Here is a 115,343-nt window from a genome sequence, read left to right on the forward strand (position 1 = left end):
CAGAGGCTGAATTATATTTATTGGTTAAAAAATAATGCTGCCATGATGATTCAGCCTGCTTTAGAGTGTTTAAACGTTTGAAAGCAAAGCTGTGACAAATTGCATCACAATTAATAATCTCAAGGAATATATCGTCTTCATTTAGCGAATAGCGGTGCACATCAACATGGGCTGGGCAGTCAAATAAAAACCAGCTGTCATCGCTGTCATTAAGCTGCTGACAACTCTCTATAATACATGAAAAGTCTAACCCTAAGTTCGAACGGCTGCCATAGGGTAAAAACTTTACGCCATCGTTATCTTGGTGAAACTGCTCACATGCAGAGGCAAAGTTTGGGTAATCACTCCAGCCTAGCTGATGCTCCCACGCAAGACCAAGATGTAGGCCTAAGTCGCCTTTTGGATCTAAATCGATGGCATACACAGGCACATTTGATTTTCTCAAAGCACAAGCAAGGTTGGCCACAATAGATGTTGTACCAGTGCCACCTTTAATTCCTTTTATAAAAATTCGCTTCATTTATGATTCTTTATTGCGTTTTTGTTAACTTTTTTCGTGCTCTGTGTTTGTGTTGTTGCTAATGCGATATCGTTAAGCAAAGGGTACTTTTCAATCGTTTTGCGATTTTTTTCAACATCAACAATTTCAACATAATCCGTTTCCTTGCCGCCAAATTGTCGTAACAACTTTTCAATATCGTATTGAGTTAAGGTGTGTGAATTTTTTACTGCAAAGTCATTCATCTAAAAAACCGTTATGAGAAAAATTAGCTTAAAAATGTTCACGATCCATGGACATAATCTGCATTATATATAGAATAGCGTTTAAAACTAGTACTAAAGTATCTTTTTTAAGGGTTTGTTGGTGCCTCATTTAAATATTACAGGACTAAACGGAGCTTTCTCTGAGCTAAAGCGAGGCGCAAACTATGCTTTACTTGCCCCGCTAGATAATCAGCTATTAGAGTTAACAAGGCATCTTTTAACCAATCATAAAGACTCGGTTTTTTTGCTTTCTGAACAAGTCGAATTATTTTTCGAAGGAGAGGGAAGCGAGTTATTATTTACCCTGTTCGAACAAAAGGTGCTGCACCCATTCCATTTACATCATAATGAGAATGTATCAAAAAGTTTGCATTTTTCCCGTGGTGTTATTAACGAAATAAAACAGTATGAGCAACTGAAAAACAGTACGGTTATCGTGCATGTCGATTCAGAACATTTAGTCTCTTTGAACGAACAGCAGCTTGGTGAAAAACTCAAGCTCTATGTTGCTTTGTCACAATCAAAAAATGTCACTTTAGTGTTTTTAATGTCAGGTGCTTATGTCAGTGAATTGAGACGTCAGTTATTAGCCTTAAACCGTTTCTTTGATGGCCTTATTTATATAACTCAAGAGGCATCAATTCGCACTCTTGAGTATGATTATTGGTGTCATAAAGAAGGAGTTATCGCTGGGCGTTCGGTTAATTTACAGCTTCATGATGGTCAACTTGCATTAGTTGAGGTAGAGCAAGAGGCTGATGATAAGTCGCAAGCAACGGAGCAAGACTTTGATGAAGACGAGGTATGGCTAACTCGCAGTGCTGTACCTGAGGGTACAAAGCTACCCGTGTTTTATAAAATAATTGATGATAATGATGCTCTTTTTTCTAAAGGGCTTACCAAAAAATCAGCGACGTTAGTTTTTGCAGTTACCCGATACACTGATTTAAAAGCGTTAGCCAAAGATTGTTTCTCTCTTCGAAAGAAATGTGGTCGCCGACTGAAATTAGTTATTCAAAATGTTGATGGCATAATTCGTCATCAGGACGAGTGCTTATTTTTAACTTTAGGGGTTAACCTTATTTTATATAGTTATTCTGAGCCTTCGCGTTTGCTATCACAAATTCAGTCAATTCAAGGATTTCAATTTTCAAGACCACTCCCTAAATCAATTGATGATGTTCTGAAATACAGTGAAAATACCTTAGCAAAAGGCTATCTACCAATCACCAAGTTTGCACAGCAGGTTACCAAACATAGCGATTCTGCGGCAAATCTTGGTGTAAGTGGGGTGCTTGTTATGCTAGAGCTTTTACCTCGCATTGATGCTATACACCCATTGCATTTATTTCATGTGAAACGTGAAGGAGATATTTTTAGTTTTGCAGATGGCACGATTTATCTATATCTGCATGCTTGTCGAGAGCATGATGTAGAAAGTGCGATTAAGCATTTATTTAAATTACAGGTGAGTGACTTTTTTATGTCTAAAAATGTCATTGCCGATCATTTTTATATTCAGCAAGAATGTCGCCGTATACAACGTAATTTTGCAAATGTTGAAATAACTGATTTTACTCAACAATTACAAGAAAATGTGAGTTATATTTTTGATGCAAAAGGTTCAGATATAGCGACTTTAAATACAGAGACACCGGAATTCAAAAAAGTGATTCGACCAATATCCGAGCCAGTAAAAGTGACCTTAAAAGGTGATCTATCATGAGCTTAAATCAGTTTTTTATTACTTTTATCATCGCAATGCTAATCGGTATCTTGTTAAGTAATACTGGTAAGGTACTGTTAAATAAAGCCGTAGTGCTCTACCGAAAACTAACATTTAGGCATGTATTATTAACGCCTTATACGCCAAAACGACACAAGAAGGATAACAAGTGAGGCTTTCAGGATTAGGTATTTGGAATTTATACTTTTTAGTTAAGTTTGTTCTGTATAGCCGAGGTGATATTTCTTTTGATTTATTTGCAAACTTAGCATTTTTTGCTTTTCTAGCTATCTCTTTTCAACATGTTTGGTTGTATCGTATCAAACACGCTATGAGTGTGGTGGTAGGAGTGGCCTTGTTGTATCACGACTCGTGGTTGCCCCCGATTTCTAGGCTCACCAAGCAAGCCGGCAATGTACAAGACTTTAGCATCGGCTACTTTTTTGAGATCACAGCGCGCGTTGTTAGCCTCGATATGATTTTTGCGCTCTTTGCTTTAGTGGTTTTTTATTGGTTAACTGTAAAATGGTTGCGCTATACCAGTATATCAATCATCGGCTTTGTTTATGCGTTTTGGTTAGGTGGGGCTGTTACGAGTGATGAGGTTACAACTCAAGTTGCAAGCAATAACCAAACTACAAAAAAACAAGTACCCGTTTTAGTTTCTGATACAGCAAAACAAAAGACACCGGATCAACAGTTACAAGACTTTTACCAGCAACAGAACTTACTACAAAGCCAGTTTCCAGATGTATTTAATGGTCAACCATTTGATGTTGTTGTGCTTAATATATGCTCTTTAGCGACGGCCGATTTAAAAGCGATAGGTGTTGAGCCACGTAACTTATTTGCTGATTTTGATATCTTGTTTAGCCAATTTAATTCAGCAACTTCGTACAGTGGTCCTGCGGCAATTCGTTTGTTACGAGCAAGTTGTGGGCAAACAAGTCAAGAGCAACTATTTAAACCTGTTGACGAGCAATGTCAGTTATTCACTAATCTTGCAGAACTTGGTTATAAGACTAGCGTTGCTCTTAACCACGATGGTCACTTTGATGACTTTATTGGTTTGATCAGACAATACGGTGGTGTCTCTGTGCCGAAACTGGATTTTAGTCAATTTAGTGCTGCGCAATATGGGTTTGATGGCAAACCCATTTATTCTGATGCGGATATACTCACTAACTGGTTGAATAAACAAGGTACAAGTCAGCAGCCTAGGGCTCTTTATTACAACACCATTAGCTTACACGATGGTAATCAACTTGCTGGTCGTGAACGTATGAATAGCTTTGAAAGCTATCCGCTTAGACAACAGCGCTTATTTAATGACATCGATAAGTTTATAACTGAGTTAAAAGCGCAAGGTCGAAATGTAATGCTGGTGGTTGTGCCGGAACATGGGGCTGCCTTACAGGGTGATAAACTACAATTCTCTGGTTTGCGCGAAATTCCGAGCCCTTCAATAGTTTCAGTGCCAACTGCGGTTAAATTCATCGGTCCTGATATAAAGCATGATGGGCTGAATGTCGTTGATGAAACAATGAGTTATTTTTCACTGTCAGAGTTAATCAACAATACGATGAAGCTTGACTTGTTCACAGGTACGGTACCCATTAACCGAGTGCTTGATAATTTACCAACTTCAGCCAAGGTCGCCGAGAATGAAGATACGGTAATGATGTATATAAAAGGGCAGCCTTACATCCAATTAGATGGTGGAGAATGGACCAAGTACCCGACTAATTAAGTTATTTGTCCAAAATTGTTTACAATAGACTACCCAGTTGCAGGGAGTTAGCGTATCATTCTCATACTATAGGTTCCCGTTTTTTGAGGATGTAATGCGTTTAGATATCCACTGTGCTGACCGAATTGGTATCGCACAAGAGATTCTCAATATCTTGGTGAGTTACCAAGTTGATTTAAAAGGCATCGAAGTAGATTCGGTTAATTGTCGAATGTATGTCAGCTTTCCGCCTATTGAATTTGAACAATTCCAAAAAATTATGCCATCTATCCGCTTGATAGATGGTGTGAAAGACGTTCGTACGACTGCATTCTTACCTTCTGAGCGAGAGCATAATGAGTTAAATACATTACTGCGTGCATTACCTGATGGTGTTATATCTATTGATGCTAAAGGGTGGGTGCGTTTATGTAATGATGCTGCTTGTCGCGACTTACAATTATCTGAGAGCGAAGTGATTGGCGCTAATATAAATAACTTGCTTAAAGGCTTTAACTTTACTCGCTGGTTAGAAGGTAAAGAAGTACTTGGCCAAACAACGCGTGTCGAAGTAGCTGGCGAAGACTTTATTGCTGATATTCTGCCAATTTCAGTACCACAAGGTGCAGAAGGGGATGTGTTAGCCGGTGCAGTTATCAATATCAAATCACAAAGTAGACTAGGTCAGCAAGTAAGTGCGTTTCGCCGTTATGGCCAAGAAAGCTTTGCAACTATACATAATTTTAGTACTGCAATGCGTCGTGTTGTTCGTGAAGCACGCAAAATGGCACAGCTTGAAGCGCCGATCCTCATTACTGGTGAAACAGGCACAGGTAAAGAGTTACTCGCCCGTGCTTGCCACTACGCATCAAACCGTTCAGTAAAACCATTTATCGCTTTATCATGTGCTTCTTTGCCAGATGATGTCGCTGAGTCAGAATTATTTGGTTATGCAGGCTATGAAGAGAATGCAGCACCTAAACGTGGTGTGCTAGAGCAAGCTGATGGTGGTACAGTGTTTTTAGATGAAGTCGGTGAAATGTCGACTCAGCTGCAAACTAAGTTACTACGTTTTTTACAAGACGGTACCTTCCGTAAGGTCGGTGATGAAAACGAAGTTAAAGTTAATGTGAGGATTATTGCAGCAACACAAAAAGACTTACCTGCAATGGTCCAAGAAGGAACATTTCGAGAAGATCTTTACTATCGAATTAACGTGTTAACCCTTGAAATTGCGCCATTACGTGATAGAAAAGCAGATATTGGCCCTTTGGCTGAGCATTTTATTCAAAAGTATGCCCAGCAAAATGGTCATTCTGTGCCTGTAATGTCTGAAGATTGTTTACGTTTTTTACAAGATTACCCATGGCCAGGTAACGTGCGCCAATTAGAAAATGCGATTTATCGTGCTGTGTCGTTGTTAGATGATAACGAATTGCGTATTGAGCATCTGCAGTTACCAACGTTTACCCATGATTTAGGTTATCTTGAGTCTGACTTTGAAGGAACCTTAGACCAAGCGGTAAAACGTTTTGAGGCGACTTTACTTCGCAAGCTTTACCCTGCTTATCCAAGCTCTCGTCAGCTTGCAAAGCGGTTAGGTTTAAGTCATACAGCAGTAGCAAATAAGCTTCGAGATTATGGGATTAATCGTAAGACTGTAAAGGTTTAATGATACTAACTTAATTTATTAAATAAAAAAGGCTTGGGTGAAAACTCAAGCCTTTTTCTTTGTTGTTCAATATCATACCAATCCGCAATAATACTTAACCATTTTGAGGTATTATAGCTGTCGCTACCTGCGTTAAAAATTTCTGATTTAGAACTACTAAATAACAAATTTTTTTGAAATCAACGAGGTTTTATTGCCTAAAAATGACCAATTAATTAAGCGAATGGTATTACTGTTTGGTACCCATATCTTTGGTGACACCATCAATGGCGATATTCTTAATACCATCATTGTCGAATTTAATAACAATACTGATGTTATTGCGAGAAAAAAAGTAATCTCGGTTATCCAGGCTAATAACATAATCGCCTTTTACAGTATCGCTAAATTTGCGCTTTTCGAGTTTTAGGGTGTGATCGGCAATTTGCCAAGTGAATCCCTCAATAAAGCCATTATTAAACTCCTGCACCCATACTTGTTCCTCGTCTTTGCTAAGTGTAATTGTCACTGAATATGACTCTGGCAGAGACATGTCATAGCTTTTATCACCAATCGAGAATTTTTCAGCATCTTGTTGCCACGCAAAGCCAAAATTAAAGGCCTTTTCTACACCCGTTGGGTACTTTAAAGTACCTTCACCAGGAAAGTTAAAGTCAGCAAATGCTGAAGTGGTGAATAAACTCGCACTAAATAAAGTTACCAAACTAAAAAATTTCATTAGGTTATTCTTTTTTTATACTAATATATGCACAGATTAGAGCAGAATATTCGCCTTAGCAATATGCTGTGATACACTTTGTGCATCATCAACTGGTTAGACCTTTGCCGTGAACCTCTATTTTCGACTAATACTACTGTTTTTTAAAATTAAACGTAATCGTGATTATCAACAACTGTTAGACACAATTGATATTGAATTCAAAGCGTTACCAACGGATTGCGATATTAATTTCCATCTGACTAATTCTCGTTATTTAGCGATGATGGATCTTGCCCGTACCTGGATGACTGAGCGAGTAGGTTTATTAAAGCACATTATGAAACGCCGTTGGTTTCCAATCGTTAACGCAACTGCAATTACCTATATTCGCGATATTAAACCAATGCAAAGGTACACGGTTAGTACACGTTTGGTTGGCTGGGATCATAAATACTTTTATATTGAGCAAAAGTTTCACTCTGATCGTGGCCTGCACGCGATTGCTTATGTGCGCGGTGTTTTTAAACGCAAAAAAGGCGTTGTAAGTGTCGAAGAGATGCTTGAGGTTGCTGGTTTTAATGGTGTAGCACCTATTCTGCCTGCAGAAGTAATGCACTGGAAAGAAATGTTAGAACAAAAGAAACTCACAAATAAGTGATGCCAAAGGTCAGTAAAAAAATGCCAGCTAAGCTGGCATTTTATGGCTTTAAACACAGTTTACTCTGCTGCGCAAACTGCTTCACTAACAAACGTCAAGTCGTTTACGTGTGCTGGGCCATCCATTACGAATGTCGCTTCAGCGGTGTTTTGATCTAAGGTGTAGATTTTTGCATTTTCGCCGCTTTCTCTACCTGAGATATAAATTGTCCCGTTATCTGCAATTGCAAGGCCTGATGCCCAGTTTATACCGTGCTCACCGATTAGTGTTAACTCTAGGCTACCTTCATCTAGAGTATATAGCGCCTTTCCTGTTAACACGTAAAGTACGTTGTAGTCACTTGAGTATGCGATGTCGCCGTCTGCAAATGTGTCACCTTCATACGAAAGCTTACCTAATACTGTTTTCTCACCTGTAGTTAGATCAAAGTCATACAAATACGTTTTGCTTGTCGCACGTAAAAACAGGCCATCTGCAGTTACCGTTGAGCGGTAAATAGGGAATGATGTCGCATCTACAACTTCAGCTTGTGTGTTAGTGGCTAAATTTAGGCTATAGATTTTTGATGCTTTGCTATTCTTATCAAGTTGCTCCATGAAATACAGCATACCGTCTTTGTTGGCAATATTTGATGCTGTATTGTTAAGGCCTGCAACAACAGTTACAGCGCTTGATTCTGGGTTAAAGTGGTATACATAGCCTTCAGTCTCAGAGCCAAAGTTATTAATACCATATAAACCTGTTGCAACAGCACATGGTTCAGCAACTTCAGTGACTACTACGTTATCGATGAATGCACCTACTGAATCAGATGTACCAGTACCTGCAAAGCTTAATACCGAGCTTGTGCTATCAGCTTCAACGATGAAGCTATATTTTGTCCAGCCTTTACTTGAGCTATTAACAACAGCTAAAGAGCTACCATTCCAAAAAACTTCAGCTTTATTTGTTGTTTCATTACCTTCCTTACGGGAAGAATAGTAAAAGGTTAACTCGTACTGTTTGCCTGGTTGTGTAGTAATATTTTGAGAAATACTGTAATTGGCTGTTGAGTCAAGCTCTAGATATTGGTTACCTTCTTGTGCAGTCACGATCCCTAGTTTATTTGTTTGAATTTCGAATTTAGCATGAGTACTTCTTGTCCAGCCAGGAATCTCGTTAAATAACTGCCATTGACCATTGTGATCGGTCACTGTATCTGTGTTTTCGAATGATCCGTTTTCTACTAAATTTGTGCCAGCCATTGCAATACCCGATACAATAGTTAGAGGTAAAACAGCCAGTTTAGTAACAAAGTTTTTCATGAATTTCTCCATTATTTTTTAATATTAAAATTTTAATGTTATTAATTTAAATATCAAATATTTATATTTTATATTTTTTATTTTAATTGTTTTTTTGTGTTTAAGTGCTTGAATATTAATATTGTTTTTTAGGGTAGGAAATTTCTTATTTTACTTTTATGTTTTTTTATAATTTTTTGTCTGATATTTTTTTATTGCTTTAAGATTTTTTATTGATATTTTGTTTTTATTTTTTGAGAGCGTTAGGTGAGTGTTTCGTGTTGAAGTTTTTATAGTTATAAATGCCAGTATTTAACTGGCATTTATAATATTAAAAGTTTACTGTGTTGAGCAAGTTGACCCACTAATAAATGTTAGATCATTTAGATTAGCTGGACCTCGCATTATATATGTTGCTTCAGCAGTGTTTTGATCTAGCGTATAAAGCTTCGCGCTTTGACCACTCTTTCTTCCAGTAACATAGATCGTACCATCATCGGCAACTGCAAGGCCTGATGCCCAGTTAACTCCATGCTCACCTACTAATGTAAGTTCTAAAGTATCTTGATCAACTGTGTATAGTGCTTGTTCAGTTAATGCATAAAGTACGTTATTGTCACTTGAGTATGCAATATCACCACCTATGAACTCTTCACCTTCGTAGCTTAGTTTTCCTAGAACTGTCTTTTCACCAGTTTCAAGGTTGAAGTCATACATGTAGGTTTTGCTTGTTGCACGTAAGTTAAGACCATCAGGAGAAACTGTAGAACGAATAATAGTATAAGAGTTAGTATCTGCGACTTCGCTTTGCGTATTTGATGCTAAATCTAGACTGTAAATTTTTGAGTCTCTAGTCTCACTATCTAGCTTTTCCATAAAGTATAGCTTACCGTCCATACCTGCTATGTTTGCAGCTGTATTAGTAACACCAGCAACTTTTGTTACAGCTGATGTTTCAGGGTCTAAGTGGTAAATATAGCCTTCTGAATCAGAACCATATTTATTAATTGCATACAAACCCGCTTGGACTGAGCAGTATTCTGTAGCTTCACTTACAGAAACATTATCGATGAAGCCACCCACACTACTTCTGCTACCAACGCCATCTAATGTAATCTCTGAACTTGTGCCAGTTGCCTCTACAGTAAAGCTGTACTTAGTCCAACCTTTAAATTTAGCATTAACAACACCTAAGGATTCACCATTCCACAGCACTTCAACTGTACTCGCTGTATCATCACCAGACACACGTGCTGAGTAATAGAAGCTAATTTCATACATTTTACCAGCTGTTGTAGCTACGGCTTGAGACACGCTATATTGCTGCGTAGAGCCAAGTTCTAGATATTTTTGGCCTTCTTTCGCTTTGAGAATTCCTAGACTACTCGTTTGTATTTCAAAAGGTGCGTTTTCGCTGCGTGTCCAACCAGTGATTTCATTGAATAATTGCCATTGGCCATTATGATCAGTGACAACCTCGGTTTCGAATGATCCATTTTCAATCAAATTTGTGTTAGCCACGGCAAGTGCAGAGGTAATAGCAAGTGGTAATACAGCTAACTTATAAAATAAACTTTTCATATAACTATCCTTTGTATTAGATAAAATGTTTTATCAGTTATATTTTTATCTTTTATAAAGTTATTTTCAATTTAGGTACGATGTTTTATTTTGTTTTATTTTTAATTTGCACATAATATATTGATGAGGCTGGTTATTTTTGTTTGTAGGAAATTTCTTATTTTTATTTTTGTTTTATTTGTGTTTTATTTTTTGAATTTGTTTTTATTATTTTTCATTATTGTTTTTATTTTTATTGATAATAAAGTTCTCTTATTTTTTGTCGTAAAGTTTTCGTTTATTTGTGAACCAACCTGACTTTTGGTTACGGTTCATCTCGCTAAGTAATTTAATTGCTTTTTCTAATGTTATGCGCTGTTCTGCTATATCATTGTATATTTGAATAGCACGTTTTTTACGTTTTACAGCAGCACCTGCATCTAAAAATGATTCGATCACTTGGTTAAAGTAACGAGTAGGGCGAGATTGCGAATTTTCTTCGTCTACTTTTAAATACTCCTCATTAACTTTTTCTTGAAGAGTCGTTATTTCTGCTTGGCAGAACTCATTTTGAGCAAGCTGACTTTTCTTCAATATATCTAACTTTTGTTTTAAGTAGTCAGTTTCAAGTAAGTTAAATGACACTATCATATTTAAACTAGTTAATGCCGTTCTGAACTCTTTAGCTGTGCAGGGCTTACTCAGCATATTCGTAATAGTTTGTGATATTTTTTGCCATTGCTGCCAGGCATAAACGTAATTTAACCCTGCTCCTTTAATGTTTTGCATACCAACAACGACCTGATGAGTATTGGGCAAAGCTAAATCCGCAATCGAATTGGTTATTTCATCTGCAGATATATTGCTATCGTCAAGTAATGTGACTTTAGATTGGAGGATGGAAATCAAGCGTTCTTTTATTTCTTTACTATTCTTTGCGATATCACTTTTTAGGTAATCCAGGTGCATACGCTGATAATAAATACGCAGGGTATAGAGAATTATGGTTAGTTCTTGATCAGGGATCTCTCCTGTGATCTCTTTTATGTAAGATTTATTAACAACCCCCTCGCTAAGTGTAAGTAAATTCTCAGCTGCTACACTGCCATATGCAATTCTAAACCTTGCTCTAACTTCAGCTCTGGTGAGTAAATTAAATTGCTCTAGAAGCTTATCTAGGCTTTCGAGATCATTAATTTCAATTAACTTTTCTACTCTTTCTATAAATGCATCGAGAAAGTAACTGTAGAATCCCTCTACATTACTTCCTATTACCACAACACGGTCAAAACGTAGGTCATTACTGAGCATCGCAGCAAAAACTTTTGAGCGCGCGACACGGTCGTTACGATTATTTATAAGCGCGATTATCTGGTTTTTTGGGTCGTTATTTAATCTTTCAAGCTTAAGGCGCTGCCAGTTTTCTAATGTAGCTAAGCGTTCGTTTGCAGACATGCTATTGACGAACGATTGACTAATTTTACCGATAGGCGCTTCAGTAAAGTGCTTTAATACGCCAATATCAGGCACTATTCGTGCGGATGTTTCTTTGAATACATAATCTTTATTTAAGCCGATATGTTCCGCCATTTTGCACACGAGTGCTATATTGGATGGATGTTCCTGGTAGGGGTATAAAGAGCGAATGTCATCAGTTATTTGCAAACCATCGGCCCAGTGAACTTGAATTAAGTTAGCGTTTTTTTGTTTTGCATTTAATTCAAGAATTGGGTTCATATTTTGTTCGCTGGTGAACACTAAACTATTCTCACCGATAAAATGGCTTGTTTCATTTGCAACATCAATTCCTGTTGGACCTAATGTATCCTCATGGTCTGGGTAAGCATTGGTAATAGTTGAAAAGTTATCATCCATCCAATTTCTTAATATTTTTACATAGCGCGGGGTCAATCCCATACATTCCCAAAGAAATACATCGGCTTTTACTTTTGTTGCAAAATGCAAAACATCGCTTTGTTCCCAAATACTCGCTTTATCAAAAGGTCTGAATAATGGAATTTCGAATTGCTCTCCACTTGCTCTTGCATAAATAAGAGTTGCTTCACAACCTGTTGTTTTACTAATCACTTTAAGAGTTAAACTACTAAATAATGCTGCTTTTAATCGTTCAGTTCCTGACTTTCCTCGTGTTCCCCAACCCCCGATTGAAACGGGAATTTTGGCTCTATCTGACTTTATTTGCCTACTTATTTTTATGTGGCGAGCCCAAAAGTAGGCTGAGAAAGCCATAACGAAAAAGATCAGTTGACCAATACTATTTTGATAAAGCGAATAGGCATATTCTTTAAAGCTTGACCACATATTAAACAAGAAGGGCGTGAGGGATAGTTTTTGATATAAGTTGGCAATACTCGGCTCAACAGGGAATTCGGCATTAAGCACGGATCCATATTGTTGGAAATCAAGTGTGAAGCCTCTTGCTTTTATTAACTCTAGAAAGTCTTGTTGTTCGTGGTCAGAACCATTTCGTAAATCATCTAATTTTTCAAAGTTGAAAGAAATCCAGCTATACGCAAACATGCGTTGGAGTACGTTACAGGGAGGGGTGACGATTAAAATACCATCAGGAGTGAACGATTTAGCTGGCGTTTTCAGATTGTCTTGTGACAATGTACTCAGTAGAAAATCTAACATAGGTAAATGAGGTCGAGCACTAAACTGTTTAGCATCAAACCGGGGCTCTCCAGGTACCTCCGTTTGGCTAATCTCCGCGACGGTGCAGCTCGGCACATGCATAAATGCACTTGGTTTTCTGGCTTGTACATGATTAAAGCTTTGGCGTTTACCTGTACTTGGATTTTTAAATTCATGCCATAGCCGCCAAAAACGAAAGCCCCGCCTGTAACCTCGTTGTATTTGCCAGCCTTTATTTTTCATTGCTACATTAAAGGCTTCATTATTCTGCGCTTGCTTACTCAAAATTCGGCCTAATAAATCTTGCTCAACCCATTCAGAGTTTAAATTAATGGTAAAGTTTGAGTTTAAGTTAAACTCGAGCTCAGCGACTTGTTGCTGGTACACAAAGCTGACAAGCTGCTCTCTAACACGGCTAATAATTCGCTTTACGGCAGTATCTTTCTCATTTTCAAGCTGCGTATTTAAGACATTGATAAAAGACTTAAACAATATATCTGCTTGGCTTTGCTGATCATAATCAACTTGTAAGTTGAACATTATCCTTGGCGTTAACTCGAGTAATAAACGCTTCTGGGCAAAGCTTGGTGCAATTTTCAGTTGTTTTCGCCATATGTGAAAAACTTGCAACTCTTTGGTTAAACGAGGATCTGTTAATTGCTTAATGAGTGTTAGTCGTACCGCTTCATGGGTTTCTTTTTGGAGCCGAACTGTTAATAGTTTGAGAGCAAATGCCCTGGGTAATAATGCGCATTGTTCAATGACGCTTTGCCTTACTCGAGGGTAAGTATGCTTAGCAAGTAAAATGAGAAGCTTATAATTAGCTTCACTTAATTTAGGCTGTTTACATATAATTTTTGAAAATGACGCCAATAAAAACAGGTGCTGAGCTTCGATTTTTTCATTTGGTAAAACATCTAAATCAATTTGAGAGCGCATAAAATAGTGAGTAAAAGTGGGTCTTAAATTGATCAGAATTTCTAAAATATCTACTTTTGCAGCATGTGGGGTTGATTGTTTTTCAAGAGACAGTAATAACAGCTCAACAAGATCAGAATCGAATTGAGTTTCACTTACATATTCGCTAATTAAGTTTACCTGGTTGGCAAGGGCGCGAAAAATAGAGTTACGAATAGCTTCGTTCTCACTTTTTTCTAGTAGCCCCAAAAAGAAGCTTTCTAAATTGAGTGTTAACCATGATTTGGTTATTTCCCCCGAGTGGATCCGTAAATAGCGATTAGTTAAATCACCCAGTTTACCTATTAAAAACTTAAGAGATTGCTCAAGTTCAGAGAGTTTATCTTGGTATCTGTTGATGATAGCTCCCTCATCAAACCAGCGTTGAAAAGCATCTTGATCTTTTTTTAATTGTTCTCGGTTTGCACCTAAAGTATACGCGTAATCGAGAATATGAAACTCACGCTCAGCTTTTAATTCGGCATGATTTAAACGCTCGATAAAGCGCCTGTGATCGGCATCAATTTTGATTAATTGACTTTGTAGGGTATCAATTTTATGAGTTAAAAATGAAATAGTTTGCAGTAGTAACCAATCATCTTCCTCATAGTCATCAGGCTGATTTTTTATTAATTCCCATTCACTTAATTCATCAACTAGTTCGCGGTATTTTTGGCGATATAAGTCTAACCAAAAACTGGCAATGTCTGCGAAAAGCAAGTTTTCAAGGCGTTTTGTAAGTAAGTGGTTACTCATAGTCAGTGTGCTCTAGCAAATGATTTAATTGAAGTGCTGGGAAAATGATTTCATCATGGGCAAAAGGGGTAAATCCGGTATGTTGGTTGTTACCAGATGAAAACTCGATGCTAATATTGTGGTTGTCCCATACCCAATCCTGTTGTAGTCGCACCTTTAGCCAACCATGTGAAAAATCACCTAAACTAATTTGTGTTTGCCAAGCAAACTGTGTGATGTATTGCCACGTAGCTGTGGCACGGTTTTCATCTTTAAAGCGGTAATAGCTATCAATGCCAAGTTGGAAAATGTGATCTTGATAATATTGATTCCAACTGGTGTTGAAGTGCAGATAGTCTAAGCTCGTCCAATCATCGTTTGAGCTTGATGACACACCAAAATTTAAATAATTATCGACCCAAGGGTGATAACGATATTGATAAAACCCTTGCCATCCCGAGGCATGGTTTTCACGGTAAAAATTAAATACATTTGAATTAAGTAGGTCGTCACTGAGGTAATCATTTAAATCAGCACTACTGTAACGAATAAATGGAGTTAGCTGCCATTGGTGACGATGCGAAGAATCACGTTGCCATTTTTGTCCTACACTGAAACTACTATCAAGGGCATATTGAAGATCAAATCCATTATGACTTGGTTGCCAACGGCTTTGAATTTGCGCATCAACATACCAAGGAGTTGTATCATCTTGCCATGAATAGTAACCATTGAGTGCAATTAGATCCGTTTGTTCTTTACTAAATGAGTAGTAACCTTCTAATTGGTACCAATCATTGTCGTCGTTAATACGTAAACGAGCGCCAATATCAATGCTCTGTTGGGTTGGGATATTTTCAGCGGTTTGAAATATTTCTTGTTGGTCAAATTGTATAAAACCTTGCCAATTAAGATCATCACTTTGAAATGACTTTTGATCACTTACAATTGTTTGCTTTTCTGGTACTCGATAAGTTACTAAATCAGGCAAAGGAATTTGTGCTTGTGTAAATTCTGAAATCTTATTATTGAGATCACTAAGCTCCCAAGTATACAGGCGAACATGTTCAAGTTCCGATGATTTGACTTCAATTTTGCCTGCAGGATGGAAAAATTGGCGTTCACTTCGACTATAGCTATTTATCTTTTCTAACTTGATTAAACGATCTGCATTTAAAGTCGCAAGCAAAGGGGTAGTGGGAATAACAGAATAAAATAGTAGCGTTGTAGGTAATTCTATCTTTCTCCACCGACCCGCAATATATTGCTGTACTTCAACTTTTAGTTGTTGAGATAAATAGGGGTTAAGCCAGTGTAGGGCAATGACATTATTATCTAACTCCCGTTTATTAAATGTAAAGGGAATGCTTTGCTGCTCCGTAACAGACCATATTTTTAAACTGTTAGCCAGTTGTATGGATAAGTTTGCCACATTAGCTTGGGCAAGCTCTGCGGTAGAAAAATTAAATACAAAGCGAATTTGTTCTGCCTCTGTTTCGGCCAAATCTATATAAAGGGTATGAAATGGGCGAATCAATAAACCATCATTATTTTTTAGATGCGTCTTGAATTGGTTAAACCTATCAGCAAAGCTAGTTTGTGCTGCACTTTGAATATTAAAAAGACGCGTACCTGCATAATCGATTAGGCTATCTAAGGGTTGCCAGTGGCCAAAACTTTCTATTCTATTTTGTAAAAAGGTCGATGCGGCACTCGCAGGAATTGTAGCTATTCGCTGTAATAGTTGCGTATATTCATTATTGTTTAAACGCTTTTTAGATAATAGATATAAGCCATTAATTAAAAGGTCGTTTTGTGTGGCATCATAGGCGTAAACTAATGACATAATATCGTCTGTAGCAAGCTGGTTTGCAGCATCAGAGCGGTAATCAAAAGCTTCATATAATGCGTCAGGTATATTTTTAAACTCTATAAAGGCTTTCTGATCAGCTGATAGAGTGAGTGTCTCTCCTGCTTTCAGACTCACAATCATTGTTGATGCAACAGAAGCCGCTTTTTGGCTTTCAACAATGAGTGTTGTTGATGGAATATCGCTGTATATTGGCATTAATTTATGTTGGTATTGACTATCAGCCTTTAACCAAGCAGTTTGATACTCGCCGTTTTGTTTGGCTTCTGTGCGCGCTTTTATACTTAAATTAACCGCTTCTATCGCAGTGTACTTCCAGGGCATATGCTGTGAAAGCACAGTGTTTTGCAATTTTCCTTGAGAGTTTATTAATGTTTCTTGGGCTCCAGAAAGTAATTCATATTGCTTATCTTCAGCTTTTAATCCAGGACTTAAACTGTGGTAGTCAAGTGCCATATAAGCTTGCTTAATTGTGTGAGTTTCATCCTTTTTGTTTAAAAGCCATATTGCGAGTCTATTTTTCTGTTGTTTAGTTGCAAGCTTAGTGAGAATACTATTACATTCTTCCAATAAGCTTTGGTTTCCTGCGCACAGAGCAAACAACTTTATTTCTTGGTGCTCATCTTGGTAGGTTTTTAATAGAGACTTTAAAGCAAACTCCTGTAATTCCCTTTGTTGAGTACTCTTGTATAGTCCTTCTAAGTAACTTGTTGCAAGATGAAACTGTTGTTGTTCACGCAAAATATTTATTTTAATTTGCCATGCTTCAATAGCAACCTGTGGATTTGGGTTTTGAGTTAATGGTTTTAAAAAGGCAAGCGCATCTAAAGGTGCTGACTTAGCTAAGTCTTTAGCTGTTAGCAAAGATTGCTGCCAATTAACTAATTTAATTTTTCTTCTTGCTGGGGCATAAGGCTCAATTAGCGCTAAATAGTCACTATATAATTTCCTTAAGTGCTCAGTTATTAGCTCTGCTGTAATAGGGCTTTTTTCAGAAAGGGTTCCCGGTTGTAAATAAAGTACTTCATTACTTGGAAAATCTGTAAGTGTCCTGGCATAAACAGCAAAATCAATACCAGGCACATCATCAGTGGTTTTCTGAATTGTCATCGTTTTGCTGTTTAATGGCACTGAGACGTGAATTGTTTGGTATTCTTTTGTAGCTTTAACATTAACCAACCAGCTTTTATCACCAACATTAAGTTTAAATTGACTGTCTTTATTACTACGGGCAACGAAGGTAAGCCACGGCGTGACTCGTTTTTGGCTTAATAAGTCAAAATTCAAAGCCATCTGTGAAAGCGACGTAATATGTCTGACCTGTTTATTAATGCGTGGATAAAATTGATCATCAACTAATCTTTGCTCTTCAAGTTCAGTAATTAGCCGTTTTTTTGATTGGCTCGAAGCATGAACTACGCTGCTCCCTTCTAGTAAAGTTTGTGTGGACATTAAGCTAAGCAAATCATAGTAGCGCTTAACTGCGAGGGAGTTATTTTTTGTAAATACACTGTCACTAAAAACATTCAACGAATACTCATTGTAAACTGATTCCATTGCATCATTGGCAGTTTTTAACCAGTAGGGGAGTAGTAGTTTTTCTTCAACTTTTATGGCTGTCGAATCATCGTATATGGCTCTGTGGCTTTGCGATATTTTTACATACGAATCGGCATAGCTTTTAATGGTTAAATATTGGCCCGCATCAATAGCTAAATAGTCACTATTCACCAAGCCAACATTTTGGTTTTGGTATTCAAGGGCCGGGTTATTGATGATGTTAACTTTTGCAGTAAGAACTTCATCTGTGTAGGCATAGACAGCACCATGGCTATCTAAAGACTCCATATTCTTTCTGACCGAAAGCTTAATTTTTTTTGCATCAGGAAAATATAGAGTGACCTCATCACCTTTATCGAACTTATAAAACCGTTCGCTGCCTTTTCTTGAAGAAAGTAATACTGATGGCTTAGCAAGTTTTAGGGCTCGTTTAAAGCTATCAACAGTGGTTTGATAGTGACCGACTTGCGCAGAAAATTCAGCCCGCTCATTTTGGCGGTTTTGAATCGCTACAACACGGTTATGCCCAAGAGCAGGAAGTTGACACCGTTTTTCTAAACATAATAAGTCACGATCCATTTGAACTCGTTGCTGTATATATTGTGTGTTACCCACACTCATAATGAACTTGTCGAATAACTCAGGGTTGAACTCTAACCAGTGCCCTTCGGGTAGCCATAAATATTGATGCTCATACGAATCAAATTGCATCTCTTGTGTGGTTGCGAGCACGTCTAGCTTTGGAGAGGTTTTTAACCAGATAGGAGGCTGCAGAACAGCATGCTCTTGTTGTACGGCAAGAGCTGGTTTATAGGCTAGCAGCGTTAATGTTATAAAGGCTATTATGAAGTAAGGCATAGGCTAAACTGCTTTAAAAGTTGGTTGTTAATTATTAACTGCTCTCGCAGCTCGCGACTTAACTCGATATGGAAAAACTGACTATTAACAGGAGCCAGCGAATTAAGAACATTGTGTGTTCCACCCAACTCATGCACATCGCGCCCATAAACCAATGCATTAATACCTAGCTTATTAATGAGGCATTGAGCAATGTCTAAAGTTCGTTTAGAGGCGAATACATGGCCTTCGCTTAAAATAATATCTGCTTTTCGTCCTTGCTCTGTGGTTCGCTTTTCCTTTGCAAATCCATGGATTTGATAAATCGAAAATGATTTAACTGAACTGCTGTACGCAAGTATAAATGCGTTACTACTGCTATTTTTATATTTGCTAAAATCGATTATTTTGCCATCGGAATCACGGCTATTTCGGTGTTTCGTATTAGTCAATAACACTTGGCACTCACTAAATAAGGCTTTAGCAATTTGCAATGTGTGTTTATCAAAATATCTATGTGGAGCATAAGAAATACAGGTGTTCCCTTTTGCTTTAAAATGTATTTCACCACCCGAAAAAAGAGACTTATTGGCTACTAAAGCCCCATTCTTAATGGAAAAGTGCTCTGGTACACGTTGTTGGTTATTCAACCAAACTCGTAGGCTGGAAGTGAGTTTTTCTAGCTGAGCGGCCTCACAACATGCAGCGGTAAATAATATAAGAACAGTAACGATAATTTTATTGTTCATTATTCCACCACCTTACTTTTTGATCCTTTACAAGATACTCTTCAAGTATTGATAGCCAAATCGTTTCGGAAGAGGTTAAAGTTACGGACTGCAAAGAATCTATATCATTAGCGACTTTGAATGTAACGCTAGGATAGCTAGCTAATTGGCTCTTTTTAGGGTGAATTAAAAATGATTCTAATAGCTCAGAGTTATGTAGCTGATAACTTTGCTTTGCAATACTGTACTCACTAGTCAGGCCAAGTTTGTAATTAGCAGTATGTTCAAGACTCAATGTAATAGGTTTATTACTTTGAGTACGAAATGCTTTAAAGACAATGCTTATTGGGTGTTTGTTCTTCGAATAAAGCAGCTTAATTGGCTTATTTTTATCTAATTGGTAAAGGCGTTGTTTTACCCAAGGGCGATGACCGTACCAATTTTGATAAACAGTATTTGCTTCATCAATTAATTTCATTTTTTCTGACAAAGAGATATCAGCGGTTTTGACTTCATTAGCACTATTGTTATTTATTTTTAATATCAGCCGGTTATCGTTTTCGCCAGAAGAGGGGAAGTAGTGATTGTTATTATAGATCCCAAAATTAAATTCTTGTGATGGCTCTGGCTTTTCATAATATCGTTTTGGATTTAAACCAAGTGCCACATTTGATAATGGCAAAACATTAAATAATTCCTTAGATTGGTAGTATGTTGTTGTTTCCTCAATATCTCTAGGTGGAGTGAAAGTACGAATATTTACGAAATGTTCTCGCTGCGCCAAGTCGTAATGGTTACTTGCTTTTTGCTCATACCAGGCTGCAATATCATAAAAGCCATCTGTTGATTCAGTCGTAAGCGGTTGATGTGCAGTGCGGCGTTGATAATGAAAGTTAGCGAGTCTTGACTTTACACGCAGGTATACATCGTCGCTAGATTCAACTTTAATATAGCGTGCTTGTTGCGGTGTACGCAGGTAATACGATGTGAGCATGCCTACCGCTTGTCTCTGGGTATTGCTAGCAATTAACCGGTCAAATTTAGATGCTTCACCTTTTATAGTGACGGCATATCGTTCGATTTGTTTTTTATTATTGTCGTATAAAGTTACGTCTATTTGGCTGCTATTTAATGTTCTAAGTTCTAAATTTAGATGGCTTTCAGGGACGATATCAAATTCAACTGACACTTTTGGGTTTATCAAATAACTGCCAGCATAACTTGTTAAAATAACTGCCCCAGACTCTGTTCGCCATTGAGTTAACAATTCTTTTTCACTGCAGATTGTAATTAACCCCGCATTAAGTAATGGGGTTTTGTACGTGTTTACTTCATCAGTTTGAGTAAAGTTTATTTTTTTTGGCGCTTCAAACTGAAGTTTGTCATACCAGATCAATGAAGGGGGTTTTTGGTTATCACTGACAGTGAAAATTAAGCTATCACTTTCATCTAACTTGACACTGGCACACAAACTACCTCTAGTATAATAAGCTGCAAGGCTATACTGCTGCTGACTGAAGTCATAACTAATTACATTATACGGTAAGCTTTCGTATAGGATGTCTGACTTAAAGTCGATTTCAGGAATACCTTGTGGTGCAATTTTTTGCCACCAAAATGCCATTGCATTCGTTATTTCAGTATTTGTTAGAGTATTTTCACCCATGGTAAGGTAATCAGTTGCGCGCTTACGTCTATCTAGAGGCCGTTTTAACCAACTATTAAGTGGATCAACGTTTTGAACGGGAGTTTTCGCATGAACTCGAACTACCACGCCTTGAATTGATTTTTCTTCAGGGATAAGTAATAACGCTACGCTTTTTGCCGTAGGGTAATGAGCTATTGGCAGGTAAAATGATTGCCCAGACGCAACATTAAGCGATTGTTTATTCTCAATGATTTGTTTGATCTGTTGCTCTTCACTTTGGTTAACTAGCTTTGAAGCGTGGTGGTAAGTTTCATCTAAGATCACCTCTTTTTTATCATTATAAAGAGTATATTTGATGGCATAATTAACTGGTTTATCAAGAGTAACCGATTGATCAAATACAGCATTTGAAAGTATACGCAGTGAGTGAGTCCGCTGATTAGAAAATGTATAAGTCAGTGGCTTTTTAGTACTTAACCATTGAACTTTTGAGCGAGTCTCTTTACTGGTTTTTGGGTTTACCGGTTCTGCTGAATCCAGCCAAATCAAAAAGCTATTCCAAGTAAATAAGGCGATTAATAAAACAGTGATAATAGCTAAGATAGCTAGGAAGCGTTTAATTAGATACATTAAAGCCTCCAACCATCATGTTATTAAAAACATCTATATCAATCAGTTGATTGCTAGCTGGGTTATAGATGGCGATGAGGTTATTTTGCTTTTTGATCATCAGTACGAATTTATTCAACTGTTCTAATTTTATTGTCTGTAATACACACTCATTTAGTTCAGAACATATCGTCTTTAAGGCCGCAGTTTGTTTATCAGCAGTATATTTATTAATTTTTCGTTGGATTATTTGTTTATCATGGCTAGTGAGCGCTGCCCAGTTTGAAGGCGACAAAGTAGCTAGATTTATTGTGGTTACAGTCGGGTTATTCGAGATAGCGAGAAGGCGCATCAGAAGGCTGTTTTGATCAATTGAAAACTGTTCTTTAAAGTCAGATGCAATCCATAAGGTTGCCAGTTCACTGTTTGAATTAAACTGTTGATATCCATATTGTGGCGAACTACCAATTTCGAGGCCCCTAGTGGCTTTTTGACCTTCTACTACTTGATAGCTGACTCCTAGACTGCTTAAGTCTTTAGTGAGCTTTTCCATTAGAGGAGTTGCAATATCCCTTACTTGGGTATTTGAAAATGCAATTGCGTTAGGGCGGATCCATGATGGCGCACTGTGGCTACGGATCTGAATATTTAAGCTTGGTTGTTGTGCTTTAAAACGTGAATAGCTTTGATGAACAACATTGAATAATGAACCGACATTATTTGCTGCAAGAACATTTGCCTCAGGGTGAGCGTAGGGATGTGCACCTGCAATTAATAAGTTGGCAGCATTTGAATTAGTGAAAAGCTCACTTGCGAAACTTAACGTATTCCCTTCGAATATTGGCCTTGGGACACTTAAACTGATTGCTTCATGTTTACTCAGTGAAAATGCATATATACCTTGCCCAAGAGCCTGTGCATCATTACTTTGCAATGGGCTAAGCAGTATGTATCGCCCATTACTATTTTGTACAAGTTGTAGCTGGTAATTGAGTAATTCGGCTGTGCCATTAATCTGTTTTAAGTGATTTAATACATCTTCATTAAGTGATGAGTTGCCAATTTGCTCAATTAACTTATAAAGTGGTGTTAAGACTTCAAATTCCCAAAGGGCTACTTGGCTGTGAGTTAATGGCTGATAATTGAAACTGCCTTTACTGCTGATATAAGCGGAAAAGTCATCGACAATATGAGCCATATCTTCATTGATAATATTAAGTTTTAAATTACTATAGCGATAATTTTCACGGTAAATATACGCCAAAATATTGGTGTAATTATCTCCATCAAGAAAGACCTCAAGCATAGACCCGGTAAAGTCTGTTGCTGGTAAACTACTTTTGGCGGCTTTACCAAAATAAGTTGCTTCACTGCCTAAAAATTCATGGATCTCGCGCTGACTTATAGATTCTGGAAGTCGATTAAAGATCCAATATTGGCTTTTTACATCACTAGGAGTGCTTTTGAGTAAAGCTGCAGTATGACGGTTAGATTCGCGAACCTGTAACAGCTCATTAATTTCCAATGCATTAATGAAAGCTTGGTAAAATGGACTTTGTTGATTTTCTTTCGTCAACGTTACTTGAGGCGTCCTTGTGGCTCCAAAAACGAGTGCTTTGCTTTTTAAGTGTTGAAAGATAAGAGCTGCAGAGTCACTAGCAAGGCCCTCAGTTATAGGGTAGGGCACAGTGATTATTAAATTTGTCTGTGGTTTTTTATTAATTACAAATAAACCACGTTGTTGATTCTCAACAATATCTATTAGATATACATAATTATCATCACTCACAAGCTTAAAGCCGATAGAATTGAACATGGCACTGAGATGCCCCATTTTTTGCTTATTCTCGATGGCTTTGTTCAGTTGATAAATAGCATATTTGAAGTCAGATACAGCTTGACTTGCTTTATAGCTACTTACCGTTACTCTATTGGAGCGAGTGGTATATAAATAGCTTTTATACTGACTCACTTGCTGGTTAAGTGTTATGACTTGTAAGTTTTCTGCTTCAGGGCTAATACTTTGTTTTATTAGTAAAGAAGGCACAAGCATGACTAAAAAGCCAACAATAATGGCAAGGCTTCCACCTATTACAGAAGTTTGAAATGTAGCTCTAAGTACCAGACCCAGTGCATTTTTTTGATAAATCTTAAGGGCAAGTAAGGTAGCGAGCATATACCCAAATGCAAAGGTGTCGGTTACTTTAACCGTTGGAAAGAACCAAACGACGATATAGTTTAAAACAAGCTTAAAAATAAAGCCTATGGTAAAGAATAGCATCAGTAATCTGGCACCTTCAATATGTGCATGCCTTAGGCGAGTATAATGAATCAGAGAGCTTCCTACCGTTAATATAACGGCAGTTTCTATAAATGAGGTTAAAATTTTACTTGGTTGCGTTAGCTGTAAAGCTAATAACGCAGGTAGCATGATACCGTTAAATTCCCAGCCATACTTTAAATTTGCACGAGAGGCCAAAAAGGCTGTAATAACCAAAATAATATAGGCTTTAGGGGCAGCAATAATAGATGCGGCAACAGCTTCATACATTATACCTAAATTAGCGATGCTAAAATTGGTAAACGGCATGAGTACAAATCGCACCAATATATAAGTGATGAATAACTGAATAAAACTTACTTTCAGACCATACTTAAAACCGCCATTCCACATTACGTTAGCTGTTAATGCGATAATAATCAGACCTAAAGAATAAAGCTGAGATGCATAATCAAAAGTAATATCCCATAGGCTTAACTGGTCAGCTATGATTGGCCAAAATAGAGTATCCATACAAACACGGACTAAGATACTGATTAAGATGATGGCAAAAAAGCGGTCTCTGCCAAACATTTCACTGTAACCAAAGCGCTCCATCAAGTAACTTGCACTTATACGCATAAACCCATATACAACAATAGCTTCTATAATGATAACTGCTGCTGAGGTGGGGCTAATTATGAGTAATGGCACAAGGTAACCCGGAACTACAAGGCCTGTAAGTGGAAATCCAAAGCGCAAATTGAGTAGGCATACAACGGCAGTCCCAACCCAAACAGTTGTAATAACGGATTGACCCAGTCCACTACCTGCAGGAAAAAGCGCTAAAACGAAGTCCATTAAAGTCTAGCCTCCGGAATTACTTCAGGAGTGTCTTTAATAAATTCAAATAATATTCCAGACACTTGAAAAGGCGCACCGGATGCGGTTTGCGAGTTATCGGAATGAAGTGCTCTAATAATAAGCGTATAACTATGTTTATCTAGGTTAGCAGGTAGCTCAACAGTAGCTTTATTTAGAGTTATGTAGCGTAATTTCCCTTTTGCAGTTTCGATATCAAGTGCGCAACTTCGACAAAGTAAATCAAGGGCTGTCGTTTCAAAAATAGCAATTTGGTGCTGCTTAGCAAAGTGCTCTAAAGAAGCATTGGTTTGAATAATTTGACCGAACAAATTAAATAACACTGTAGCAGGACTGGTATGGTTAAATACCATTTCTAAGGTGGTTAGCTTTTGCTCCATTTCATTAAGTGAGCTTTTAACCTTCTGGCTAACCGATTCGTGAAGCTTAAATGTAAGTAGTCTATTAATTAGAGTTCGATTCTTAGCCTGTGTTGTTTTAAATATATGGTAATGGAATAGGAGCTCAGCAACTTGGGCAGCAAACTTATTAACGTTTTTTTCAAACGCTTGCTGATGAAAGCTTTGGTTAGGAACAATTGATAGAGCCCAAAAGCCACGTACATCACCAGCGTATACAAGTGGCGCAATGAATTCAATTTCACCTTTAATGACCTGTTTAAAAAAAGGACGGTTTATTTTCACAATGCCTAATGACTTTAACGCATTACTATAAGGTGTGCGTTGATAGTCTCTTCTCATTTCTTGGATATCATCGAGTTGGCAATTTATTGCGCGAATTTCAACTACTCGGTGGTCGTCTTCTTTACGGGCTAAAAAGATTGATTTCTCCAGATCTAATTGCTGACTTATTAATTGAATAATGGGATCCCATGGGGATGGGTGCTCAATAAAACTTTGAGGAATATAACGGCCCATCATCATCTGCTGAATGTTATTTACATCAGCTGTGAGCTCTTTGTCTTCAGAAATCTTTCGAGCAACTACAACCCAAATTAAAGTTGCAAAGGTCAGTGTGATGTATTGACCAATTGGAATGAAAAGTTTTGTAAAGTTCACTAAAAAGTAGCCGGCAGCACACCAAAATATAGTTATGCCGAAAGCGACTAGAAATGAATAACTTATAGATATTTTTTGATAGAAAAACAGCAAAGTAAACACAAAAACCTGTGCAAATACTACCGATATAGCAAAATTAAGCTCATTTATAGTGCTGTTTTTCTCAATACTATCAGCGATGTAAGCAAAAAGAAGTAAAGGATCATTTAGGCCTTCAAGTTTAGGAGCATGTATATTTACATTAAATTCAGCAGCTTGTTGACCAACAATGAGCACTTTATCTTCAAGTTGTTCACTCATAACGTCGAAGTTAAGTATTCGCTTAGCGGTAAATTTTGGAAGCGCAGATACGTCTAATCTGAAATTAATCAGTTTAGATTTGTCATGGTTATAATTAAAAACAGCTTGCCATACACTTTCACATTCAAGATTATCAGCAGCGGGGATACGCATTTGATAGGTTGCCCAAATTTCCACTTTTGGCATGCAATAATCACTACCAGCATAAGGATAGAAAACCCCTTCCTTGGTTGCAGGCTGCAATGGCTCATCAGCTAACATGATGATTGCTCTTGGCTGATACTCGGATAGCTGAGTGACTAAGTCTGAATGATTAGTGCTGAGACTTTCACTTGTGATGAGCACAACGTTTGTTTTCTGAGTGCTACTAAACGAACTTATTTTTTTATAGAAAAATGCATCACTCGCTTGAAATATGTTCAGCAGGTTACTAAAAAGCACAATCGCAAATAAGAAAACAGTGAACCAAAAGGCTCTTTGTTGCGTTAATCGCAACAACTGTTGTAATGCAGCCAAAATTCCTCCTTAATCAAGTACAGTGAATGTAAGCTTTAAACTTACCTCACCACTTGAATTGACTTTTAAAAAGTCGAAACCGTGCATTTTATCGGTCTTCCATTGTCCGTTTTTTAGGTTAATACTTTGCTGCCAGCTAATCATAGCGACATCATCTAGGCGAGTGATTGCTTCACCTGTATTCGGTGGATAGTGCCTAAACTGTAATTTTACGCCACGCGGGGGGAGCTCTTTAGGCCCAAGTGTCTTTTCATCTGAAGGTAAACTAAAATCATAGCTAAAAGCGTGCCATGGCTGATCGCCTCCTTCGCTGACTGGAACTAGGTTTTCTGCAAAGGTAAGGTCATCGATTTCAGTGGTATAGGTCAGTAATGCCTCGAACTGTCCACCATTTTCAGACTGTAAATAGGTTAGTAATGAAAAGTCTTTACTGAGATCAAGCTCGCCTGCTTCATCGGTTAACTCCATAACTCGCATTGTATGTCTAAATGGAATGATAGAAGGAGTATTATCAAATTTATCACGAGTTGAGCACAGTGCTTGCAAGCCATTAAATGGGTTATCAGTGCAAGGTAAAACGCTTTCACTACTGTGATCCCAGCGACTTACTTCAAACGCTTCGGTGTCATTGTCCCAATCTTCAAAATCACCAAACACCATAATATCACGGCCAAGTAAAAGGTTATCAAGCGCTTCATTGTTCACTTCAATAGATGAAACATAGGCTGCCGATGATGGCGAATACTGTCTTAAATCGATGATGTCTGTAGTCGCGTCAATATCAATGGTCACTTGCTGAGATTTTTTACTTGCTTGATTAGCTGTAAAGTATATCTCTGCGTAGTTTTCACGGGGGATAAGGGTAATATTATCATCAGAAAGCTCAGCGATTCTTCTCAATAAATAATGACTTAAAAAACCGTTTGTGAATCGAGGCTTATAGTCCTCTAAATATATTGGGTAGGCAAAGCCGCGATTAATAGTTTGGCTTTGGGTATCAAGATCAAGCATCACAGCAAGACCTAACAAAGTGTCAAGTCTAGGCTGGTCAAATACAAAATTACCTAAACCTAATATGGCCGGTATTTTATTATATACAGCAAACCCTTGAGCAATATGAGGATGATGGCCAATTAATAAATCGGTGTTCTGCGAAGAAAGAACCTTAAATCGGCTACCTATATAGGGTGAAGGCGTATATGAGTATTCATCGCCACCATGCATTTGTGCGATTACAAAATCATTAGGATCAAGTTGCTCAAGTACTGCTCTAACTTCTTCTGAGTTAGTCAAATCCGCAGCCCCACCTTTATTCGCATCAGCGACATACGTATATTGGTGCTCTTTTCCCGTAATTGTGGTTGCTGCAAAAAGTGTTAAGTTAACATCTTCAAGGTTATGTGAGACAGTTTTAAATGCTTCAGAGTCGTTAAGGCCTGCACCGCTATTAAGAAATCCTGCACTTGAGACTTCAAGCAAGGTATCTTCAAGGCCATTTTGCAAATAGTCATAGATGTGATTATTACCGAGGCCGACATAATCAATGCCAATTTCAGTTAGGCTTTGCAATGATTCTGGTAATGAAAAGAAACTGAACTCTTTGGTTGGGTGTACATTCGTTGGCATTGTCGTCACTGGCGACTCAAGATTGACTGATGAAAAGTCAGCAGCCCTAAACAGTGCTGCCACTTGGTTGGTAATCGCAATACTGTCTTCTCGCGCTGAGTCAGGTCTAATTAGCGCATTACTAACATCAGGTACTGATGTACCCATGGTGTCTAACTTGGGGTCTAGAAAACGTCGACCAAACATTGTATCACCTGCAAATAGCAAACTCTTTGAGTTAGCAGGCTTTGTTTCTAACTGAATATGGGAAGTGAAAAAGTTAGGCTGATTTACTAAAATGCTCGCTTTAGGGAAATAGCCTAGTTGTGTAATGAAAATTGCATGGTTACCAAATGAAAGGTTATTGATAGAGACTCGTCCATTTACATCAGAGAGATACTCTTGAGCTGCTACAGAAACAGTTACATTACTAAGAGGCGCTTGATTCTCATCTGTTATAGTAAATTCGACGTCAGTAGAACCAGCAATTAATGCTTCACGGTCACTAATTGAATCTTGCTTTTGTTGTTGTGGTTTATCTTCATTGGGGTCTTTTACTTTACATGATAATAAAGTTGCGCAAAGAATTAACACCAAGGAATTAATAACTATTCTCAATTAACACCTCAAGCTGACACCTAGTTTAGTTTAAATAGGTCAAAATTATTACGGTCATTTTATAATTGCGTAGGGGTGGGAACAACACGTCTAGGGCTCTGAAAATTCAGATATTGCAGTCAAAAACGGTAAAAATGAGAAGCGTTAACTAAATAAAAATTAAAAACTAATGATATAAAATGGTTTATTTTTGAGGTGCAACCTAAATTCATTAGTTGGTCAGAGAGGATACACTAAGCTAGTTTTTAATATGGAATTGGCTATGAGAATTAAATAAAAAAGGCCAATATATGGCCTTTTTGTGCGTATGGGCTTTCACAAAATGAAAGTTAGAATTTGTATTTAACACCGAACATAGCAACAACTGGGTCGATTTCTACAGTTGAAGTTAATGCTTTTGCGCCGTCAGCATAAACTGTAGCGTCTGTATCGATGTCGATTAGTGAAACCATGCCATGAAGGCCCCAGTTTTCACTCATCATGTAGTTAAAACCAGCTTGAGCTGCAAAGCCAAATGAATCATCTAGTTTAACTTCTACATCGTCAGTACCTAGTGTTGCTTTTAAAGCTGCTGAAGGTTTCTCATCAAAGAAAGTTGTATAGTTAAGACCAACACCCACAAATGGACGGAACTTATAAGTTGAGTCTAAGAAGTGGTATTGCGCTAAAAGTGTTGGTGGTAAATGTTTGATTGTCGCAATTTTGTTACCTGCTAAACCACCAGCACCTTGAACATCATGACTAAAAGGTGTTGCTGCTACTAATTCAATTACCCAATTGTCATCAAGCGCATAATCTACAGTAATACCTAATTGAGTATCATCATCTGCACGTAGACCTAATGTTGGTGCTTCATTGATTTTTGAACTGTCGTTATCAGGGTTTACATTAATTGCACCTACGTTCACGCTTAAGTTTGCGTTTGCAACAGGAGAGAGTGCTAATAGTGAAGTAAGTAATGCAATGCTTAATTTAGTTTTCATGTTGTTCTCCGCGAACTACTTGTCTTATTTGGTTGACGCTATTATTACCAAGTTGAAGCGGACAAAACCTGTTCTAGATCAAAGTTTCAAAAATGTTTGAACTAAGTGAAGGCATTTATTGATTTAGATTAAGTTTTTAAGCGGGTACAGCAAAAAAAAGATTGACTCTTATTGACTCTATATTCATTTACGGCTGGTAAACTAACGGTGTTATTTGCTTATTAGGTGTTTTTCATGGCTGATCCCCAGCATTTATTTCTTCATGGCTCGATTTCAAAAGCGCTACTTAAATTAGGTATCCCGATCATCTTAATCAATATTTTGCAGTCGGCTTATCAGCTGACCGATGCATTTTGGGTAGGACGTTTAGGGGCAGAGCAAGTAGCTGCTGTTTCTGTCAGTATGCCTGTTACTTTTTTAGTGATTGCTATTGGCTCTGGGTTGGCTATGGCGGGCGCTATTTTATCTGCTCAATATATGGGAGCTGGCCAGCAAGATAAGGTAAATCATGTTGCTGCGCAAACCATGTTAATGGTGACAATAACCGCAGCCTTACTTGGCTTAATTGGCTATGTGCTATCACCTTACTTTTTGACTTTATTAGGTGTTGAAGAGCAAGTGTTTGGTGATGCCCTAAAATTTATGCATGTATCATTTATTGGCGTTGTGTTTGTGTTTATTTATGCCATGTTTCAAGCTCTAATGCGTGGCATAGGGCAAACCAAGGTGCCGCTTTATATTGTAAGCGGTACTGTGTTACTCAATTTTGTGCTCGATCCCTTACTGATTTTTGGTTTTGGTGAGTTCTCTGGCTTTGGCGTAATGGGGGCTGCATTAGCTACACTTATCACGCAAAGCTTAGCGGCTGCAATCGGAGTATGGGTGTTTTTACGTGGCCGTCATGGTATTCAACTTAAACTCTCTAGTTTTAAACCAGACTGGCAATATATGAAGCAAGCCTTCTTTTTAGGGGCTCCTGGGTCGGTTGAACTATCAGCGAGAGCATTTGGTTTAATCATTATGTCGTTTTTGGTGGCTAGCTTTGGTACGCATACCATTGCCTCTTATGGTGTAGGATCTAATATTTTGCAAATGGTGATGATCCCAGCAATGGGTCTTTCAATGGCTGTTTCGACCTTGGTTGGTCAAAATATGGGGGCGAGAAACCCACAGCGTGCTGCACAAATAACACGTTTAGCCTCGCTTTGGGGGCTGCTAGGCCTGACATTAGTAGGCGTTATAGCTTATGTATTCGCTGAATACTTGGTGGCTTTTTTCATTCCCGATGATGAATCTGTGATTGCTGGTGGTGCAGAGTTTATCCGCGTTATGTGTTTAACTTGGGGCGGAATAGGCGTACAGCTTTGCGTGGTTGCTGCATTTAGAGCTTCAGGTAACATGCTTAATGCTATGGTTGTCTCACTGCTTTCACAGTGTGTTATCCAATTTCCAACAGCGTATATTTTGTCTAAACATACCTCACTTGGACCGCAGGGCATATGGTATTCCTTTGCAATCACCAATGTACTCGTGGCGCTAATTACTTATCTTTGGTTCGCAGCAGGTCGTTGGCAACGAACACAATTAACGAAAGAAGACAAAGAGATTGCTAAGGTGACCCAAGAAACACTCATCGAAGAAGGAAATCATTAATTTAACTTTCACACTGCGGTCATAATCTCTCGTTGTAATAACCCAAGCTTTCTAAATGACTAGGGTTATTATGAGTTTGGTATCAAATGTTGAATTAGTATCACACCCATCAGCACAGTTTGAGGTGGTAAAAGCATTACAAACCTTGATTCGATTTAAATCGGTAACACCTGCTCAAGCAGGCGCGATTGATTGGCTTGAGGACAAGTTAAGCCAATTGGGCTTTGAATGTGAGGTGTTTAGCTTTAATCACGTTACTAACTTAATCGCTAAAGTAACCTTTGGTGATGGGCCTGTTGTTGCTTTTTCGGGTCATATTGATGTGGTGCCTGCCGCTCAAGGTGATTGGCGAGTTGACCCTTTTAGCGGCGAAATAGTTGAAGGCAATATTTATGGCCGTGGCGCGGCAGATATGAAAGGTGGTGTTGCTGCAATGTTTTGCGCAACCAAACGCTTTTTAGCGCAAAATAGCAATAAACGCGGCACATTTTACTGGTTAATAACCTCAGATGAAGAGGGCGAGGCTGAATACGGCTCTTTATTGATTGCTGAGCGTCTAGCCAAACAAGGCGTCGTGCTTGATGGTTGCCTAGTTGGCGAGCCGACGAGTCACTTGCATGTTGGTGATACCATTAAAAATGGCAGACGTGGCGCATTGTCTGCTCGATTATCTATTCAAGGTAAAGCTGGACATGTTGCCTATCCAGAAAACACCATAAACGCAGCGCATTTAAGTGCAGAGGTTGTGAAGCGCTTAACGGCAATTTGCTGGCACAAAGATGAAGCTGGCTCGGCAACAACACTGCAAGTGACCGGAATTAATATTGCTAATGTGGTAGATAACCTTGTTCCTGCTCAATGTGAGCTCAGTTTTAACGTGCGTTATAGTCATGGCTATAAAAGTAAAGACGTTAAAGAAGAAATTCAGTTTGCATTGGCAGATTTAGCATCGCAGCTAACGCTTGTTTGGGAGCGCCCGTGCGAATCATTTTATACCATGCATCAAGCAAGCAATTGCTTATTGCAGCAGCTTGAACAAGCTGTGCATGAAGTAACTGGCAGCTTTCCTATGCTTAGTACCAGTGGTGGCACATCTGATGGCCGCTTTTTTGCTAATGAGCACACGCAAGTGATTGAATGTGGCGTGAGAAACCATACTATTCATCAAGTTAATGAACACGTTCCCATTGCAGATTTAAAAGCCATTGAGCAAATATATTTAGCTGCGCTTAGAAATATATTTAATTAAAAAAGAAAAAGTCGGCGCGCTTGCCGACTTTTTTTAGTTATTTTATAACGACTATTCGCGTATCTGTCCTAAGTAGCGTTTGGCTTTACTCGCTTTCACTTTATCTAAGTCGACAAGCACTAAACCATCAATGCAGTTATTAAACTCAGGGTCGATACTAAAACTTAAAAATTGTACGCCACCTGGCTCACAAAGTTCTGTATATTGTTTGAATAAGGTAGGGACTTGCGCGCCAATATTGGCGAGTACATGCTTAAGTTCAACAAAATCTTCTTTAATATCATCCCCAGCGAATAACTGAGCACATTGTTCTTTTTGTGATTCGGTATGACGATATTCATTGTTTGGAATTGCTAACACTTGTTTTGCACTATAATAATGCTGGTAATAATGAACGAGTAGCGATTTAGCTTGCTCGGGGAGTGCGTTAGATACACTGACTGCACCAAACAAGTAGCGGTATTGTGGGTAACGATTAACAAAGGCGCCGATGCCGAACCACAAATAGTCTAGGCTCTTTCTGCCCCAGTATTTGGGTTGCACAAAGCTGCGACCTAGCTCAATGCCTTTTTCAAAATACGGATCCATATCATCGCTGTAGCTAAATAGGCTATCAGTATATAAACCTTTGCGGCCATGTTTTTCTATAATATCTTGTGCGCAGGCAAGTCGGTATGCGCCGACTAGTTCAAGTTGCTTAGCATCCCACAGTACGAGGTGTTTATAATCCATGTCGTATTTATCTATATCTCGGCGTTTACCACTGCCTTCACCGACTGCACGAAACGCAATTTCACGAAGTCGTCCTAGCTCACGGAAAATTGGTGAGCTACCACAGTATTGATATAGGTAAATTTTCATACCATCAGAGGTTTCACCCAATAACTCACACTCTTCAATGGCTTTTTTTAGATCTTTTGTTGCTTCTGGACTTGCAATGGGGGTTTGCGTCTTTAACGGCAGAGGTTTTTTAGTGATAAGTCGATACAGTTGCTTTCTTATAAGCTGGGCTATTTCTTTATCTTTTAAATTCTCAATTAAATATGACTCAGGAGGGATGGATGCCCCAATTTCAAACTCTAGTGACTTCTGTCGCTGTTTAAACATTTCTTTGACTAATAATAAACTAGCTAATGGTTTATAAATCATTGAAGTGCCATAAAATAGTGGGCTGTTTTTCGCTTTGATATAAATTGGCAAAATAGGTGCGTTGGCTTTTTTTGCCATCCTTAAAAAGCCAGAGTTCCATTTACAGTCTTTTATTCCGGTTGGACTTAACCTTGAAACTTCACCGGCAGGGAAGATTAATAGCGCACCGTCTGATTTTAAATGCTGTTGGATATTAGCAAGCTCTTTCTTTTTACTTGTGCCAGAGAGGTTATCAACGGGAAGAAGTAACGAGTGCATAGGGGTAATAGACATCAGCATACGGTTTGCAACGACTTTTAAGTCAGGGCGCACACTTGATAATACTTTTATCAGCGCTAATGCATCGAGTGAACCAATAGGGTGGTTAGCCACAATGACGACATTACCCTCACTCGGAATATGTTCCATTTGCTTAGGCTTGTAGCGCGTGTCAAAGTCCAGCTCATCAAGTACTTGCTCTACAAACTCTAGTCCTTGTAAGTGTGGGTATGCATCACCAAAGGCAACAAACTCTTGCTCATGTAATAAATAACCCAGACCTTTCTTTACTAAGCCTTTTACTTTTGGTGAATTTTCTAACTGTGGTAAATTTGCTTCTATTACTTTATCAACACTGATCATACAAACCTCAAACATAAACGCATTCAGCGATGAGGTTAGGGTAAGAGTTCGCTGTGACAGTTAGGTTGCAGTTGTGTGACTTTTTAAAGAGCGCTTCGAGTACGAGGCAAAATGGAGAAGACAATGATTTTACTTGTAGCTGTAACTGGCCGAGATTGCAGCCAATTAATTGCCCGATTACAAGCGTTATTACCAGAGGTTGACGTGCAGCTTTGGTCTGAGTGTACTGACTACGAAGCAGTTGAATTTGTACTGGCTTGGAATGCCCCTGCTGATTTATGGCCTAAGCTGGTAAATTTAAAAGCGGTTTCTTCATTCGGTGCAGGCGTTGATAGCATCGACTTAACGAAGATAGCAGCGCATGTTCCCGTTGTTAGAATTGTTGATGATAACCTTGCAAATGACATGGCAGAGTATGTGTTGACTCATGTGTTAGCACACAAGCTTAGGCTTAAAGAATATTATTTAAAACAATCAGCCTGCACTTGGAAGCCAAAGCGAGCGTATTCACATCAACATGTGGGTATCTTGGGTTATGGCGAACTAGGTAAAGCCTGCGCTAAGCGTTTACTTCGCAACGGTTTTCAAGTAAGTGCTTGGTCTAATAGTGAAAAACATGATTCTGAGGTGAATACGTATTACACGCAGCAGGGTTTGTATGAAATGCTTGGTCAAATTGATTTTCTCGTTTGCTTACTTCCACTTAATCAACACACTCAGGGCATTATCAATAAATCACTTCTTAGTAAACTGCAAACCCATGCAGTGCTAATTAATGTTGCCAGAGGCAAACATGTGGTTGATGAAGATTTACTGAGGGCACTTGATAGTGAGCAATTACGAGGTGCAACGCTTGATGTATTTAGTGAAGAGCCATTACCTAAAACACATCCATTTTGGTCTCATGAAAAGATAACCTTAACGCCTCATTGCGCTGCATTATCAGATTTAGAGTCAGTCACTTTGCAAATTGCGGGTAATGTTAAAAGATTAATTGAGGGTAAAAATCTAATAAATCAGGTTGATAGAACAAAAGGTTATTGACGCATTACAAATTAGTTTAATAAACACCTTGTTAACATCTGTAACTTTGCTATTCTGTTGTTGCTCAATAAAAAAACAATAAAAAGAGGCGTTATGAAATCTAATCAAGGTGGGGCTAAATTTAGCCTAGTCGTAGTGTCAGTTATCGTTCTAGGTGTGTCAGCATGGTTTAATCAAGCTAATGCATCTGAGCAACCAGCTCAGGCCATTGATATTAGCCAATCATAACCACAAATCATTGTCAGCTAGTGCAGCATGTATAATACCAATCCGTAATAATACTTAATCTTTTTGAGGGATTAAACCTGTCGCTAACTAGGTTAAAATTTTTCATTTAGAACAACTAAATAACGAAATTTTTGCCTTGTTATCAACGAGGCTATGTTGCCTCAAAATAGACTACTAAATTAAGCGTATTGGTATAAATGCTGCACTTCAATCGCTTATTCAACTAACTTCTTTTTGAATGTATTTCTCTGTTCTCGTGTTTTTTCTCGTCTGACTTTTTAATCATTACATACGTTGCACCGCTACCACCATGATGTTTAAGAGCACTATGAAACGCTAAAACGGCTGGAATTTCTTGCAGCCACTTGTTGGTGTAACTCTTTAAAATACCCGGCTGTGATTTATTTTTAATGCCAATGCCATGGCGAATTAGTACAACCCGAATATTTCTTTTATGGCAGTCATCAATAAAGTTAAATAGTGTGCTGCGAGCTCGTTGCAAGGGCTGACCATGTAAATCAAGGGTAGCGTCAAGTTGATATTTTGCTAAGCGAAGATTTTTATATACTTGCCCTTGAACGCCATCTTTCTTAAATGCCAATATGCTATGCGGATCTAACAGCTCGACGTATTCACTACGTAAATAATTTTCATCAATTGCTAAATCACACTCTGCGGCTTTACGTTTTTCTTGTTGTGCTAACGAAGGACCTTGCTTTTTGGAATCAAATTGAACTGTGTCATGTTCAAGAGGTTTGACGTCTTCCATTGATGAGAGAAATAAGTCGAAGTCGTTTAATGACATAAGGTACCTCCAAATTATTTATATACGCCGTTTATGGTATCTCAGTTCAATTATTTTGTAAGTAAAAAAAAGCCCAAACAGAAGGCTGTTTGGGCATAAAAGATGATAGATGGGATAGCCTATTCTATCAATTTATCTTAGGAGAAGATTAACCTTGATTGATATTCAATTGGCCAAATGTGTAGACCTTGAATAAATAAAATGTGTTGATCAACACCAAGCTCATATTCGAGATAACGCTTGATGACATCAGATCTAAACTAAACGATAAAAATAATAAACTACACGCGCTAATTGCCGCAAAACGCAGTAATGTGAGCTGGTTAATAAAAAATGCACCTAGCCCTAGTGCAAGTAATGTAAAGTTTAAAAGCCAATCTAGCTCGTTTAGCATGGTCGTATCTGATCGTGTCTGTGTTGAAAAAGGAGCGCCATTATGGTGATCTTTTACACAGCTTTCAACCAAGTAATTTTTAATTTTCGGATTAGATTTTTTAATCTATTAATAGCTTTTTCATTGCTGCAATAAAACCGCTTTGTTCTGTTACACGATACTTCTGACAAGTATCTGGTTTATGCTTATCTTGGCATAAGTATATAGTGTTGCGGCTTAGGTCTGCGCGCGGGCTGAGGCTTGAATCAAATAAGTTTGCACCATAGCCAAAAACACCTGGCCAAAATACACTTTGTGAGACCATACCAAGCTTTTCATAAGTGATTAACATCGGTTTTGGTGTAATTAATAGAATTAATACAACAGCTGCGAGTGCGTACCAACGTGTTTTGCTTTTTTTAAGTTCTACTTCAGGGGCTGTTTGTTGCGCTACTTGTGCGCGAGCTTGTTGTTGATTTGACGGTCTTTGGCGCTTGGCTTGCGTTGGTTTTTTTCGTTCAGGTGTTTTACCAAGCAAAGATTGTTTTTTTATTTTATTAGACATAAAGCTTATCTGGCCTTTTAAATGTAGGTATCTATAATGAGATTATAACGAAGTTTTTGATATAATAGTCAAATTCAAATCACTTATAGGTTAAATGCGTTACACTCTTGAGTGCAATGAGTGTTTATCTTCATAGTTTAAGAGGAATAGTATGGATACGCAGCTTTCAATTCTTATTGTGGACGACGTAGGCACGGTTCGCAGTTTTTTAAATCAAACATTAATGCACCTAGGTATAGACAATGTGCGTGAGGCTTCTACGGCCGCGCAATGTTTAAGCGCATGCAAAGAAAAAGAATTCAATATTATCTTTTTAGATATTGAATTACCTGATGGTGACGGTAAAGAGATTATCTCACAAATCAATGAAATTTCGCCTGAAGCAAATGTGGTCATGGTTTCGGCCCATTCGACAGTAGAAAATGTTAAAGAGGCGATCGAAAAGGGGGCTAAAGGATTTGTTGTTAAACCTTTTACACCTAAGAAAATTGCAGCGATGCTGAAGAAGTTTTACCCTGAGCTGGAAATTGTCTAGCGAATTAATTTAATGAGGTAAATTGAGCGATTACTTTGTTAAATTCTAAATAAAAAAAAACCGGCATAAGCCGGTTTTTTATATATTCATCAAAAACAAATTATAGCGCTTTGATTTTAGCTGCTAAACGGCTCTTATGACGAGCTGCTTTGTTCTTGTGGATTAGACCTTTAGTTGCGTAACGGTCTAGGATAGGTGTTGCAACAGCGAATGCTGCTTGTGCAGCTTCTTTGTCGCCCGCTTCAATAGCAGTAACTACTTTTTTGAAGTAAGTACGCATCATTGAACGACGGCTTGCGTTATGTTGACGATTTTTTTCGCTCGTAATAGCGCGTTTTTTTGCAGACTTGATGTTAGCCAAGGTTTGCTCCTAACAATCTTAAAATAAGCTTAATTTAAAGGCCGTGGAATATGCCTGTTTTTATCATGAATGTCAACGAAATTTTGACATCTCAAGAAAAACTGCTCCTTATAACGAACATCAATTTGCCGCTTTAGCAGTTAATATCGCCATTGTAACAAAGGGTCGGGTTCGAGCCTAGTGCTTTAAAGATATTTTAGGCATAATCGCCCATCTTAGAGGTTTTTTGATAATAGGTTTAAGGTGGCAAAAGGATTATTTCGTTCTGGGATGATTGTCAGTGCAATGACAATGATTTCGCGTATTTTAGGATTAGTGCGAGATGCTGTTGTAGCGAACCTGCTTGGCGCCAGTGCCGCTGCAGATGTATTTTTGTTTGCCAATCGTATTCCTAACTTTTTAAGACGTTTGTTTGCCGAAGGTGCATTTGCACAAGCCTTTGTGCCGGTTTTATCTGAAATAAAAGAGCAACAAGGTGATGACAAAGTCAGGCTGTTTGTTGCTCAAGCTGCTGGCACTTTAGGAACTATTTTATTAATTGTTACCTTGTTTGGGGTCGTTGCTTCCCCTGTCATAGCAGCCCTATTTGGCACTGGCTGGTTTATCGATTGGTGGCAAGGAGGCGAAAATGCTGAAAAGTTCGTACTTGCCAGTGCGCTTTTAAAACTGACTTTCCCGTATTTATTTTTTGTAAGTTTAGTTGCCCTTAGTGGTGCGGTAATGAACGTATATAATCGTTTTGCTGTTGCGGCGTTTACTCCAGTGCTGTTGAATATATCGATCATTAGTTGCGCTATCTTACTTCATGATAAATTTTCGGTAGGGGCATATGCGCTTGCTATCGGCGTGTTTGTCGGTGGTTTAGTGCAGTTGCTATTTCAATTGCCATTTTTATACCGTGCACGCATGCTGAGCCGCCCAAAGTGGGGATGGCAAGATGAAAACGTTAAAAAAGTCCGAAAACTAATGCTTCCTGCGTTGTTTGGTGTTTCTATCAGTCAAATAAATTTGTTACTCGACACCATGATTGCCTCAATGTTGATGACAGGCTCTATCGCTTGGCTTTACTACTCAGACCGTTTAATTGAGTTTCCTCTTGGCTTATTTGGTATCGGTATCGCAACGGTAATTTTGCCGGCACTGTCAAAGTTGCATAGCACCAAAAGTACTAGAGATTTTCAGCTGACCTTAGACTGGGGAGTACGGTTTGTTATATTTTTAGGTTTGCCTGCCATGTTTGGTTTAATGGTGATAAGCCCGCTAATTATTACGGTTTTATTTGACCATGGCGCGTTTCAGGACGGTGAAATTGATCATGTGAAAGCGGTAAGTTACGGTGTGATGGCCTATTCTGTGGGATTGGTTAGTTTCATGTTGATCAAGGTGTTAGCCCCCGGCTTTTACTCTCGCCAAGATACTAAAACCCCCGTAAAAATAGGCATTAAAACACTCGTGTTGAATATGGTGTTTAATATTATGCTAGCACCATTTATCGGTTATTTGGGGTTAGCGTTGGCAACAGCGATGTCGGCCAGTTGTAATGCTTATTTGTTGTATCATCAACTGCGTAAAGAAGGGGTCTATCAGTTTTCAGTGATGAGTTTAGGTTTTACATTTAAGTGTTTGTTTTCAAGTATATTAATGGCTGCTTCGGTGTGGTTTGTTGGTCAGCAATTTGCGTGGAGAACATGGCACTTTACTGAGCAAGTGCTGCTGTTGAGCGGGTTATTAGTGTTGGCGGTTTTTGTGTACTTTGCGGCCTTATTCATTTTAGGTGTGCGACTAAATACGATAAAAAGTGTTGCAACTACTGAATCAAACTAAAAAAAAGATTATAATCGGCGTTTCAAGCTCGATATCAATGTTTTGGGCTCGCTTATAAAGGCAAAAAGGTGGCATGGAGTTAATTAGAGGTATTCACAATATTCGCGCGCAGCACTATGGCTGTGTGTTGACCATTGGTAATTTTGATGGCGTGCATTTAGGTCATGCTGAAGTGATTAAAGGCTTGCTTCAAGACGCACAAAAACATCAGTTGCCAAGTACCGTGATGTTATTTGAGCCTCAGCCACAAGAGTTTTTTGCCAAAGATAATGCACCAGCGCGTTTGACTCGACTTCGTGATAAGCTCAGCTTACTTGCTAAATTAGGAGTGGAGCGGGTGATTTGCATTAGTTTCAATCAGCAATTTGCCAATATGGAAGCCGAGCAGTTTGTTAGTCATGTACTGGTTGAAAAATTAGGTGTCAAAGCATTAACCGTGGGCGATGACTTTTGCTTTGGTAAACGTCGCCGTGGTGATTTTGCGCTACTGAAAACTATGGGCGCTGAGTTAAACATGGATGTGAAAAGTACTGCAAGTTTTCGCAGACTCAATGATAGGGTGAGCAGTACTCTTATTCGTCATGCGCTTGCTGCAGGGCAATTAGAAGATGCTAAGACCATGTTAGGTCATGGATACGCAATTTCTGGGCGCGTTATTCATGGTTGGGCAAAAGGCCGTGAATTAGGGTTCAGAACCGCCAATATTGCATTGAAACGCCAAGTATGCCCTGTGAATGGGGTGTTTGCGGTGCGAGCAAAAGTTGGTAATAAAGAATTATTTGGGGTTGCAAATATTGGCAACAAACCCACATTTAATGGGACACGTGCATTGTTAGAAGTTCATCTCTTCGACTTTGCGCAAGACATTTATGGACAATTCATGCACGTGGAGCTAATCAAGAAGCTTCGCGATGAGAAAAAATTCGAGACATTAACACAACTGACGGCGCAGATTGCAGATGATGTAACCGCCGCTAAGCAGTGTTTTGGTTTAAATTAGGTAGCCGATACGGAAAGTAGGATTAATGAGCGACTACAAACATACTTTGAATTTACCGGAAACAGCGTTTCCAATGCGCGGCAATTTGGCACAACGTGAACCAAAGATGCTTAAGACATGGTATGAAGACGATCTATATGGTCAAATTCGCAGCGCTAAAAAAGGTAAAAAAACCTTCATTTTGCATGACGGCCCTCCGTATGCAAACGGTGATATCCATTTAGGCCACTCGGTAAACAAAATCCTTAAAGATATTATTGTTAAGTCAAAAACCTTGTCTGACTTCGACGCACCTTATGTGCCGGGTTGGGACTGCCACGGTTTACCTATTGAATTAATGGTTGAAAAGAAAGTAGGCAAGCCTGGCGTGAAAGTGTCTGCCGCTGAGTTTCGTGAAAAATGTCGCGCATACGCCAAAAAACAAGTTGAAGGTCAAAAAACAGACTTTAAACGTCTTGGTGTATTTGGTGACTGGGACAAGCCTTACTTAACAATGAACTTTGACTTTGAAGCGAACGCAATTCGCGTACTTGGTCGCATCATTAAAAATGGTCACTTACATAAAGGTGCTAAGCCTGTTCACTGGTGTACAGATTGTGGTTCAGCACTCGCTGAAGCGGAAGTTGAATACCAAGATAAACAGTCACCAGCAATCGATGTTCGTTTTGAATTTGCTGATCAAGACGCTGTTATCGATGCGTTCGAACTAGCAGAGGGCCATCATGGCACTGGTGCTGTTAGTACCGCCATTTGGACGACAACACCTTGGACATTACCAGCTAACCGTGCAGTAGCAGTTCACGAAAAGCTTGAATATGCCCTAGTTCAAGTTGATGACGAAGGCGCACAGCAGCGTTTAATTTTAGGTTCAGAGCTAGTAAAAGATGCAATGGACCGTTATGGCTTTAAGCATTACCATGTACTAGGTTATGTAAAAGGTGCGGCACTTGAGAATTTACAGGTTGCTCACCCGTTCTATGACTTCACAGTGCCTGTAATTGTTGCTGATCACGTAACGACTGATTCTGGTACTGGTGTTGTTCATACTGCGCCTGGTCACGGTCAAGAGGATTTCGCGGCAGGTCTTGCTTATGGTTTAGAAGTTGCTAACCCTGTAGGTGCAAACGGTGTTTACTTACCTGACACACCTATGTTCGCAGGTCAGCACGTATTTAAAGCAAATGCGAGCGTAATTGACGTATTAACTGAAAACAATGCGTTATTACACCACCATGCGCTTACACATAGCTATCCACATTGCTGGCGTCATAAAACACCAATTATCTTCCGTGCTACGCCACAGTGGTTTGTAAGTATGGATCAAGCTAACCTTCGTCAAGATTCATTAAATGAAATCAAAAAGACTGAGTGGTTACCTGAGTGGGGCGAGAGCCGCATTGCAAACATGGTTGAAGGCCGTCCTGATTGGTGTATTTCACGTCAACGTACATGGGGTGTGCCAATTGCATTATTTGTTGATAAAGACACAGGTGCGCTTCACCCAAATACGCAAGAGCTAATCGAAGAAGCCGCAAAACTGGTTGAGAAATCAGGTATTCAAGCTTGGTATGACTTAGACCCTGCAACCTTGCTTGGCGATGACGCTGAGCAATACATGAAAGTACAAGATACTCTAGATGTATGGTTTGACTCAGGCGTGACTCACGCATGTGTGGTTGATGCTCGTGAAGATTTAACGAGTCCGGCAGATCTTTATTTAGAAGGTTCTGATCAACACCGTGGTTGGTTCATGTCGTCAATGATGACTTCGGTTGCTATCAATGGTCATGCGCCATATAAGCAAGTGTTAACACACGGTTTCACAGTTGATGAAAACGGTCGTAAGATGTCTAAATCATTAGGCAATGTAATTTCGCCACAAAACGTGATGAACAAACTAGGTGCTGACATCTTACGTTTATGGGTTGCATCAACTGACTTTACAGCCGAAATGACTGTATCTGATGAAATCTTTAAACGTTCAGCTGACCGTTACCGTCGTATCCGTAACACCAGCCGTTACTTACTTGCGAACCTTAATGGTTTTGATCCTAAAACGGATCAAGTTGCAATTGAAGACATGGTTGAGCTTGATCGTTGGATTGTGGGTCGTGCAGCTGAGCTGCAAGATGAAATCTTAGCGGCTTACGACAAATACCAAATGCTGCTTGTAACACAAAAGCTAATGAACTTCTGTACCGGTGAGCTTGGTTCGTTCTACCTAGACGTAATCAAAGATCGTCAATACACAGCTAAAAGCGACAGCCATGCACGTCGTTCATGTCAAACTGCGCTTTACCACATTGCTGAAGCAATGACGCGTTGGATGGCACCGATTTTAAGCTTCACTGCGCAAGAAATTTGGGAAGCATTACCAGGTGAGCGTGACAAGTTTGTATTCACTTCAGTGTGGTACGATGGCTTGCAAGCCTCTTCACAAGGTAAGTTCAGCAATGATGATTGGTTAACAATCCTTAATGTTCGTGATGAAGTAAACCGTGTGCTAGAAGCTGCTCGTAAAGAAGACGTTATTGGTGCAACACTACAAGCAAACGTAAGCATCTACGCTAGTGAAGAGCTAAGCTCGAAATTAGCTGCATTAGGTGATGAGCTGCGCTTTGTACTATTAACTTCAGGCGTGACAGTTGAAACAGTGACAGCGCAGCCTGAAGGTACTCAGGCGACTGAGATTGATGGTTTATTCATTAAAGTTGCCGCAACAACTGCTGAAAAATGTGAGCGTTGTTGGCATTACTGTGATGATGTAGGTGCTGATCCAGCACACCCTGAAATCTGTGGCCGTTGTGTAAGTAATGTTGACGGCGATGGTGAACAGCGTCAGTTCGCATAGGAGTTGTTAGTGAGCAAACTAGCCGGAAAAAGTGGCTTGGTTTGGTTATGGCTGAGTCTACTACTTTTAGTAGTAGACCATGCGACAAAAACACTTGTCGTTAATACCATGGCCTACAAAGAGTCGATAGATATTCTGCCGTTCTTTAATTTCACCTATGTACATAACTATGGTGCAGCATTTAGCTTTTTAAGTGATTCTGGTGGTTGGCAGCGCTGGTTTTTTAGTTTGATTGCTGTGTCGATCAGTGTGTTATTAGTGTGGTGGCTTAAACGCTTACCAGCGACGAACAAGGTCTTGTGTTCTGCTTATGCGTTAGTGTTAGCCGGCGCGATTGGCAATTTATACGACCGCATCGCTTATGGCTATGTTATTGACTTCTTACACGTATATTATGAAAATTGGCACTTTCCTGTTTTTAATATTGCCGATTGTGCAATTTGCATCGGTGCCGCATTACTTTTATTTGATGCCTTCACAGGCGAAAGTCCTAAGGAGCAACAAGCATGAGCCAAGCTGTAATTGGTGAAAACTCTGAAGTGATCTTTCATTTCTCAATTAAATTAGAGGATGGCTCAGCAGCCGATTCAACTAAGGTGCATAATAAACCTGCAAAATTGCGAATGGGTGATGGTAGCCTAACAGAAAACTTTGAAAAATGTTTACTAGGTTTAGCTGCTGGTGACAGTAAGTCATTTGCGTTGGAGCCAGAGGATGCATTTGGTCAGCCAAATCCAGATAACATTTATTATGTAGACCGCAGCAAGTTTGGTGCAGAGACCCCTGCTGAAGTAGGTAATATTATAGCTTTTACTCAGCCTGATGGTACTGAATTACCAGGACTTGTTCGTGAAGTGCAAGGTGACTCTGTCACGATTGACTTTAATCACCCACTTGCGGGACAACGCTTAACCTTTGAAGTCGATATTTTAGAGGTAACAGGTTAATGGATATTTTATTAGCAAATCCACGTGGTTTTTGTGCCGGTGTTGATCGTGCAATTAGTATTGTGGAACGTGCACTTGATATCTTTGAAAAACCTATCTATGTGCGCCATGAAGTGGTTCATAATCGATATGTTGTTGATGGACTTAAAAATCGTGGTGCAGTATTTGTTGAAGAGCTAGATCAGGTGCCTGACGACAGCATTGTCATTTTTAGCGCTCATGGTGTATCGCAAGCTGTTCGCAACGAAGCAAAACGTCGTGATCTCAAAGTGTTTGATGCAACTTGCCCACTAGTAACAAAAGTACATATGGAAGTAACACGTGCAAGCCGCAAAGGGACTGAGTGCGTGTTAATCGGTCACCATGGGCACCCTGAAGTCGAAGGTACAATGGGGCAGTATGACAACGAAAAGGGTGGTATTTATTTAGTAGAAACCCCTGAGGATGTTGCTAGCTTAACGGTTAAAAACCCTGAAAATCTGTTTTACTGTAGCCAAACAACCTTATCTGTTGATGATACGGCAGATGTGATTGATGCACTTCGTACTAAGTTTCCGGCGATTGATGGTCCGCGTAAAGATGACATTTGTTATGCTACGCAAAACCGTCAAGATGCCGTTCGTGACTTGGCAGATAAAGTAGATGTACTGCTTGTTGTGGGGGCTAAAAATAGCTCTAACTCAAATCGTTTACGTGAGCTTGCTGACAAAATGGGAACGACCGCTTATTTAATCGATGATGCGAGTAATGTTGAAGCTGATTGGTTTAACAATGTAAATGCTGTCGGTGTCACTGCAGGCGCATCTGCACCAGAAGTTTTAGTTCAGCAGGTAATTGCACGTCTAAAAGAATTAGGTGGTAATCAAGTTGTTGAAAATCCAGGTGAAGAAGAGAACATAGTATTTGCTGTTCCCGTTGAGCTACGCTAATCTAAACAGTTAGTAGACAACAATAAAAGAGGAGCCCATGAGCAAACAGCCAAATTCAAACGGCTTGCTGATTGCGGCTCTTTTTCAATCCCGTGGTGTCCTTGCCACACTGATCGTCAGCCAAGTCATTGCTATTTTACTCGCTTTCTCGCCAATGAGTTTAGGTGATGTGTGGTCACGTCTTGCAATATTTAGCTGCTTTTTACACCTTATCTTTCTTTCTAGTTTATCTTTACTTTATTTGAGTCGAGTTATACTCATAAAGCTATCACAGACGCATCAGCTGACCATTTTAATTTTATCCTTACTTGGATTAACTTACGTTTATAGCTGGCTGTTTTTGACTCTATTTTCAGATGTTTTTTCTATGGAGTCGAGAGCAAACTTTATTGGCAGTAACCTACTAATTGTGTTTTTAGTAGCGGCACTATTTGGTCAGTTTTTGCATATTCATAATCAAAAAGAGCTGCAAACTAAAGCGTTAGCTCAGGCTGAGCTAGATGCATTGCAAGCAAGAATTCGGCCCCATTTTTTGTTTAATAGTTTAAATACGGCCGCTGAGCTTACACATTATGATGCTGACGCCGCAGAGCAGGCAATTTTAGCACTGGCGGCGCTATCACAGGCAGCTATGCGAAGCGGTAAAGCGATTAAGCTTGTTGACGAAATCACCTTGTGCCAACAGTATGTAGCACTTGAACGTTGGCGCTACGGTGAACGGTTAGCTTTAAGTTGGAAATTACCTGAGGCGCTGCCAGATATTGATATTCCCTGTTTAACAATTCAACCAATTATTGAAAATGCCGTATTTTATGGTGTGGAGCCCGCTGAGCTGGGAAATATCTCGGTCGAAATGCATCAATCAGACAAAGCTTATACCTTCATTATAACTAACCCAGTCGCAGCACAAGTGAGCCATTCGCGAACAGGTAATGGTATGGCGCTTGATAATATTCGTCAGCGCTTGGCGCTGTTTTATAATCAAAGAGCGCAACTTACGACTACTATTCGTGATGGAATTTTTAGAGTGAAGCTAGTTATACCAAAGCAGAGGGGCGCATGATAAAAGTATTGATTGCTGATGATGAGCCTTTAGCAAGGGCACGTATCAAACGTTTATTATCTACTAATGAGGGTTATACTGTGGTTGGTGAAGCAAGTAATGGTGAACAAGCGATAGAGCTTTGTAAGTGCTTGCAACCTGATTTAGTCATGCTTGATATTAATATGCCTAAGCTGACTGGGTTAGAGGTAGCAGCAGAGCTAAAGCAGTTTTCTATCCCTCCTGCAGTTATGTTTTTAACAGCACATGCCGAGCATGCGTTAACTGCATTTGAGCTCGCTGTTGATGGTTATTTAGTTAAACCTGTTTCTGAGCAAGCATTAACCAAAGCAATGGCTCAACTTAGTAAATTAAACCGGACTCAAGTAAGCCCACTTGAAAATAACTATATTAGTTATCAACTTGCTGGCGTATTGAGAAGGATAAATGTGGATGATGTTATATGCTGTATCGCTGAACAAAAATACACTCGAGTTGTATTTTTCAAAGGTGAAGCGCTTATTGAACAGAGTTTAAAGCAACTCGAGCAAACCTATCCGTTACAGTTACTGCGAATTCATCGCAACACGCTTGTGAATTCACAGCATATTGTAAGTCTTAATAACTCGTTGACGGGTGGTCATACCGTGATTATGAAGCAATTTGAAGAGCCGTTAGCTGTTAGTCGTCGAGAGCTTAAAAATGTTAAAGCTGCGATGGGTAAGTAAAAGTCACCTAATTAGTCTTTCCTATTAGTTTTGGCTCTTTCTGGGTCAATGGTATTAGCTTCAATGAGGGAGGAATACCGCTTATCGAGCATTTTGACCGCTTATCCATATTCAGATTGTGATTTATTAGTGTTCTTTTATTCTTACGGTATGTAAAAGTATCCGTAATTTCATCATGTTTAAACATCCTGACCAGCAAGGTTTTACTTTAATCGAAGTACTTATTGCCTTTGTTATTTTAAGTTTTGGTTTATTAGGCGCTGTGGCCCTCCAAGCAAAAGCTAAGCAAGCAAGCTTCGATGCATTGCAACGCTCTGCTGCAATTGCGTTAGGCAATGACATTATTCAACGCATGCGAGCTAATGATTCTTCAGGCTTTGCAGGTTTGTATAATGGAGAATTTAGCAGTGAATCTTCGGCTGGTGCAGTACAACCGTGTCTTAACGCTAGATGTTCTGCGCAACAAATCGCAGCATTCGATAAACAACAGTGGATACGAGCCATTCAAGCCCGTGAAAATACAGGTGCTTTAGATGACGCAACAGTGTGTATAAGTAGCACCCCTGTCGCTGCAGGGAGTGCAAATGAGTTCAATATTCAAGTTGTGATCAGTTGGCGAGGTAGACAAGAGTTATCAGCTAGCAAAGAAAATAATGCTGTCAAATGTGGCGCTGCTACTGATAAGCGTCGTTTGGTTGTTCTTGATAGTTATATCTATTTAAGGTCTTGATATGAATAAACATAATGGATTTACGCTGGTTGAGGTAATGGTCGCTTTATTTATAGGTGGCCTGGTTCTTGGTGGCGTGATGTTTACTTATATCAGTATGAAAGTAACTACAAAAGATACAATGGCTATTGGTGAGTTACAAGAAACAGGTCGTTTAGCATTAAATATAATGCAACGAGATATAGAACAAATCGGCTTTTGGGGCACCTTTTATGAAGACTCGTTTTCGAGTGATAACACTGATACCACACGGGTTAATAACCCAGGTAATGACTGTTCAGCAGGCTTGAACAATGCAAGCTTTCCAGATGCTAATGCAAATACAAACTTTCGCTCGGTTTATGCAATAGAAGCAAGTTCAGCCAATGCTTTAGGCTGTATTAACGATGCTAATCAAAACTCCGATATTTTACAGGTTAAGTTTTTAGAAGGACTACAAATCCAACCTAACAGTACTAATAACAGAAACTTTTATTTTGTTGCTGAGCAAGAGTTTGGGCTTTTTTCTCGAGGACCGATAGCTGCAGGCGCAATAAATGGGAATGCAACAATTTGGCGTTACAGGCACCATGTCTACTACATTTCAGAGCAAACGTTTAGTTTTAACAAAAAGACAGTCAAAGTACCCGCTCTAAAACGAATGAGGCTAACAGTAAATGCAGGTATGAGAAAAGAAACCATCATGGAAGGGGTTGAGAATTTACATTTTGTTTTTGGCTTGGATACGACTAATAACAGTCGTGTAGACACTTATAAAAGTATTACTGATATGACAGAAAGTGACTGGGAAAATCGCCGAGGAATTTTAACGGTTCAGGTGTTTTTATTAGCCAGAACGCTGATGCCTGATGCAAATTTAAAGGTTACTAATCAAACATACACGTTAGGAGAAGGTACTAGCGGTAGGGTGCTTAAATTTAATGACAATTACAGGCGAGCTCTTTTTACAACAACAATTAGGCTTAACAATGTGGGGGCAAATTTATGGCGCATGTAACCTTAGCAAAAAAGCAACAAGGCGTTGTATTAATTGTAGCATTGATAATGGTGGTAGCTGTTACAGGGATTGCTGTTACTTTAATGAATAGTAGTTCTATTGATATAAAAATAACAAACGCAGTACAAGAACGTGAAGTCGCTGAAAATGAGTTATTTGGTAATGTTCAGCAAGTAATTGCAGCAGAGGCCACAAAAGGCGGCGATAGTGCTTTTCTGATGAAAGCTGCAGAAATACCTGAGGGGGGCTTTGTAATTGGAAGGGTTGGCAATACAACTAACACCATGACTAACTTAAATAATGGTGCCTTAGATTTACCTTGTCCTCGAAAATATAATTTCACCTCAGGCGTAGCATGCAACATGATTCAGGTTAATAGCACAATAACTTATGGCAAGAAAAGTACTCATGTTCTGACAATAACTACGGGGGTTGCCCAAGAAATGGCAAGCCTAAATACGGGTGGTTAGAGAAGGAAAGCAAAATGAAAGCCAGTACTATTTTACTTTTTTTTATGTGTATATTTGCCTTAGTATTTATCGTGCCAGGGTATGCTGATGATACAGAGCTATATGTAAATTACGATAAAGATTTAGCTGAAAAGACACGAGTATTATTTGTGTTAGATACATCAGGAAGTATGCTCCGTTCAGCAGAAACTGGTTTACAATGTCGTGATCCATACACTAGCTTTTTATTAGAGTGTCCAGATAGCCGAATAAATGCAGCCCGAAATGTAATTACAAGAGTTATTAACTCCAACCCCGATATGGATTTTGGTTTATTTCGTTTTTCAGCGAATGAAGGTGGATATTTAAAAGCAAAGTTAGGAACAGATCACAAAACAATAAAAAATATTATTAGTAACATATCAGCTGGGGGATCTACTCCAGTCACAGAGACTTTATGGGAAACTTATCGGTATTTAACCGGGCAAAGTGTTGATTTTGCGAAACTAATTGATCCTTCAATGCGAGATACGACAGCGGAAAAAGATCAGCAATATGTGTCGCCTTTTAGTTCTCCAAATAAACGGTGTGATAATACAGTCAATATTATTCTTATTTCTGATGGTGAGCCTCAGTGGGATAATAGCCGTGATGCTTATATACAAAATATTTACCGAAACTATTTTGGTACAACAGCGCCTTCTTATCCTGTGAATGATTATGAACCAGATAGCCATTTAGCTGCATTAGCAAAAATTATTCATGGAACAAAGAATGTAAAGGTTGATTTGTATACCAAAACATCATCTGTAAATGACCAAGGGGTAATTTATACCGTAGGTTTTGGCAGTGGTATCACTGATAACAATGAAGCACTGCTTACGAAAACTGCTGAGTTTGGTGGCGGCCAATATCTTTTTGCAAATAATGCGAAAGGGTTATCTGAAGCAATCGATAAGGCCTTCGCAGTCATTAGAGAGGATAGTGGAGATTTTACTGCACCCGCTATTACTTCGAATAATAGGGATCAGACTCGTAGTAGAGATGCTTTGTATTACACGATGTTCTATCCAAGCACTAACGCTCGTTGGCGAGGAAACCTAAAGAAATTGAAAGTGTCGGGTGATTCAATCGTTGATGCAACTGGTAAGTCTGCATTGAATACTCAAGGACTAATTGCTAAGAATGCAAGAACATTTTGGCTTCCAGATGAAGAGAGCCCTGATGGTAATTCTGTTGAATTAGGTGGGGTCAACCTTTACTTATCAAGTATTTCAAGTTTACCAAAAGGTGGACGCAAAGTTTTAAGTAACCTTAGTGGGCGTATGCTTAACTTTACCCGCTACCGTGTTGTTTATCACTATAATACAATTGCAAAGGCTGCTGCAGTTTTTGAAGCAAAACCAGAAGAAGTTGAAGATTTAATTAATTGGTCAAGAGGTCTCGATGTAGATGATGAGAATAATGATTACTCAACATCTGACTCACGAAAAGATATTTTTGGTGACCCACTTCACTCTAGGCCTGTCACTATTGATTATGGTAACGATGACGTTCGTATTTTAATAGGTACAAATGCTGGCTACTTACATATGTTTCAAGATAAGAACGATGTGTTAAGTGAAAGTTGGGCTTTCATTCCTAGACATCTATATAAAATTATAAAACCGCTGAGAGATAACCAGAGAAATAATAAAGTTTATGGTATCGATGGGCCTATCTCGGTATTTTTTGATGATAAAAATAAGGATGGTATTGTTGGTAAAGGTGATCGAGTTTGGGCATTTTTTGGTTTAAGGCGAGGCGGTAATAATTACTACGGACTTGATATTACAAAGCCTGATTCACCAAAAGTATTGTGGGGGGGACCAATTGTTGGCGGTTCTGGTGATTTTCAAGAACTAGCTCAAACATGGTCTAAAGCACAAGTAGCCTATATAAATTTGCGAGGCTATAAAGACCGTCCTGTACTCATCTTTGGTGCGGGCTATGATACCAACAAAGATAATAGACAACGTTCATCAGACTCTAAAGGAAGGGGAATATATATTGTTGATGCAGAGACAGGAAAAAAAATCTGGGCGCTGACACCATCGCAAAATGGTTTCCAAGGAAAGCACAGTATAGCTTCTGATATTGCTCTTGTTGACTCTGACTATGATGGTTATATAGATCGTTTGTATGCGAGCGACACAGGTGGAGATATTTGGCGAATTGATATGGCTACAGATAACTCCAATAATTGGACACACTTCAAGTTAGCGAGCCTTGGAGGTACTTATGCTAGTACAGATCGGCGTTTCTTCTATAAACCAACTATTGCAAGAAGTGTGTACAGTAAAGTTTCTGAGGTTGTTGTTAATGGTAAGTCAACAATAACACGTTTAGATACTCCGTTTGATGCGGTTTTAATAGGCAGTGGGAACCGTGCAAAGCCGACTTTGACATCGGTAAAAGATCAGTTATTTATGATCCGGGATATAAATACTGTGACTAAGTCTTTCACTGGGAATAATGTCCCTACTACAATTACTCACTCTGATTTAATGAATGTAAGTTCTGATCCATTTGCCAAGCAACTAGATGATATTAAAGGCTTTGTTAACCTTGAAATTGAGTTATCTCGTTTTCATGGTTGGTATTATAACTTGCCGATAAAAGGAGAAAAATCGTTAGCCGCAAGTACTGTTGTGGGTGGTGTCGCCTACTTTACAAGTTTTTCACCGGGTTCGACAAGTAATATTACAGACCAATGTAGTCTAAGCGGGGGAAGTGGGGGGCTCTATGCTTTTCACTTGCATTATGGAACAAAAGTATATGATGAACTTAAGTACGAAACTGGGAATGATGTACCTGATACACCGCAATTATTTTTCGGTGAAAATGATAAAGGTGAAAGCCAGTTCATGTTGATTGGAACTGGAATCATTGGTGAAAAAGCGCCATTTGTGGCAAAAGGGGTTTTGGGTCCCGGATTGAATATTGAAAATGGTAAAGTCAAATTAGTCAGTAATGATCGGCTTGGATTTGAAGTTCAACAAACTTATATATATAAACAAGAAAGGTTTGACCAAAGTCAGTGAAAATTAATGGTTTATAATTGATTGCTGATGATAACCTTTATTTGTGGTGTTATTTCTCTCTTTTTGGGATGTTAAATACCATTATAATATTCTTGTGAGGCCTTTGGGTTTATAAATTAATATCTACTGGAATATGAAAATAATCCTTTTAGGTTGTTTGGGTTTTGTTTTTTGGTTATTTTTTACTGCTTTTTTAAGGTGTTAACTAACCCTTTGAATGTTACTTATAGCTAATGAATACTTTTTCAAATGGTTAAATGTTTATTGTAGTGAATGTCTGTATTAAAAAGTGGTGTTTTCTATAAACAAATTTCAGTACTTATGTTTTAATTCAATATAATTGGTTATAATTAATGTAATCTAGATTTTAGTTTTAATTATACATATTAAGTTATATCTTTATCAAAGAGTAACTAGATTTTAAGTTTGAAAAATAACCTAGTACTATGAACAATTGCAGGCAAGTAAGTTAAGCATTGGGCTACTTGAACTGCACTCTTTTTTAACATTGGCATCGAGTTGGGTTTTGTGATGAAAATAGGAAAATTAATTAGCAAACTCTTGCTAAATTGTGCTGTGATTTTCAGTATGATGACCCATGCGGAAGACATCGAATTGTATGTTAATCACAATGTTGATTTAGATGAAAAACCACGCGTACTCATTGTTTTTGACACCTCAGGTAGTATGGCGTTTTCAACCAGCTCAGGTAATAGTTGCGGTTATTCTGGTGGCTATATTTTGTGCAGCGATAGCCGATTAGGCGTTGCACAAGATGCGATAACTAAACTTGTAGATGGTAATGATGATATTGATTTTGGTCTTATGCGTTTTAATAGTACTAGCGGTGGTTATGTACTAGCGGGTATTGGTTCGCCAATGTCAACGCTGAAAACGACGATCGCCAATTTACCTGCTGATGGAGGGACACCGCTAACTGAAACTCTCTGGGAAGCGTATCTATATATTACTGGGCAAAGTTTATATTATGGCGAGAAAGTTAATGAGCTATTTCGCGATACTTCTGTAGAAAGTAAAACATCAACAACAAATAGAGTCAGGAAGTGTAACTGGTGGGGGTGCTGGTGGGAAAATGAAACAGTTACTAATTACACTTATATCTCTCCTTTTGATAACCCTGATGAAGTAAAGCGCTGTGATAACTCAGTTAATGTAATTTACATGACTGATGGTGACCCATCTGCGGGCTCTGATAATGAGCAAGACTCAAACATAAGCAGTTTACACAAGTCGTATTTCGGTAGCTCTCTATCAGATAGCGATAAAATTGCTGGTGTGTATTTGCACAAGCTTGCAAAAATTATCCATGGAACTGACAATGTTGAAGTTGATCTACGTCCAGATACTTCCGAAATTCATGAAACAGGTCGGGTTTACACCATAGGTTTTGGCTCTGGAATGAGTGACAATGGTAAACGTTTGTTGTCTGAAACCGCTCGCCTTGGAGGTGGTAAGTACCTTCATGCCAATACCTCTGATCAATTATCAGAGGCTTTAAAAAATACCATAACTCAAATTCGAGAGGTCAATGACAGTTTTACAGCTCCCTCTGTAGCGAGTAACAACGTAGATCAAACTCGCAGCCGAGAATCAATTTATTATGCGATGTTTTATCCTAAAACAGGAGCTCGTTGGCGTGGTAACTTGAAAAAGTTAAAAGTGTCTGGTGACCAAATTATTGATAAAGATGGTAAACAGGCTCTAAATGAAGATGGTCTTATAGATAAAAATGCAAAAACATTTTGGTTACCAAGTGGTGAAAATGCTGATGGCAATTCAGTAGAGCTAGGTGGCGTGAACTTATATCTTTCTAATTCTTCAAGCGTTCCTAATCAAGGCAGAAAGGTTATCACCAATGTTAATGGCCGATTACTTAATTTCACACGTTACCGAGTTGTTTTTCATTATGGAACAATAGCAAAAGCAGCAGTCGATTTTGAAGCGGACGCCAATGAAGTTGAGGATCTTATAAATTGGTCAAGAGGTCTTGATATTGATGATGAAGATAAAGATGGTTCAACAACTGATTCGCGCAAAGATATCTTTGGTGATCCACTACATTCAAAACCTGTAACGATTGATTATGGAAATGATGATATCCGTATTTTAATCGGAACTAATGCAGGTTATTTGCATATGTTTCAAGATAAAAATGATGTACTAAGTGAAAGCTGGGCATTTATCCCTAGAAGCTTATATAAAATTATAAAGCCACTTCGTGAGAATCAAGCAGATACAAAGGTCTATGGTGTTGACGGGCCAATTTCAATATTTTTTGATGATAAAAATAATGATGGGATAGTTAATGACTCAGATCGTGTTTGGGCATTTTTTGGCCTAAGACGAGGTGGTAACAAGTATTATGGCCTTGATATTACTAATCCTGATTCTCCCAAATTATTATGGGATGAGCCTATTACAGGTGGAACAGGCGACTTTTCAGAGCTGGCACAAACATGGTCTAAGCCAACGGTGACGTACATTAACTTAAGTGGATACAAAGATAAACCGGTGCTTATATTTGGTGCAGGTTATGATACCAACAAAGATAATGTTATTCGTACAAACGATAGTAAAGGACGAGGCGTTTTTATTGTTGATGCCGAAACAGGAAAGAAAATATGGGCCTTAACGCCAAATGAAAATGGATTTACAGGTAATCACAGTATTGCCTCAGATATAACGGTTTTAGATTCTGACTACGATGGTTATGTTGATCGTTTATACGCAACAGATACAGGTGGAGATATTTGGCGAATTGATATGCCATCTGAGAATTATAATGATTCAACAGAGCCATGGACACATTTTAAGTTAGCTAGTTTAGGCAGTACATTAGCTACCCAAGATCGTCGTTTTTTCTATAAGCCTATGATTGCCAGGACCATGTTTAGCAAAGTATCTAAAACAACTTATCAAGGTGAATCAATTACAACACGTATTGATACTCCATTTGATGCCGTATTAATAGGTAGCGGGAATCGCTCAAAACCGTTATCAACAGCAACAAATGATCAGCTTTTTATGATACGCGATATCAATACGGTAACTCAGTCATTTATGGGAACGGATGTACCAGCGCCTATCACTCAAGCTGATTTAATGGATGTGGGGTCAGATCCATTCGGTAATGCACTAGATGACCTGGATAAATTTACTGAGCTTGAAGTAGAACTGGGTGAATTTAGCGGTTGGTATTATAACCTACCAACTACCGGTGAAAAGTCACTAGCGGCAAGTACCGTAATAGGTGGCGTTGCTTACTTTACAAGTTTTTCACCAGCATCCACTACTGATTTAGTAAATCAATGTTCACTTACCGGGGGCTCTGGTAGCTTGTATGCTTTCCACTTACATTACGGCACTAAGGTATATGATAACTTAAAATTCACTACTTCTAATGATGTGCCTGACACACCTCAGCTCTACTTTGGTATAGGCGATAGCTGTGTCGATGGTAATAGTGATGGTTTCTGCGATGACAATACAAGTGAAAAGGTAAAAGAGCAAAGCCAATTCTTGTCTATAGGACCAGGTATTAAAGGTGAGCAAAACCCGTTTAAGGTTCAAGAAATTTTAGGTCCAGGGCTTACAATTGAAGATGGTAAAATCAAATTAGTGAGTGATGCAGTGCCAATTGGCTTTGGATTTAAAACACAACAGACATTTATTTATAAGCAAGAAATAAACGATAACAGTAATTAATTCCCGTTCAAAGACTCTGCTTAACAGTTTAAAACTAACTTAGGCAGCGTTGTATGATGGAATTGAGTATTTATCTAATTGCATAATCGCGACTCTAAACCTATGATAAGTTTAAAGCGAAGAATGCTCTGAATTAACAAAAGCATAGGTATTAAATAAATGAATATAATAAGGAAAAAAAACCTAAAAGGTTTTACATTAATTGAGCTGATGATTGCTGTAGCAATCTTAGGAATTATTGCGAGCATTGCTATCCCAAGTTATTTTGAACATGTAAAACGTACAGCAAGAACAGAGGCAATAACCTCATTATTAGACGCGGCTAATAAACAAGAACAATACTTTGTTGATAATCGTGAGTACACAACTTCACTTTCTGCTCTAGGTGTTGCAGAAACAACAGAAAACAATTTTTATAAGTTAAAGGCGACTGTCAATAATAATGCCGGTACCTTTGAATTAGAGGCAACACCAGTATCAGGTCCGCCACTACAAGATTCAGAATGCACTAAATTAATAATTACAGACACAGGCCTTAAAAAATCTCAAGGTTCTGCTGATTCGAGCACTTGTTGGGGGAAATAGGCTTTAGCACTTATCAGTATCAATCATTCTGACTCGACCTATTGTACTGACCCTAATAGCAAGCCCTTTGAGGCTTGCTTTTATGTATTCTGGGCAGTATATAAAAGTGCCATTGTTTAAACCCACTGGCATACCTGTTGGGCTAAATGTTACTGAGTGACGTGGGTAAGTCAGCATATCTAATTTATTTATTGCTTCAACTTCCAATAATTTGGTATCGCCACTTTCAAACACACCAAGCTCGCCTTTATCGACAAAGACAGTTAAAGATTTATGCCACATCGCCTTGTTACAACGGTTAAGCTTTAAAGCACAAAATGTCACATAGGCATTATTAGTTTGTGCCTTGAGGCGAGTAAATTGTAGTGCTCTTTTAACTGTATGCATATTACTTTCTAAGCGGTTATTGGCGAGGAGTGGCTTATATTCAAATAAAGCGAAATGCAGTAAAAACGAAAAAATTGATAAGACTATTAGGATTTCAATTAACATAGCACCTTTAAGGCTACGCAAGTAATTATTTGTCTTCATCCTTGAAGACTCCAAATCGCGACTATTTATTAAAATGTAATAGGAGCTTTGTATTTGTCAATTAAATAGAGTTAATTACATGTTTTTGTTGTTGTTCCTTCATACATTGCGGTGCCAGACTGTGAAATAGATAAGGCTTTATTGTTATCATTATTGCTACTTGAAGGGCAATATACGAATGTGCCTGGATCAGTTCTAATCATACCGCTAGTTTCAAATCTTATAACTCTTGCACCAGAAAAACTGAGCGAGCTATTATTGGGTATCTCTTCCATTACGCGCAAAATGATATCCCCTTGGCCAGGATTAAAAGTACCGTTAGGGCTTTTATCTACAAATACAAAAATACTTCCCAGGCTCCAGTCTCTTGAACAAAATATAGATTTATTTTGTTCAATTGATTCTGTATCGCCTGCGCAAACAATGACTAATTCATCACTACTCGTCGCTTTTGCTCGTGCAAAGCTGAGCGTGCGTTTTAATTCAAGCAAGTAGCTTTCGGCGCGGTCGCTTTCTAACATATCTGAGCTATCCCATAGCGCAATGACAGCAACGATGCCAACAATGGCAATCGTGACCATTAGTTCCAATAATGTAAAACCCCGTTGTAATGATTTCATTGTTATCTCTATTCTGAATCACTTTGTTTAATAATATCATGATTGCTGATTTAATCACCGTAATTCATAGCTTTGTTTGCCATCAGCAATTGGATTGTCTAAAATCGAGTCAATCGAGAAATAATAAGTAACCCTTAAAATGAAAAAAATCGAAGCAATTATTAAACCATTCAAGCTTGATGACGTGCGTGAAGCATTATCAGATGTTGGCATCACAGGGATGACGGTAAGTGAAGTTAAAGGCTTTGGCCGTCAAAAAGGACACACCGAGCTTTATCGTGGCGCTGAGTACATGGTGGACTTTTTACCTAAAGTAAAATTAGACATCGTTTTAAGCGATGAAGATGTTGACCGTGCAATTGATGTTATCGTTAAAACATCGCAGACAGGAAAAATTGGTGACGGTAAAATCTTTGTCACTGATGTTGAGCGAGTAGTGCGTATTCGTACCGCGGAAGAAGATGAAGACGCGATTTGATAAAATATTAGATTAATCGCAAACATTAAAAAGGCGCCCTAGGCGCCTTTTTTGCTTTTTAAATTATTTTAACGCTTGTTTGCTTCTCGCGTTGCTTTAGCGTGTTCACTTAGCTCAGATAAGCCAAGTTTATTGTAGCTTTTTTCCATGATCTCAAGCGCTTGATCAAGGTAACTACTTTGTGAGTAGTGCTCAACTACATATTTGCCACGGTTAGCAGCAGCAAGGTATGCTTCACGCTCATAGTAGTACTCAGCAACTTTTAACTCGTAGCGTGCCATTTTATTGAGTAACCACACAACACGTCTTTTTGCCTCTGGTGCATAAACACTATTAGGAAAACGTTTTAATAGTGTTGATAAATCAGTAAATGCAACACGAGTACGGTTTGCATCTCTGTCTGCACGGTCTACACCAAAATATTCTTGGAAGGCGTTTTCATCCGCTTTGATATTCACTAAGCCACGCATGTAGTACATATAGTCTAAATCTTTGTGGTTTGGATTTAAGCGAATAAAACGGTCGATAGTTGCCAGTGCTTGCTCAGTATTACCTGCTTGATAATGTGCATACACTAAGTCCATTTGTACTTGTTTTGATAGAGGACCAAAAGGGTAGCGAGAATCAATAGCGCTTAATAGCTCAATTGCACGAGCATATAAGCCAGAATCTAATGTTTGTTTGGCATCTTCATATAAAGCTTGCGCAGATTTATTAGGAACGCGTTGGATATCTTCTTGGTCGGGTGCTGATGAACAGGCACCTAAGCCAAGTACAGATACTGAAAAAACTATGGCGAACGCACGTTTCCCTATTTTATTTATCATTTTATTTCTTACCTTCGATGTCTTCGGCTAGGCCAAGTGAGGAAAACCGAGTAAACTATACGTATTATATTAAAGCGATTCTAACCCAGTCGAGCACAGCTTGCACTGGTAAATTGGGTAAAGTTACTAATGTCAGAGCAAATTTCTCTCCAAGCCGAGGTTCCAATTGACCTTGGCGGTAAACGTCTAGACCAAGTATTAGCGCAATTGTTCCCTGATTATTCTCGTTCACGTATAAAAACGTGGATTTTGGATGATAAAATCACTGTGAACGGCGAAATTTTAAACACACCACGTGAAAAACTACTCGGTGGCGAAACGGTGAGTGTTGAAACAACCATCGAAGCCCCTCGTGAATATGAAGCACAAAATATCAAATTAAACATCGTTTATGAAGACGATGATATTTTGGTAATTAATAAACCTATGGGGTTAGTGGTACATCCTGGTGCAGGTAACCCAGATGGCACAGTATTAAATGCTTTATTACACCATTACCCAGAGATCATCAATGTACCCCGTGCAGGTATTGTCCATCGTCTAGATAAAGACACCACAGGATTAATGGTGGTGGCTAAAACTATTCCGGCACAAACACATTTAGTATCTGCACTGCAAAAGCGTGAAAACTTCACCCGTGAATATGAAGCAATTTGTAATGGCACAATGACTGCTGGTGGTATGGTTGAAAAACCAATTGGTCGACATGCAACAAAACGTACTCACATGGCCGTGCATGAAATGGGCAAACCAGCGATAACACATTACCGTGTAGCAGAAAAATTCCGTGCTCATACACGCTTACGTTTACGATTAGAAACTGGTCGTACTCACCAAATTCGTGTACACATGGCTTACTTGAACCATCCATTGGTTGGTGATCAACTATATGGAGGTCGCCCGCGTCCGCCAAAAGGGGCTACACCTGAGCTGTTTCAAATGCTACGTGATTTTAAACGTCAAGCCTTACATGCCGTTAAGCTCTCTATTGCGCATCCAATTACGGGTGAGTTGATGACATGGCAAGCTCCAATTCCAGATGATATGGCTGCCATGACAGAAGCATTACGCGCAGATACCAAAGCAAACCCAAATATCGAGCTTTAATTGTGATGATCACACCAGCATGGACTGCACCCAAAACTGTTAGCGCAATCAGTACCACTCGAAAGGGGGGTGTTTCATTCGCACCGTTTGATAGTTTCAATTTGGGTTTACATGTTGGTGATGATGAACAAGCTGTACTTGCAAATCGTGCGCTACTAGCAAGTCACTTACCAAATCCCGCGGTTTGGTTAAACCAAGTTCATAGCAGTGATGTGGTTGTGGTTGATGAAAGGTGTGATTTAAGCCTAGTTCATTCTGCTGATGCGCTGTATACCAATATAGTAAAACAGCCGCTTGCGATAATGACAGCTGATTGTTTGCCTGTGTTACTTTGCTCGAATTCTGGCAATGAAATTGCAGCAGTGCATGGTGGCTGGCGTGGCTTATCACAAGGTATATTGGCAAAAACCATTTCGCATTTCAAAGTGCCTACAAGCGATATTATTGCTTGGTTAGGCCCTGCTATTGCTCCCTTACAATTTGAAGTTGGGCAAGAGGTTAAAGATTGCTTTTGTTCGCAAAACCCGCTTCACGAACTGGCATTTACAGCCAAACATGAAAAATACATGGCTGATATCTACTTATTAGCACGTCAGCAATTAGCGCAATTAGGCGTGGCCAATATTTCAGGTGGTGAATACTGTACAGTCAGTGATAAGTCACAATTTTTCTCTTATCGCCGCGACGGACAAACTGGTCGCATGGCTAGCTTGATCTGGCGCAATTAATACGCCTTTTTTGTGATTAAATTTTCTTCTCTTACTTGAACAAATCACTAACCATACCCATTAATTAAGCAATTAGATTTTTTAATAGGTAAACCCTTATGCGTTTAGATAGATTTACAAGTAAATTTCAATCTGCGCTTTCAGATGCGCAGTCATTAGCACTTGGGCGAGATCATCAATTTATTGAGCCTGTGCATTTAATGTATTCATTGCTTCAACAAAATGGCTCGAGTGTGCGTGCGCTACTTGCACAAGCCGGTGTGAGTGCTGATGAGTTAAACACCAAGTTATCTCAAGAAATCGAAAAACTGTTTAAAGTTGAAGGCATTGGTGGCGATGTTCAGCTGTCAAACAACCTGATTTCGTTAATTAACTTGTGTGATAAATATGCTCAAAAGCGAAAAGATAAATTCATTTCGAGTGAGTTATTTGTTCTTGCCGCGTGTGACGATAAAGGCCCATTAGGCGACATTTTTAAAGCGCTAAATATTACTTCTAGCAAAATTGAAGCTGCAATCGAAGCTATTCGTGGTGGTCAAAAGGTTGATGATCCGAATGCTGAAGAAACCCGTCAGGCATTAAAAAAATTCACAATCGATTTAACTGAGCGAGCAGAGCAAGGCAAGCTAGACCCTGTAATTGGCCGGGATGACGAAATTCGTCGTACTATTCAAGTATTACAACGCCGTACTAAAAATAATCCGGTGTTAATTGGTGAACCAGGCGTGGGTAAAACGGCGATTGCCGAAGGTTTAGCACAGCGGATCATCAATGGAGAGGTACCTGAAGGCTTAAAGAATAAGCGAGTATTATCGCTTGATTTAGGTGCTTTAGTTGCTGGTGCTAAATACCGTGGTGAATTCGAAGAGCGTTTAAAGTCAGTATTGAATGAACTAGCCAAAGAAGAAGGGCAAGTCATCCTCTTTATTGATGAAATCCATACTATGGTAGGCGCAGGTAAAACAGACGGCGCAATGGATGCAGGTAATATGCTAAAACCAGCACTTGCCCGTGGTGAGTTACATTGTGTGGGTGCCACAACTCTTGATGAGTATCGTCAATATATTGAAAAAGATGCCGCTTTAGAGCGTCGTTTCCAAAAAGTATTTGTTGATGAACCATCGGTTGAAGACACCATTGCGATTTTACGTGGTTTAAAAGAGCGTTATGAGCTTCATCACTCAGTTGATATTACCGATCCGGCCATTGTTGCTGCGGCGCAGCTGTCGCACCGTTACATTAGTGATCGCCAATTGCCAGATAAAGCGATTGATTTAATTGACGAAGCGGGCTCTTCAATTCGTTTGCAAATTGACTCAAAACCGGAATCTTTAGATAAGCTAGAGCGTCGTATTATTCAGTTAAAGCTGGAAGATAACGCCCTTGCAAAAGAGAAAGACGAAGCGAGCCAAAAACGTCGTACTGAGATGCAAGAGTTGATCACTGAGCTTGAAGCCCAATACCGCGAACTAGACGAAGTTTGGAATGCTGAGAAGGCTTCATTACAGGGCACACAAGTCATTAAAGCTGAGCTTGAGCAAGCGCGTCTTGATTTAGATGTTGCGCGTCGTGCAAGTGATTTACAGCGCATGTCTGAACTCCAGTATGGTCGTATTCCTGAACTTGAGCGTAAACTTGACCTTGCTTCACAGGCCGAAATGCAAGAAATGAGCTTGCTTAAAAACCAAGTTGGTGAAGACGAAATCGCAGAGATTTTATCGCGTTGGACAGGTATTCCTGTATCCAAAATGTTGCAAGGGGAGCGCGAAAAGCTACTTAAGATGGAAGATGAACTGCATCATAAAGTGATTGGTCAAGATGAAGCCGTTGTAGCGGTTGCGAATGCAATTCGTCGCTCTCGAGCAGGGCTTGCTGATCCAAATCGCCCAATCGGTTCATTCTTATTCTTAGGCCCGACAGGGGTAGGTAAAACTGAGCTGACCAAAGCACTAGCCAGCTTCATGTTTGACACTGAAGATGCCATGGTGCGCATTGATATGTCGGAGTTTATGGAGAAACACTCGGTGGCACGTTTAGTGGGTGCACCTCCGGGTTATGTTGGCTATGAAGAGGGGGGCTATTTAACTGAAGCAGTTCGCCGTCGTCCGTATTCAGTCATTTTATTGGATGAGGTCGAAAAAGCGCACCCTGATGTATTTAACATCTTACTGCAAGTACTTGATGATGGCCGCTTAACGGATGGTCAGGGCCGTACCGTTGATTTCAAAAATACGGTTATCATTATGACTTCTAACTTAGGCTCTGACATTATCCAAGAGCAAGCTGGTTCAAATGATTATGCAGGCTTAAAAGAAAAAGTGATGGGCGTATTGGTTAGTCAGTTCCGTCCTGAGTTTATTAACCGAATCGACGAAACCGTGGTATTCCATCCACTTGCTAATGAACACATTAAAGAAATTGCTGACATTCAGTTAAGTAAGCTACGTGAGCGATTAACTGAAAAAGGCTACATTCTTGAAGTAACGGATGCAGCCCTAGACCGCATCGCTGAAAGTGGTTTTGATCCAGTGTATGGGGCAAGGCCTTTAAAACGTGCTATACAACATACCATTGAAAATCCATTAGCACAGCGATTATTAGGTGGGGATTATCAGCCGGGTGCCATCATCCATATTGATGCTGATGAGAATGGACTTGTTTTCTCGAGTCGTTAATTAGCCCTAAAAACAAAAGCCGCATCATTTTGACGCGGCTTTTTTGTATCAGTTAAGTTTAAACTTTAAAGGTTAACAGCATATCGTTAACTTTGCGCGAGCCTTCAACAAGCCCCGCTGCATCTTTAGCGACGTTGTAGCTAAGCTTTAAGTTCTCTTCGCTGTGTCCTTTTATGCTTTCTACATTTTCGCGTATATCGGTGCTGACAACTTGTTGTTCCTCTGCAGCCGTCGAAATCTCAGTCGCAAGGCCTGATATTTCATCAATTTGTGCGAAGATGCTCGCTAGCTCAGTTTGAGTGTGAGCAGTAGTATCAACACAATTATCTGCTTGCGCTTTAGTTGATTGCATCACTTTAGACCAGCTAAATAACGTATCTTGGATCTCTTTAATTGAGCTGTGAATTTGTGCTGTCGCATTTTGAGTACGTGAAGAAAGTGCGCGTACTTCATCTGCTACAACCGCAAAACCACGGCCATGCTCACCTGCACGTGCTGCTTCAATTGCAGCATTCAGCGCTAATAAGTTTGTTTGTTCAGCAATGCCTTCAATCTCACTCATTACTTGGCCTATTTTGTCAGCTTCACTAGCAAGAGAGTTAGCGGTAGTGGCTGCTTGCTCTACTTGGTTAGCTAGATCAGACACCATGCTGCTATTATCTTCAATATGCAGTTTGATATCGTTACAGCTTTGGTAAGTTGTTTTAACCTTGTCTGCAGTGTGATGAGTATTTGCTGAAATCTCGCCAATAGTTGCACTCATTTGTGTCATTGCCGTAGCAATATCACTTAAACGTTGACCTTGTGCAGCAATACCTTGCTCGGTTAGTGACGATTGTTTATCTAAGTTGGTAGCAATGTCTTTGAATGAGTAAGTAGAGTCTTTAACACGACCTAATACAGTTCTAAGCTTAGCGAACAGCATTTGCTGATTATAGGCAGCAATACTAAAAGGGTGTGAACCTGAATACACATAGCGTGATACTGAATCAAACTCTGCACGTTGCTGCTTTAAATGGCTTGGGGTTACAACGAGCTCGTCATAATTTAATGCAAAAAGGAGTGCTACAACGGCACAGCTCGCTAAGGCAACCATCCATGAAGTAGTAAACGCTAAGCCGACAATGCCTGCAAATAAAATAACCGCAGACAAAATTTGTCTCAGCGAAATATTTTCACGAAATGACGCGACTGATTTTCCATTATTAATCTTAGTGTACAGTGCCGTTGCACGGTCTTTTAATTGTTCAGATGGCTTAGTTCGAACTGACTGATAGCCAACCAACTGACCATGTTCATAAATGGGTGTAACAAATGCATCAACCCAATAGTAACGACCATCTTTACAGAGATTTTTAACCATGCCACGCCAAGAATGGCCTTGCTTTAGTTTTTCCCACATTTCTTTAAATGCCGCTTTTGGCATGTCAGGGTGGCGAACAATATTATGATTTTTTCCGAGTAGCTCTTCCTCGGTGTAACCTGCAATCGTACAAAATTCCTTATTTACGTATGTGATGACACCGCGTAAATCTGTAGTAGAGACAAGCTCTTGATTATCAGAGTATGTCACTTCTTGATTAATGATTTCTTGCCCACGACGCATATGAGTCCTCGAAATATACTTTTTTATGGTGTGCGGATTATAGTCTCAGAAAAATGTAAGGGAAGGGGGTGCATATAGATAACTATGAAAGTTTTAAAAATTTCATCTTCCCTTTGATCTAAAACAATATCTTGCTTGAATTATTATGTTTAGCCTCAGTCTTTTATATTAGTTAAAAGGCTCAGTATCCTCAAGAAATAAGTCTAAATAGTATTTTAAATGTTTTTAGCAACAATGAAGTGCCGCCAAAGCAATTGTATATTGTCCCTCACAATGGCAAGATTGAGCATCAAGTGAACGGGTACTAAATGAAACTGATTTTTCTGACTTGAGTAATTACTTTTTGCCCCCATACACTTAGGATTACAGCCACGTGGCTCGAGGAAGCATTTTTGATAAAACATGATTTAAATAAAACGCTAGAGGCGTTAACAGTACAATTTCCTAACGCAATTAATGGGATTAAACGTGGTATCGAGCGAGAAGCATTAAGGATCAAACCAAATGGTGTTATCTCACAGCAAGGTCATCCAAAAGGCGTTGGTAGCGCTTTAACTAATGATCATGTCACCACTGATTTTTCGGAATCGCTATTAGAATTTATTACACCGGTAAGTACGTCTGCAGAGCAAACCTTAGCTCAGCTAAAAGATCTGCAAAAGTTCACCTTGTCTCAGATGGATGATGAGCTCTTATGGCCTATCAGCATGCCGTGTTTTATTGAGCATCAAGACGACATCGTACTGGCACAGTTTGGTGACTCAAATATTGGCCGCATGAAAACACTTTATCGTGAAGGTTTAAAGAATCGCTATGGCAGTATGATGCAAGCAATTGCTGGTGTGCATTTTAATATTTCTTTTCCTGAGAGCTTATGGCAAAGCTTGTATAGTTTAAACGGCAGCCAAGGCACACTCGCTGATTCTATTTCGAATGGGTATTTGGGACTTATTCGTAACTTTAAACGTGAGCTTTGGTTGATCAGCTTTTTATTTGGTGCATCGCCAGCATTGTGTAGTTCATTTTTGCAAGGGCGCGAAACAGACTTACCATTTAAAAAACTAGGTAAAGGTACTCTTTACTTAGAAGTTGGCACAGCGCTGCGTTTGGGGAACCTTGGTTATACCAACAGTGCGCAATCGTCTTTACGTGTTATGTACAATTCATTAGAAGAATATGTAGCAGGTTTAAAAGAAGCGATTCATACGCCATCTGATATTTATGACCATATTGATGATTACACAAGTGCTGAACCAAAGCAGTTAAACAAAAATATTCTGCAAATCGAAAATGAGTTTTATTCACCAATTCGTCCTAAGCGCAACGCAGCATCAGGCGAAACTCCTACAGATGCATTACTTCGTGGTGGTATAGAATACATAGAGGTAAGGGCATTAGATGTTAACCCATTTAGTGAAACGGGTATCGACTTACAGCAAATACGCTTTTTAGACGTATTCCTAACTTATTGCTTATTAAATGACTCTCCAGAGATGGATTGGCAAGAACAAAAGTTGAGCACTACCAACCTCGATGCGGTTGTTAATGAAGGCCGAGATCCAGAATTAACACTTAACAAGCAAGGCGAAATAGTTCGCCTGACAGATTGGGCTAAAACAATTTTTAGTAATTTAACTGCCGTTGCACGTTATATGGATAATGCATACGGGGTAAGTTATTACAGTGAAACTATTGCTGAGCTTGCAACCTGGGTACAAGATCCTAGAAAAACATACTCTGGCAAATACGTAGCAACACTTGCAAAAGAGAACCTAGATAATGGTAATTTTGCATTAGCACTTGCACAGCAGTACAAGCAAAGCCATCTTGCGTCAGAGTATCAATTTTATGATCATGCATTTTTGGCGAAACAAGCTGCTGACTCTGTGCTTAAAGAGCGTGAAGTTAAAGCTGCCGATAGCGAAACGTTTACTGCTTTTTTAGATGACTATTTTGCTAAAGCTTAGTAAGGTGAAGACATAAAAAAAACGCAGCCTATGGTGGCTGCGTCAAAGATTCTTCAGGGATGAAACAATGCTATACTGCTGCATTCATAAGTTCAGACTGACCTGATAAGAAAAAGTTCAGCGAGATCCAAAAAAAAATGAAAAAAAGTATAATTATTTTATCGCTGGCCGCATCATTGGCTGGATGTGCAACCGCTCCTCCAGAGCAACCCCATGATATCTGTAAGATTTTTGAAGAAAAGCCTGATTGGTACTACGATGCCCGCGATGCTCAAGAAAAATGGGGATCGCCTAAACATGTGCTAATGAGCATGATGTATCAAGAAAGCTCATTTCGTCATGATGCTGCTCCGCCAATGGAATACTTCTTATGGGTTATTCCAATAGGTCGTGCCAGTTCTGCCTATGGCTATTCACAAGCGAAAACACCTACTTGGTCAGATTACATCCGAGAAACAGGCAACAGCGGTGCAGACAGGGATGATTTTGATGATGCTATCGACTTTATGGCGTGGTTTGTTTACAAAACTCATAAAGTAAATGGTGTATCGAAATGGGACGCGTACGCACAATACCTAAATTACCATGAAGGATGGGGCGGCTATAAGCGTGGTACTTATAAAAGTAAAAAGTGGTTAATGAGTGTTGCAAATAAAGTTAAACATCGAGCTAGCCGTTATGGCGCGCAACTTAAAAAGTGTGAAGCAGATCTAGATAAAAACTGGTTTGAGCGTTTATTTAGTTAATAGAGCATTGACGCAACCGTTTGGACTTTAAATTTTTACCAAATGTGTCTTTAAAAAGGCTATCAAATCTTTGATAGCCTTTTTTGTTTATTCGTATTCGATAGGATCGGTAACGTTATTAAGTGCAAAGGCTTCCAAGCGCTCTTGACAAGCACCACATTTGCCACAGGCTTTGTCACGGCCGTTGTAGCATGTCCAAGTTTGGCTGTAATCAAGACCCATTTTTAAGCCGTCTGTTAAAATATCGATTTTAGTATTGTTTAAATATGGACTGAAAATCTCAACAGCGTCGTAGTTGGCAATACGGCAAACATCATCCATTTTTTGAACGAATTCAGGGCGACAGTCAGGATAAATTGCATGATCACCAGAATGTGCGCCATAGTAAACTTTGCTGGCTTTTAAAGACACCGCATAACCCACTGCAAGTGATAGTAAGATCATGTTGCGGTTTGGCACTATTGTGCTCTTCATGCTTTCTTCTTCGTAGTGACCCTCTGGCACATCGATATCATCGGTCAGTGATGAGCCCCCAATCAATTGATTGATAGCTGAAATATCAACAATCTTGTGAGAAACACCTAATTTTTCACACACTTGAGCAGCTACTTTAAGCTCTTTAACATGACGCTGGCCGTAGTCGAACGACAGGGCATATACTTCGTGGCCTTGTTGCAGGGCTTTATTTAATACGGTAAAAGAGTCCATACCGCCGGAATAAATCACAACTACTTTTTGCGTCATATCTGTTTTGCTCTTACTTTTGATAGAGGTTTACTTCAGGGCGCGATATACTACACGGCTCGGGCCTAAATAACAATTTTTGCGCGTGTTTTTGGTTTTTTGATGGTATGCATTATATATCGTTGCGTCGTAAGTGAGATCTCTTTTGTACAAAATTAACGAAGTATTTGAAACAATTCAAGGTGAAGCAAGTTTTACTGGTACACCTTCAATCTTTTTACGTTTACAAGGCTGCCCTGTAGGCTGTGCTTGGTGTGATACAAAACAAACATGGGACGTTGATAATGTATATAAAGTGTCACTTGATGACACGGTTGAGAAAAAAGCAGACTCAGATCATTGGGCAGAAGCAACTGCGGAGCAAGTGTTAGCGCTATTTAAAGAACGTGGCTACAACGCAAAACATGTGGTGATCACAGGTGGTGAGCCTTGCATGTACGACCTAAATCCAGTGTGTGAGTTATTACACGCAAATGGTTATTCGACTCAAATTGAAACCAGCGGCACATTTGAGATTTTAGTCCCTGAACAAACATGGGTGACCGTATCACCGAAGATTAATATGCGTGGCGGTTACAAAGTATTACGCAGCGCTATGCAGCGCGCTGATGAAATTAAACACCCAGTGGCAATGCAAAAGCATGTTGAAGAGCTAGAAGATTTATTCTTAAAAACAGGTGTTAATCCGCGTCTAGTGTACCTTCAACCAATTAGCCAAAAGACCTCAGCAACTAAACTTGCCATTGAAACCTGTATTGCAAAGAACTGGCGTTTATCAGTTCAAGTACATAAATATTTAGGAATTAGCTAGTTTATCTGGCTAGTTCCTAGTATCCACTTTTTACCTTTAACACTCTAATTGCGCGGGCGATGAAAGTGCCCGATAAAATGCCGTAAAAAGCGGCAAGAGATAACACTAGAGCGGTATTAGTAAAAAGCTCTGGTTGAATACTTGTTAAGACACCCACCGCATATTTGGTGAAGAAGATAGCCATGATGAATATCATCGGCCACCAACTACCAGGCACTTTAAATGAGGCGCTTTGGACTTGATAACTTGCTGATGAAGCTGAAAACAGGAATAAACCAATAAGCGTACTGATTAAAACGCCAACTAGCCAGAGCAGCATAATAGTTAAGCTATAACCAAAGCTTGAAGTCGCACCAAAATATGATAAAGCAAGCATGCCCAGCGGCAGTATCAATAACGTGGGTTGCTTTACAAAGCGGTCATGAGTTTGTTGCCAACCAACGAAAATAAGGCCAACAAACAGACCATAAACCCAAAGTGGTGTGTGAGTTAAAATTTCAAAAATCATCTTACATCCCTGTTTTTATTATTTTTAGGAAGTTATTTAATCGTTCATTTAAAATGCAGCAATTGTTCCTATTTTATCTGCTATTTATGAAAGTTTGTCAATTGAGTCATTATCCTTCAAAAACAAAAAAAGCGTTGCACCATGGCAACGCTTTTTACTTTTTAGCTTATCGCTACTAATTCTGCGCTAAATAATCCAACACAACCTGATGATGGTCTTTGGTTTTGAATTTATCAAACACATGCTTGATTTTACCGTCTTGGCCTACAAGGAAGCTAATACGATGAATTCCTTCGTACTCCTTACCCATAAACTTCTTATAACCCCAAATACCAAACGCATCTGCAATCGCGTGATCTTCGTCAGCTAATAAGTCAAAATTAAGCTCTTTTTTGGTTTCAAAATTCTTTAAACGCTTTATTGGGTCTGGGCTGATACCCACGACACGTGTGTTTAATTTAGCAAGCTCAGCTTTTTCATCACGTAAGTTTTCAGCTTGTACGGTGCACCCTGGAGTGGATGCCTTTGGATAGAAGTAAACAAGCACTTGCTGCTCTTTTAATAGCTCAGCGAGTGTGATTGTTTCATCATTTTGATTTTGTAAACTAAAAGCAGGGGCTGTATCACCGGCCTGTAATGGATTAATTGTTTTCATGCTTTGCTCCTTAGCGAATGCGTCTGAAAATATAATCTACGTTCAAACTGCGAGAAAGATCTTCAAAGCTCACTTTAAAGTTATCAATATCGACTTCAACGGGAATATTAAACTCTAGCTCACAACGCATTTTTAGCTCATCACCTTCGTCGTACGTATCAGATTTAAGTGAACAAATGCTGATGTTATTGTCAGCAAAAAAGCGCGTAACTTTACTTAATGTTCCAGGTGTATCAATACCTGTGTATTCGAGGGTGTAACCGGCGCAAAATTCACATGCAACATGACTTGCTGTGCGTTTCATCATGGTTAAAAGGCCAAGTTCCATGCCTTTAGTTGGCAATGTATGCTCAATGCGGCTAATGGCCGACATATCACCTGCTAACAGCATGATAAAGGTAAACTCGTTGCCCAAAATAGCAATGCGACTGTCAATTATATTGCAATGGCAATCACTCACTAACTGAGTTAATTCGCTAACGATACCGGGTCTATCTTCGCCAATCGCAGTGAGCACTATCTGATGATTTGTAAAAGCAGTCATGGAATTTTAAATACCTAGTAATTAACAATACCAATGGATATAAGCTTGAGTAAGCTTTGATTTCACGTGAGTTTAATACCGCACGGCGGCGAAGTTTAACATAATTTGCATCGTTAACGATAGCGACGATTAATTAAGCCGTGAATAAAGTGCGCTCTTTCTTGTTTTTAGGGGCATCTGAAAGTACCATAGTTAAAATTTTGCAAGGCGACAAGCAAACAAATACGTTACGCTAGCCGAATCTATTCGGGTTTTTTGCATAAAAACTATAAATGTAAAGTTAAAAGTGATTTTACAGTGAACCAAATCGGCATTACCCACTCATATATTTGTTAAAAAAATTAAGGGTTTGCTAAGGAGAAATATCTGTGCAGTATTGGATCTCAAAGGCGCTTGCTGTAAGCGTAATGGTAAGTTTAACAGGGTGTGGTGTATTTACCGACGAAGCACATCAAAAACGTAATTATCGAGCAAATGAACCGGTCAAAGCACCAGCAGGTTTAGCGCAACCAGCTCTAGATCCAACATATAAAATGGATGTTGCGCAATATGACAATAATCCTGAAGCTAAAAACTATCGTCCGCCAGCGCAAGTTATTACCATTGCTCAAGGTACTTGGGTTGAAGAAGGTGACACTGAAGCGCGGGTCTATTTTGATAAAAACGATGGTATAGAAGATTTAGATGTATTTATCTGGAACTCTATAAAAGCCGTTCTAGCTGAAAAAAATACCGCAGCTTTGAAAGAAGATAAAGCATCAAATTCAATTGAAACAGGTTGGTATGCGATTATTAAACCTGAAGAAGGTTGGTTTTGGGAAAGCGAAACCGAAGTATCACAACAACGTTTTATATTTACTATTGAAGAAAAGTCGCATCAGCGTACAGCTTCTTTAACAGCTAAACTTGCTGATTATAAAAGCGACTCAGTACCGTTAACACCATTACTACAGCAACAACTTGAAGTACGTGCTTTAAACCAAGTGATTGCTGAGTTTGATTACCGTTACCGTCAACTTGAAGTTGAAATGCGTAAACAACAAGGCATTATTTCATTAGAAATGGGCTTTGATAACAAAGGTAATGCGGCACTGGTTACTGAGCAAGATTACAACATGGTGTTTGATCGTTTCTCTGGCTTCTTAGAGCGATTATCTTTCACTATCGTAGAGATTGACCAAGAACGTGGTTTGATTACGGCTGATTACAAAAAGCCTGAGTCAAGCGTATGGGATTCAATTTGGGGTGAAGAACTAGCTGAGCTACCAATTGAAGAAGGCCAATATCAAATTCTTGTTAGCCGTACCAATGATGGCGGTACAAGTTTAACTTGGATGGACTCTGAAGGTTCGACATTAGAGCCTGGTACAATGAATGACCTCCAGCAAGCATTAGAAAATGCACTGCGTCAACGCGGTATCAATATTTAATAATTAAAAAAGTTAAAACCACCACAAAAAGAGCTTCGCCGCTCTTTTTGTGGTTTTTACAGGTTGAAAATATGTCTAACTTAAACACAGCAAATCGCAGTGACTTGCGAACCTTGTTTACCTTTTTCGTTCCTTCACTTATAGGTGTCTTTTTGTTTATGACGCCGGTACCCATAGGTGAAGCAATGACTATTCCGATTGCTGTTATGGCAAAAGCAGTGCAAGAGTGGATTGCCCCATTTGCATTGGGTTTAATCACCAGTATCGTTTGTATCACCGGTGTTTTATCTTTGATAATAAAGCTGTTTAAACCACAGCCATTACTTAAGTTTTTTATCATTAAACACTTATTTGATGTTAGTTGGCTGTGGCTGAGTGTTCGGTTACTGGGCATGATATTTATTATTCTGACTTACACGAAGCAAGGTCCTGAAATGATTATTTCAGGGAATACTGGTGCGTTAGTATTAAACGACTTGCTGCCCGTATTGTTTTCTGTGTTTGTTTTAGCGGGGTTATTATTACCGTTATTATTAAATTTCGGTCTCCTAGAGCTAGTGGGTACGTTATTAACTAAGGTTATGCGCCCACTTTTTGGTGTTCCTGGTCGAAGTGCAGTTAACTGTGTGGCATCTTGGTTAGGTGATGGTAGTGTAGGTATTTTGATGACCGCTCGTCAGTATGAAGATAAACATTATACACAACGTGAAGCAGCCATTATTGGTACCACTTTCTCAGCTGTATCAATTACCTTTTGTTTAGTTGTTATTGGTCAAGTAAAGCTTGAACACCTATTTGCACCGTTTTATTTAACGGTGTGTTTAGCGGGTTTAGCAGCTGCGCTAATTGTGCCTCGCTTACCACCGCTACGCTTTAAAAAAGATCTCTATGTAGATGGAACTGAGCCTGATAAAGACGCAGAATCAGTACCTGAAGGTAAAACATTGGTTTCTCACTCACTTGATGTGGCACTTGCTAAAGCACGCACTGCACCGGGTTTTGCTGGTACAGTGAAAGAAGGCTTACATAACGCATTTGATATGGTATTTGCTGTATTACCTGTGGTTATGGCTGTGGGCACATTTGCTTTGATTATTGCTGAATATACGCCAATTTTTGAATATATGGGCAAACCTTTTGTTCCATTCTTAGAGCTATTACAAGTACCAGAAGCTGAAGCTGCTGCACAAACAATTATGGTTGGCTTTGCTGATATGTTTATTCCGTCGATTCTTGCGGCTGGTAGTATCGAAAGTGATGTAACACGCTTTATCATTGCTGCAATGAGTGTGACGCAATTGATTTATATGTCGGAAGTAGGTGCACTGCTTTTAGGTAGCAAAATCCCGGTTAATATTATCGAATTGTTCTTCATCTTTATTTTAAGAACCTTAGTAACATTACCGGTGATTGTCTTAATGGCACATTGGTTAGTCTAAACAAAGCTAAAACCTTAAATAGAAAAGCCCTGATTATTCATCAGGGCTTTTTTTATCTTCATTATCATCGCTTTTAGGCACTTTGAAGTCCATTTTTGCTGCATGTTTTAGCAACATAAGGTTACCAACTACCACACCAAATACGGCAACAACAATGGCTATAATTTGCCAAGTTTCCATCTTTAAATCCTGCCGATATACACAGCGATATAGTAGCACTTAAAATCGTTTTGCATAAGACAGTGAAATAAAATCAAGGCCGGGGTTAGGGCTTTTGAAGCCTGCATTTGAGTAATGTAAATATCTAACTGCTAAGGTTGAGTCGTCACCTAGGTCTGCAACTAAACCCAACCTATCTTCGAACTGATAGTGAGTACTAACGTTTTTGCCAGCAAAATGGGTGTCATCTAACAGTGAAACGCCAATCCCAAACTCCACATAAACAGGCATGTTTTTCAGATTAAATACAGGGTATTGGATCACCGGAGACATAGCTAACACGATATTAGTTTGATGTTTGTTATCTTTGCCATACTGCCAAATATTAAAACTAGACTCGAAGTACAAACGGGCGTGTTGAAAAGGCAGCTTTTCATTGGGTATATGGTACTGGTAGGCCAGCTTTAAGCCTTTCACATCACCTTCACCTTGGATGTAATCAACGGCATAGCCATGGTTTGAAGCGGCATAAGTCGGTGTTGCTAGTAGGGCGGCTACACTTAACATAAGTGCTTTTAGTGGGTGCTTTAGTTTCATCTCGGTACTTCTCATTATGACTGTGAGCAAGTAGATAAGGGTGAGGGTAGGGGCTTTTCAATGTGCGTAAAAACACAGAAGCTGTGCACATTTTCATATTTTTTAGCAATTGACTGAAAACTATGGGAAAAATCGATTGGTGCTTAATTGGCATTAAAACGGTGTCGGATTGTTTCTTTTTTTATGGATTTAATATCGGTATATTAGCGAAAATTTTCGTTGAGAGGTGAATACGATGACCAAACTAGTTAACTCATTTTTGCTTATAGCTGCGCTTTTTACTGCAACTGCTTTTGCCAGTGAAGACCGCTCGCCTAAGCAACTATTAGAATCAGTCACAGCAGATTTATTTGTTGATATCGCAAATGTAAATGCGAAGGGTGATGCAAGTTCAGAAGCAATGGCAAGCATTGTAGAAAAACGTTTATTGCCGCACATGGATATTAAGTTTGTATCGTATAAGCTTTTAGGTAAGCACATTAAAGGCCTACGTCGTGAGCAAGCTGTTGATTTTATTGCTGCAGTTGAGCATTACTTAACAGTAACTTATGCCGGCGCACTGATGAAATACACAGGCCAAAAAGTAATTTTTGATCAATCACAATTCATCGACGATGGTTATGCAACTGTAAAGACACAAATAGTTGATGACAATGCGCCAGCCATTGATTTGCACTTTAAATTACGTCAAGGCAAAGATAAGCAGTGGAAAGTATACGATATCGTTGCTGAAGGTATCTCACTGTTAAGTGCAAAGCAAAAAGAAGTATTGCAACGCATCAGTCAAGTGGGTATCGACGAAGTCACAAGCGAATTAGCAAGTAAGTAAGTTAGCTTAAAGCTCGATTACCTTCACCTCATCGAGCATTTTAGCTACTTTCAGTCTCCAACCAAGCAGTGAGCACCGTTCATGTGCCGCTGCTTTTCTATTTTCTTTAAAAATCACCTACTTTGCGCTAGCACCTGTAACCCTCTGTGGTAGAATCATGCTACTTTTCTTGTTTACCAAAGTATCTGTTCAGATACTGTGTTATTGGTTGCAATATTAAGCAAACTGTCAGTTAAATTTTGCTATAACTGAGTGCTTAATAAGACATCGAATAATGTGCAGCGGAGTTGTGTTTTTTTAATGGAAAATGTACTGATTTGGCCAAAGGAATACCCGTTACTGATCAAAGGATTAGCTGAGCAAAACGGGGCCTATATTTTAGATGCTTTAGAAGCTTGGCCGGCATGTCGTTCTACTAATGAAGATGACGGTGTGTGTACGACGGTTCTTCCGCCTATTTACTACCTCACTTGGTTGACTCCTCTTGAACCGTTTGAAGAGTGTTATTTCCAACACATTTCTGAGTTTGATGAAGCTGCGTTGCATTATGTTAATGCTATGAAATCGCACTTTTTAGAAAACGATTACACCCCTGAGAGTCTTGTGTTAATGCTGTGCCAGCGCTTAGAGAAATACGCCAGCGCATTTGCACAGTCGGCAGTTAAAACACCTATTACACTCATTCACCAGTTATTTAATCGTCGCTATTTCACTGTGATAGAGCATGTACTTAATCAAGGTGCGAAAATGTCTGCGGACGATGTGCTGGAGCTCTGGACTGAAGTTGACTTTAGAGAACGCTTTAGTGGTTTTATTCCAGAGTCTGTTGCAGATCTTGAACCTTTAACTGTGCTAGCAGCAGAAAAGGTAGCCCATGGCGAAGATTATTTCACGTTGCTTAAGCTTGTGTCACCAGACGTTGATTCTGCATCGTTACTTGAACAAGCTTTACTTGCTCACTTAAGCCATGAAAATGCTAAACAAACAATGGCAAAGCGGTTTATTGAGCAAGGTGCAACCGGTGCATTAGCTGACGCAAACGGTAAAACAGCCTTTATGTGGGCTACCGAAAAAGGCTATGTGAATGTTGTTGAGACTTTGCTTGAGTATCAAGATAAAAAATCCCAAGACAACAAAGGCAATACGGCATTACATTATGCAGTTTTAGCCGAGAATGGACCGTTACTTGTGCTGCTTCTAAAAGCAGGTTATGACTTTAGAGTTCGTAACAATGATGGTTTAAGTTGCTACCGATTAGCAGTAAGTATCAAAGCGGATAGCTTAGTGAAGTGCCTTGAGCATGACTTTGGCATCAAAGAGCTTTCACCTGAAGGGCAGTTTGATCGCATTAAAAAGGTACATTTATTACATGCGATTGTAACTTTGTTACTTCCTGTGCAGCTGTTCTTCTTTTTTGATGACAGTATTTCGATTAAAAGTGAGCTAACACTTAGCTTTACGCTAATTTCAATTTTATGTTTTTTCTTTGCGACAAGCTTGAAACGATGTGCGCTTTACCCACATATACGCCATCCTTGGGGACTTTTTATTTTAAGATTGTTTTCGTTGTTTAGCTTAATTGGCCAAGTGGGTCTAGCAAGTATTGTCGCGCTAGCCACCTTAGCTGAGTTGGTGTGAAGACATAAAAACTATATAAAGTGACATAAAAAACGGCAACCTAGGTTGCCGTTTTTTGTTTCATTTTTCTAAAAGTGTTTATTTGTCGTGCTCATGTGCCGCTTTTTCTTCAGCCAGCTCTTCTTTTAATTTACGTATCTTAAGGCCAAGTTCTTGTCCGCGATGGCGTGCATAATAGGTGCAGCCAATGAACATTAGGCTCGCAAAGGTTAATTCAAGTAATACCCAAATCAGCTGTTCTTGCGCGACCCAAAGTAATGTAAAACCATGGATGAAATAGAACATGACAATAAAGTTCGCCCATGCATAGGTATAAGGCTTATCTTGAATGATACCTTTTAGCGGTAGCAGCAGAGGCAGGATATATACAACAAAGATAAAGGCATTACTATGGCCTTCTCTTGGGGCAATTAAAAACAACCAAACTGGCATTAAAACTAATAAGCCGATATAACCAATCAGTGCGAAACGTTGGAATCGTTTTGTAATTGGTTTTTTGGCAACAGGCTGATTTAACTCAGGTTCCAAGCTCATTGTAATTTACTCGCAATTAGTGTCAGGCGCTTACCAACGCTTTGACATATTTTAATTTCGTCTTTACTTAACACATTACTGTTATTGCTACCGGCTACATGAGTCGCACCATATGGCGTACCGCCAGTTTCAGTCGCTAGTAATTCAGGTACTTCATAAGGCACACCTAGCAACATCATACCGTGATGTAATAGTGGCAGTGATAGATTTAACAAGGTTGCTTCATTACCACCGTGCATGCTGCTTGATGACGAAAAAACGCAAGCGGGTTTATCTATCAGCTGACCTTTAAGCCATAGATCACTGGTGGTTTCCCAAAAGCTCTTTGCTTGCGAGGCCATCATGCCAAATCGAGTAGGAGTGCCAAAGGCTAAGCCATCACAATTAATAAGATCATCTTTACTGATCACAATATCGTGTGACTGACGCTTAACAAAAGTGCGCAACAAGGCTGTTGCACCTTGTTGCTCAATCGACTCGGCTATCTCATGAGCCATAGCTTCTACAGAGCCATGGCTTGAGTGGTATAGCACAACAATGTTTATAGCCATTAAAGCACGCTTAATACGTTTTCTGGTGGACGACCTAGAGCAGCTTTGCCTTTATTTTCAACAATTGGGCGCTCGATTAGTTTTGGATTGGCAGCCATCGCAGCAATTAACTTATCTTCATTTTGTTCGTTTTTAAGCTCAAGCTCTTTGTAGATGTCTTCTTTAGTACGCATTAATTCACGCGCTGAAGTAAAACCTAGCTGACTAATTAAAGTCGCAATTTGTTGTTCATTAAGCGGTGTTTTTAGGTATTCAACAACACTTGGTTGAATATTATTGCTTTCTAATAGGGCAAGTGTTTCACGCGATTTTGAACAACGTGGATTATGATAAATAGTCACAGACATGGTGTGTTCTCACATTTAATATTTTGGCTTATTTTAGGGCAAGCGCCGCGAGACTTAAAGTCTCGCAAGCTCTTTTTGTAATTGACGGTATTGTGTAAGTAGGGCTTTTAAACGTTGTTGTTTTACTAATTCTTCAGGCTCAACAAAGTTTAGTGCTTTTTGAATTTCATCGGCTGCTTTTAAATAAGCGCCATATTGAGCGAGCACATCGGCATGAGCTTCATGGTAGGAAGCCATATTTTCTTGCTTTTTATAGACATCAGCAATGAGCTCTTTGGCTAGATTGTTCTCAGGTTTTGCTAACAAGTAAGATTTTAGAATACGCTCCGCAAGGTCAAATTGTTTTGCTTCAATAGCGGCATTTGCATAGTTTAAGGCAATCACCTGATTGTTAGGTCTATCGATATCTAACTTAGCTAAAAATTCTACAGCCTCGTTAGCTTTACCTTGAGCAATTAGTAAGTCTGTATGGGTATCGATATAAAATAAGTTTTTTGGATCTTGCTCAAGCAATGGATTCAATACGTTGGCCGCTTCATCAAGCTTTTTCTGATCCAACAGGCTAATACCTAAACCGTATTTGAGAGCTGTGTCGTTGTGAACAGTATTTGCACGCATTAATTTACGAAACAAATCTTCCGCTGCTTTTGACTTTTGCTGATAACGAGCAATCACTCGGCTTTTAGCCAAATTGAATTCAAGGCTGTCAGCATAGTGTCTTTTTGGGTATTGCTCGGCACGTAAGCGTACATCAGATACACGACTTTCTGGTAATGGGTGAGTCAGTAAAAATGCTGGCGGCTTATACTTATAACGAATTTGTGCAGCAAGCTTAGTTAAAAACTCACTTGATTGGCGGGGGTCAAATCCTGCGTTATTAAGGGTTTGCATACCAATACGGTCAGCTTCTTGCTCAGCAGCACGGCTATGCGTTAATTGACTAAATGCCGCTTGTGTTTGGTTCGCTGAAATAATTGCAATTCCGGCATCAGGTGCAACAACTGTAGCCAAAATACCAGCAATCATGCCTGCGATGGTTAATGCGCTGTTGTCTTGCTGCTGTTGAATACGGCGCGCTAAGTGGCGTTGTGTGACGTGAGCTATCTCGTGTCCAAGTACTGAGGCAAATTGGCTTTCGTTATCGGCTTGTGCGATGAGGCCAGTATGCACACCTACATGGCCGCCATAGAATGCAAATGCATTGATTTCTGAATTGTTTAGCCAGAAAAATGAAAATGGAAAACGTACATCGTTAGCGTTTGCGACCAAACGTCTGCCCAGAGTAGTGAGGTATTCATCGAGAACGGGGTCATTCACAACAGGTGATGAACCACGAATTTGCATCATCATCACTTCGCCGATTGCTTGCTCTTTTTCAATCGGCAACGCTTGCAAAGCCGAGGTCCCTAAATCGGGCAGCTTAAAGTTAGTTTGTGCCTTCAACGGCTCACTATGCAGTATCGAGAATGTCAGTAATGCACTGCATAGTGTAATAAAGGCTAATTTTAGTCGCATCTTATTCCTTGTTGATTTGCTCACCTAACATGACTTTTGCTATGTCTATTTCGTCGCTGCATGCTCGGCTGTCTTTTTCGCACAATTGATAGAAATCTTTTATTGTGACTCCATCTAGCTTAACAACGTTCAATTCTCGTTGTAAAAAAGTTATGATTTTATGAGCTACTTTATGGGCATGAAGAATTAATGCTTTGTCTGCTTTATCGCCTCTTTCAAAGTAAAAACCAATGAACTTATGGAGCTGATTAAAGCGAATAAGGTTTTTCATGCTGTGCGGATCCCACACCTTAAACTCCATAAAGCGGTTGTCTTTAATAAATTGATCTACAGTAACATCTTTTGCATAAGGGTAAGCCCATAATTCAAAGCCTCGATCTGTAAAGCTTTGATGTAATGCGATTCGTGGTTTTTGCTCGCAAACAATTTCGCCCATTTCGGTTACATGGCCTCCTAATAAATCAAGGTTCCAGTTACGTGGGTCAATTAATCGCTTAACAGCATTATCAAAACCGTGGTCTAAAATCCCTTCTGATTCGCTGACTGATGATGCCACCATATGATAAAAAGGCGGCAGCTCGCCCCAGTTAATTTGTTTTTTATACCAATTTATCTCTTTAAGAGTTGGATTCGCAGGTAATTGCGCTTTATTATGCGAGCCAGGCATCATGTTTCCTTTACTACCAGTTATTGATTAAGGATAAACTATTGTTTTGCGTGTTTTAAGCAAAAAATGAGTTGTTTCTCATTATAAAGACTTATTTCCGCAAGATGCTGACATCTTATACTTATTATTCATATTAATAACGCAGTTGATTCGCTATGTTAACGGTTGATTTAAGGGACTATAAGTGCCCCCAACAATTTATTCAGTTTAAATTAGGGTTGAATAAGGCAATATCAGTTAAACAACCCGTGACTTTTACATTTAATGCTGCAGAGGCAACGGACGATATGCAGCGATTTTTAGAAAAACATCATTACCATTTTAAAATTGACCTAGAATTAGGTGTGCTAACTGTGGAGCCCATTCGTGTTTGAGTATGTAAAAGCCTGGTACGAAAATAAATTTTCAGATCCCCATTCAGTAACCTTGTTGTTACTGCTTATTGCAACCTTTGCATTTTTCTACTTTTTTGGCTCGCTAATCGTGCCTGTTTTAGTTGCCTTGGTGATTGCCTATTTACTAGATTGGCCCGTTGCTCATTTAGAAAAGCTGGGTTTAAAGCGCTTTACTGCAACGATTCTTGTTATGTTGGTATTTAGTGGCTTGATGATCATGATTATTGTTGGCATGGGGCCTGTGCTTTGGCAGCAAACCAGTAATCTAGTTCAAGAAACCCCATATATGATTGAGAAAGGTAAAGCACTGCTTTTACACCTTCCTGAAGATTACCCAAGTTTGATTACTGAAGATCAGGTTAAATCAATTGTTACCAGTGTTGAAACTAAAGCCATTGAGTTTGGTCAGTTGGTGTTATCCGTATCGTTAACCTCTATTAAAGATGTAGCAGCTTGGCTGATTTATCTGATTTTAGTGCCGCTCTTAGTGTTCTTTATGCTTAAAGATAAATTAGAGCTGACGCAAAGTGCTGAGCGATTATTGCCAAAGCAGCGCCGTTTGATCATTCAAGTGTGGCAAGAAATGAATCAGCAAATCATGAATTATATCCGCGGGAAGGTATTTGAGATTTTAATTGTGGGCACTGCATCCTTCATCTCCTTTGCAGTTCTTGATCTTCGTTATGCAGCCTTATTAAGTGTGTTGGTTGGCTTATCAGTTCTGATTCCATTTGTAGGGGCAGCATTGGTGACTATTCCTGTGGCAGCGGTGGCGTTATTCCAATTTGGCTTAGAAACACAATTTTGGACCATTCTAATTATCTATGGCGTGATCCAAGCACTTGATGGCAACGTTTTAGTGCCATTGCTGTTCTCTGAAGCTGTCGATTTAAACCCTGTGTTTATCATAGTGGCTGTGCTGTTTTTTGGTGGCTTATGGGGGTTTTGGGGCGTATTTTTCGCGATACCACTTGCGTCATTGGTTAAAGCACTTATTAATGCATGGTCTTCAAAACAGGTTGAACTAATCGAAAATTAGCTTAGTCTTAAAAAGTATAGAAAACGCACTTTACTGACTAATTGATTATTATAAATTAGCCGTGAAAAATGTAAAATAGGTTATAAGATATATCTTTTAGTAATATGGTGCGTTTTACATGGCAAATTTTTACCTTCCTGACGATGCTAATCAGCAAATTTATTTAGATGCGAATGCAACGACTCCTGTACTTCCTGAAATTGCCGATGTGGTTTCGCATACGATGCGAGTATGTTTTGGTAACCCATCAAGCTCTCATATTACTGGTATTCAAGCAAAGCACTTATTAGAGCAAACGCGTAACAAAGCGCGTGAAGTAATTGGCGCAACCGACGGCGATATTTTATTTACCTCTGGTGCAACCGAAGGTATTCAAACGGCGGTTGTTTCAACGCTTATTGCTGCGAAAAATCACCCAATTGAGAACCCGGTATTACTTTATGGGGCAACAGAACATAAAGCAGTGCCAAATACCCTAAAACATTGGAACAGCGTGCTTGATATTAATGCACAGGTGTTAGCTATTCCCGTTGATAAAAACGGTATTTTAGATCACGAATTTATTCGCAAACATGCAGCTAATGCGCTGATGATTTGTACTATGGCGGTCAATAACGAAACCGGTGTATTCCAAGACTTAATCGCTATTGAGCAAGTTATTCGTAGTGAAAACACCCATGTTGCTTGGATGGTAGACTGCGTACAAGCCTTAGGCAAAACCAACTTAGCGCTAAGCCAAACAACCATTGATTACGCCCCATTCTCAGGCCATAAATTGTATGCCCCTAAAGGAATTGGCGTACTTTATATTCGTGAAGGCAGTGCATATACACCGTTTATTGCTGGTGGCGGCCAAGAAAGCGGTATGCGATCAGGCACCGAAAACTTACCAGGTATTGCCGGTTTAAATAAGCTGTTCTCGTTATTACTTGATAAACAAAACCAAACATTCAAACCAATTGAGCAGCTACATGCTTATCGTGAGCAATTATTAGGAGCACTAACAGACACCTTTGGCAGCATCACGTTTAACCACAGTTTTGAGCATTCAGTGCCAACAACGTTGAACTTTGCAGTTAATGAATTAACGAGTAAAGAAGTGATGGATTTATTTGATGCTGCGGGTATCCGTGTGAGTGGCGGTTCTGCATGTAGCTCAGGCGCAAATCGTAGTTTTGTACTTGATGCGATGGGGGCCAGTGATTGGCAAAGTGAAAACGCGATACGTATGTCGTTTGGCCCTGCTGTAAATCAACAAGAAATTGACTTTGCTTGCGATAAAATTCGTTCTTTAAAACCGATTCTAGAAGCAAACTGCCTTGTTGTGTCTGATAGTACATCACCTCAACACGAAGTCTGTGCGATTGGCTTAACACAACTTCGCCATCAAGCTGCGTGCTGCTGGCTTTATGTTGATAGCGATAAAAACGCAGTGGTGATTGATCCTATCATCGAGCTTATTCCACGTATGGCGAAAATTGTTGCGACACAAGGTCTAACAGTAAAAGCGATTTTAGATACCCATAACCACCAAGAGCGTTTATCGGCTCGTTGTTTGTTAACCAAAGAGCTAGCAGAGCGTTATGTTGCTAGCGAGATAGATGAACTTGGTTGGCCTAAAGAGTCACAGGCTATCGAATTAACTGGTGTACGCTTAACTAAATTAGCGACACCGGGACATAGTAAAGATAGTGCCAGCTACTTATTAAAAGATACTCAAAGTGGTAATGTGAGCTATTGCTTCTGTGGCGATTTAATCTTACCGGGTGGTTTAGGTAACACGGCTATTAGTGGCGGCGATGCTGCGCAAATGGCACAGTCATTAAAGCAGCTTGCTATAGCAATACAAGATTCAACGGTGATTTGTTCGGGTCATGATTATCAACAATGTTTTGCTATGGATTGGCATGCGCAAAAAGAGACCACGCCGCTATTAGCACAGTTATTGAATGACCAAATATCGGATACGCAGTTTATTGAGTTAAAACATCAAGCTGATGAACAAAAGCATACTGCAAGTCATTCTTTATGTGGTTATGTTGAAACCCTTGAAAGCGCACCTATGAAACAGCTCACTGCAGCGGATGCTAAAGCGATGCTTGACTCTCAAGCTACTTATATAATTGATACTCGTGAGCCTTATGAACATGGCGCGAATAACCTTTCAGAGTTATTTTCCGTTGCTAATAGTAAAGTGATCAACATTCCATTGAGCCGTATGGCAAATGCCATCGTCGAAGAGCAATTAGATAAAACGCATACTTATATCTTGGTTTGTCGAAGCGGTAACCGCTCAAAGCAAGCAGCAAATAACCTGTCACAACTTGGTTTTGAAAAGGTATATAACTTAGATGGTGGTTTAGCGTTGTTGTAAAAGGTAATTTAAGTCGTTCATTAAAAAAGCCGCTATTTAGCGGCTTTTTTGTAAGCTGTTTAAGTTAGGCTGTTATGGGGCCTGAACTTTCACGTACCACTAATGATGGGGTAAAGGTCGTGATAATGTCTTTATCTTGATTCCGTGCACCACGGGTTTTTCTGAACAACAGGCGTGCTGCATGCTGTGAAATTACATCATTTGCTTGATGGGCTGTGGTAAGCTTTGGCCAAGTTTGACGCGAGAATGGAGAATCTTCGAACCCAGTAATTGATAACTGCTGTGGAATTTCAATACCCATTAAGCGTGAGGCGAATAACGCGCCAGCTGCCATTTCATCGTTTCCGCCAAGTAGGGCAGTGATGCTTTTCGGGTTACTCTCACCAAGCAATGCTTTTGCACCTTCAACACCTGATTCAAAAGAGTACTGGCCTTCGTAGATTAGCTCATCCTTCAATGAGATGCTGTGATCTTTTAATGCAGCCTGATAACCCGCTAAACGTTCAGTCGTAGATTTATGTTCTTTATCGCCGCATAAAAAACCAATGTTTTTATGACCAAGCGAGAGTAAGTGAGAAGTAATTTCGTATGCAGCCGCGTAGTCATTTACATAAATACAGGTGTCTTGGTCTTCCTCTGTAGGGCGACCGGAGAGTACACGCACATAATGAATGCCCATTTCATCAAGCATATCGATGATACTGCTTTGTTCTGATAGGGGGGGTGTTAACACTAAACCAGCCAAACGAGAGCGCTTTATCATGGTTTTGAAGTCTTCTTCCATGTTGCCATCGAGGTAGTTACAAGGGTGAATGACTAGTTCATAGCCTTCTTCTTTACAACGCGACAATACGCCATTTTGCATGTCGATGACATAATAAGCATTCGGGTTGTCATAAACTAAACCAACAGTAAAAGACGATGTGCCTGCTAGGTTACGAGCTGCAAGGTTTGGTTGATAGTTCAACGTGTTAACAGCGTCCATCACTATGTCGTAAGTTTTTTTTCTGACCGATGGCTCTTTATTGATCACTCGCGAGACTGTTTTCATTGAAACACCAGCGAGCTTGGCTACATCATTTATGGTTACTTTCATACTGTTACTTTATAGTTAGTTATATTTGTATTATAATAATATTGAAAAGTGTTCGCTAGAGCGCTTTTTCTTAATAGGTACATTAATATTTAATATAAGTTAGTTAGTGTATCTAATGTTCTACTAAATTAGCAGTAAAATAATTGAGATAATTTTTATGATACCGGTGTCAAAAGAGAAAAATTGCGCTATTATCTCGACTATAAAATGTAAAAGTAGAGCATTGACAGCGTTGTCATTTTGACTTAGTGTTAATTTTCATCTTATTTTTTATTGCTGTCTTTATTCAACATTAATAAAAAGATATTTAAAAATCAGTTTGTTGCAAGTTTTTAGGGGATTATATATATGAGCAGCCGTTCGCAATTAGCTAGTTGGCAAGCACTATCTGAAAGTGCCAAAAAGATGAAACAAATTCATCTTAAAGATTTATTTGCCAAAGATAGCACGCGTTTCGAGCAATTCTCTGCTCAGATCCCAGGTGTATTATTCGATTACTCGAAACAACAAATTAATAAAACTGTTTTTGAACAATTAATTGCTTTAGCGAAAGAGTGTGACATTAGCGCATGGCGAGACAAAATGTTCAGTGGTGAGAAAATTAACATTACTGAAGACCGTGCTGTACTTCATACTGCTTTACGTAACCGCGCTAACACTGCTGTAATGGTTGATGGCGAAAATGTAACGGACGCTGTTAACGCAGAGCTTGCTAAAATGAAAGCGTTTGTTAGCAAAGTGCGCAGTGGTGAGTGGTTAGGCTACACAGGTAAAGCTGTGAAAGATGTTGTTGCAATTGGTGTGGGTGGTTCAAACCTAGGTCCGCAAATGGCAACAGAAGCGCTTGCTGCTTATGCTGATGACACATTAAATGTTCACTATGTATCTAATGTTGATGGTGTTCAGATTGCATCTGTTTTACAAGGTTTAGACGTTGAAACAACATTATTTGTTATCTCATCTAAAACGTTTACGACCTCAGAAACTATGACTAACGCTAAATCGGCTGTTGAGTGGTTTCTACAAACAGCCCAAGCTCAAGAGCATATTGCTAAGCACTTTGTTGCTGTAAGCACCAATTTAGAAAAAACAGCGGCCTTTGGTATCGCTGATGAAAACGTATTCACAATGTGGGATTGGGTAGGCGGTCGCTTTTCTTTATGGAGTGCGATAGGATTACCAATCGCCTTGTACCTAGGCTTCGACGCGTTCGAAGAGATCCTAGAAGGTGCGTTTGAAATTGATGAGCATTTTAAAAATGCTGAATTTGAAAATAACGTACCATTGTTAATGGCGCTTTTAAGTGTATGGAACACTAGCTTTTTAGGTTATACCGCACAAGCAATTTTACCGTATGACCAAGCATTACACATGTTACCTGCGTATTTACAGCAAGGTGAAATGGAAAGTAACGGTAAGCATGTTACTTTTGCTGGTGAAACTGTTCCTTATACGACGGTTCCTATTATTTGGGGTATGACAGGTATCAATGGCCAACACGCATTTTACCAATGTCTGCACCAAGGTAATGTAATTGTGCCTGCTGACTTTATTGCTTCAATTGAGCCGCAAGTAAATGTTGGTAAGCACCATGATATTTTATTATCAAACTTCTTTGCACAAACCGAAGCGATGATGGCCGGTGTTGATGCAGAGCAAGTCACTGCTGATTTGACCGCAAAAGGTAAATCTGAAGCAGAAATTGCAGAATTATTGAATCACAAGATTCACCAAGGCAATCGCCCAACAACGTCAATGTTATTAGATAAAGTTGATGCGAAAACGGTAGGACGTTTAATTGCGCTTTATGAGCACAAAATTTTCTGCCAAGGCATTATTTTAGAAATCTGTTCATTTGACCAATGGGGTGTAGAGCTAGGTAAAGGACTTGCCTCGAAAATTGAAGCTGAACTATTTGATGACTCAATTAGTCATCCACACGATAGCTCAACCAACGGACTGATCGCTTACTATAAGACACATCGTAAGCAGTAACAGATTCGCAGCAGCTGCTGCAAACAGAATACCTTTGAACGGGTAGCGCTGGAGTTCTTAGGGCCTGTATTTTTGTGAGAGGATTTACAGAGCCCCTAAGACTCATTTACTTCAGCCAACATAAGAATAATGAGTAAGCTACTTACAAACAAATTCAACAGGCTTTGTTAAAGGGATCATCTAACACAGCCAATCAACCAGATAACAACACGCACTGCCATACTGAATGAGTCGATTAACATGGCATTGCCAATGTAGAGAGTGATATATGTTAAATCCATTTGATATCGTAATTTTTGGGGGCGGCGGTGATCTTGCGCTACGCAAGTTACTTCCTGCAATGTATCGCGCTTATCAAGAGGGCAACCTTCCTCAAGGTTCTCGTATCCTGCCTACGGTACGCGAAGAAAGCAAACGTAAAGAATATATCGAAACAGCGCACAAAGCCTTACAGGACTTTTTAGGTAAAGGTGAATACAACGCAAAAGATTGGAAAGCTTTTTCTGCTTACCTTGTGCCAGTTGTATCAAATGTGACTGAAGCAGATGATGACTGGGATAAACTAAGAGATATCCTTAATGAACACGACGCTGATAAGTCTCGTGTTTTTTACCTTTCATTACCGCCTGCAGTATACGGTAGCTGCTGTGAAATCTTATCTAAGAAAGGCCTGATCACAGAAACATCACGTGTTGTTGTTGAAAAACCAATTGGTTACTGTGGTGAATCAGCTGAAGCCATTAATGCGAAAATTGCAGAGTACTTTAGTGAAGAACAAATTTTCCGCATTGACCACTATTTAGGTAAAGAAACTGTACAAAACCTAATGGCATTGCGTTTTTCAAACTCACTGTTTGAAAACCTGTGGGATGCTAAATCAATCGATAACATCCAAATCAGCCTATCGGAAACTGTTGGTTTAGAAAGCCGCGCTGGTTTCTACGATAAAGCGGGTGCATTACGTGATATGGTACAAAACCACTTGCTACAATTACTTTGCCTAGTAGCGATGGAATCACCAAACAAATTAAATGCTAACAGTATCCGCACTGAAAAACTGAAAGTACTTGAGTCGTTACGTCCGTTAGTGGCTGAAGATGTGGATGCGAACATTGTACGTGGTCAGTATGTGCCAGGTAACTTAGACGGTAAAATCGTCCCTGGTTATTTAGAAGAGCTAAACGAAGGCGCAAGTAAAACAGAAACTTTCGTTGCTATTCGTGCGCATATCGACAACTGGCGTTGGGCTGGCGTGCCTTTCTACCTACGTACTGGTAAACGTATGAAAAAGCGTTGTGCTGAAATCGTTGTTGAATACAAAAAAGTTTCACACAATGTTTATACAGACAATGTAGGTAATATTGAGCCAAATCGTCTTGTTATTCGCCTACAACCTGAAGAAACAATTCAATTAACACTGATGTCTAAGCGCCTTGATAATCTTGAGATGCAATTAGAACCAGTGACGATGAACATTGAGTTATCACAGGCATACAGTAATGGTTTCCATTCTGATGCTTATAAGCGCTTAATGTTAGATGCAGCTGCAAATAATCCATCACTGTTTATTCACCGTGATGAAGTTCGTCAGGCATGGAAGTGGATCGACCCAATCATTGAACGTTGGCAAGAAAAAGGTGCACCATCTTTATACCGTGCAGGTACATGGGGCCCAGAAGATGCTGATGAATTGTTAGAAGAAAACAACCATGTATGGTTTAACACAGGCGATAAGGCGTAATTAAGATGGCAACAATTGTTGAAAAATTCTTTGCAAACAAAGACGAATTAACAGCTGAGCTTTCTTCAAGCCTTGAGCAAAGCCTTGTTGCAGGTATTAAAGAAGATGGTCGCGCGGTACTGATGGTATCGGGTGGCTCATCGCCAGCACCTGCTTATAAACACTTATCAAACCTTGACCTTGACTGGGCAAACATTGATGTTGCTATGGTTGATGAGCGTTGGGTTGATGCTGATCATGAAAAAAGTAATGAAGCTTTTATCAAAAGCACGCTATTACAAAACCATGGCGCTGCAGCTAATTTTGTAACAATGAAAAATGACGCATTAACGGCACAAAACGGTGTAGCTGAATGTGAAGCTGCATACAAAGCATTAAAGCGTCCTTTTGATGTGACAATTTTAGGCATGGGTCCTGATGGTCATACGGCTTCTCTTTTCCCTCATGCTGAAGGTCTAGAACACGGCCTTGCGACAGATGATTTAGTATGTGCAATTAACGCTATTGAAAGTGATGTGACTGGTAAAATCACCGAGCGTATGACGTTAACTTTATCTGCTATCGCAGATTCTAAAGTAGTGAAGCTTTTAATTAGCGGTGAAGATAAACTGGCTGTTTATAAGCAAGCGAAAGAGGGAGGGGCAGTTGCTGATATGCCTTTACGTGCAGTATTGAATCACCCACATATCAATATTGAAGTTTATTGGGCCCCTTAAAAGCAGATTAAACCTAACTTTAAAAGCGAGCTGTTATGCTCGCTTTTTTGTTTTTAAATAATCACTTTTTGTGATTCATTTGAATCAATACGCTTTCTTTAAATAACGCTATAAAGTGTTAGACAAGAACAAAAGGGCTCTATATAATTAAAAATGACAACGCTGTCATTGTTATTGATTTTTATTCTCAGTATTCCTTTAGCTCATTCTGCCCAGAAAAAGTTAAAAAAATTTGTCCATGACAGCATGCTTTTGGAAACAAGCAAGTTTATTAAGCTAATTTATTGTTAGTTAAAAGGTTTTATATAACTTTTAGTTATGGTTAATAATTGCTCAGTGGAAACTAAAGCTTACAAAAATAGATGTTATTTTTAGTTATTGTCAAAATCTCACTCCTCAGGTCTTTTCATCTGCGATAACAGTCATGCTATATTTGCGCCGTTTATTTGTAACAATTCTTAAAAACTCAATATTAAACATTAGTTATATCAATAACTTGATTATTTTGTTGTAAATTTTTTGCACAAATTAACCAAAAAGATGTAGCACAAATGTAATTTAGAGTGTATGGTTTGTTACTAGATGACAGCGTTGTCATCATCACTGGGCAGAAGTGATATAAAAAACCAACAAAATGATTCAAGGGGAATCCTGTGTTAGCTAAAAATTTTAAGAAAAGCTTATTAGCAGTTAATATCGGCCTCGTAATGAGTGCTGGGTTCACTGGTGCTGCATACGCAGCAGAAGAAACTAAAGTTCAAGAAGATGTTGAAGTAATTGAAGTCCGCGGTATTCGCCGTTCACTTGAAGCTTCAATGAATACTAAGCGCTTTGCTGACAGCGTTGTCGATGCTGTTTCTGCTGAAGATATTGGTAAGTTTCCTGATGGCGATGTAGGTGAAGCACTTGGTCGTATTTCAGGTGTTGCAGTTAATCGTCAATTCGGTCAAGGTCAACAAGTGTCGATTCGTGGTGCTTCAAGCCAATTAACACGCACACTTTTAAACGGTCAAACTGTTGCATCAACAGGTTGGTATGACCAACAATCAATCGACCGTAGTTTCAACTACACACTTTTACCACCTGAACTAGTTGGTGAAATCCAAGTTTATAAATCTTCTCAAGCTGACGTTGTAGAAGGTGGTGTTGGTGGTACGGTTATCGTTAACACTCGTAAGCCGCTTGATCTTGACGCTGGTACGACTTTCTTAAGTGTAAAAGGCGATTACGGCACAATCTCTGAAGAAACAGATCCTCAAGTTTCTGGTTTGTTTAGCTGGAAAAATGATGAGGAAACATTCGGTTTACTAGGTTCAGTATCTTGGGCAGAAACAAATTATCAACGTAACGGTATTGAGTCACTTATCGGCTGGGGTGATATTGTGCCTACTACGTTCCAACAAGAACGTGAGCGTACTGCACTAAATGCAACTTTCCAATATCGTCCTACAGAAAACCTAGAGTTAGGCTTAAACATTATGAGCCTTGAGTTAGATGCAAACAATGCAAACACCTCAAACTTCGTGATGTTCCCAGACGACAAAGAAGCTGCATGTGAGCAAACAAATGCATCTGGTACATGTACTTTCTACCGTCGTACTGGTGAAGGTGCAAACCCGGGTTGGACTCAAACTTGGGCACGTATTGCAAGCATGTCATCTGACACAGCTGATTTCAGCCTTAAATACGAAGGTGAAAATTTCACATTAAAAGGTCGTTTCGGTACAACTGAATCAGAAGGTGGTACAGACCTAACTGCAAACTACGGTAACTTCATTGGTGTTCCATCTGATTATGCTGGTACTTATGATGCAACTGGCGATGTGATAAAAATTGATATTAATAACAAGTACTTTGAACCATCAGACTTTGCAGGTCCATTATCTCCAGCTGGTTGGGCTCTGAAAAAACAACCTAACACAGATGAAGAAACATATGCACAGGTTGATCTATCTTTCCCTGTAGACTTTGGTGCTATTACTGCAATCAAAACAGGTTTCCGTTGGGCAGACCACGAAGTAAAACAAGAAACTTACTCAACTACTTTAGTTGATACATTACCTAGTGGCGATGGTGAGACTTACTACTCAGGTACTATGTCATCAGGTGCTGGTTTCACTTTACCAGAGCCAGATTTTGACAAGATGGTAGCTGATGCACGTGCTGCAATTTCAAGCTTCGATAATGATTCAGCTGTATATCGTTCAGGTTACGGTACAATCGAAGAAGAAAACTTTGCAGTTTACGCAATGGCTGAATTCTCTGCAGAATCTATCCGCGGTAACTTCGGTTTACGTTATATCTCAACAGATGCAGAGTCAGATTACTACGGTTTTGCAAACGGTGAGTACGAGAGTTCACTTAGTACTGATAAAGCAAGCTACAACGACGTATTACCTAGCATCAATATCGCATTTGATTTAGCTGAAGATGTTATTTTACGTACCTCTGCAGCACAAGTTATTGCACGTCCTAACTACACTGATATGTTCTCTGCATCATCTTTTGCAGGTTACGCTGATGGTACAGCAAATAATGAGGTACTAACTAAAGGTAACGTTGGTCTTAACCCATTCAAAGCAACTCAAGCTGATTTAGGTATTGAGTGGTACTTTGATGGTGATGGTATGGTAAGTGCAACTTACTTCTTCAAAGACATCACATCATTTGTTACCTCAAGCCAAATCTTAAATCAACAAATTGGTGTCGTGGACCCTGATACTCAAGGTGATAACTGGACTCTATCTACTAAGCTAAATGCAAGTGGTGGTCAAATCGAAGGTATCGAGCTACAAATTCAAGATGGCTTTGATAGTGGCTTTGGTTACTCAGCAAACTACACATTTGTTGATGCACCATCAGAAGCTGAAAACTACCCAGATATGATCCCATTATTCTCAGATTCGTCTAAGCATACTGTGAACCTTGTGGGTTACTATGAAACAGATACTTACTCAGCTCGTTTAGCTTATAACTGGCGTTCAGAGTACATGATCCGTGAGCTTCCAGGCTTCTACGGTAACCGTGAGCACCAATCATACGGTACACTTGATTTCAGTGCTAACTACAGCGTAACTGATAATATTGACGTAACGTTTGAAGCTGTTAACTTAACTGAAGAAGATAGCGTACAAATCGGTGTTGCTCCTTCAGATGCAGAAGTTGTTCCAGAGCTTCGTAACGGCTACCCAGCATGGAGCTTTGAAGGTGAAGCACGCTACAAGCTAGGTGTATCACTACGTTTCTAATTTGATTTAGATAACGAAATTAAGAAAGCCCAGCTCGTACTGGGCTTTTTTGTGAGTAATACCAATCCGCAATAATACTTAGTTATTTTGAGGGATTAAACCTGTCGCTACCTGCGTTAAAAATTTCTGATTTAGAACAACTAAATAACGAAATTTTTGCCTTGTTATCAACGAGGTTTTATTGCTTCAAAAAAGACCATTTAATTAAGCGAATTGGTATAAAAAGTGGGCGAGTATAAATGATAAAAAAAATCGCAATTGTTGGTGGCGGGACCGCAGGTTGGTTAGCTGCTAACCATTTAGGTCATGCACTGTTACAAAGTGGCATTGAAATTACATTAATCGAGTCACCTAATATTGCCAGCATCGGGGTTGGTGAGGGTACAGTTCCTTCGATGCGTAACTCTTTACAAAAGTTTGGTATCAGTGAAAGTGACTTTATCAATGAATGTGATGTTACTTTTAAGCAGTCAATCAAGTTTGTAAATTGGCTAGATAAACACAAACATGGTGCTAACTTTTACCATCATTTATTTGATCACCCACATATTTTTGGTGAGCAGTTAACACAGCAGTGGCTTGCTGAAGGTAGCGGTAATGATTACGCTGAGTTTGTTTCTAAGCAGCATGCGTGCTGTGAAAATAATTTAGCACCAAAAACAATTGCGACTCCACAATATGCCGGTGTCAACGGTTATGCCTATCATTTTGATGCTAAAAAGTTTGCTGCATTCTTAGGAAGTCATGCCACGCAACATTTTGCTGTTAAACACCTGTTTGCAGAAATTAAAGATGTCACCTGTGATGAGCATGGCTTCATTACACACCTAATCGACTCAGAAGGTACTGCCTTGCAGTTTGACTTTATTATCGATTGCTCTGGTTTTTCGGCTGCCTTTATAGGACAAAAGCTGGGAGTTGGTTTTGTTGATAAATCAGATAGCTTATTAACTGATACTGCAATCACATTGCAAGTGCCTACACAAAGCGATGATGAAATACCGCCCTACACAATTGCAACGGCACATCAAGCAGGGTGGATTTGGGATATTGCGCTTACAGAGCGAAGGGGAGTGGGTTTTGTTTATTCATCTAAGTATATGAGCGACGAACAAGCTCATGAAAAGTTACATCGTTACTTAGGTAACAAATTTGAGCACTTAACGCCAAGAAAGATCCCGATGAAAGTAGGGCACAGAGAAAAAATGTGGCACAAAAACTGTGTCGCCGTAGGGTTGTCGCAAGGGTTTGTTGAGCCACTTGAAGCCACAGCCATTTTAATTGCAGATTTTTCTGCGGGGTTATTAGCCAAACGCTTTCCTCGTACCCGAGATGATATTAACTTAGTTGCTGATGATTACAATCAGCATGTTAATTATGTATGGCAACAAACCTTTGATTTTATAAAAATGCATTACTGTATTTCGGATAGAACTGACTCGGCCTTTTGGCGTGATAACAAAAAAACCGACCAGTTATCAGAAAAACTAAAAAGTAACCTAGCACGCTGGCAGCGCTTTACACCGGTACGAGAAGACTTTGCCAGTAAGTTCGATTTATTTGACTTAGAAAACTACTTATATGTACTGTTTGGTATGCATTATGTACCGGCAAGGCAGCAAACCAAGCAGAGCGACAATCAACAAGTTGCTGAATTTAAACAGCAACGCATAAAGCAGTTATTGAATGAGCTACCTGAGCACAGGGAGCTGTTAGATAAAATAAAGAAATTTGGCTTACAGAAGTACTAAATTTCACTTAGATGATCTGGCTATCAAAGCTAGCCAGTTCATTCTATTCTAAAAAAAGAAGAGACAGATAATCGGCTGTTGTTTATGTCATTACTATACTTTTTGGTATTAAAAAGAGCTGCGCTATGCAGTAAGTTACTCTTATAAATTACTAGTCTATTCACTTTGGCTTCTATATTAATCACTTTTTCAAAAAGCTCTGTTGTTTCATTTAAGTAACCTTGATGAGTTGCGCTGTGTTTTTCTGTATCAGCAATCATTTGATGCACACTATTTTGATTATCGGCTGTCACTTTAATAATGTTATCGGGTAAGTATTTGTATATCCCTGTGCCACCCCATTCTTTTGGAGACAAATAATGCACAGCTGCAAATGTTTTATCATCGGTTGAATCAATATGTGGCATACGCTGCAACGTATTTAATTCATTTGCATTTTGAGTAACTAGTGAAAGTTTGCAGCGATGCAGATATAAATTGTTTTTACCACTTGTAATAGTTCCATGTTCTAAAAGCTCGCTAATTAATTGCTCAAAAGCACGATAATAGGGGGCTGGCATTTCATCACGCTTACCTGGGTAGAGTGTTCCATCACTACCAAGAGGCTGAAAGTACGCAGTATTTGCGGCAAAGTGATAAACTGGCTCTAGGTATTTTAAAAAGTCATCAATAATGAACACTGCTTCATTAATTTCAGTAATGAATACACTGCTTACTTTATAGTCTTTATTTAATTGATAGCCTTCCATTGTTTGCCTCACTCATTCCATAATTATTGAATATACTAACAAAAATAGTGGCTTATGAGTGATAATATTTGCATGGTTATAGTTTGTTTTTTCGCCGTTTAAGGTTAATTGATAAGGTAGCTAAATTTGTTAATTTATAATGTACAAACTGCCACAAAATTTTCACTTCCTTTTTGTTGCCAAAACCTATAGGCTTTGGGCACTAACAGCAAAAACATATATAAAATTAATGGAGCAGTATCATGGCGGAGCAACAAGTACAGCCTTTACATAACGAAAAACATGCCAACATTAAAGTTCAAAATGGCATCAACATTGAGTTCATGAAAACTCAGCACTTAGTACCTGTGGTTGCACACGAATTTGCACGCATGGCAAATGAATTCCCAATGGCATTTGTTAAAAACAACGAATCAGGCCAATTCCAAGCAGTTGCTTTATTTGGTCTAGAGCCAGGCGAAAACCTTTTCATTCAAGATGACAAATGGACAGCTGCATTTGCACCTATGTCTATGACTCGTTACCCTCTTGGTCTTGTTAAGCACCCAGAAGCTGATCAGTTTGGTATTGTAATCGACGAAGCAAGCCCGCTTGTAAGCGAAGAAACGGGTAACGCACTTTTCGAAAACGGTGAAGAAACTGAATACCTTAAGCGTCGTAAAGAAGCACTTGTTTCTTTCATCGAGTTTTCTCAGGTAACTGAAGCATTCACTAAATACCTTGCAGATAAAGAACTACTTGTTGCACAAACGCTAACTGTAGAAATCAAAGGTGAGAAAAAAGACATCAACGGTATTTACCTTGTTGATGAGAAAAAACTTAACTCACTAAGCGATGAAGAGTTCTTAGATCTTCGTAAACGTGGCTATTTAGCACCTATCTACTCTTTCTTAACGTCTACTCACCAAGTAGCTCGTTTAGCACGTTTAAAAGCAGCAAAAGCTTAATTTTAAACTGCTAAAGAAAAAGCGCCATTAGGCGCTTTTTTTGTTTCTTTCATCGGTTAATGCTTGAAAAGCAGCGCCGAATTATTCACATTGGGCTTACAACTAAAAGAAATATAAGTGCCCCTATGCTAAAAACATTACTCACCTCAGCCATTGCGCTTAGCGCATTATCATTAAGTACCTTAAGTCACAGTGCCGAGCAGCCCTTTGCTATTGCCATTCATGGTGGTGCAGGGACGATTGAAAAGAGCCGCTTTACTCCAGAGCAAGAAAAAGCTTATCGCGCAAAATTAAAAGAAGCAGTAGAAACAGGCTATACCGTGCTTGAAAAAGGCGGCGAGAGCCTAGATGCCATCACCGCGGCAATTAATGTACTTGAGAACTCTCCGTATTTTAACGCCGGTCGCGGTGCTGTATATACCTATGATGGTGCCCATGAGCTTGACGCATCAATTATGGATGGCCGTACGCGCCAAGCAGGTGCTGTTGCTGGGGTTAAACATATTGAAAACCCCATCAATCTTGCTCGCCTAGTGATGGAAAAATCAGTGCATGTCATGCTCAGTGGTCAAGGTGCAGAAGAGTTTGCAAAAACGCAAGGTATGCCGCTGGTTGAAAACAACCTATTCGATACAGAAAATCGCTACAAAGCGTTATTAAAAGCGAAAGAAAAACTCGATAAACAAAAAGTAACGAGCAAAGATTACCAAGCAGCACACAAAGCGCTACCAGTTAATTATAAAATGGGTACGGTAGGTGCGGTTGCACTTGATAAAAACGGCAATATTGCTGCAGGTACTTCAACCGGTGGTATGACGGCAAAACGCTTTGGCAGAGTAGGCGACGCACCAGTAATTGGTGCAGGTACCTTTGCTGAGAACGAATCATGTGCAGTATCTGCAACCGGCCATGGTGAGTATTTCATTCGTTACAATGTGGCAGCAGACATTTGTGCTCGCGTAAAATACCAAGGTAAAACTATTGTTGAAGCAGGTAACGAAGTGATCCATGATGTTTTAATTCCAGTGGGCGGTACTGGTGGAGTGATCATCATTGATACCAAAGGTAATATTAGTTTGCCGTTTAACACTGCCGGAATGTATCGTGCGAGTAAATCAAATACATCACCAACTTATGTGGGTATTTTTAAAGGCGAATAATGGCATTCAGTAGGTGCCAGACATAAAAAACCGAGTTTGTAACTCGGTTTTTTATTGCTAATAAGGATTTATTGGCGATTAATCTTCACGTTGAATGGTGTTTCGTCTTGATTCGTTGAGCGATAAGGATTGATATCTAAACCGCCTCGGCGTGTATAGCGGGCATATACTTCAAGCTCTTCGAGATTTAGCTGTTGCATTAAATCACAGTAAATACGCTCTACGCATTGCTCATGAAATTCGTTATGAGTACGAAACGAAATCAAATATTTTAATAAGGCTTCATGGCAAATTGCTTGGCCTTTATAACGAATAATCACACTAGCCCAATCTGGCTGTGAGGTGATCAAACAGTTCGATTTTAGTAAATGGCTGTGTAGTGTTTCTGAGACAATGTCATCACCATGGTGGCGAAGTGAGCTTGCATCAATATCATAGCTCGTAATTTCGATATCAAGGTCATCGATACATTCTCCCGGTAACGCTGTAAATGGTAAACAGTTGAAATCGTCTGCTTGGTATAAATTAACCGTAACAGGCGCATTCACGGCCTCTGACAAGTCTTTACTAAGCGCGTGGTGTACATCTTCAATAGCTGCAAAACGTGTCTGATTAAAACTATTCAGATATAGCTTGAATGATTTTGACTCAATGATGTGACTGCTTTGGCAAGGAAATACAAATATTGCCACAGCGACCATAGGCTTACCCTTGCTATTTAGCCACGATAATTCATAGCCAGTCCAAATATCTTGACCTTTAAATGGTAAGTTATCTTCGCTAACCCCTAATGCATCACGGTTTAGTTTGCGGGCAATAGGAAACAATAAGCTTGGTGTATAGGTATCTACGTACTCTGTGCTTTTACCAAGAACACTGTTTTTCAGTTCGGGTGAGTTGCTGTAATCTGTCATCTTTACACTTTTGTAGTTACAATGGAGGCATTATACCTAAAGCCAATGAGTTTCGCAGTATGTCTGTTTCTACAAAATTAGATAAGTTACATCAAGCATTTAGTGAAAAATGCCTAGAACGCACAGGAAAGCTTCCTGTTATTGAACATGATACAGCATGGCCAAGTCCATGTGAGCAGGGCGAGGTTGATGAGCAGGGTCTTATTCAGTGGTGTGCAGTCCCACAGCAACCTGCCGGAAGTTTAGATGACTTAGCCAAAGCGCTTGAGTTATCTTTTCCTGATGACTTAAACCCATTGTTTGGTCATTTATATGCGGGTAATTTGTTATTGAGTGTTGATGATCATCACATTGAACTACTCCAAGCATGGAATGAAGATGATTTTAGCCGCTTACAGCAAAATATTACCGGTCACGTGCTGATGAAGCGTAAGTTAAAGCAACCAGAAACGGTGTTTATTGGCCTGACAGAACAAGATGATTTACTTATTACTGTGCTAGTAGAAAGCGGTGAGGTTTGCTTAGAATACGTAGGTAAGAAACCACATCATGTGTTAGCAAATAGCATTAGTGAATTTTTAGATAAAGTAACGGTTTAACTGTTTGGTTAAAAAGGGGCTATCGCCCCTTTTTTGTGTTTGAAAGCAAGTTATTGAAAATCCCACGAGATATTAGAAACAATACCGCAAGGCTCACAACAAAAATCAAATAAACCAAACCAAGGTTCAGATAATTTCCAGTCGCCATCACAGCTTGGGCAGCGACGTTTTAGCTCTGACTCTTTATCCACTCCGCCAACACGATATAAATAATAATAAACCGGCTTCTTTGTTAAGTAACTAATACGCTTAGTGATATCGCGACCACGGCGATATAAGTCACTGTTGATGCTAGTCAGCTCTTCAAGAGCAGGAAATTCACAACGGGTAGCACCATTAATCTGAATTTGATCGCATGCTTGCCAGTCTTCTTGCCATTTTATCAGTGTTTTGTAATCGCCATTGGCAATCGCCGGAATACGAAATAACGGTACGGGTAAAAAGTCATCACCGCAATAAAGAGGGCTGCAGGTGTGAACATAAGTGGTATATAAAATATAGCATGAGGGGTCATTACACATGTCTGCGCCATTTGAGTGAATGTCTTGGCCGACCACTTTAACTTTTGGTGCTAGTAATCCTGCAGTGTTTAATTGCTCAATACTGTGCTTTACAAACGGGCTATGATTGAGTGGATGCATTGCATCTTCGGTTGGGCACATCACTCGGGTAATAAAAAATCCATCCTTTAAAACGGTTGGAAATTCGTCACCAATAATTTGGCCGTTAAAACGAAGTGCATTGACCAGGCGATTTATCGCCTGCTCAGCAAGTTCTAAGGTAGTATCTTGGTAGCAATCAAAAGTCAGATCGACAACAAACATTATTTCTTCTCAAGCAGTGCTAATAACCTATCCAATTTAGCTTCAATACGATCCAATTGACTTTCTTTTGGTGTAATTAGTTGTTCATTCGACGGGTTATTTATGAAATTATTAATTGAATCCGGGTTGTTTTTATATTGGCTAACAGCTGCGATGATCACAGGCATCGGCATTGGTTGAGTTAGCTTACTTTTGGTTAAGGCAACTGTCGGGGTTTTACCTTCATCAAGAAGGGTTTTAATTGCATCAAATACAACGGCATTCATTTTTGTGTTAACTCTTTAATAAAGACTAAAAAGCACCGCAGTATATGGGCTGCAGTGCGCGCGTATGGTAGCAATAATAGATGTGGAGTGAAATTACTTTCCTTATTTACGAGCTAAAAATTGTAATTCGAGCTCGTAAATAAGTTAGCTGAAGTTACTGGCGTAACCTTGCATCTAATTCATCAATCACTTCACTCCAAGCACCATCTTCAGCAAGTGATTCTGCTAAAAAGTGTTGCTGAGCTTCATCCCAAAAAGGTGCCTCCTGCAATAGGGTCGTATCAGACAGTTGATGTGATGCTATAAAAGCATCTATTTCACTTTCTTTGCTTGGCAAACCAAGTTGTGCAAATAGTGTCGAAATGTCATGTTTTGTCGTATCCATAGTTCTGCTCCTTGTGTATGGCGATAATTATTACTGCTTGAACTTAATGATGATGAACAGCAGTTTAACTTACGCTGAATTTGTCTTTAATCGCAGTAGGGTATATACCTTATAGTCTAGTACTAAAATAATAAAACAAATAAAAGGATGAGTATTTTGACAGTTGCTGAACCCGAAACCTTAAGTGTGCAATACCTAAGTGCTGAAGATATTAGCACTGCTGCAAGCCTTATTTATCAGGCTTATCATGATGACCCTGTTCTTAAGAATGTACTAGGTTTTCAAAAAGATAGCCCAAGTAAATATGAAACTAAATTACGTGCTTTGGTGCGTGAAGAGCTGGCAAGTTTTTGGCAAGAAAAACAGCCATTAATAGGCCTTTACTCGCAAAGTAGATTAAAAGCGATTGCTTGTGTATTTGATTCTGCAAGTGAACTACAAGCTGAACGATATTGGCATTGGCGCTTAAAGTTGATGCTCAGTGCAGGCTATTTACAGACAAATCAGCTTATAGAAAAAGAGCGCACTATCCGTGAAGCTCTTTCGAGCAAAGGTCATTATTTGTTTTTAGCCTTCATTGCCGTTGACCCACACTTTCAGGGACAAGGCTTAGGGCGCTATTTGCTTCGTGGTCTTAATGATTTAGTTGAATCAAGCAATCAAGCAAGCGGGTTAGCAGTATTTGTTACCCGCCCTGAGCAACGTGAATTTTTTAGCTCTGAAGGGTTTGACGTATTCAAGGGTCTTAGTTTTAATCAAGTCGAAGGAGATTTGATGTTTAAAGCTGCAAATTGATGAAAGGACGTTTTGGAAATAGCAATGTGAGATAAGTCTTACATTGCTGTGCGCATTGTCAGTTTAATGCTGTTATTTTTGTACCTAAAACCGTTCATCTTAGTGATTTTAAAGGGTTTATTGTTTTTGTCTTTTTTGTGACATGGAAAAAATTACTTTTTATGCCTATCAAGAATTCCTCGTTTCTCTAAACTTAACAATGTCAGTAAGACACAGGTTCAATGATTGAACTGATGCCAAGGATTAGGATTATGGCAACAAAGCAAGATGCTTAGCAGGAAGCAAAGGGACAAGAGCTAGGGAAGCAAGGAAGAACGAGGACACTGCCAGGATGCAGTACAATCGCGGAGCGATTGAAAAGGACTGACCAAAGGATGAATTTAGCAGGAAGCTAAAAGGAGCGTTTGGAAAACGAAGTGGATAGCCATTGACGGCAAGAGGACGGCACTAGGATGTGTTAAATGTTACATGAAGTAGCATGGTGGGTGTATCGGATGTATACCCGTTCAGGGGAAAGATAAAAAGGCAGCTTCGGCGTAAGTAAGGATACTTAATCATGGAAGTAGCAAGATTGGGGCGTGGCTAATAGCTACGCCTTAGTTCTTTATAGGGTTTGCATTTTTCGCAGTAATAGTTAATTTGTAAAACTCGCAACTCGCAACTCGCAACTCGCAACTCGCAACTCGCAACTCGCAACTTAAATCTTATGGGGCGGTATTACTACACTTTTAAGCATTTCATTTTCCATGATCAAAACACCTTGATACACGCTTTGTCCATCACTTGAAAACTCAAAAATAAACTCGCTTTTAATGCCTGGTTTACCGCTTTTTAAAATGCCAATTCTGCGTTTGTTACAAGCAACACTCATCAATTGCACATTCAATTGCTCAATTTGTCTCTGCGCATGAAGGTTAGCAGCTTCGGCTACTTTTCTGTTTAACCAAAAAAAATAGATGATGCTGCCAATGATGATGAGTGTCCACAAACCTGCCATTTACGAAAATAACCTTCCAATTGCTCGAGCGAGTGTTTCGCTACGATTTTCTTGTCTTAATAAACCAAGTAGGTGAGGGCGAATACTAGGAATTGCAACTAAATCGGTGAAAATACTCACAAACAGCTGCTCAATCTCAGTATGGTGCGCACAGCAATCCATAAACACATGTAAGCGGTCAGGGTCTTCTAGCGTGCTAAAACAACGCCCTGCAATCGTTAATAGTACATCAGAGTGGCTATTCATATCCGAGCGTAATACAGCATCAACAAGTTGTGCAGTTAAACCTTGCGCCGGTGTTTTTGATAAACTTCTAAGAGCTGCGACAAGGGCGATGTCGTCTTTATGCTCTATGGCATTTAAACCATAGGCTAACAATTGCTCTGCAAACACGGGTTCGATTGCAACATGTTCAAGCATGGCACTAAGCGGCTGTAATACTTCTACAGGTAATTGCCCCCAAGCTGCTTGTAGGTTCGCTAAGTTGTTGTCGTTATCTAAACGCATTGCAAAATCAGCAATACCTTGTACTGCAACACTTTGCCAATTATCAAAACCAAGCTTGCCTGAAAAATAAAGCTGAGCATATTCGTAATACTGTGAGGCACTTTGTTTAAGTAAACATTTAACCTGCGCATTAAATGCTGCTAGCTTGTTCGCGTTTGGCGTAAATACATACGGATTGTTATCTAGTTTGCCTTCGGCATTTTCACTGGTAATTTCAGTGCCGAGTGCTTCAATTACCATATTCGCGAAGTGGTCGCGGCTTGCGCTTACTAGGCGGCTTTGCTCATCTAGTGGGAATTTTAAAAACCATACATAAGGTTCTTTAGACGCTTTTACATCCCAAAATTGAATAGCAAGCCAAGCATGACCAGCAAGCGGGTATGGGTAAGGGATTTTTGTCTCTTCAATGGCAAGAAATTGTTTTTTGTCTAATTTAGTGATGTGTCTGCCAATATCGAAGGCACGCCAAGTGGTACCTGCTGCATCCAGAAGTTGCCCTAAAGTGGCGATCTGCTCAGTCATAAAATCTCAATTACCGTTATTAATCTATATCAGTCGTGAATTATACGCCATACCATGGCGCCTTGGAACAGGGTATACTAGGGTCTGTTTACCTTCCCTAAGTAAAAAGGTATTAAGAGTTTTACAATGCATCAACAGACTTTGGCGCTGCTGCGCGAATTAGAATCCACATTACAACGCCATTCATTTTGGCAAACAACAGCCATTGACCCAAGTGCGCTCAATTCAAGTGTACCGTTTTGCCACGACACTATGGCCTTTGAGCAATGGCTGCAATTTGTTTTTCTTGAAAAAATGCATACCTTAATTGCACATGCTCAGCCTTTACCCCGTAATTTTGCAATTGCACCTATGGCTGAAATGATGCTGGCACAACACAGTGGCGGAAATGATGTGATTACCGTTTTACAAAAACTCGATCAACTTTTAAGTGATAACTAACATGCAAGAGATTGTTAAGCCACAATTTGACGAGTTAACGATTTTGTACCGCGATGAAAATTACATTGCGATTGATAAACCGTCAGGTTTATTGGTTCACCGTTCGTTTTTAGATAAACACGAAACCCAATTTGCTATGCAAATGCTGCGTGACCAAATTGGTCAACACGTGTTTCCTGTACATCGTTTAGATAGACCAACGTCCGGCGTATTGCTGTTTGCGTTAAGTTCAGAAGCAGCCCGTGACATGAACCAGTTATTTATTGATGGGCAAATTGAAAAACGTTACTTAGCTTTAGTCAGAGGCTTTTTAAACGAATCAATCTTCTTAGATAAACCTTTAAAAGAAGAGCTTGATAAAATTGCCGATAAGTTTGCTGATCAAGATAAAGCACCGCAAGAAGCACAAACGCAATTTCATTGCCTGCACCAAGCAAGCTTACCTATTCCAATAGGTAAGTACCCAACAGTTCGTTACTCGCTGGTGGAGTGTTTTCCAAAAACTGGTCGCAAGCATCAAATTCGTCGTCATTTAAAGCATTTATCATTGCCAATTATTGGTGATGTAAATCATGGTGATAATCAGCATAATCAATTTTTTAGAGAACATTTTCAGCTTCGTCGTTTAATGTTATTTGCCTCTGAATTAAAGTTTGTGCACCCTTATAGCAAGCAACCAATAACAATTAAAGCGCCATTAGGCGATGCAATGTTAACGATTTGCCAGCAACTTGGCTGGCCAACAGAAGAAAAGGATTATTATGGCAACCATTAGTATTTTTGTCGGCAGTGTTTACGGCGGTGCCGAGCGCTTAAGCGAACAAGTTATTGAAGTCATTGAAAAGTCAGAGCATCAAGCGCAATTAGTTGAAAATGGCACGGTCGATGACATGCTGGCTGCGTCACATATTTTAGTGATCACTTCAACGACGGGTCAGGGGGATATTCCTGATAACTTAGTCGCTTTATACAGCCAACTGAATGATCAATTCCCTATGTTAACAGGCAAGCAATACGGCATTATTGCTATGGGTGACCGTAGCTATGGCGATACGTTTTGTGGCGCAGGTCGCAGTTTTGATGAGCTGTTTCGTGATTTACAGGCAAAACCTGTTGGTCATCGCTTAGAAATTGATGCCTGTGAAGATTTTGAGCCTTGGCCTGTTACTGAGCCATGGTTAAATGAATGGCTGACAAAAATTAGCTAGTGTCTCTTAAAAGTGCTGATTGAATAAGCAATTGGCACTTTCCCCTTGGTTTTTCGAGTACAGAATCTGTGACCTTGGTGATATACTAGACCATCATTTTATGAGGCTGTTATGATTTCAAAAAACCAACTGAAACTAATTCGTGCATTAGGTCAAAAGAAATACCGAAAGCAATATAACCAGTACCTTGTTCAAGGCGAAAAAAATGTACTTGAATTACTAAACAGTGGTTTAAGTGTTGCCCATATTTTTGCGACCCCTGCATTTATTTCTGCGCACCAATCTGCGCTTGCAGCCCATCAAGTCATTGAAGCAGATGAAGACAGCCTAACTAAAGCCAGTACGCTCGTTAGTAACAACGCCGCCATTGCTGTTGTTGATATGCCAAGTCAGCAAGCATTACCAACATCAGGACTTATTTTAGCCCTTGATGGTGTGTCGGATCCGGGGAATTTAGGAACGATTATTCGTGTTGCTGATTGGTATGGTATTAAGCATATTGTTACCAGCACAGACAGTGCGGATGCTTATAACCCGAAAACTATTAGCGCAACCATGGGCTCATTTGCTCGCGTGTGTGTCTCACAAACCGACTTAACCAGTTACTTACCTAGCTTAAATCTTCCTGTGTATGGTGCATTTTTAGAAGGTGAGAACATTCACAAAACTGCTCTTAAGCAAGATGCCGTATTACTTATGGGCAGTGAATCTCATGGTATACGTGCTGATTGCGAAAGCTTAGTTACTGATAAAATAACCATTCCGGCTTATGGCCAAGCAGAATCGCTTAATGTAGCCATGGCAACGGGTATTATTTTAGATAATTTTAAACGCCACGCTTAACCTTTTACCCTAAAATGGGTTAAATTGAAGAATAACAATAAAAATCGGTAAAACAATTAGATGCGCTTAAGCACCATAAAATTAGCGGGTTTCAAATCGTTTGTTGAACCCACTAAGATCCCATTTCCTGATCAGATGACGTGTGTTGTCGGCCCGAACGGCTGTGGCAAATCAAATGTCATCGATGCAGTGCGTTGGGTGCTAGGTGAAAGCTCAGCTAAAAACTTACGTGGCGATGCCATGACCGATGTTATTTTTAATGGCTCTACTAATCGAAAACCTATTTCGCAAGCCTCTGTTGAATTAGTTTTTGATAACACTAGTGGTCACCTTCCAAATACCTTTGCTGATCGAAACCAAGTGGCGATTAAGCGTTTAGTGACGCGAGATGGCCAGTCAATTTATTTCCTAAATGGCAGTAAATGCCGTAAGCGTGATATTACCGATATCTTTTTAGGCACTGGTCTTGGCCCGCGCAGCTATGCGATTATTGAGCAGGGCATGATCTCGCGTTTAATTGAGAGCAAACCGGCTGATTTACGTGTTTTTTTAGAGGAAGCCGCGGGGGTTTCAAAATACAAAGAGCGTCGACGTGAAACGCAAACCCGCATTAAAAGTACCCGCGAAAACCTTGAACGTTTACTTGATGTAAGACAGGAATTACAAACACAGCTTGATAAGCTTGCGGTGCAATCAGTCGATGCTAAAAAATACCGAGAGCTAAAAGCCACTGAGCGCACCTTAAAAGGGCAAATTGCGGTTTTAAAGTGGCAGAAGTTACACCAACAACAAATCGAGAAAGCTGAGCAAATTAATAAACTTAAAGAGCAAATCAAGTTCTTTAAAGAAGCGCATTCTGGCCATGATGATGTATTAGCAAGTCTTGAAAATCAGGTGCAGCTTGAGCAGCAAAAACTGCAAGACGCACAGCAGGCTCAGCATCAAACACACACTGATTTGACGCGCAAAGAGCAGCAACAGATCAGCTTAAAGCAGCAACAGCAAACACTTAGCCAAAACCTTATCAAACAGCAACAACTGCAGTTACAAAATAAAGAGCTGCAAGAAGAGCAACACGCCTCAGCCGCCATTTTACAAGAGCAGCTACAAGAAGCGATTGAGCAAAGTTTGTTGTGCGCTGAGCAAGTAGCAGAGGTTGAAGAACAAGTTGCTTTGCAACAGCAAAGCACGCAAAGTGCTAATGAGCAATATCAAAGCGTATTACAGAAAAATCAAGCTCATAGCAGTGATATTACTGTCGCAAAAAGTCAGCTAAGGCATTTTGCACAGACACTTGCACAACTTGAATCTCAGCAGGCACAACTCGCCGCTGAAATTAGTGAGCTTGAAGCCACCCCAGTTGCAGCACAAATTGCTGAGCAGCAACAGCATATTCAAACATTGACAAAAGAACTTGCGCAGCAGCAAAGTGCGCTGAATAAGCTAACTCAGAATCTAGAACAAGCTGATAAAGAGCAACAGCACTTAGAACAGGATTTTAGACGGGTTCAACAGCACAGTAATGAAAATAGAGCCAGCATTGCTGCGCTTAATTCCTTGCTAGTAGAGCAAACTGACAGCGGGAGTGTCTCTTTATTAGCGCAGTTAAAAGTTACTTCTGGCTTTGAGCCTTTAGTTGAGCAAGCTCTGCTAGGTCTAGAGCATCTAAAGGTGAATCAACATAAAGAGGCTAACAGTGTTTGGCCTGCGACTGATAGTGCTGCGTTACCAAAAGAGTCATTAGCTAATTATATCGAAACGGGTGTTTACCCTGATTTATTAGCACGGTTTGCTTTTCAACCCCATTTTGATGAAGCTATTTTAGCGGATCCTTTTTGGTTAGCTGTTATTGATGAAGAAGGCCATATTCATGGGCGTAACTTTCACTCTAATGCCAATAAAGACGCCGATAATTCATTGCTTTTAAAGCATGCCCAGCTCAGTGATGCACAGCAGTTAGATGAAGAACTCAACGAGCAATTAGAAACAAAGCAGCAATTGCTAAATGAGCATCTAGCACATAAGAAAACGCTTATCGCTGACAAAGAGCAATACAGAGAGCGAATTCACCAAGCGGCTCAGCAGATAGCATCGGCCAGCACGCGACGTGACATGTTGCTAGAGCAGCAAACGCAGTGGCAAAACCAGCTTGTAAAGTTACAGCAGCGTCAAACTTTATTGGCTGAGCAAAAGCAAAATGCTGATGAGCAGCAACAAACTCAGCAGTGTTTACTTGAACAATTGCTAGAGCAGCAATTAGAACTTGAAATTGAGTTAGAGCAAGCAAAACACCAGCAAACTGAGGCAAATAACCGTTATCGCCAAGTTGCTTCTCAGCTTGAGCAATATAAAACTCAGGCGCATCAAGCAAACTTGGCTGAGCAAAAAGCTCGCAGTGAGTGTCAACTTAGCGAAACTAAATTGCAACACGCCAATGCAGCGCAAAATGCTGCGAGTGAAGCGGTATTAGAGCTCAACGAGCAGCTAGAAGAATTAGTGATCCCGCTTGAAGAGGTGACAGAGCAAATTATGCTACTGCTTGAAAAGCATCAACAAAGTGATGTTGAGCTGAAAAACTTGCAAGCGGCCTTGAGTCAAGCTAAAAAGGAGCTTGCTGATAAGCAAACAGCGCTGAAATCATCGCAATCTGAGCTAGTTACGCTACAAGAGCAGTTGCAAGCATTAGCACTGGATGAGCAAAGTTTAATCGTTAAAGCTCAAGCGGCTTTAGAGCCACTTGCAGAACTGGAACAAAATTTAAAAACAGTACTTGAAGAATTGCCTGACAATGCCAATTTAAATAGCATGCAAACTAGGCTGACAAAAACCACACAAGCTTTAAATGAGCTCGGCGCGGTGAATTTAGCGGCAATTGATGAGTTTGAGCAGGCTAAACAACGCAGCGATTATTTAAATCAGCAACTTGATGATTTAACGCAAGCGCTAAATACCCTGGAAGGGGCGATTCAAAAAATAGACCGAGAAACAAAAAACCGTTTTAAGGCGACGTTTGAACAAGTAAATACAGACTTTGGGGAATTATTCCCGAAAGTATTTGGTGGTGGCAGTGCTTACCTCGAATTGACCAGTGATGATCTACTTGAAAGTGGGGTGAGCATCATGGCTAGACCACCAGGAAAGAAAAATTCGACAATTCACCTGCTTAGTGGTGGAGAAAAAGCGCTGACCGCATTATCATTGGTGTTTTCAATATTCAGGCTCAATCCAGCTCCATTCTGTATGCTAGATGAAGTGGATGCACCATTGGATGATGCGAACGTGGGTCGTTTTTGCCGTTTGGTAGAAGAGATGTCACAATCAGTACAATTTATTTATATTAGTCATAACAAAATTGCTATGGAAATGGCAGGCAGGTTGACTGGTGTAACTATGGCTGAGCCAGGCGTATCTCGTATGGTGGCTGTAGATATAGAACAAGCTGTGCAAATGGCACAAGCATAAAATTTAATTAGGCATATCAAATAATAAAGGTGAGGGGATGGCCGAAGAATTAAGATGGGCTTTAATCGTAATCAGTGTATTTGTCATTGGTGGTTTATTAATTCACGGCTTATGGTCGGTGCGAAAAAAGGACAGTCCAGATGCGCCTTCAGTGGAACGGGTTGAACCAACTGAAACAACCAGTGAAGTTCAAGAACCAACGAAAGCAATGTCACAAGAGCGTGATGAACCAGAGTTTGGTGATTTAAGCTTTTCAGCAGAAAGTCACGATGAACCTGTTGTTTCAGAAGAAGTGGTTGAAGAAACTGAGATTCAGCAAGAAGAAACAGATCAAGAGCAAGCAGATGCTCAAGGACCAAGTGATTTCATTATTGTGCATTTGCAAATGCCAGAAGGCTTAACCATGGCTGGCAGCCAACTATTACCAGCTGTTAATATGTTAGGTTTTAAGTACTCTGAAGAAGGTTTCTTTAACCGTCATTTAGACCCAGCAGGCACTGGTCCTGTTTTATTCCGTTTAGTGAATATGTATAACCCTGGCACGTTCGATATTGATAATATGGAACAATTTAGCACGGCGGGAATTAGCTTATTTATGACCCTTCCATGTGATGGTGATGGTCTAAGTGCATTTAATATGTTGCATAGTGCAGCTAAAAAGTTAGCCGATGAATTTGGCGCAACTATTTTAGATAGCAACCGTGAAGAAATGACGGTTGAAAGCGTTCGTGAGTATGTTGAGAAAGTTCGCAGCTTTTCAGCTTAATCGCACGCACAGATGATAAGTATTAGGCCACTTGGCGTTAAGTCGTCTAAGTGGCTTTTTTTATGTAGATTTTTGAGGTTTTCATGTCCAGCCCTATCTTTGAGCAAATTAGCCAACTACGTGCCCAGTTAGAAGAGCATAACCATAATTACTATGTGCTGGATGCACCAAGCATTCCTGATGCTGAATATGACCGTCTAATGCGTGAGTTAAGTGCGCTTGAGCAAGCGAATCCTGAGTTTCAAAGCCCAGATTCACCCACGCAAAAAGTCGGTGGCGCTGCACTTGATAAGTTTGAACAAGTAACTCACCAAGTGCCTATGCTGTCACTTGATAATGCTTTTTCAGAAGAAGAGTTTGCTGCCTTTAATCGTCGTATAAAAGAACGTGTAATGGATAACAAAGAGCTAACCTTTTGCTGTGAGCCAAAGCTTGATGGTTTAGCGGTATCAATTATTTATCGTAATGGCGTTTTAGTACAAGCCGCGACTCGTGGCGATGGCATGGTGGGCGAAAATATCACCCAGAATGTAAAAACGATTCGCAATGTACCGCTGAAGTTACGTGGCGATGACTTCCCCGCAGAACTAGAAGTACGCGGTGAAGTATTTATGGATAGCGCTGGTTTTGCCAAGCTTAATAGTGAAGCTGAAAAACGCGGCGACAAGGTGTTTGTAAACCCGCGTAATGCTGCTGCTGGTAGCCTACGCCAGCTTGATTCTAAAGTAACAGCAAAACGTCCACTGATGTTTTATGCCTACAGTACTGGGCTTGTTGCGGATGGGCAGCTACCAGAAGATCATTATCAACAGCTTGCTAAACTTACTGATTGGGGGTTACCTCTGTGTCCAGAAACAAAACTCGTTGAAGGACAGCAAGCTGCTCTTGATTATTATCAAGACATCTTGACGCGTCGTAGTGATCTTGCCTACGAAATTGACGGTGTTGTTATCAAAGTAAACGACAAAAAGCTACAAGAGCGTTTAGGCTTTGTGGCACGTGCACCACGCTGGGCAATTGCCTTTAAGTTTCCCGCACAAGAAGAAATCACACAATTACTTGATGTTGAGTTTCAGGTAGGTCGCACTGGCGCAATTACACCAGTTGCACGACTAGAGCCAGTATTTGTGGGGGGCGTTACAGTGTCTAATGCAACGCTTCATAACGGCGATGAAATTGCCCGTTTAGGCGTTAAAATTGGCGATACCGTGATTATACGTCGTGCGGGTGATGTTATTCCGCAAATTACCCAAGTTGTACTTGAACGTCGCCCTGACGATGCTAAAGACATTGAATTTCCTGCTACTTGCCCAATTTGTGACTCACATGTGGAACGCATTGAAGGTGAAGCGGTTGCTCGTTGTACAGGTGGCTTAGTTTGCCAAGCGCAGCGTAAGCAAGCAATTAAGCACTTTGCGTCACGTAAAGCGCTTGATGTCGATGGCTTAGGCGATAAGATTGTTGACCAGCTTGTAGATCGAGAGCTTATTAAAACGCCTGCTGACTTATTTATCCTAAAACAAGGGCATTTTGAATCCCTAGAGCGAATGGGCCCTAAATCTGCTAAGAACTTAGTAAACGCACTACAAGATGCTAAACAAACAACCTTAGCTAAATTCTTATATTCGTTAGGTATTCGTGAAGTGGGTGAAGCAACAGCGCAAAACTTAGCTAACCACTTTTTAACGCTAGAAAAAATTACTCAAGCAAGCGTTGATGCGTTAACTGAAGTAAGCGACGTAGGTGAAATTGTTGCCAAGCACGTTCGTGGCTTCTTTAGCGAAGAGCACAATATGGACGTGGTTAATGCGCTAATTGAACAAGGTATTCATTGGCCAGAGTTAACGGCTCCAAGTGCCGATTCGCAGCCATTAGCTGGCTTAACTTACGTACTGACCGGCACATTGAGCGAGCTTAACCGTAATGATGCAAAAGCACGTTTACAAGCGTTAGGTGCAAAAGTGTCGGGTAGTGTTTCGGCGAAAACAGATGCGCTGATTGCGGGTGAAAAAGCGGGCTCAAAATTAACCAAAGCACAAGACTTAGGTATTGATGTGTTAACTGAGGCTGATCTTATTGCACTTTTAAGTGAGCACAATGGATAGTTTATTGCAGGCATTGTCGTCAGTTGCTTTAACAATCGGCAGCTGGCTGCAACCACACCTTTACAATATTTCATTATTGCTGGTGGTGTGCTTTTTGTCCTTGTATGCAAATGATATTATTAAAGTGACCAAGCGCTTTGTAGCGCGTCGTCACTTTATTATTCGCGTGCTTTGCTTTGTGTTGGTCACAGGGTTTGGTATGGGCTTACTTGTGGTGTTTGTAACTCCATTTTTAAGTAAGTTGCTACTGCTACTCGGTGTTAAATGGCTGGCGCTTACACTTACGGCTGCGTTTTTTGTACTTGGCATCATTGCCGATAAGAAGAACCAAATATGAATCGCTACGGTCCAGAATACTGGGATAAACACGGTGCTTATCGTACCCCATTAGCGTTTCATTTAACCTTACTAGTGCTTTTGCGAAGTTATTTTATCTGGATAATAGCGGCGCTGAGTCGCCGCCCTGATTTAGATATAATGTCGCTGTTTTTTAAAGCTAAAAGCGATTTCTTTACAGCAATTGCGATTGCTGCGATTGCCTTATTACCGGCAGTGATCTTTTGCTTACGCAGGCCACAAGAAAACGCCATAAGTGCAAAACGTTTAGCGTCTATTTGGCGGTTTATGCGCTGGCCATTAATTCTGTGTGCAATTACAGATTTAAGCTGGTTAACCTATCAGGCAGCGCACAGCCATTATCAGTTTTCGTTGTTTTTAGCCAGCCAAATGGTACTGGTGTTATGGGTGCTGTTATATTTATTAAAAAGCAGATATCTATCAGTTTTTTTTAATGATTGGCCAGATCCAATAGAGAAAAAATAGGGCAGCACAATGCTGGTAATTAATAAGCTTTTAGCAAAAATATCATTCGCAATCGCGCTCGTTTTAATTGCTTTATGGGTATTTACACCACTTTGGCACAGTGCTGCATTCTCGTTGTTTGTGATGTTATGGGGTTTTATAACCCTATCAAGCCTTTATCGAGTTACGCCGTTATTTGTAGCACGCAATCCCATTACTGACTTATTAAAACGTGATGTGAATCAGCTAGCACTAATAAGCTTAGCGGGTTTATTCGATTTCAAACGCAAAGCTGAGTTTGTATTAATTGGCCAAATAAAGCAGATTGAAATTGGTGAAGGTATCATCCATGTAACTGATATCAATGAGCAGAAATCAACCGCAATATTAAGTGTTCGCAGCGATATAATTAAAAGTCATTTAGAGCAACTACTCTCTGAGCGCGAGCGTTCTAAAATAGATATCCGTTTACAATTAAACTAATGTTGCTTGCCCATTGCAGTGCTTGTGTTGTACTGTGCAACTGTTGTATTCAACCCTGAGGGAACACTATGTTAACTTGGCAAGATATTCTAGAGTTTGCCCATAATGGTAACCCAACACCTCCACGTCGAGTCGAGAAGTCGCCATCTGAGTGGCAAGCTGAGCTCGAACAAGACACATTTTATGTTACTCGCTTAAAAGGCACAGAACGCCCGCACAGCTCTGATTCATGTACATTATTTGAACCTGGTCAATATGCGTGTGCCTGTTGTGACAATTTATTGTTTGACGGCGATGAAAAGTTCGATAGTGGCACCGGCTGGCCTTCGTTTACACAGCCTAGCAGTCTTGAAAGTATTGCTTATGTGGCTGATTCTAGTCATGGTATGCAACGAATAGAAGCTATTTGCAATGTTTGCGACGCGCATTTGGGCCATGTCTTCCCTGACGGTCCACCACCAACTGGTTTACGTTATTGTATGAATGCCATAGCGATGAAAAAACGTGACTAATCTAAATATTGAGCGATGATAAAAATAAGGTGCTCGCGGTAAATTGGCTTACTAATAATGT

The 115,343-nt window shown here is 39.6% G+C and carries 98 protein-coding genes (2 of these 98 cut by a window edge); 56 read left to right on the plus strand and 42 right to left on the minus strand.

The window, feature by feature from the left end; genetic code table 11:
- Both bcsQ and bcsR read right to left on the minus strand, forming a co-directional pair.
- Positions 1 to 520, minus strand: the 5' portion of a protein-coding gene (gene bcsQ / locus QUE86_RS13110; protein WP_167658465.1) for a cellulose biosynthesis protein BcsQ. It extends 203 nt beyond the left edge of the window; only the first 520 of its 723 coding nucleotides appear in the window; it begins with the start codon at positions 518 to 520; its stop codon lies beyond the left edge, outside the window.
- A complete protein-coding gene (gene bcsR, locus QUE86_RS13115) occupies positions 517 to 744 on the minus strand; it encodes a BcsR/BcsP family cellulose biosynthesis protein (protein ID WP_130051942.1) in 228 nt (75 codons plus the stop codon). Before bcsR ends, bcsQ begins: the two co-directional genes overlap by 4 nt.
- Positions 745 to 865: 121 nt before the next feature.
- Here bcsR and bcsE point away from each other — a divergent pair, with 121 nt between their 5' ends.
- From bcsE to tyrR, 3 genes are all read left to right on the plus strand, one after another.
- Entirely contained in the window at positions 866 to 2,491 is a 1,626-nt protein-coding gene (bcsE, locus tag QUE86_RS13120; protein ID WP_256854736.1) for a cellulose biosynthesis protein BcsE, read from the plus strand.
- 169 nt (positions 2,492 to 2,660) lie between these two features.
- A complete protein-coding gene (gene bcsG / locus QUE86_RS13125; RefSeq protein ID WP_286257734.1) occupies positions 2,661 to 4,241 on the plus strand; it encodes a cellulose biosynthesis protein BcsG in 1,581 nt (526 codons plus the stop codon).
- 94 nt (positions 4,242 to 4,335) lie between these two features.
- Positions 4,336 to 5,892: a transcriptional regulator TyrR gene (gene tyrR, locus QUE86_RS13130; protein WP_130051939.1), complete on the plus strand. Its 1,557-nt coding sequence runs from the start codon at positions 4,336 to 4,338 to the stop codon at positions 5,890 to 5,892.
- Positions 5,893 to 6,121: 229 nt separating this feature from the next.
- On the opposite strand, the gene QUE86_RS13135 is transcribed toward tyrR, so the two are convergent.
- Positions 6,122 to 6,610, minus strand: a complete 489-nt coding sequence (locus QUE86_RS13135) for a hypothetical protein (RefSeq protein WP_286257737.1) — start codon at positions 6,608 to 6,610, stop codon at positions 6,122 to 6,124.
- A 109-nt stretch (positions 6,611 to 6,719) separates the two neighbouring features.
- Here QUE86_RS13135 and QUE86_RS13140 point away from each other — a divergent pair, with 109 nt between their 5' ends.
- Positions 6,720 to 7,250: a thioesterase family protein gene (locus QUE86_RS13140; RefSeq protein WP_130051937.1), complete on the plus strand. Its 531-nt coding sequence runs from the start codon at positions 6,720 to 6,722 to the stop codon at positions 7,248 to 7,250.
- Between the two features lie 59 nt (positions 7,251 to 7,309).
- Here the strand turns inward: QUE86_RS13140 and QUE86_RS13145 are convergent, their stop codons facing one another.
- From QUE86_RS13145 to QUE86_RS13190, 10 genes are all read right to left on the minus strand, one after another.
- A complete protein-coding gene (locus QUE86_RS13145; RefSeq protein ID WP_286257739.1) occupies positions 7,310 to 8,554 on the minus strand; it encodes a DUF642 domain-containing protein in 1,245 nt (414 codons plus the stop codon).
- A 318-nt stretch (positions 8,555 to 8,872) separates the two neighbouring features.
- Positions 8,873 to 10,114: a DUF642 domain-containing protein gene (locus tag QUE86_RS13150; RefSeq protein ID WP_286257742.1), complete on the minus strand. Its 1,242-nt coding sequence runs from the start codon at positions 10,112 to 10,114 to the stop codon at positions 8,873 to 8,875.
- Positions 10,115 to 10,366: 252 nt separating this feature from the next.
- Complete coding sequence (locus QUE86_RS13155) at positions 10,367 to 14,461, minus strand: poly-gamma-glutamate synthase PgsB (RefSeq protein ID WP_286257744.1); 4,095 nt, start codon at positions 14,459 to 14,461, stop codon at positions 10,367 to 10,369.
- The gene (locus QUE86_RS13160; protein ID WP_286257747.1) at positions 14,454 to 18,728 is read right to left on the minus strand and encodes a hypothetical protein; all 4,275 of its coding nucleotides are present in this window, start codon (positions 18,726 to 18,728) and stop codon (positions 14,454 to 14,456) included. Before QUE86_RS13160 ends, QUE86_RS13155 begins: the two co-directional genes overlap by 8 nt.
- Positions 18,713 to 19,456: a hypothetical protein gene (locus QUE86_RS13165; RefSeq protein WP_167658472.1), complete on the minus strand. Its 744-nt coding sequence runs from the start codon at positions 19,454 to 19,456 to the stop codon at positions 18,713 to 18,715. Before QUE86_RS13165 ends, QUE86_RS13160 begins: the two co-directional genes overlap by 16 nt.
- Positions 19,446 to 21,713, minus strand: a complete 2,268-nt coding sequence (locus QUE86_RS13170; RefSeq protein WP_286257750.1) for a hypothetical protein — start codon at positions 21,711 to 21,713, stop codon at positions 19,446 to 19,448. The genes QUE86_RS13165 and QUE86_RS13170 overlap by 11 nt, the downstream gene beginning before the upstream one ends.
- Positions 21,700 to 24,813, minus strand: a complete 3,114-nt coding sequence (locus tag QUE86_RS13175) for a poly-gamma-glutamate biosynthesis protein PgsC/CapC (RefSeq protein ID WP_130051930.1) — start codon at positions 24,811 to 24,813, stop codon at positions 21,700 to 21,702. The genes QUE86_RS13170 and QUE86_RS13175 overlap by 14 nt, the downstream gene beginning before the upstream one ends.
- Positions 24,813 to 26,708, minus strand: a complete 1,896-nt coding sequence (locus tag QUE86_RS13180) for a hypothetical protein (RefSeq protein ID WP_130051929.1) — start codon at positions 26,706 to 26,708, stop codon at positions 24,813 to 24,815. The genes QUE86_RS13175 and QUE86_RS13180 overlap by 1 nt, the downstream gene beginning before the upstream one ends.
- 9 nt (positions 26,709 to 26,717) lie before the next feature.
- Positions 26,718 to 28,931: a CapA family protein gene (locus QUE86_RS13185; protein ID WP_286257755.1), complete on the minus strand. Its 2,214-nt coding sequence runs from the start codon at positions 28,929 to 28,931 to the stop codon at positions 26,718 to 26,720.
- Between the two features lie 329 nt (positions 28,932 to 29,260).
- Positions 29,261 to 29,914 (minus strand): OmpW/AlkL family protein, encoded by a 654-nt coding sequence (locus tag QUE86_RS13190; protein WP_130051927.1) that lies wholly within the window; start codon positions 29,912 to 29,914, stop codon positions 29,261 to 29,263.
- Positions 29,915 to 30,148: 234 nt separating this feature from the next.
- On the opposite strand from QUE86_RS13190, the gene QUE86_RS13195 reads away from it, so the two are divergent.
- Complete coding sequence (locus QUE86_RS13195) at positions 30,149 to 31,567, plus strand: MATE family efflux transporter (protein ID WP_178926768.1); 1,419 nt, start codon at positions 30,149 to 30,151, stop codon at positions 31,565 to 31,567.
- 70 nt (positions 31,568 to 31,637) lie between these two features.
- Positions 31,638 to 32,816: a succinyl-diaminopimelate desuccinylase gene (gene dapE / locus QUE86_RS13200; protein WP_178926769.1), complete on the plus strand. Its 1,179-nt coding sequence runs from the start codon at positions 31,638 to 31,640 to the stop codon at positions 32,814 to 32,816.
- Positions 32,817 to 32,867: 51 nt separating this feature from the next.
- Here the strand turns inward: dapE and olsF are convergent, their stop codons facing one another.
- On the minus strand, positions 32,868 to 34,586 hold the full coding sequence (olsF, locus tag QUE86_RS13205) for a bifunctional ornithine lipid synthase OlsF (RefSeq protein ID WP_286257761.1): 1,719 nt from the start codon (positions 34,584 to 34,586) through the stop codon (positions 32,868 to 32,870).
- Positions 34,587 to 34,709: 123 nt separating this feature from the next.
- Between olsF and QUE86_RS13210 the strand changes: the two genes are divergently transcribed.
- Positions 34,710 to 35,630 (plus strand): 2-hydroxyacid dehydrogenase, encoded by a 921-nt coding sequence (locus tag QUE86_RS13210; protein ID WP_167658479.1) that lies wholly within the window; start codon positions 34,710 to 34,712, stop codon positions 35,628 to 35,630.
- Positions 35,631 to 35,723: 93 nt separating this feature from the next.
- Positions 35,724 to 35,858 (plus strand): hypothetical protein, encoded by a 135-nt coding sequence (locus QUE86_RS13215; protein WP_256854724.1) that lies wholly within the window; start codon positions 35,724 to 35,726, stop codon positions 35,856 to 35,858.
- 223 nt (positions 35,859 to 36,081) lie between these two features.
- On the opposite strand, the gene smrA is transcribed toward QUE86_RS13215, so the two are convergent.
- From smrA to QUE86_RS13230, 3 genes are all read right to left on the minus strand, one after another.
- Positions 36,082 to 36,663 carry a DNA endonuclease SmrA gene (smrA, locus tag QUE86_RS13220; RefSeq protein WP_130051923.1) on the minus strand — a complete coding sequence of 194 codons (582 nt, stop codon included), beginning with the start codon at positions 36,661 to 36,663 and terminating at the stop codon, positions 36,082 to 36,084.
- A 148-nt stretch (positions 36,664 to 36,811) separates the two neighbouring features.
- A complete protein-coding gene (locus QUE86_RS13225) occupies positions 36,812 to 37,057 on the minus strand; it encodes a hypothetical protein (RefSeq protein WP_036969134.1) in 246 nt (81 codons plus the stop codon).
- Between the two features lie 100 nt (positions 37,058 to 37,157).
- Positions 37,158 to 37,601, minus strand: a complete 444-nt coding sequence (locus QUE86_RS13230; RefSeq protein WP_130051922.1) for a hypothetical protein — start codon at positions 37,599 to 37,601, stop codon at positions 37,158 to 37,160.
- A gap of 151 nt (positions 37,602 to 37,752) precedes the next feature.
- Here QUE86_RS13230 and QUE86_RS13235 point away from each other — a divergent pair, with 151 nt between their 5' ends.
- On the plus strand, positions 37,753 to 38,136 hold the full coding sequence (locus tag QUE86_RS13235; protein WP_054561914.1) for a response regulator: 384 nt from the start codon (positions 37,753 to 37,755) through the stop codon (positions 38,134 to 38,136).
- Between the two features lie 100 nt (positions 38,137 to 38,236).
- On the opposite strand, the gene rpsT is transcribed toward QUE86_RS13235, so the two are convergent.
- The gene (gene rpsT, locus QUE86_RS13240; RefSeq protein ID WP_054561913.1) at positions 38,237 to 38,497 is read right to left on the minus strand and encodes a 30S ribosomal protein S20; all 261 of its coding nucleotides are present in this window, start codon (positions 38,495 to 38,497) and stop codon (positions 38,237 to 38,239) included.
- A 285-nt stretch (positions 38,498 to 38,782) separates the two neighbouring features.
- Between rpsT and murJ the strand changes: the two genes are divergently transcribed.
- From murJ to QUE86_RS13310, 14 genes are all read left to right on the plus strand, one after another.
- A complete protein-coding gene (murJ, locus tag QUE86_RS13245; RefSeq protein WP_353506595.1) occupies positions 38,783 to 40,321 on the plus strand; it encodes a murein biosynthesis integral membrane protein MurJ in 1,539 nt (512 codons plus the stop codon).
- Between the two features lie 73 nt (positions 40,322 to 40,394).
- Positions 40,395 to 41,321 carry a bifunctional riboflavin kinase/FAD synthetase gene (ribF, locus tag QUE86_RS13250; RefSeq protein WP_130051921.1) on the plus strand — a complete coding sequence of 309 codons (927 nt, stop codon included), beginning with the start codon at positions 40,395 to 40,397 and terminating at the stop codon, positions 41,319 to 41,321.
- 25 nt (positions 41,322 to 41,346) lie between these two features.
- Entirely contained in the window at positions 41,347 to 44,172 is a 2,826-nt protein-coding gene (ileS, locus tag QUE86_RS13255) for an isoleucine--tRNA ligase (RefSeq protein ID WP_130051920.1), read from the plus strand.
- A 9-nt stretch (positions 44,173 to 44,181) separates the two neighbouring features.
- Positions 44,182 to 44,682: a signal peptidase II gene (lspA, locus tag QUE86_RS13260; protein ID WP_130051919.1), complete on the plus strand. Its 501-nt coding sequence runs from the start codon at positions 44,182 to 44,184 to the stop codon at positions 44,680 to 44,682.
- On the plus strand, positions 44,679 to 45,119 hold the full coding sequence (fkpB, locus tag QUE86_RS13265; protein ID WP_130051918.1) for an FKBP-type peptidyl-prolyl cis-trans isomerase: 441 nt from the start codon (positions 44,679 to 44,681) through the stop codon (positions 45,117 to 45,119). The genes lspA and fkpB overlap by 4 nt, the downstream gene beginning before the upstream one ends.
- Positions 45,119 to 46,048 (plus strand): 4-hydroxy-3-methylbut-2-enyl diphosphate reductase, encoded by a 930-nt coding sequence (gene ispH / locus QUE86_RS13270; RefSeq protein WP_130051917.1) that lies wholly within the window; start codon positions 45,119 to 45,121, stop codon positions 46,046 to 46,048. Before fkpB ends, ispH begins: the two co-directional genes overlap by 1 nt.
- A gap of 37 nt (positions 46,049 to 46,085) precedes the next feature.
- On the plus strand, positions 46,086 to 47,111 hold the full coding sequence (locus QUE86_RS13275) for a sensor histidine kinase (protein WP_130051916.1): 1,026 nt from the start codon (positions 46,086 to 46,088) through the stop codon (positions 47,109 to 47,111).
- The gene (locus tag QUE86_RS13280; RefSeq protein WP_175580442.1) at positions 47,108 to 47,818 is read left to right on the plus strand and encodes a LytR/AlgR family response regulator transcription factor; all 711 of its coding nucleotides are present in this window, start codon (positions 47,108 to 47,110) and stop codon (positions 47,816 to 47,818) included. Before QUE86_RS13275 ends, QUE86_RS13280 begins: the two co-directional genes overlap by 4 nt.
- Positions 47,819 to 47,993: 175 nt before the next feature.
- Complete coding sequence (pilV, locus tag QUE86_RS13285; protein WP_167658481.1) at positions 47,994 to 48,548, plus strand: type IV pilus modification protein PilV; 555 nt, start codon at positions 47,994 to 47,996, stop codon at positions 48,546 to 48,548.
- 1 nt (position 48,549) lies between these two features.
- A complete protein-coding gene (locus QUE86_RS13290; protein WP_256854720.1) occupies positions 48,550 to 49,545 on the plus strand; it encodes a PilW family protein in 996 nt (331 codons plus the stop codon).
- A complete protein-coding gene (locus QUE86_RS13295) occupies positions 49,533 to 50,015 on the plus strand; it encodes a pilus assembly PilX family protein (protein ID WP_130051913.1) in 483 nt (160 codons plus the stop codon). The genes QUE86_RS13290 and QUE86_RS13295 overlap by 13 nt, the downstream gene beginning before the upstream one ends.
- Positions 50,016 to 50,029: 14 nt before the next feature.
- Positions 50,030 to 53,077, plus strand: coding sequence for a PilC/PilY family type IV pilus protein (locus QUE86_RS13300; RefSeq protein WP_286257770.1), 3,048 nt, complete (start codon positions 50,030 to 50,032; stop codon positions 53,075 to 53,077).
- A gap of 531 nt (positions 53,078 to 53,608) precedes the next feature.
- Positions 53,609 to 56,803 carry a pilus assembly protein gene (locus QUE86_RS13305; protein WP_130051912.1) on the plus strand — a complete coding sequence of 1,065 codons (3,195 nt, stop codon included), beginning with the start codon at positions 53,609 to 53,611 and terminating at the stop codon, positions 56,801 to 56,803.
- A 159-nt stretch (positions 56,804 to 56,962) separates the two neighbouring features.
- Positions 56,963 to 57,388, plus strand: a complete 426-nt coding sequence (locus QUE86_RS13310; protein WP_178926775.1) for a type IV pilin protein — start codon at positions 56,963 to 56,965, stop codon at positions 57,386 to 57,388.
- Between the two features lie 3 nt (positions 57,389 to 57,391).
- On the opposite strand, the gene QUE86_RS13315 is transcribed toward QUE86_RS13310, so the two are convergent.
- Positions 57,392 to 57,919, minus strand: coding sequence for a GspH/FimT family pseudopilin (locus QUE86_RS13315; RefSeq protein WP_178926776.1), 528 nt, complete (start codon positions 57,917 to 57,919; stop codon positions 57,392 to 57,394).
- A 71-nt stretch (positions 57,920 to 57,990) separates the two neighbouring features.
- Positions 57,991 to 58,539: a GspH/FimT family pseudopilin gene (locus QUE86_RS13320; protein WP_130051909.1), complete on the minus strand. Its 549-nt coding sequence runs from the start codon at positions 58,537 to 58,539 to the stop codon at positions 57,991 to 57,993.
- 139 nt (positions 58,540 to 58,678) lie between these two features.
- Here QUE86_RS13320 and QUE86_RS13325 point away from each other — a divergent pair, with 139 nt between their 5' ends.
- Positions 58,679 to 59,017 (plus strand): P-II family nitrogen regulator, encoded by a 339-nt coding sequence (locus QUE86_RS13325; RefSeq protein ID WP_054551748.1) that lies wholly within the window; start codon positions 58,679 to 58,681, stop codon positions 59,015 to 59,017.
- A gap of 68 nt (positions 59,018 to 59,085) precedes the next feature.
- Here the strand turns inward: QUE86_RS13325 and QUE86_RS13330 are convergent, their stop codons facing one another.
- Positions 59,086 to 59,844 carry an outer membrane protein assembly factor BamD gene (locus QUE86_RS13330; protein WP_130051908.1) on the minus strand — a complete coding sequence of 253 codons (759 nt, stop codon included), beginning with the start codon at positions 59,842 to 59,844 and terminating at the stop codon, positions 59,086 to 59,088.
- 129 nt (positions 59,845 to 59,973) lie between these two features.
- Here QUE86_RS13330 and rluD point away from each other — a divergent pair, with 129 nt between their 5' ends.
- From rluD to clpB, 3 genes are all read left to right on the plus strand, one after another.
- Positions 59,974 to 60,951 (plus strand): 23S rRNA pseudouridine(1911/1915/1917) synthase RluD, encoded by a 978-nt coding sequence (rluD, locus tag QUE86_RS13335; protein ID WP_130051907.1) that lies wholly within the window; start codon positions 59,974 to 59,976, stop codon positions 60,949 to 60,951.
- Entirely contained in the window at positions 60,951 to 61,679 is a 729-nt protein-coding gene (gene pgeF, locus QUE86_RS13340) for a peptidoglycan editing factor PgeF (RefSeq protein WP_434784479.1), read from the plus strand. Before rluD ends, pgeF begins: the two co-directional genes overlap by 1 nt.
- Before the next feature lie 98 nt (positions 61,680 to 61,777).
- Complete coding sequence (gene clpB / locus QUE86_RS13345) at positions 61,778 to 64,354, plus strand: ATP-dependent chaperone ClpB (RefSeq protein ID WP_130051906.1); 2,577 nt, start codon at positions 61,778 to 61,780, stop codon at positions 64,352 to 64,354.
- Positions 64,355 to 64,412: 58 nt separating this feature from the next.
- Here the strand turns inward: clpB and QUE86_RS13350 are convergent, their stop codons facing one another.
- Positions 64,413 to 65,960 (minus strand): methyl-accepting chemotaxis protein, encoded by a 1,548-nt coding sequence (locus tag QUE86_RS13350; RefSeq protein ID WP_167658485.1) that lies wholly within the window; start codon positions 65,958 to 65,960, stop codon positions 64,413 to 64,415.
- A 392-nt stretch (positions 65,961 to 66,352) separates the two neighbouring features.
- On the opposite strand from QUE86_RS13350, the gene gshA reads away from it, so the two are divergent.
- Together gshA and QUE86_RS13360 are read left to right on the plus strand one after the other, a co-directional pair.
- Positions 66,353 to 67,927: a glutamate--cysteine ligase gene (gshA, locus tag QUE86_RS13355; protein WP_130051904.1), complete on the plus strand. Its 1,575-nt coding sequence runs from the start codon at positions 66,353 to 66,355 to the stop codon at positions 67,925 to 67,927.
- 137 nt (positions 67,928 to 68,064) lie between these two features.
- Positions 68,065 to 68,673, plus strand: a complete 609-nt coding sequence (locus tag QUE86_RS13360) for a transglycosylase SLT domain-containing protein (protein WP_130051903.1) — start codon at positions 68,065 to 68,067, stop codon at positions 68,671 to 68,673.
- Between the two features lie 87 nt (positions 68,674 to 68,760).
- On the opposite strand, the gene queC is transcribed toward QUE86_RS13360, so the two are convergent.
- On the minus strand, positions 68,761 to 69,417 hold the full coding sequence (gene queC, locus QUE86_RS13365; protein WP_063706913.1) for a 7-cyano-7-deazaguanine synthase QueC: 657 nt from the start codon (positions 69,415 to 69,417) through the stop codon (positions 68,761 to 68,763).
- 145 nt (positions 69,418 to 69,562) lie between these two features.
- On the opposite strand from queC, the gene queE reads away from it, so the two are divergent.
- On the plus strand, positions 69,563 to 70,228 hold the full coding sequence (gene queE, locus QUE86_RS13370) for a 7-carboxy-7-deazaguanine synthase QueE (protein WP_130051902.1): 666 nt from the start codon (positions 69,563 to 69,565) through the stop codon (positions 70,226 to 70,228).
- A 16-nt stretch (positions 70,229 to 70,244) separates the two neighbouring features.
- Here queE and QUE86_RS13375 read toward each other — a convergent pair whose 3' ends face one another.
- The 3 genes from QUE86_RS13375 to QUE86_RS13385 form a co-directional block, all read right to left on the minus strand.
- The gene (locus QUE86_RS13375) at positions 70,245 to 70,736 is read right to left on the minus strand and encodes a DUF6622 family protein (RefSeq protein WP_239977508.1); all 492 of its coding nucleotides are present in this window, start codon (positions 70,734 to 70,736) and stop codon (positions 70,245 to 70,247) included.
- Positions 70,737 to 70,911: 175 nt separating this feature from the next.
- Complete coding sequence (gene bcp / locus QUE86_RS13380) at positions 70,912 to 71,391, minus strand: thioredoxin-dependent thiol peroxidase (RefSeq protein WP_130051901.1); 480 nt, start codon at positions 71,389 to 71,391, stop codon at positions 70,912 to 70,914.
- Between the two features lie 10 nt (positions 71,392 to 71,401).
- Complete coding sequence (locus tag QUE86_RS13385; RefSeq protein ID WP_130051900.1) at positions 71,402 to 71,935, minus strand: glycine cleavage system transcriptional repressor; 534 nt, start codon at positions 71,933 to 71,935, stop codon at positions 71,402 to 71,404.
- Positions 71,936 to 72,303: 368 nt separating this feature from the next.
- On the opposite strand from QUE86_RS13385, the gene bamC reads away from it, so the two are divergent.
- Both bamC and QUE86_RS13395 read left to right on the plus strand, forming a co-directional pair.
- Positions 72,304 to 73,365 (plus strand): NlpB/DapX family lipoprotein, encoded by a 1,062-nt coding sequence (gene bamC / locus QUE86_RS13390; RefSeq protein ID WP_130051899.1) that lies wholly within the window; start codon positions 72,304 to 72,306, stop codon positions 73,363 to 73,365.
- 71 nt (positions 73,366 to 73,436) lie between these two features.
- Entirely contained in the window at positions 73,437 to 74,804 is a 1,368-nt protein-coding gene (locus tag QUE86_RS13395; protein WP_130051898.1) for a YjiH family protein, read from the plus strand.
- Between the two features lie 33 nt (positions 74,805 to 74,837).
- Here the strand turns inward: QUE86_RS13395 and QUE86_RS13400 are convergent, their stop codons facing one another.
- Complete coding sequence (locus QUE86_RS13400) at positions 74,838 to 74,984, minus strand: DUF2897 family protein (RefSeq protein ID WP_130051897.1); 147 nt, start codon at positions 74,982 to 74,984, stop codon at positions 74,838 to 74,840.
- A gap of 39 nt (positions 74,985 to 75,023) precedes the next feature.
- Entirely contained in the window at positions 75,024 to 75,560 is a 537-nt protein-coding gene (locus QUE86_RS13405) for an acyloxyacyl hydrolase (RefSeq protein WP_175580443.1), read from the minus strand.
- Between the two features lie 235 nt (positions 75,561 to 75,795).
- On the opposite strand from QUE86_RS13405, the gene QUE86_RS13410 reads away from it, so the two are divergent.
- Together QUE86_RS13410 and QUE86_RS13415 are read left to right on the plus strand one after the other, a co-directional pair.
- Positions 75,796 to 76,389 (plus strand): MlaC/ttg2D family ABC transporter substrate-binding protein, encoded by a 594-nt coding sequence (locus QUE86_RS13410; RefSeq protein WP_250661850.1) that lies wholly within the window; start codon positions 75,796 to 75,798, stop codon positions 76,387 to 76,389.
- Between the two features lie 300 nt (positions 76,390 to 76,689).
- Entirely contained in the window at positions 76,690 to 78,027 is a 1,338-nt protein-coding gene (locus QUE86_RS13415) for an ankyrin repeat domain-containing protein (RefSeq protein ID WP_130051895.1), read from the plus strand.
- A gap of 78 nt (positions 78,028 to 78,105) precedes the next feature.
- On the opposite strand, the gene QUE86_RS13420 is transcribed toward QUE86_RS13415, so the two are convergent.
- From QUE86_RS13420 to QUE86_RS13440, 5 genes are read right to left on the minus strand one after another with little or no spacing between them, the layout of a single operon-like run.
- Positions 78,106 to 78,561, minus strand: a complete 456-nt coding sequence (locus tag QUE86_RS13420; RefSeq protein ID WP_130051894.1) for a DUF2069 domain-containing protein — start codon at positions 78,559 to 78,561, stop codon at positions 78,106 to 78,108.
- On the minus strand, positions 78,558 to 79,112 hold the full coding sequence (wrbA, locus tag QUE86_RS13425; protein WP_130051893.1) for an NAD(P)H:quinone oxidoreductase: 555 nt from the start codon (positions 79,110 to 79,112) through the stop codon (positions 78,558 to 78,560). The genes QUE86_RS13420 and wrbA overlap by 4 nt, the downstream gene beginning before the upstream one ends.
- Positions 79,112 to 79,459 (minus strand): arsenate reductase (glutaredoxin), encoded by a 348-nt coding sequence (arsC, locus tag QUE86_RS13430; RefSeq protein WP_130051892.1) that lies wholly within the window; start codon positions 79,457 to 79,459, stop codon positions 79,112 to 79,114. Before arsC ends, wrbA begins: the two co-directional genes overlap by 1 nt.
- A 54-nt stretch (positions 79,460 to 79,513) precedes the next feature.
- Positions 79,514 to 80,974, minus strand: coding sequence for a beta-barrel assembly-enhancing protease (bepA, locus tag QUE86_RS13435; RefSeq protein ID WP_130051891.1), 1,461 nt, complete (start codon positions 80,972 to 80,974; stop codon positions 79,514 to 79,516).
- 1 nt (position 80,975) lies between these two features.
- A complete protein-coding gene (locus QUE86_RS13440; protein WP_130052308.1) occupies positions 80,976 to 81,641 on the minus strand; it encodes a hypothetical protein in 666 nt (221 codons plus the stop codon).
- A 366-nt stretch (positions 81,642 to 82,007) separates the two neighbouring features.
- On the opposite strand from QUE86_RS13440, the gene QUE86_RS13445 reads away from it, so the two are divergent.
- Positions 82,008 to 83,075: an AI-2E family transporter gene (locus QUE86_RS13445; protein WP_130051889.1), complete on the plus strand. Its 1,068-nt coding sequence runs from the start codon at positions 82,008 to 82,010 to the stop codon at positions 83,073 to 83,075.
- Between the two features lie 118 nt (positions 83,076 to 83,193).
- Positions 83,194 to 85,449 (plus strand): aminotransferase class V-fold PLP-dependent enzyme, encoded by a 2,256-nt coding sequence (locus QUE86_RS13450; protein WP_286257805.1) that lies wholly within the window; start codon positions 83,194 to 83,196, stop codon positions 85,447 to 85,449.
- Between the two features lie 64 nt (positions 85,450 to 85,513).
- Here the strand turns inward: QUE86_RS13450 and QUE86_RS13455 are convergent, their stop codons facing one another.
- Positions 85,514 to 86,545 (minus strand): LacI family DNA-binding transcriptional regulator, encoded by a 1,032-nt coding sequence (locus tag QUE86_RS13455; protein WP_130051887.1) that lies wholly within the window; start codon positions 86,543 to 86,545, stop codon positions 85,514 to 85,516.
- A 348-nt stretch (positions 86,546 to 86,893) separates the two neighbouring features.
- Between QUE86_RS13455 and pgi the strand changes: the two genes are divergently transcribed.
- The 5 genes from pgi (at position 86,894) to QUE86_RS13480 (ending at position 95,996) form a co-directional block, all read left to right on the plus strand.
- Positions 86,894 to 88,540: a glucose-6-phosphate isomerase gene (pgi, locus tag QUE86_RS13460; RefSeq protein WP_130051886.1), complete on the plus strand. Its 1,647-nt coding sequence runs from the start codon at positions 86,894 to 86,896 to the stop codon at positions 88,538 to 88,540.
- A gap of 268 nt (positions 88,541 to 88,808) precedes the next feature.
- Entirely contained in the window at positions 88,809 to 90,281 is a 1,473-nt protein-coding gene (gene zwf / locus QUE86_RS13465) for a glucose-6-phosphate dehydrogenase (protein ID WP_130051885.1), read from the plus strand.
- A 5-nt stretch (positions 90,282 to 90,286) separates the two neighbouring features.
- Positions 90,287 to 90,997, plus strand: a complete 711-nt coding sequence (gene pgl, locus QUE86_RS13470; protein ID WP_286257810.1) for a 6-phosphogluconolactonase — start codon at positions 90,287 to 90,289, stop codon at positions 90,995 to 90,997.
- 707 nt (positions 90,998 to 91,704) lie between these two features.
- A complete protein-coding gene (locus tag QUE86_RS13475) occupies positions 91,705 to 94,245 on the plus strand; it encodes a TonB-dependent receptor (protein ID WP_130052307.1) in 2,541 nt (846 codons plus the stop codon).
- 239 nt (positions 94,246 to 94,484) lie between these two features.
- The gene (locus tag QUE86_RS13480) at positions 94,485 to 95,996 is read left to right on the plus strand and encodes a tryptophan halogenase family protein (RefSeq protein WP_130051883.1); all 1,512 of its coding nucleotides are present in this window, start codon (positions 94,485 to 94,487) and stop codon (positions 95,994 to 95,996) included.
- A gap of 38 nt (positions 95,997 to 96,034) precedes the next feature.
- Here the strand turns inward: QUE86_RS13480 and QUE86_RS13485 are convergent, their stop codons facing one another.
- A complete protein-coding gene (locus QUE86_RS13485) occupies positions 96,035 to 96,745 on the minus strand; it encodes a DUF6445 family protein (RefSeq protein ID WP_130051882.1) in 711 nt (236 codons plus the stop codon).
- A gap of 242 nt (positions 96,746 to 96,987) precedes the next feature.
- On the opposite strand from QUE86_RS13485, the gene QUE86_RS13490 reads away from it, so the two are divergent.
- Both QUE86_RS13490 and QUE86_RS13495 read left to right on the plus strand, forming a co-directional pair.
- Positions 96,988 to 97,692 carry a SapC family protein gene (locus tag QUE86_RS13490; protein ID WP_130051881.1) on the plus strand — a complete coding sequence of 235 codons (705 nt, stop codon included), beginning with the start codon at positions 96,988 to 96,990 and terminating at the stop codon, positions 97,690 to 97,692.
- Positions 97,693 to 97,817: 125 nt separating this feature from the next.
- Positions 97,818 to 98,852: an isoaspartyl peptidase/L-asparaginase family protein gene (locus QUE86_RS13495; RefSeq protein WP_286257815.1), complete on the plus strand. Its 1,035-nt coding sequence runs from the start codon at positions 97,818 to 97,820 to the stop codon at positions 98,850 to 98,852.
- Positions 98,853 to 98,920: 68 nt separating this feature from the next.
- Here the strand turns inward: QUE86_RS13495 and queF are convergent, their stop codons facing one another.
- Positions 98,921 to 99,766, minus strand: coding sequence for an NADPH-dependent 7-cyano-7-deazaguanine reductase QueF (gene queF / locus QUE86_RS13500; protein WP_286257817.1), 846 nt, complete (start codon positions 99,764 to 99,766; stop codon positions 98,921 to 98,923).
- A gap of 59 nt (positions 99,767 to 99,825) precedes the next feature.
- Here queF and syd point away from each other — a divergent pair, with 59 nt between their 5' ends.
- Complete coding sequence (syd, locus tag QUE86_RS13505) at positions 99,826 to 100,365, plus strand: SecY-interacting protein (RefSeq protein WP_130051878.1); 540 nt, start codon at positions 99,826 to 99,828, stop codon at positions 100,363 to 100,365.
- A 50-nt stretch (positions 100,366 to 100,415) separates the two neighbouring features.
- Here syd and QUE86_RS13510 read toward each other — a convergent pair whose 3' ends face one another.
- The 3 genes from QUE86_RS13510 to QUE86_RS13520 all read right to left on the minus strand — a co-directional run bounded on the left by QUE86_RS13510 (position 100,416) and on the right by QUE86_RS13520 (position 101,840).
- Entirely contained in the window at positions 100,416 to 101,189 is a 774-nt protein-coding gene (locus QUE86_RS13510) for a Zn-ribbon-containing protein (RefSeq protein ID WP_130051877.1), read from the minus strand.
- Entirely contained in the window at positions 101,189 to 101,455 is a 267-nt protein-coding gene (locus tag QUE86_RS13515) for a hypothetical protein (RefSeq protein ID WP_130051876.1), read from the minus strand. The genes QUE86_RS13510 and QUE86_RS13515 overlap by 1 nt, the downstream gene beginning before the upstream one ends.
- Positions 101,456 to 101,609: 154 nt before the next feature.
- On the minus strand, positions 101,610 to 101,840 hold the full coding sequence (locus QUE86_RS13520; RefSeq protein WP_036969581.1) for a DUF2789 domain-containing protein: 231 nt from the start codon (positions 101,838 to 101,840) through the stop codon (positions 101,610 to 101,612).
- Between the two features lie 147 nt (positions 101,841 to 101,987).
- Here QUE86_RS13520 and QUE86_RS13525 point away from each other — a divergent pair, with 147 nt between their 5' ends.
- Positions 101,988 to 102,635, plus strand: coding sequence for a GNAT family N-acetyltransferase (locus QUE86_RS13525; protein ID WP_286257827.1), 648 nt, complete (start codon positions 101,988 to 101,990; stop codon positions 102,633 to 102,635).
- 697 nt (positions 102,636 to 103,332) lie between these two features.
- Here QUE86_RS13525 and QUE86_RS13530 read toward each other — a convergent pair.
- The gene (locus tag QUE86_RS13530; protein ID WP_130051874.1) at positions 103,333 to 103,632 is read right to left on the minus strand and encodes a DUF3301 domain-containing protein; all 300 of its coding nucleotides are present in this window, start codon (positions 103,630 to 103,632) and stop codon (positions 103,333 to 103,335) included.
- The gene (locus QUE86_RS13535) at positions 103,633 to 104,661 is read right to left on the minus strand and encodes a DUF3549 family protein (RefSeq protein WP_256854712.1); all 1,029 of its coding nucleotides are present in this window, start codon (positions 104,659 to 104,661) and stop codon (positions 103,633 to 103,635) included.
- A gap of 126 nt (positions 104,662 to 104,787) precedes the next feature.
- Here QUE86_RS13535 and QUE86_RS13540 point away from each other — a divergent pair, with 126 nt between their 5' ends.
- The 11 genes from QUE86_RS13540 to msrB all read left to right on the plus strand — a co-directional run bounded on the left by QUE86_RS13540 (position 104,788) and on the right by msrB (position 115,282).
- The gene (locus QUE86_RS13540; protein WP_130051872.1) at positions 104,788 to 105,102 is read left to right on the plus strand and encodes a YqcC family protein; all 315 of its coding nucleotides are present in this window, start codon (positions 104,788 to 104,790) and stop codon (positions 105,100 to 105,102) included.
- 1 nt (position 105,103) lies between these two features.
- On the plus strand, positions 105,104 to 105,877 hold the full coding sequence (gene truC, locus QUE86_RS13545; protein WP_130051871.1) for a tRNA pseudouridine(65) synthase TruC: 774 nt from the start codon (positions 105,104 to 105,106) through the stop codon (positions 105,875 to 105,877).
- Positions 105,864 to 106,310 carry a flavodoxin gene (locus QUE86_RS13550; protein ID WP_130051870.1) on the plus strand — a complete coding sequence of 149 codons (447 nt, stop codon included), beginning with the start codon at positions 105,864 to 105,866 and terminating at the stop codon, positions 106,308 to 106,310. Before truC ends, QUE86_RS13550 begins: the two co-directional genes overlap by 14 nt.
- 111 nt (positions 106,311 to 106,421) lie before the next feature.
- Entirely contained in the window at positions 106,422 to 107,153 is a 732-nt protein-coding gene (locus tag QUE86_RS13555) for an RNA methyltransferase (RefSeq protein WP_178926793.1), read from the plus strand.
- Positions 107,154 to 107,213: 60 nt separating this feature from the next.
- Complete coding sequence (locus QUE86_RS13560) at positions 107,214 to 110,615, plus strand: chromosome segregation SMC family protein (protein WP_178926794.1); 3,402 nt, start codon at positions 107,214 to 107,216, stop codon at positions 110,613 to 110,615.
- A gap of 37 nt (positions 110,616 to 110,652) precedes the next feature.
- Positions 110,653 to 111,381 carry a cell division protein ZipA gene (zipA, locus tag QUE86_RS13565; RefSeq protein ID WP_130051867.1) on the plus strand — a complete coding sequence of 243 codons (729 nt, stop codon included), beginning with the start codon at positions 110,653 to 110,655 and terminating at the stop codon, positions 111,379 to 111,381.
- Between the two features lie 83 nt (positions 111,382 to 111,464).
- A complete protein-coding gene (gene ligA / locus QUE86_RS13570; RefSeq protein WP_239977609.1) occupies positions 111,465 to 113,486 on the plus strand; it encodes an NAD-dependent DNA ligase LigA in 2,022 nt (673 codons plus the stop codon).
- Complete coding sequence (locus QUE86_RS13575; RefSeq protein WP_167658503.1) at positions 113,479 to 113,823, plus strand: DUF3392 family protein; 345 nt, start codon at positions 113,479 to 113,481, stop codon at positions 113,821 to 113,823. Before ligA ends, QUE86_RS13575 begins: the two co-directional genes overlap by 8 nt.
- Positions 113,820 to 114,308, plus strand: coding sequence for a DUF2919 domain-containing protein (locus tag QUE86_RS13580; RefSeq protein WP_178926797.1), 489 nt, complete (start codon positions 113,820 to 113,822; stop codon positions 114,306 to 114,308). Before QUE86_RS13575 ends, QUE86_RS13580 begins: the two co-directional genes overlap by 4 nt.
- A 9-nt stretch (positions 114,309 to 114,317) precedes the next feature.
- Complete coding sequence (locus QUE86_RS13585) at positions 114,318 to 114,770, plus strand: hypothetical protein (protein WP_239977607.1); 453 nt, start codon at positions 114,318 to 114,320, stop codon at positions 114,768 to 114,770.
- A 68-nt stretch (positions 114,771 to 114,838) separates the two neighbouring features.
- Positions 114,839 to 115,282, plus strand: coding sequence for a peptide-methionine (R)-S-oxide reductase MsrB (gene msrB, locus QUE86_RS13590; RefSeq protein ID WP_167658506.1), 444 nt, complete (start codon positions 114,839 to 114,841; stop codon positions 115,280 to 115,282).
- On the opposite strand, the gene QUE86_RS13595 is transcribed toward msrB, so the two are convergent.
- Positions 115,279 to 115,343, minus strand: partial view of an ATP-binding protein gene (locus tag QUE86_RS13595; RefSeq protein WP_167658507.1) — the final stretch only. The gene runs 1,885 nt beyond the window's last position; 65 of the gene's 1,950 nt are visible here — the last part of the coding sequence; its start codon lies beyond the right edge, outside the window; it ends in the stop codon at positions 115,279 to 115,281. The genes msrB and QUE86_RS13595 overlap by 4 nt on opposite strands.

The organism is Pseudoalteromonas apostichopi (assembly GCF_030297135.1).
Lineage (GTDB): Bacteria > Pseudomonadota > Gammaproteobacteria > Enterobacterales > Alteromonadaceae > Pseudoalteromonas > Pseudoalteromonas apostichopi.

Bases quoted from the DNA above. Each gene is read 5' to 3' on its own strand.
- bcsR (WP_130051942.1), bottom strand. From the start codon at position 744: ATGAATGACTTTGCAGTAAAAAATTCACACACCTTAACTCAATACGAT.
- tyrR (WP_130051939.1), top strand. From the start codon at position 4,336: ATGCGTTTAGATATCCACTGTGCTGACCGAATTGGTATCGCACAAGAG.
- QUE86_RS13135 (WP_286257737.1), bottom strand. From the start codon at position 6,610: ATGAAATTTTTTAGTTTGGTAACTTTATTTAGTGCGAGTTTATTCACC.
- QUE86_RS13145 (WP_286257739.1), bottom strand. From the start codon at position 8,554: ATGAAAAACTTTGTTACTAAACTGGCTGTTTTACCTCTAACTATTGTA.
- QUE86_RS13150 (WP_286257742.1), bottom strand. From the start codon at position 10,114: ATGAAAAGTTTATTTTATAAGTTAGCTGTATTACCACTTGCTATTACC.
- QUE86_RS13155 (WP_286257744.1), bottom strand. From the start codon at position 14,461: ATGAGTAACCACTTACTTACAAAACGCCTTGAAAACTTGCTTTTCGCA.
- QUE86_RS13160 (WP_286257747.1), bottom strand. From the start codon at position 18,728: ATGCCTTACTTCATAATAGCCTTTATAACATTAACGCTGCTAGCCTAT.
- QUE86_RS13165 (WP_167658472.1), bottom strand. From the start codon at position 19,456: ATGAACAATAAAATTATCGTTACTGTTCTTATATTATTTACCGCTGCA.
- QUE86_RS13170 (WP_286257750.1), bottom strand. From the start codon at position 21,713: ATGTATCTAATTAAACGCTTCCTAGCTATCTTAGCTATTATCACTGTT.
- QUE86_RS13175 (WP_130051930.1), bottom strand. From the start codon at position 24,813: ATGGACTTCGTTTTAGCGCTTTTTCCTGCAGGTAGTGGACTGGGTCAA.
- QUE86_RS13190 (WP_130051927.1), bottom strand. From the start codon at position 29,914: ATGAAAACTAAATTAAGCATTGCATTACTTACTTCACTATTAGCACTC.
- QUE86_RS13195 (WP_178926768.1), top strand. From the start codon at position 30,149: ATGGCTGATCCCCAGCATTTATTTCTTCATGGCTCGATTTCAAAAGCG.
- dapE (WP_178926769.1), top strand. From the start codon at position 31,638: ATGAGTTTGGTATCAAATGTTGAATTAGTATCACACCCATCAGCACAG.
- olsF (WP_286257761.1), bottom strand. From the start codon at position 34,586: ATGATCAGTGTTGATAAAGTAATAGAAGCAAATTTACCACAGTTAGAA.
- QUE86_RS13210 (WP_167658479.1), top strand. From the start codon at position 34,710: ATGATTTTACTTGTAGCTGTAACTGGCCGAGATTGCAGCCAATTAATT.
- QUE86_RS13215 (WP_256854724.1), top strand. From the start codon at position 35,724: ATGAAATCTAATCAAGGTGGGGCTAAATTTAGCCTAGTCGTAGTGTCA.
- smrA (WP_130051923.1), bottom strand. From the start codon at position 36,663: ATGTCATTAAACGACTTCGACTTATTTCTCTCATCAATGGAAGACGTC.
- QUE86_RS13225 (WP_036969134.1), bottom strand. From the start codon at position 37,057: ATGCTAAACGAGCTAGATTGGCTTTTAAACTTTACATTACTTGCACTA.
- QUE86_RS13230 (WP_130051922.1), bottom strand. From the start codon at position 37,601: ATGTCTAATAAAATAAAAAAACAATCTTTGCTTGGTAAAACACCTGAA.
- QUE86_RS13235 (WP_054561914.1), top strand. From the start codon at position 37,753: ATGGATACGCAGCTTTCAATTCTTATTGTGGACGACGTAGGCACGGTT.
- murJ (WP_353506595.1), top strand. From the start codon at position 38,783: ATGACAATGATTTCGCGTATTTTAGGATTAGTGCGAGATGCTGTTGTA.
- ribF (WP_130051921.1), top strand. From the start codon at position 40,395: ATGGAGTTAATTAGAGGTATTCACAATATTCGCGCGCAGCACTATGGC.
- ileS (WP_130051920.1), top strand. From the start codon at position 41,347: ATGAGCGACTACAAACATACTTTGAATTTACCGGAAACAGCGTTTCCA.
- fkpB (WP_130051918.1), top strand. From the start codon at position 44,679: ATGAGCCAAGCTGTAATTGGTGAAAACTCTGAAGTGATCTTTCATTTC.
- ispH (WP_130051917.1), top strand. From the start codon at position 45,119: ATGGATATTTTATTAGCAAATCCACGTGGTTTTTGTGCCGGTGTTGAT.
- QUE86_RS13275 (WP_130051916.1), top strand. From the start codon at position 46,086: ATGAGCAAACAGCCAAATTCAAACGGCTTGCTGATTGCGGCTCTTTTT.
- QUE86_RS13280 (WP_175580442.1), top strand. From the start codon at position 47,108: ATGATAAAAGTATTGATTGCTGATGATGAGCCTTTAGCAAGGGCACGT.
- pilV (WP_167658481.1), top strand. From the start codon at position 47,994: ATGTTTAAACATCCTGACCAGCAAGGTTTTACTTTAATCGAAGTACTT.
- QUE86_RS13290 (WP_256854720.1), top strand. From the start codon at position 48,550: ATGAATAAACATAATGGATTTACGCTGGTTGAGGTAATGGTCGCTTTA.
- QUE86_RS13295 (WP_130051913.1), top strand. From the start codon at position 49,533: ATGGCGCATGTAACCTTAGCAAAAAAGCAACAAGGCGTTGTATTAATT.
- QUE86_RS13300 (WP_286257770.1), top strand. From the start codon at position 50,030: ATGAAAGCCAGTACTATTTTACTTTTTTTTATGTGTATATTTGCCTTA.
- QUE86_RS13305 (WP_130051912.1), top strand. From the start codon at position 53,609: ATGAAAATAGGAAAATTAATTAGCAAACTCTTGCTAAATTGTGCTGTG.
- QUE86_RS13310 (WP_178926775.1), top strand. From the start codon at position 56,963: ATGAATATAATAAGGAAAAAAAACCTAAAAGGTTTTACATTAATTGAG.
- QUE86_RS13315 (WP_178926776.1), bottom strand. From the start codon at position 57,919: ATGAAGACAAATAATTACTTGCGTAGCCTTAAAGGTGCTATGTTAATT.
- QUE86_RS13320 (WP_130051909.1), bottom strand. From the start codon at position 58,539: ATGAAATCATTACAACGGGGTTTTACATTATTGGAACTAATGGTCACG.
- QUE86_RS13325 (WP_054551748.1), top strand. From the start codon at position 58,679: ATGAAAAAAATCGAAGCAATTATTAAACCATTCAAGCTTGATGACGTG.
- QUE86_RS13330 (WP_130051908.1), bottom strand. From the start codon at position 59,844: ATGATAAATAAAATAGGGAAACGTGCGTTCGCCATAGTTTTTTCAGTA.
- rluD (WP_130051907.1), top strand. From the start codon at position 59,974: ATGTCAGAGCAAATTTCTCTCCAAGCCGAGGTTCCAATTGACCTTGGC.
- clpB (WP_130051906.1), top strand. From the start codon at position 61,778: ATGCGTTTAGATAGATTTACAAGTAAATTTCAATCTGCGCTTTCAGAT.
- QUE86_RS13350 (WP_167658485.1), bottom strand. From the start codon at position 65,960: ATGCGTCGTGGGCAAGAAATCATTAATCAAGAAGTGACATACTCTGAT.
- QUE86_RS13360 (WP_130051903.1), top strand. From the start codon at position 68,065: ATGAAAAAAAGTATAATTATTTTATCGCTGGCCGCATCATTGGCTGGA.
- queC (WP_063706913.1), bottom strand. From the start codon at position 69,417: ATGACGCAAAAAGTAGTTGTGATTTATTCCGGCGGTATGGACTCTTTT.
- QUE86_RS13375 (WP_239977508.1), bottom strand. From the start codon at position 70,736: ATGATTTTTGAAATTTTAACTCACACACCACTTTGGGTTTATGGTCTG.
- bcp (WP_130051901.1), bottom strand. From the start codon at position 71,391: ATGAAAACAATTAATCCATTACAGGCCGGTGATACAGCCCCTGCTTTT.
- QUE86_RS13385 (WP_130051900.1), bottom strand. From the start codon at position 71,935: ATGACTGCTTTTACAAATCATCAGATAGTGCTCACTGCGATTGGCGAA.
- QUE86_RS13395 (WP_130051898.1), top strand. From the start codon at position 73,437: ATGTCTAACTTAAACACAGCAAATCGCAGTGACTTGCGAACCTTGTTT.
- QUE86_RS13400 (WP_130051897.1), bottom strand. From the start codon at position 74,984: ATGGAAACTTGGCAAATTATAGCCATTGTTGTTGCCGTATTTGGTGTG.
- QUE86_RS13405 (WP_175580443.1), bottom strand. From the start codon at position 75,560: ATGAAACTAAAGCACCCACTAAAAGCACTTATGTTAAGTGTAGCCGCC.
- QUE86_RS13410 (WP_250661850.1), top strand. From the start codon at position 75,796: ATGACCAAACTAGTTAACTCATTTTTGCTTATAGCTGCGCTTTTTACT.
- QUE86_RS13415 (WP_130051895.1), top strand. From the start codon at position 76,690: ATGGAAAATGTACTGATTTGGCCAAAGGAATACCCGTTACTGATCAAA.
- QUE86_RS13420 (WP_130051894.1), bottom strand. From the start codon at position 78,561: ATGAGCTTGGAACCTGAGTTAAATCAGCCTGTTGCCAAAAAACCAATT.
- wrbA (WP_130051893.1), bottom strand. From the start codon at position 79,112: ATGGCTATAAACATTGTTGTGCTATACCACTCAAGCCATGGCTCTGTA.
- arsC (WP_130051892.1), bottom strand. From the start codon at position 79,459: ATGTCTGTGACTATTTATCATAATCCACGTTGTTCAAAATCGCGTGAA.
- bepA (WP_130051891.1), bottom strand. From the start codon at position 80,974: ATGCGACTAAAATTAGCCTTTATTACACTATGCAGTGCATTACTGACA.
- QUE86_RS13440 (WP_130052308.1), bottom strand. From the start codon at position 81,641: ATGCCTGGCTCGCATAATAAAGCGCAATTACCTGCGAATCCAACTCTT.
- QUE86_RS13450 (WP_286257805.1), top strand. From the start codon at position 83,194: ATGGCAAATTTTTACCTTCCTGACGATGCTAATCAGCAAATTTATTTA.
- QUE86_RS13455 (WP_130051887.1), bottom strand. From the start codon at position 86,545: ATGAAAGTAACCATAAATGATGTAGCCAAGCTCGCTGGTGTTTCAATG.
- pgi (WP_130051886.1), top strand. From the start codon at position 86,894: ATGAGCAGCCGTTCGCAATTAGCTAGTTGGCAAGCACTATCTGAAAGT.
- zwf (WP_130051885.1), top strand. From the start codon at position 88,809: ATGTTAAATCCATTTGATATCGTAATTTTTGGGGGCGGCGGTGATCTT.
- pgl (WP_286257810.1), top strand. From the start codon at position 90,287: ATGGCAACAATTGTTGAAAAATTCTTTGCAAACAAAGACGAATTAACA.
- QUE86_RS13475 (WP_130052307.1), top strand. From the start codon at position 91,705: ATGAGTGCTGGGTTCACTGGTGCTGCATACGCAGCAGAAGAAACTAAA.
- QUE86_RS13480 (WP_130051883.1), top strand. From the start codon at position 94,485: ATGATAAAAAAAATCGCAATTGTTGGTGGCGGGACCGCAGGTTGGTTA.
- QUE86_RS13485 (WP_130051882.1), bottom strand. From the start codon at position 96,745: ATGGAAGGCTATCAATTAAATAAAGACTATAAAGTAAGCAGTGTATTC.
- QUE86_RS13490 (WP_130051881.1), top strand. From the start codon at position 96,988: ATGGCGGAGCAACAAGTACAGCCTTTACATAACGAAAAACATGCCAAC.
- QUE86_RS13495 (WP_286257815.1), top strand. From the start codon at position 97,818: ATGCTAAAAACATTACTCACCTCAGCCATTGCGCTTAGCGCATTATCA.
- queF (WP_286257817.1), bottom strand. From the start codon at position 99,766: ATGACAGATTACAGCAACTCACCCGAACTGAAAAACAGTGTTCTTGGT.
- syd (WP_130051878.1), top strand. From the start codon at position 99,826: ATGTCTGTTTCTACAAAATTAGATAAGTTACATCAAGCATTTAGTGAA.
- QUE86_RS13510 (WP_130051877.1), bottom strand. From the start codon at position 101,189: ATGTTTGTTGTCGATCTGACTTTTGATTGCTACCAAGATACTACCTTA.
- QUE86_RS13515 (WP_130051876.1), bottom strand. From the start codon at position 101,455: ATGAATGCCGTTGTATTTGATGCAATTAAAACCCTTCTTGATGAAGGT.
- QUE86_RS13520 (WP_036969581.1), bottom strand. From the start codon at position 101,840: ATGGATACGACAAAACATGACATTTCGACACTATTTGCACAACTTGGT.
- QUE86_RS13525 (WP_286257827.1), top strand. From the start codon at position 101,988: ATGAGTATTTTGACAGTTGCTGAACCCGAAACCTTAAGTGTGCAATAC.
- QUE86_RS13530 (WP_130051874.1), bottom strand. From the start codon at position 103,632: ATGGCAGGTTTGTGGACACTCATCATCATTGGCAGCATCATCTATTTT.
- QUE86_RS13535 (WP_256854712.1), bottom strand. From the start codon at position 104,661: ATGACTGAGCAGATCGCCACTTTAGGGCAACTTCTGGATGCAGCAGGT.
- QUE86_RS13540 (WP_130051872.1), top strand. From the start codon at position 104,788: ATGCATCAACAGACTTTGGCGCTGCTGCGCGAATTAGAATCCACATTA.
- truC (WP_130051871.1), top strand. From the start codon at position 105,104: ATGCAAGAGATTGTTAAGCCACAATTTGACGAGTTAACGATTTTGTAC.
- QUE86_RS13550 (WP_130051870.1), top strand. From the start codon at position 105,864: ATGGCAACCATTAGTATTTTTGTCGGCAGTGTTTACGGCGGTGCCGAG.
- QUE86_RS13555 (WP_178926793.1), top strand. From the start codon at position 106,422: ATGATTTCAAAAAACCAACTGAAACTAATTCGTGCATTAGGTCAAAAG.
- QUE86_RS13560 (WP_178926794.1), top strand. From the start codon at position 107,214: ATGCGCTTAAGCACCATAAAATTAGCGGGTTTCAAATCGTTTGTTGAA.
- zipA (WP_130051867.1), top strand. From the start codon at position 110,653: ATGGCCGAAGAATTAAGATGGGCTTTAATCGTAATCAGTGTATTTGTC.
- ligA (WP_239977609.1), top strand. From the start codon at position 111,465: ATGTCCAGCCCTATCTTTGAGCAAATTAGCCAACTACGTGCCCAGTTA.
- QUE86_RS13575 (WP_167658503.1), top strand. From the start codon at position 113,479: ATGGATAGTTTATTGCAGGCATTGTCGTCAGTTGCTTTAACAATCGGC.
- QUE86_RS13580 (WP_178926797.1), top strand. From the start codon at position 113,820: ATGAATCGCTACGGTCCAGAATACTGGGATAAACACGGTGCTTATCGT.
- QUE86_RS13585 (WP_239977607.1), top strand. From the start codon at position 114,318: ATGCTGGTAATTAATAAGCTTTTAGCAAAAATATCATTCGCAATCGCG.
- msrB (WP_167658506.1), top strand. From the start codon at position 114,839: ATGTTAACTTGGCAAGATATTCTAGAGTTTGCCCATAATGGTAACCCA.